The 115,343-nt window shown below is 29.4% G+C and carries 106 protein-coding genes, 1 other RNA gene and 4 pseudogenes (1 of these 111 cut by a window edge); 18 read left to right on the top strand and 93 right to left on the bottom strand.

Features of this window, described 5'->3' with window-relative positions:
• On the bottom strand, window positions 1-446 hold the 5' portion of the coding sequence (locus AXE85_RS04185; RefSeq protein ID WP_062173316.1) for a lysophospholipid acyltransferase family protein. Its footprint begins 142 nt before the window's first position; only the first 446 of its 588 coding nucleotides appear in the window; its start codon is at window positions 444-446; the stop codon falls past the left edge of the window.
• A gap of 13 nt (window positions 447-459) precedes the next feature.
• Window positions 460-1,134 carry a (d)CMP kinase gene (gene cmk / locus AXE85_RS04180; protein ID WP_062173314.1) on the bottom strand — a complete coding sequence of 225 codons (675 nt, stop codon included), beginning with the start codon at window positions 1,132-1,134 and terminating at the stop codon, window positions 460-462.
• A gap of 221 nt (window positions 1,135-1,355) precedes the next feature.
• On the opposite strand from cmk, the gene AXE85_RS04175 reads away from it, so the two are divergent.
• Window positions 1,356-2,339 (top strand): DDE-type integrase/transposase/recombinase, encoded by a 984-nt coding sequence (locus AXE85_RS04175; RefSeq protein ID WP_062174720.1) that lies wholly within the window; start codon window positions 1,356-1,358, stop codon window positions 2,337-2,339.
• 349 nt (window positions 2,340-2,688) lie between these two features.
• Here AXE85_RS04175 and AXE85_RS04170 read toward each other — a convergent pair whose 3' ends face one another.
• The 14 genes and pseudogenes from AXE85_RS04170 to AXE85_RS04100 all read right to left on the bottom strand — a co-directional run bounded on the left by AXE85_RS04170 (window position 2,689) and on the right by AXE85_RS04100 (window position 17,138).
• Entirely contained in the window at window positions 2,689-4,062 is a 1,374-nt protein-coding gene (locus AXE85_RS04170; protein ID WP_062173312.1) for a glycine--tRNA ligase, read from the bottom strand.
• 280 nt (window positions 4,063-4,342) lie between these two features.
• Complete coding sequence (locus tag AXE85_RS04165; protein WP_062173310.1) at window positions 4,343-5,941, bottom strand: ABC-F family ATP-binding cassette domain-containing protein; 1,599 nt, start codon at window positions 5,939-5,941, stop codon at window positions 4,343-4,345.
• A 63-nt stretch (window positions 5,942-6,004) separates the two neighbouring features.
• Window positions 6,005-6,361 carry a 30S ribosome-binding factor RbfA gene (gene rbfA / locus AXE85_RS04160; RefSeq protein ID WP_062173308.1) on the bottom strand — a complete coding sequence of 119 codons (357 nt, stop codon included), beginning with the start codon at window positions 6,359-6,361 and terminating at the stop codon, window positions 6,005-6,007.
• A gap of 13 nt (window positions 6,362-6,374) precedes the next feature.
• Window positions 6,375-8,485 (bottom strand): annotated as a pseudogene (gene infB / locus AXE85_RS04155) (translation initiation factor IF-2).
• Window positions 8,485-8,796, bottom strand: a complete 312-nt coding sequence (locus tag AXE85_RS04145; protein WP_062173302.1) for a L7Ae/L30e/S12e/Gadd45 family ribosomal protein — start codon at window positions 8,794-8,796, stop codon at window positions 8,485-8,487. Before AXE85_RS04145 ends, infB begins: the two are co-directional and overlap by 1 nt.
• Window positions 8,796-9,083, bottom strand: a complete 288-nt coding sequence (gene rnpM / locus AXE85_RS04140) for an RNase P modulator RnpM (RefSeq protein ID WP_062173300.1) — start codon at window positions 9,081-9,083, stop codon at window positions 8,796-8,798. The genes AXE85_RS04145 and rnpM overlap by 1 nt, the downstream gene beginning before the upstream one ends.
• Before the next feature lie 13 nt (window positions 9,084-9,096).
• Window positions 9,097-10,128: a transcription termination factor NusA gene (nusA, locus tag AXE85_RS04135; protein WP_062173298.1), complete on the bottom strand. Its 1,032-nt coding sequence runs from the start codon at window positions 10,126-10,128 to the stop codon at window positions 9,097-9,099.
• A gap of 21 nt (window positions 10,129-10,149) precedes the next feature.
• Window positions 10,150-10,614: a ribosome maturation factor RimP gene (gene rimP, locus AXE85_RS04130; RefSeq protein ID WP_062173296.1), complete on the bottom strand. Its 465-nt coding sequence runs from the start codon at window positions 10,612-10,614 to the stop codon at window positions 10,150-10,152.
• Between the two features lie 789 nt (window positions 10,615-11,403).
• Complete coding sequence (gene gloA, locus AXE85_RS04125) at window positions 11,404-11,784, bottom strand: lactoylglutathione lyase (protein ID WP_062173294.1); 381 nt, start codon at window positions 11,782-11,784, stop codon at window positions 11,404-11,406.
• A gap of 16 nt (window positions 11,785-11,800) precedes the next feature.
• Window positions 11,801-12,640 carry a DegV family protein gene (locus AXE85_RS04120; RefSeq protein ID WP_062174718.1) on the bottom strand — a complete coding sequence of 280 codons (840 nt, stop codon included), beginning with the start codon at window positions 12,638-12,640 and terminating at the stop codon, window positions 11,801-11,803.
• 54 nt (window positions 12,641-12,694) lie between these two features.
• Window positions 12,695-13,240 carry a transcription termination/antitermination protein NusG gene (nusG, locus tag AXE85_RS04115; protein ID WP_021752585.1) on the bottom strand — a complete coding sequence of 182 codons (546 nt, stop codon included), beginning with the start codon at window positions 13,238-13,240 and terminating at the stop codon, window positions 12,695-12,697.
• Window positions 13,241-13,251: 11 nt separating this feature from the next.
• Window positions 13,252-13,425, bottom strand: a complete 174-nt coding sequence (gene secE / locus AXE85_RS04110; RefSeq protein ID WP_021752586.1) for a preprotein translocase subunit SecE — start codon at window positions 13,423-13,425, stop codon at window positions 13,252-13,254.
• Between the two features lie 231 nt (window positions 13,426-13,656).
• Window positions 13,657-15,393, bottom strand: a complete 1,737-nt coding sequence (locus AXE85_RS04105) for an ABC transporter ATP-binding protein (protein ID WP_062173292.1) — start codon at window positions 15,391-15,393, stop codon at window positions 13,657-13,659.
• Window positions 15,393-17,138 carry an ABC transporter ATP-binding protein gene (locus tag AXE85_RS04100; RefSeq protein ID WP_062173290.1) on the bottom strand — a complete coding sequence of 582 codons (1,746 nt, stop codon included), beginning with the start codon at window positions 17,136-17,138 and terminating at the stop codon, window positions 15,393-15,395. The genes AXE85_RS04105 and AXE85_RS04100 overlap by 1 nt, the downstream gene beginning before the upstream one ends.
• A 447-nt stretch (window positions 17,139-17,585) precedes the next feature.
• On the opposite strand from AXE85_RS04100, the gene AXE85_RS04095 reads away from it, so the two are divergent.
• Window positions 17,586-18,038 carry a nucleoside 2-deoxyribosyltransferase gene (locus AXE85_RS04095; protein WP_174222373.1) on the top strand — a complete coding sequence of 151 codons (453 nt, stop codon included), beginning with the start codon at window positions 17,586-17,588 and terminating at the stop codon, window positions 18,036-18,038.
• A 172-nt stretch (window positions 18,039-18,210) separates the two neighbouring features.
• Here AXE85_RS04095 and priA read toward each other — a convergent pair whose 3' ends face one another.
• The 4 genes from priA to AXE85_RS04075 form a co-directional block, all read right to left on the bottom strand.
• Complete coding sequence (gene priA, locus AXE85_RS04090) at window positions 18,211-20,562, bottom strand: replication restart helicase PriA (protein WP_062173286.1); 2,352 nt, start codon at window positions 20,560-20,562, stop codon at window positions 18,211-18,213.
• Between the two features lie 63 nt (window positions 20,563-20,625).
• Window positions 20,626-21,792 (bottom strand): bifunctional phosphopantothenoylcysteine decarboxylase/phosphopantothenate--cysteine ligase CoaBC, encoded by a 1,167-nt coding sequence (coaBC, locus tag AXE85_RS04085; protein ID WP_062173284.1) that lies wholly within the window; start codon window positions 21,790-21,792, stop codon window positions 20,626-20,628.
• Window positions 21,793-21,815: 23 nt separating this feature from the next.
• Complete coding sequence (locus AXE85_RS04080; protein ID WP_021752592.1) at window positions 21,816-22,142, bottom strand: DivIVA domain-containing protein; 327 nt, start codon at window positions 22,140-22,142, stop codon at window positions 21,816-21,818.
• A 12-nt stretch (window positions 22,143-22,154) separates the two neighbouring features.
• Complete coding sequence (locus AXE85_RS04075) at window positions 22,155-22,907, bottom strand: RsmE family RNA methyltransferase (protein WP_062173282.1); 753 nt, start codon at window positions 22,905-22,907, stop codon at window positions 22,155-22,157.
• 148 nt (window positions 22,908-23,055) lie between these two features.
• On the opposite strand from AXE85_RS04075, the gene AXE85_RS04070 reads away from it, so the two are divergent.
• Together AXE85_RS04070 and AXE85_RS04060 are read left to right on the top strand one after the other, a co-directional pair.
• Entirely contained in the window at window positions 23,056-23,439 is a 384-nt protein-coding gene (locus AXE85_RS04070) for a TetR/AcrR family transcriptional regulator (RefSeq protein ID WP_062173280.1), read from the top strand.
• Between the two features lie 210 nt (window positions 23,440-23,649).
• Entirely contained in the window at window positions 23,650-24,561 is a 912-nt protein-coding gene (locus AXE85_RS04060; RefSeq protein ID WP_082729124.1) for an alpha/beta fold hydrolase, read from the top strand.
• Between the two features lie 198 nt (window positions 24,562-24,759).
• Here AXE85_RS04060 and mltG read toward each other — a convergent pair whose 3' ends face one another.
• The 11 genes from mltG to AXE85_RS04005 all read right to left on the bottom strand — a co-directional run bounded on the left by mltG (window position 24,760) and on the right by AXE85_RS04005 (window position 33,111).
• On the bottom strand, window positions 24,760-25,899 hold the full coding sequence (gene mltG, locus AXE85_RS04055; protein ID WP_062173276.1) for an endolytic transglycosylase MltG: 1,140 nt from the start codon (window positions 25,897-25,899) through the stop codon (window positions 24,760-24,762).
• Window positions 25,900-25,902: 3 nt separating this feature from the next.
• Entirely contained in the window at window positions 25,903-26,205 is a 303-nt protein-coding gene (locus tag AXE85_RS04050) for a DUF1292 domain-containing protein (protein ID WP_062173274.1), read from the bottom strand.
• 21 nt (window positions 26,206-26,226) lie between these two features.
• Window positions 26,227-26,655, bottom strand: a complete 429-nt coding sequence (gene ruvX, locus AXE85_RS04045; protein ID WP_062173272.1) for a Holliday junction resolvase RuvX — start codon at window positions 26,653-26,655, stop codon at window positions 26,227-26,229.
• Window positions 26,656-26,910, bottom strand: a complete 255-nt coding sequence (locus tag AXE85_RS04040) for an IreB family regulatory phosphoprotein (protein ID WP_021752599.1) — start codon at window positions 26,908-26,910, stop codon at window positions 26,656-26,658.
• Window positions 26,911-26,923: 13 nt separating this feature from the next.
• A complete protein-coding gene (locus AXE85_RS04035) occupies window positions 26,924-27,763 on the bottom strand; it encodes a DegV family protein (protein ID WP_062173270.1) in 840 nt (279 codons plus the stop codon).
• Window positions 27,764-28,258 (bottom strand): dihydrofolate reductase, encoded by a 495-nt coding sequence (locus AXE85_RS04030; protein WP_062173267.1) that lies wholly within the window; start codon window positions 28,256-28,258, stop codon window positions 27,764-27,766. It lies immediately after the preceding gene.
• Between the two features lie 14 nt (window positions 28,259-28,272).
• Window positions 28,273-29,205, bottom strand: a complete 933-nt coding sequence (locus AXE85_RS04025) for a thymidylate synthase (protein ID WP_082729123.1) — start codon at window positions 29,203-29,205, stop codon at window positions 28,273-28,275.
• Between the two features lie 12 nt (window positions 29,206-29,217).
• On the bottom strand, window positions 29,218-29,607 hold the full coding sequence (mntR, locus tag AXE85_RS04020; RefSeq protein ID WP_021752603.1) for a transcriptional regulator MntR: 390 nt from the start codon (window positions 29,605-29,607) through the stop codon (window positions 29,218-29,220).
• Between the two features lie 17 nt (window positions 29,608-29,624).
• Window positions 29,625-30,401, bottom strand: coding sequence for a Nif3-like dinuclear metal center hexameric protein (locus AXE85_RS04015; RefSeq protein ID WP_062173264.1), 777 nt, complete (start codon window positions 30,399-30,401; stop codon window positions 29,625-29,627).
• Between the two features lie 231 nt (window positions 30,402-30,632).
• Window positions 30,633-31,757: an alanine racemase gene (alr, locus tag AXE85_RS04010; RefSeq protein WP_082729122.1), complete on the bottom strand. Its 1,125-nt coding sequence runs from the start codon at window positions 31,755-31,757 to the stop codon at window positions 30,633-30,635.
• 40 nt (window positions 31,758-31,797) lie between these two features.
• Window positions 31,798-33,111: an APC family permease gene (locus AXE85_RS04005; RefSeq protein WP_062173262.1), complete on the bottom strand. Its 1,314-nt coding sequence runs from the start codon at window positions 33,109-33,111 to the stop codon at window positions 31,798-31,800.
• 412 nt (window positions 33,112-33,523) lie between these two features.
• Here AXE85_RS04005 and AXE85_RS04000 point away from each other — a divergent pair, with 412 nt between their 5' ends.
• Complete coding sequence (locus AXE85_RS04000) at window positions 33,524-34,072, top strand: VanZ family protein (RefSeq protein WP_062173260.1); 549 nt, start codon at window positions 33,524-33,526, stop codon at window positions 34,070-34,072.
• 50 nt (window positions 34,073-34,122) lie between these two features.
• Here the strand turns inward: AXE85_RS04000 and AXE85_RS03995 are convergent, their stop codons facing one another.
• From AXE85_RS03995 to AXE85_RS03985, 3 genes are all read right to left on the bottom strand, one after another.
• Window positions 34,123-34,866 carry an SDR family oxidoreductase gene (locus AXE85_RS03995; protein ID WP_062173258.1) on the bottom strand — a complete coding sequence of 248 codons (744 nt, stop codon included), beginning with the start codon at window positions 34,864-34,866 and terminating at the stop codon, window positions 34,123-34,125.
• 115 nt (window positions 34,867-34,981) lie between these two features.
• Complete coding sequence (locus tag AXE85_RS03990) at window positions 34,982-35,374, bottom strand: cupin domain-containing protein (protein ID WP_062173257.1); 393 nt, start codon at window positions 35,372-35,374, stop codon at window positions 34,982-34,984.
• A gap of 21 nt (window positions 35,375-35,395) precedes the next feature.
• Window positions 35,396-35,776: a MerR family transcriptional regulator gene (locus AXE85_RS03985; RefSeq protein ID WP_062173255.1), complete on the bottom strand. Its 381-nt coding sequence runs from the start codon at window positions 35,774-35,776 to the stop codon at window positions 35,396-35,398.
• Between the two features lie 377 nt (window positions 35,777-36,153).
• On the opposite strand from AXE85_RS03985, the gene AXE85_RS03980 reads away from it, so the two are divergent.
• On the top strand, window positions 36,154-37,530 hold the full coding sequence (locus tag AXE85_RS03980; RefSeq protein ID WP_062173096.1) for an ISL3 family transposase: 1,377 nt from the start codon (window positions 36,154-36,156) through the stop codon (window positions 37,528-37,530).
• A 111-nt stretch (window positions 37,531-37,641) separates the two neighbouring features.
• On the opposite strand, the gene AXE85_RS03975 is transcribed toward AXE85_RS03980, so the two are convergent.
• The 8 genes from AXE85_RS03975 to AXE85_RS03940 form a co-directional block, all read right to left on the bottom strand.
• Window positions 37,642-38,679, bottom strand: coding sequence for a M42 family metallopeptidase (locus AXE85_RS03975; protein ID WP_062173253.1), 1,038 nt, complete (start codon window positions 38,677-38,679; stop codon window positions 37,642-37,644).
• A gap of 175 nt (window positions 38,680-38,854) precedes the next feature.
• Window positions 38,855-40,966, bottom strand: a complete 2,112-nt coding sequence (locus AXE85_RS03970; RefSeq protein WP_062173251.1) for a DNA topoisomerase III — start codon at window positions 40,964-40,966, stop codon at window positions 38,855-38,857.
• Between the two features lie 270 nt (window positions 40,967-41,236).
• Entirely contained in the window at window positions 41,237-41,440 is a 204-nt protein-coding gene (mtrB, locus tag AXE85_RS03965; protein WP_021752615.1) for a trp RNA-binding attenuation protein MtrB, read from the bottom strand.
• A 12-nt stretch (window positions 41,441-41,452) separates the two neighbouring features.
• A complete protein-coding gene (gene folE / locus AXE85_RS03960) occupies window positions 41,453-41,992 on the bottom strand; it encodes a GTP cyclohydrolase I FolE (RefSeq protein WP_442899686.1) in 540 nt (179 codons plus the stop codon).
• A gap of 178 nt (window positions 41,993-42,170) precedes the next feature.
• A complete protein-coding gene (locus AXE85_RS03955) occupies window positions 42,171-42,443 on the bottom strand; it encodes an HU family DNA-binding protein (protein ID WP_003144688.1) in 273 nt (90 codons plus the stop codon).
• A gap of 200 nt (window positions 42,444-42,643) precedes the next feature.
• Window positions 42,644-43,654: an NAD(P)H-dependent glycerol-3-phosphate dehydrogenase gene (locus AXE85_RS03950; RefSeq protein WP_062173248.1), complete on the bottom strand. Its 1,011-nt coding sequence runs from the start codon at window positions 43,652-43,654 to the stop codon at window positions 42,644-42,646.
• 123 nt (window positions 43,655-43,777) lie between these two features.
• Complete coding sequence (locus AXE85_RS03945) at window positions 43,778-45,634, bottom strand: heavy metal translocating P-type ATPase (RefSeq protein ID WP_231723811.1); 1,857 nt, start codon at window positions 45,632-45,634, stop codon at window positions 43,778-43,780.
• A 25-nt stretch (window positions 45,635-45,659) separates the two neighbouring features.
• A complete protein-coding gene (locus AXE85_RS03940) occupies window positions 45,660-45,944 on the bottom strand; it encodes an ArsR/SmtB family transcription factor (RefSeq protein ID WP_082729121.1) in 285 nt (94 codons plus the stop codon).
• A gap of 177 nt (window positions 45,945-46,121) precedes the next feature.
• Between AXE85_RS03940 and AXE85_RS03935 the strand changes: the two genes are divergently transcribed.
• The 3 genes from AXE85_RS03935 to AXE85_RS03925 are packed head-to-tail and all read left to right on the top strand — an operon-like array spanning window position 46,122 to window position 47,155.
• Window positions 46,122-46,325 (top strand): hypothetical protein, encoded by a 204-nt coding sequence (locus AXE85_RS03935; RefSeq protein ID WP_062173246.1) that lies wholly within the window; start codon window positions 46,122-46,124, stop codon window positions 46,323-46,325.
• Between the two features lie 5 nt (window positions 46,326-46,330).
• A complete protein-coding gene (locus tag AXE85_RS03930; RefSeq protein WP_062173244.1) occupies window positions 46,331-46,537 on the top strand; it encodes a hypothetical protein in 207 nt (68 codons plus the stop codon).
• 15 nt (window positions 46,538-46,552) lie between these two features.
• Window positions 46,553-47,155: a hypothetical protein gene (locus tag AXE85_RS03925; RefSeq protein WP_062173242.1), complete on the top strand. Its 603-nt coding sequence runs from the start codon at window positions 46,553-46,555 to the stop codon at window positions 47,153-47,155.
• Between the two features lie 163 nt (window positions 47,156-47,318).
• Here the strand turns inward: AXE85_RS03925 and der are convergent, their stop codons facing one another.
• From der to AXE85_RS03860, 13 genes are all read right to left on the bottom strand, one after another.
• Complete coding sequence (gene der, locus AXE85_RS03920) at window positions 47,319-48,626, bottom strand: ribosome biogenesis GTPase Der (RefSeq protein ID WP_062173239.1); 1,308 nt, start codon at window positions 48,624-48,626, stop codon at window positions 47,319-47,321.
• Between the two features lie 108 nt (window positions 48,627-48,734).
• Entirely contained in the window at window positions 48,735-49,943 is a 1,209-nt protein-coding gene (rpsA, locus tag AXE85_RS03915) for a 30S ribosomal protein S1 (protein ID WP_062173237.1), read from the bottom strand.
• Between the two features lie 80 nt (window positions 49,944-50,023).
• Window positions 50,024-50,755: a tRNA (guanosine(37)-N1)-methyltransferase TrmD gene (trmD, locus tag AXE85_RS03910; RefSeq protein ID WP_062173235.1), complete on the bottom strand. Its 732-nt coding sequence runs from the start codon at window positions 50,753-50,755 to the stop codon at window positions 50,024-50,026.
• On the bottom strand, window positions 50,755-51,264 hold the full coding sequence (gene rimM, locus AXE85_RS03905; protein ID WP_062173233.1) for a ribosome maturation factor RimM: 510 nt from the start codon (window positions 51,262-51,264) through the stop codon (window positions 50,755-50,757). The genes trmD and rimM overlap by 1 nt, the downstream gene beginning before the upstream one ends.
• A gap of 85 nt (window positions 51,265-51,349) precedes the next feature.
• A complete protein-coding gene (locus AXE85_RS03900) occupies window positions 51,350-52,912 on the bottom strand; it encodes a PhnE/PtxC family ABC transporter permease (RefSeq protein WP_231723810.1) in 1,563 nt (520 codons plus the stop codon).
• The gene (phnC, locus tag AXE85_RS03895) at window positions 52,884-53,618 is read right to left on the bottom strand and encodes a phosphonate ABC transporter ATP-binding protein (protein ID WP_062173229.1); all 735 of its coding nucleotides are present in this window, start codon (window positions 53,616-53,618) and stop codon (window positions 52,884-52,886) included. The genes AXE85_RS03900 and phnC overlap by 29 nt, the downstream gene beginning before the upstream one ends.
• A 229-nt stretch (window positions 53,619-53,847) precedes the next feature.
• Window positions 53,848-54,618 (bottom strand): YlmH family RNA-binding protein, encoded by a 771-nt coding sequence (locus AXE85_RS03890; RefSeq protein WP_062173226.1) that lies wholly within the window; start codon window positions 54,616-54,618, stop codon window positions 53,848-53,850.
• A 7-nt stretch (window positions 54,619-54,625) separates the two neighbouring features.
• Entirely contained in the window at window positions 54,626-54,901 is a 276-nt protein-coding gene (locus AXE85_RS03885) for a YggT family protein (RefSeq protein ID WP_062173224.1), read from the bottom strand.
• 2 nt (window positions 54,902-54,903) lie between these two features.
• The gene (locus AXE85_RS03880; protein ID WP_062173223.1) at window positions 54,904-55,329 is read right to left on the bottom strand and encodes a cell division protein SepF; all 426 of its coding nucleotides are present in this window, start codon (window positions 55,327-55,329) and stop codon (window positions 54,904-54,906) included.
• A gap of 134 nt (window positions 55,330-55,463) precedes the next feature.
• Window positions 55,464-56,618: an AI-2E family transporter gene (locus AXE85_RS03875; RefSeq protein ID WP_072520432.1), complete on the bottom strand. Its 1,155-nt coding sequence runs from the start codon at window positions 56,616-56,618 to the stop codon at window positions 55,464-55,466.
• A gap of 14 nt (window positions 56,619-56,632) precedes the next feature.
• Window positions 56,633-56,839, bottom strand: coding sequence for a DUF1146 family protein (locus tag AXE85_RS03870; protein WP_062173220.1), 207 nt, complete (start codon window positions 56,837-56,839; stop codon window positions 56,633-56,635).
• Between the two features lie 23 nt (window positions 56,840-56,862).
• Window positions 56,863-57,816, bottom strand: coding sequence for a magnesium/cobalt transporter CorA (corA, locus tag AXE85_RS03865; protein WP_062173219.1), 954 nt, complete (start codon window positions 57,814-57,816; stop codon window positions 56,863-56,865).
• A 69-nt stretch (window positions 57,817-57,885) separates the two neighbouring features.
• A complete protein-coding gene (locus AXE85_RS03860; protein ID WP_062173217.1) occupies window positions 57,886-58,635 on the bottom strand; it encodes a TrmH family RNA methyltransferase in 750 nt (249 codons plus the stop codon).
• Between the two features lie 119 nt (window positions 58,636-58,754).
• Between AXE85_RS03860 and AXE85_RS03855 the strand changes: the two genes are divergently transcribed.
• Window positions 58,755-59,138: a rhodanese-like domain-containing protein gene (locus tag AXE85_RS03855; RefSeq protein WP_062173215.1), complete on the top strand. Its 384-nt coding sequence runs from the start codon at window positions 58,755-58,757 to the stop codon at window positions 59,136-59,138.
• A 391-nt stretch (window positions 59,139-59,529) separates the two neighbouring features.
• Window positions 59,530-61,185 carry an Rqc2 family fibronectin-binding protein gene (locus tag AXE85_RS03850; RefSeq protein WP_062173213.1) on the top strand — a complete coding sequence of 552 codons (1,656 nt, stop codon included), beginning with the start codon at window positions 59,530-59,532 and terminating at the stop codon, window positions 61,183-61,185.
• A 330-nt stretch (window positions 61,186-61,515) separates the two neighbouring features.
• On the opposite strand, the gene AXE85_RS08260 is transcribed toward AXE85_RS03850, so the two are convergent.
• The 5 genes from AXE85_RS08260 to AXE85_RS03825 form a co-directional block, all read right to left on the bottom strand.
• Window positions 61,516-62,826 carry an isochorismatase family protein gene (locus AXE85_RS08260; RefSeq protein ID WP_082729119.1) on the bottom strand — a complete coding sequence of 437 codons (1,311 nt, stop codon included), beginning with the start codon at window positions 62,824-62,826 and terminating at the stop codon, window positions 61,516-61,518.
• 235 nt (window positions 62,827-63,061) lie between these two features.
• Complete coding sequence (gene rsmG, locus AXE85_RS03840) at window positions 63,062-63,775, bottom strand: 16S rRNA (guanine(527)-N(7))-methyltransferase RsmG (protein WP_062173210.1); 714 nt, start codon at window positions 63,773-63,775, stop codon at window positions 63,062-63,064.
• Window positions 63,768-65,654: a tRNA uridine-5-carboxymethylaminomethyl(34) synthesis enzyme MnmG gene (gene mnmG / locus AXE85_RS03835; RefSeq protein WP_062173209.1), complete on the bottom strand. Its 1,887-nt coding sequence runs from the start codon at window positions 65,652-65,654 to the stop codon at window positions 63,768-63,770. Before mnmG ends, rsmG begins: the two co-directional genes overlap by 8 nt.
• Before the next feature lie 297 nt (window positions 65,655-65,951).
• A complete protein-coding gene (locus AXE85_RS03830) occupies window positions 65,952-66,395 on the bottom strand; it encodes a flavodoxin (RefSeq protein WP_062173206.1) in 444 nt (147 codons plus the stop codon).
• A gap of 13 nt (window positions 66,396-66,408) precedes the next feature.
• Window positions 66,409-67,644, bottom strand: a complete 1,236-nt coding sequence (locus AXE85_RS03825) for a lipid II:glycine glycyltransferase FemX (protein ID WP_062173204.1) — start codon at window positions 67,642-67,644, stop codon at window positions 66,409-66,411.
• Between the two features lie 400 nt (window positions 67,645-68,044).
• On the opposite strand from AXE85_RS03825, the gene AXE85_RS03820 reads away from it, so the two are divergent.
• Window positions 68,045-69,445 carry a cation:dicarboxylate symporter family transporter gene (locus AXE85_RS03820; protein WP_062173203.1) on the top strand — a complete coding sequence of 467 codons (1,401 nt, stop codon included), beginning with the start codon at window positions 68,045-68,047 and terminating at the stop codon, window positions 69,443-69,445.
• Between the two features lie 58 nt (window positions 69,446-69,503).
• Here the strand turns inward: AXE85_RS03820 and AXE85_RS03815 are convergent, their stop codons facing one another.
• The 10 genes from AXE85_RS03815 to dnaG all read right to left on the bottom strand — a co-directional run bounded on the left by AXE85_RS03815 (window position 69,504) and on the right by dnaG (window position 81,236).
• Window positions 69,504-70,007 carry an RrF2 family transcriptional regulator gene (locus AXE85_RS03815; RefSeq protein WP_021752694.1) on the bottom strand — a complete coding sequence of 168 codons (504 nt, stop codon included), beginning with the start codon at window positions 70,005-70,007 and terminating at the stop codon, window positions 69,504-69,506.
• Between the two features lie 81 nt (window positions 70,008-70,088).
• A complete protein-coding gene (locus AXE85_RS03810; RefSeq protein WP_062173202.1) occupies window positions 70,089-71,216 on the bottom strand; it encodes a THUMP domain-containing class I SAM-dependent RNA methyltransferase in 1,128 nt (375 codons plus the stop codon).
• Window positions 71,217-71,273: 57 nt separating this feature from the next.
• Window positions 71,274-71,666, bottom strand: an RNA gene (gene rnpB, locus AXE85_RS03805) — RNase P RNA component class B.
• A 26-nt stretch (window positions 71,667-71,692) separates the two neighbouring features.
• Window positions 71,693-71,890: a DNA-directed RNA polymerase subunit omega gene (gene rpoZ, locus AXE85_RS03800; RefSeq protein WP_021752692.1), complete on the bottom strand. Its 198-nt coding sequence runs from the start codon at window positions 71,888-71,890 to the stop codon at window positions 71,693-71,695.
• A 9-nt stretch (window positions 71,891-71,899) separates the two neighbouring features.
• Window positions 71,900-72,520 (bottom strand): guanylate kinase, encoded by a 621-nt coding sequence (gene gmk / locus AXE85_RS03795; RefSeq protein ID WP_021752691.1) that lies wholly within the window; start codon window positions 72,518-72,520, stop codon window positions 71,900-71,902.
• Window positions 72,521-72,729: 209 nt separating this feature from the next.
• The gene (locus tag AXE85_RS03790) at window positions 72,730-74,052 is read right to left on the bottom strand and encodes an APC family permease (RefSeq protein WP_062173201.1); all 1,323 of its coding nucleotides are present in this window, start codon (window positions 74,050-74,052) and stop codon (window positions 72,730-72,732) included.
• 205 nt (window positions 74,053-74,257) lie between these two features.
• A complete protein-coding gene (locus tag AXE85_RS03785; RefSeq protein WP_062173200.1) occupies window positions 74,258-75,961 on the bottom strand; it encodes an FAD-dependent oxidoreductase in 1,704 nt (567 codons plus the stop codon).
• Between the two features lie 28 nt (window positions 75,962-75,989).
• Complete coding sequence (locus AXE85_RS03780) at window positions 75,990-77,300, bottom strand: YeeE/YedE family protein (RefSeq protein WP_062173199.1); 1,311 nt, start codon at window positions 77,298-77,300, stop codon at window positions 75,990-75,992.
• A gap of 1,046 nt (window positions 77,301-78,346) precedes the next feature.
• Window positions 78,347-79,432 (bottom strand): RNA polymerase sigma factor RpoD, encoded by a 1,086-nt coding sequence (rpoD, locus tag AXE85_RS03775; protein WP_062173198.1) that lies wholly within the window; start codon window positions 79,430-79,432, stop codon window positions 78,347-78,349.
• 10 nt (window positions 79,433-79,442) lie between these two features.
• On the bottom strand, window positions 79,443-81,236 hold the full coding sequence (gene dnaG / locus AXE85_RS03770) for a DNA primase (RefSeq protein WP_062173197.1): 1,794 nt from the start codon (window positions 81,234-81,236) through the stop codon (window positions 79,443-79,445).
• Between the two features lie 255 nt (window positions 81,237-81,491).
• Between dnaG and trkA the strand changes: the two genes are divergently transcribed.
• A complete protein-coding gene (gene trkA, locus AXE85_RS03765; protein ID WP_062173196.1) occupies window positions 81,492-82,862 on the top strand; it encodes a Trk system potassium transporter TrkA in 1,371 nt (456 codons plus the stop codon).
• A 14-nt stretch (window positions 82,863-82,876) separates the two neighbouring features.
• On the top strand, window positions 82,877-84,337 hold the full coding sequence (locus AXE85_RS03760) for a TrkH family potassium uptake protein (RefSeq protein ID WP_062173195.1): 1,461 nt from the start codon (window positions 82,877-82,879) through the stop codon (window positions 84,335-84,337).
• Between the two features lie 26 nt (window positions 84,338-84,363).
• Here AXE85_RS03760 and AXE85_RS03755 read toward each other — a convergent pair whose 3' ends face one another.
• From AXE85_RS03755 to AXE85_RS03725, 7 genes and pseudogenes are all read right to left on the bottom strand, one after another.
• Window positions 84,364-84,690 (bottom strand): hypothetical protein, encoded by a 327-nt coding sequence (locus AXE85_RS03755; RefSeq protein ID WP_062173194.1) that lies wholly within the window; start codon window positions 84,688-84,690, stop codon window positions 84,364-84,366.
• The gene (gene rsmI, locus AXE85_RS03750; protein WP_062173193.1) at window positions 84,674-85,507 is read right to left on the bottom strand and encodes a 16S rRNA (cytidine(1402)-2'-O)-methyltransferase; all 834 of its coding nucleotides are present in this window, start codon (window positions 85,505-85,507) and stop codon (window positions 84,674-84,676) included. The genes AXE85_RS03755 and rsmI overlap by 17 nt, the downstream gene beginning before the upstream one ends.
• Window positions 85,508-85,571: 64 nt before the next feature.
• Window positions 85,572-85,814, bottom strand: a pseudogene (locus AXE85_RS03745) (GIY-YIG nuclease family protein); the annotation flags it as partial.
• A complete protein-coding gene (locus AXE85_RS03740; RefSeq protein WP_062173192.1) occupies window positions 85,807-86,538 on the bottom strand; it encodes a tRNA1(Val) (adenine(37)-N6)-methyltransferase in 732 nt (243 codons plus the stop codon). The pseudogene AXE85_RS03745 and the gene AXE85_RS03740, both read right to left, overlap by 8 nt.
• 1 nt (window position 86,539) lies before the next feature.
• Window positions 86,540-87,381 (bottom strand): annotated as a pseudogene (locus tag AXE85_RS03735) (DNA polymerase III subunit delta').
• Window positions 87,368-87,997 (bottom strand): dTMP kinase, encoded by a 630-nt coding sequence (gene tmk, locus AXE85_RS03730; RefSeq protein WP_062173191.1) that lies wholly within the window; start codon window positions 87,995-87,997, stop codon window positions 87,368-87,370. Before tmk ends, AXE85_RS03735 begins: the two are co-directional and overlap by 14 nt.
• 13 nt (window positions 87,998-88,010) lie before the next feature.
• Window positions 88,011-89,189 carry a pyridoxal phosphate-dependent aminotransferase gene (locus tag AXE85_RS03725; RefSeq protein WP_062173190.1) on the bottom strand — a complete coding sequence of 393 codons (1,179 nt, stop codon included), beginning with the start codon at window positions 89,187-89,189 and terminating at the stop codon, window positions 88,011-88,013.
• Between the two features lie 276 nt (window positions 89,190-89,465).
• Between AXE85_RS03725 and AXE85_RS03720 the strand changes: the two genes are divergently transcribed.
• Window positions 89,466-90,545: a branched-chain amino acid aminotransferase gene (locus AXE85_RS03720; protein WP_062173189.1), complete on the top strand. Its 1,080-nt coding sequence runs from the start codon at window positions 89,466-89,468 to the stop codon at window positions 90,543-90,545.
• A gap of 74 nt (window positions 90,546-90,619) precedes the next feature.
• Here AXE85_RS03720 and AXE85_RS03715 read toward each other — a convergent pair whose 3' ends face one another.
• From AXE85_RS03715 to AXE85_RS03670, 10 genes are all read right to left on the bottom strand, one after another.
• Window positions 90,620-91,414, bottom strand: a complete 795-nt coding sequence (locus AXE85_RS03715) for a formate/nitrite transporter family protein (RefSeq protein WP_062173188.1) — start codon at window positions 91,412-91,414, stop codon at window positions 90,620-90,622.
• 137 nt (window positions 91,415-91,551) lie between these two features.
• Window positions 91,552-92,880, bottom strand: a complete 1,329-nt coding sequence (gene brnQ, locus AXE85_RS03710) for a branched-chain amino acid transport system II carrier protein (RefSeq protein WP_062173187.1) — start codon at window positions 92,878-92,880, stop codon at window positions 91,552-91,554.
• Between the two features lie 505 nt (window positions 92,881-93,385).
• Entirely contained in the window at window positions 93,386-95,437 is a 2,052-nt protein-coding gene (gene topA, locus AXE85_RS03705) for a type I DNA topoisomerase (protein ID WP_062173186.1), read from the bottom strand.
• 150 nt (window positions 95,438-95,587) lie between these two features.
• The gene (map, locus tag AXE85_RS03700) at window positions 95,588-96,349 is read right to left on the bottom strand and encodes a type I methionyl aminopeptidase (RefSeq protein WP_062173185.1); all 762 of its coding nucleotides are present in this window, start codon (window positions 96,347-96,349) and stop codon (window positions 95,588-95,590) included.
• Between the two features lie 19 nt (window positions 96,350-96,368).
• On the bottom strand, window positions 96,369-97,136 hold the full coding sequence (locus AXE85_RS03695) for a TIGR01457 family HAD-type hydrolase (RefSeq protein ID WP_062173184.1): 768 nt from the start codon (window positions 97,134-97,136) through the stop codon (window positions 96,369-96,371).
• A gap of 124 nt (window positions 97,137-97,260) precedes the next feature.
• A complete protein-coding gene (locus AXE85_RS03690) occupies window positions 97,261-98,037 on the bottom strand; it encodes a phosphotransferase family protein (RefSeq protein WP_062173183.1) in 777 nt (258 codons plus the stop codon).
• A gap of 223 nt (window positions 98,038-98,260) precedes the next feature.
• Window positions 98,261-99,658 carry a dipeptidase PepV gene (pepV, locus tag AXE85_RS03685; RefSeq protein ID WP_062173182.1) on the bottom strand — a complete coding sequence of 466 codons (1,398 nt, stop codon included), beginning with the start codon at window positions 99,656-99,658 and terminating at the stop codon, window positions 98,261-98,263.
• A gap of 17 nt (window positions 99,659-99,675) precedes the next feature.
• The gene (locus AXE85_RS03680; RefSeq protein ID WP_062173181.1) at window positions 99,676-100,383 is read right to left on the bottom strand and encodes a pseudouridine synthase; all 708 of its coding nucleotides are present in this window, start codon (window positions 100,381-100,383) and stop codon (window positions 99,676-99,678) included.
• Window positions 100,383-102,005 carry a putative polysaccharide biosynthesis protein gene (locus AXE85_RS03675; RefSeq protein ID WP_231723808.1) on the bottom strand — a complete coding sequence of 541 codons (1,623 nt, stop codon included), beginning with the start codon at window positions 102,003-102,005 and terminating at the stop codon, window positions 100,383-100,385. The genes AXE85_RS03680 and AXE85_RS03675 overlap by 1 nt, the downstream gene beginning before the upstream one ends.
• A 30-nt stretch (window positions 102,006-102,035) precedes the next feature.
• Window positions 102,036-102,218 carry a hypothetical protein gene (locus tag AXE85_RS03670; RefSeq protein ID WP_062173179.1) on the bottom strand — a complete coding sequence of 61 codons (183 nt, stop codon included), beginning with the start codon at window positions 102,216-102,218 and terminating at the stop codon, window positions 102,036-102,038.
• 416 nt (window positions 102,219-102,634) lie between these two features.
• Between AXE85_RS03670 and AXE85_RS03660 the strand changes: the two genes are divergently transcribed.
• The gene (locus AXE85_RS03660) at window positions 102,635-103,996 is read left to right on the top strand and encodes an NAD(P)/FAD-dependent oxidoreductase (protein ID WP_197415963.1); all 1,362 of its coding nucleotides are present in this window, start codon (window positions 102,635-102,637) and stop codon (window positions 103,994-103,996) included.
• Window positions 103,997-104,110: 114 nt separating this feature from the next.
• Here AXE85_RS03660 and secD read toward each other — a convergent pair whose 3' ends face one another.
• Entirely contained in the window at window positions 104,111-106,405 is a 2,295-nt protein-coding gene (secD, locus tag AXE85_RS03655) for a protein translocase subunit SecD (protein WP_062173178.1), read from the bottom strand.
• Between the two features lie 322 nt (window positions 106,406-106,727).
• On the opposite strand from secD, the pseudogene AXE85_RS08385 reads away from it, so the two are divergent.
• Window positions 106,728-107,710 (top strand): annotated as a pseudogene (locus tag AXE85_RS08385) (DDE-type integrase/transposase/recombinase).
• Between the two features lie 239 nt (window positions 107,711-107,949).
• Here AXE85_RS08385 and AXE85_RS03640 read toward each other — a convergent pair.
• From AXE85_RS03640 to AXE85_RS03625, 4 genes are all read right to left on the bottom strand, one after another.
• A complete protein-coding gene (locus AXE85_RS03640) occupies window positions 107,950-108,795 on the bottom strand; it encodes a Cof-type HAD-IIB family hydrolase (RefSeq protein ID WP_062173175.1) in 846 nt (281 codons plus the stop codon).
• A gap of 4 nt (window positions 108,796-108,799) precedes the next feature.
• The gene (locus AXE85_RS03635; protein ID WP_062173174.1) at window positions 108,800-109,231 is read right to left on the bottom strand and encodes a GtrA family protein; all 432 of its coding nucleotides are present in this window, start codon (window positions 109,229-109,231) and stop codon (window positions 108,800-108,802) included.
• A 150-nt stretch (window positions 109,232-109,381) separates the two neighbouring features.
• Window positions 109,382-110,947: a peptide chain release factor 3 gene (locus AXE85_RS03630; protein WP_062173173.1), complete on the bottom strand. Its 1,566-nt coding sequence runs from the start codon at window positions 110,945-110,947 to the stop codon at window positions 109,382-109,384.
• Between the two features lie 4 nt (window positions 110,948-110,951).
• A complete protein-coding gene (locus AXE85_RS03625; protein ID WP_062173172.1) occupies window positions 110,952-112,463 on the bottom strand; it encodes a UDP-N-acetylmuramoyl-L-alanyl-D-glutamate--2,6-diaminopimelate ligase in 1,512 nt (503 codons plus the stop codon).
• A gap of 186 nt (window positions 112,464-112,649) precedes the next feature.
• Here AXE85_RS03625 and AXE85_RS03620 point away from each other — a divergent pair, with 186 nt between their 5' ends.
• Complete coding sequence (locus tag AXE85_RS03620) at window positions 112,650-113,813, top strand: class I SAM-dependent methyltransferase (RefSeq protein WP_062173171.1); 1,164 nt, start codon at window positions 112,650-112,652, stop codon at window positions 113,811-113,813.
• A gap of 195 nt (window positions 113,814-114,008) precedes the next feature.
• Here the strand turns inward: AXE85_RS03620 and AXE85_RS03615 are convergent, their stop codons facing one another.
• Window positions 114,009-115,310 (bottom strand): NCS2 family permease, encoded by a 1,302-nt coding sequence (locus AXE85_RS03615; RefSeq protein WP_062173170.1) that lies wholly within the window; start codon window positions 115,308-115,310, stop codon window positions 114,009-114,011.
• Window positions 115,311-115,343: the final 33 nt, after the last annotated feature.

The following is a 115,343-nucleotide window of genomic DNA, read 5'->3' as shown; positions in this document are numbered from 1 at the left end:
TTCTTGTTAGGTATTATAGCAAACGGTAATATTTTTGTTTTTGCCCTTGTTGCTATAAATGACGCTCCGTTATGTGATTCACCCAAACTAAGCTCTTTAGATTTAGAGCGAGTACCTTCCGGAAATATTCCGACTACTTCTCCTTCTTTTAATAATTTTATACTCTTATTTATTGCCGTTTTATCAAATGTTCCTCTTTTAATCGGTATAGCACCTGTTGACTCTAATGCCTGCTTTACAAAAAATATTTTAAACAATTCTTCTTTTGCAATAAAACGAATATTTTTAGAGAAAAATGCCGGAAATAAAAGCGGATCGTGATTACTCAAATGATTCCCGGAAATAACTATTCCTTTGGCATTTTCAATTTTTGAACCATTTATTATTGTTACCTTATAAAATATTCTATAATAAATCGATAGTAATATTTTTATAAATTTATACATAAATACACTCCCTCTAATTTAAAACATTTTTAATAAGTAAAACTATTTTCTCTACAACTTCATCTATAGATAAATCCGTTGTATCAATTAAAATTGCTGAATTAACTTTTACAAGGGGAGCAATTTCTCTATTTTCATCTTGATAATCACGTGCTGCAATATCCTTCATAACATTTTTAAAATCAACGTCTGTAATACCTTGTTTTTTAAAATCGAGAACTCTTCGTCTTGCCCGTTCTTCTACACTTGCCGTCAAAAATATTTTCACATCAGCATTAGGTAAGACAACAGAAGCAATATCTCTACCATCCATTATTATATTACCTACCTCTGATAAATTTCTTTGACTGTCAATCAGAAAATTACGCACAGCGGGAGATTTTGAAAATAAAGATGTATATTTCGACACTTTTGCCGTTCTTATTTTATCACTCACATCTTCTTTATTTATAAAAACATGCTGAATTCCATTTATGAATTTAACTTCAAAATTAACTTGTTTTAATAATTCAACTATTTTTTCCTCATATAATTCAGTTAAATTATTTTTTAAAAAATTATATGTTAATGCTCTATACATAGCTCCAGTATCAACGTAATTAAATCCTAATTTGTCAGCAACCAACTTAGTTATTGTACTTTTCCCCGATCCTGCCGGACCATCAACAGCTACTGATATATATTTCATTTTATACCTCACGAAAATTTACTTTTATTTCTCCTAAAATTAATTAGACATCTAAACAATTAATATTATAACATATACCACATTTAATCTCTAGTTTAATAATAATTTTATCTTAAATTAAATTGTAGTGTTACAATAGATGTGAGACATATAATAAAAAAAAGAAGAGTAAATCCTGTATAATGAAGTTACCTACAAATCAAAAAAAGGAATTTACTCTTATGAAAACTATTATAACAGAAAATATAGAAAAAACACAACGATATATACCTCATACTTTACAAACAAGAATAGCTGCAGTTAAAACTTATAGAAATGGTAACTCTATTCGTTTTGTTTGTAGGCGCTATAAAATATCAAAAGCCTCTCTTTTGCGTTGGAATAAAAAATATGACGGTACTAAAGAGTCTCTTATAGATAAGTCTCATAGACCTCATTCCATTCACCCTAACGCCCATACAGTTGAAGAATTGTCTTGGATTAAAAATCTTATTAAACGTAATCCTAATATTTCTATGATTGAATTATATGCTAAACTTAAATTCAACAAAGGTTATAAAAGACATCCTTGTTCTTTATTTAGAGTGCTTAGAAAATTAGGCTTTTATAAAGATACTAAGAAAAAAGTAATTCCTTATAAACCTAAACCTTATGACACACCTACTGAAATTGGTAAAAAATGGCAACTTGATGTGAAATATGTTCCTAAACGTTGTTATGTAGGAAAAATTCCTGATAAATTTTATCAATATACTATCATTGATGAAGCTACTAGGGAAAGATTTATTTTCCCTTTTAAAGAACAATCATCATACTCTACTGTTCAATTTGTTAAAATGGCTATTGATTATTTTGGGTATAAACCCAAGATAATTCAAACTGATAATGGTTTTGAATTTACACATTTTAAAGATACTAAACGAATACACCCTTTTGATGTATTGTGTAATAATCTTGGCATTAAACATCAACTTATTAGACCTAGAACTCCTAGACATAACGGTAAGGTTGAACGTAGTCATAGAAATGATAATGAACGTTTTTACAGGCGTTTATCTTTCTTTTCGTATGATGATCTTATATCTCAGATGAAAAAGTATCTATATCGCTCTAACCGTCTTCCTATGCAGACTTTAAATTGGCTTTCTCCTGTTGAAAAAAGAAAAGAGTTACGGAAAGAGTCTATAAAAATATGCCGGCTTTAATTCCTTGTTAGATAATAGATTTCACAACTTATTTGTCAAGGACAAGGGCTACGCCTTTTTCAAATCCTTGACAAATAAGTTTTAGAAATCTGAAATGTTCTCTAAGGAATTAAAGCTGGCAAATCTAATCAAATAATGTAATTTACGTCGGGGGCTTCATACGGTTTACATAGAAGCTAGCTTCTATGTAATTCTATTATATCCGGTATTTATTTTTTACTTTTTTTGTCTCACATCATTTACAAATGTACAAATAATAATTTTATCTTAAATTAAATATAGGAGACGGATAAAAAATACATTTTTTATTCCGCTCCTACAATATTTCCGATTAACTTATAATAAATCTTTAGAATTTTATTTTTTTCGAAATATATTCTTTAAGTTCACTTATTGGAAGACGAGTTTGTTCCATAGTATCACGATCACGAATTGTAACCATTCCATCATTTTCTGATTCGAAATCATATGTTATACAAAACGGAGTTCCTACTTCATCTTGTCGTCTGTAACGTTTACCTATAGAACCCGTTTCATCAAAATCTACCATAAAATCAGTTGATAATTCTTTATATATTTCCTCAGCTTTATTACTTAATTTTTTAGAAAGTGGCAATACAGCCGCTTTGAACGGTGCTAGTACCGGATGAAATTTAAGCACTGTGCGAGTATCATTTTCTCCAACCTGTTCTTCATTATACGCATCGCATAAAAACGCTAATAAAACTCTATCAACACCAACAGACGGTTCTATACAATATGGAATATACTTTTCTTTTGTTGATAAATCTTGATATGATAAATCTTGACCTGAATATTCCATATGTTGTTTTAAATCATAATCTGTTCTATCGGCAACACCCCAAAGTTCTCCCCAGCCAAATGGGAATTTATACTCTATATCGGTTGTTGCATTTGAGTAATGTGATAATTCTTCTTTTTCATGATCACGCAAACGAATATTCTCTTTTGTCATTCCTAGGTCTAGTAACCATTTTTCACAATAATTACGCCAGAAAGAATGCCACTCTAAATCTTCACCGGGCTGGCAGAAAAATTCAAGTTCCATTTGTTCAAACTCACGAGTTCTGAAAATAAAATTACCGGGTGTGATTTCATTACGAAATGATTTACCGATTTGCCCAATACCAAACGGAAGTTTTTTACGCATACTACGTTGAACATTTTTGAAATTAACAAAAATTCCTTGTGCGGTTTCCGGGCGCAAATAAATTTGACTTGTCGCATTTTCTACAACACCTTGATTTGTTTTAAACATAAGATTAAACTGTCTTATATTTGTAAAATCATGTCCGTTACACTCAGGACATTTAATATGTTCACGTTTTATAATATTTTCCAATTCTTCAAATGGTAATCCGTCTACAATTACATCTTCATTTTTTTCACTAAAGTAGTATTCTTCAATTAACTTATCAGCTCGTAATCTTGATTTACAAATTTTACAATCCATCATCGGATCACTAAAATTACCAATATGCCCCGATGCTTCCCAAGTACGTGGATTCATGAAAATAGCAGCATCTAATCCTACATTATATGGTGATTCTTGTATAAATTTTTTCCACCATGCTTTTTTTACATTGTTTTTCAATTCAACACCAAGCGGACCATAATCCCATGTATTAGCTAAACCGCCATAAATTTCAGAACCCTGAAATACAAAACCTCTATTTTTTGCTAATGATAAAATTTTTTCCATTTTTATTCCTCCTAAAATTAAAATATAAAAACCCTAGATATGCTAAGCATATCTAGGGACGAAAATTTTCCGCGGTTCCACCCTGATTAGTAAAAACTCAACTCATTTTTAGTATTAAATTATATTAATGCCATTTTAAAATTATTGATCTTTCACCATCATCAACTCGCTCTAATATAGATATTTTACCATCTATTTATTAAAGTTTCAAGTAATTGCAGTGATTTTATAAACAAAATATTTACATTAATTATTAATAGTTTTCATTTAATACAAATTTTTATTCTATTATACCTTTAAATCTTAAGTAGTTTTCATAATCCATCTCTTTATTAATGACCCCATCCGGTGTCAACTCTATTACTCTATTGGCAATTGTTTGAATAAACTCATAATCATGTGATGTAAAAAATACAGAACCTTTAAACTGTATAATTCCTTCATTAACAGCTGTAATTGATTCCAAATCGAGATGGTTGGTTGGTTCATCAAGTAAAATAACATTAGCTTTTGATAACATCATTTTAGATAACATACATCGCATTTTCTCTCCACCTGATAACACATGAGCTTTTTTCAATGCTTCTTCACCCGAGAACAACATTCTTCCTAAAAATGAACGTAAGTAAGCCTCTGATTCTTCTTCCGGTGAAGCATATTGTCGTAACCACTCAACTAACGAAAGTTTTAATCCCTCAAAATATTCTGTATTATCCTTTGGCATATAACTACGTGATGTTGTAATACCCCATTTTACAGTCCCGCTATCCGGTTCTAGTTCACCGGCTAAAATTTTTAACAGCGTAGTTTTTGCCATTTCATCACCTAATAAAATAACTTTATCGTTTGGATTTGCTACAAAACTAATATTGTTTAATATTTTTTTACCGTCAATTGTTTTACTAACACCATCAACAATTAATAAATCATTACCAATTTCTCTATCCGGTGTAAAGCGAACGAATGGATAACGTCGACTACTTGGCTTAATATCCTCAAGTGTAATTTTTTCCAACATTTTTTTTCTGCTGGTTGCTTGTTTTGATTTTGAAGCATTTGCAGAAAAACGGGCGATAAAATCCTGAAGTTCCTTAATTTGCTCTTCTTTTTTCTTATTAGAATCTTCTGCCATACGACGTGCTAATTGACTTGAATGATACCAAAAGTCATAATTACCAACATATAGTTGAATTTTACCAAAATCTAAATCACAGATATGAGTACAGATATTATTTAGGAAATGTCTATCATGACTGACTACGATAACCGTATTTTCAAAATTAATTAGAAATTCTTCCAACCATTTTATAGCACTGATATCAAGACCGTTGGTCGGCTCATCAAGTAACAATACATCCGGATTACCAAATAATGCCTGTGCCAATAATACTTTTACCTTAATCGCATTATCTAATTCTCCCATAAACACATGATGATATTCAACACCAATTCCAAGACCTTCTAATAATTGAGCAGCATCACTTTCAGCATTCCAACCGTCCATCTCCGCAAATTCTCCTTCAAGTTCTGCAGCAATAATACCGTCTTCTTCAGTAAACGGATCTTTCATGTAGATTTCGTTTTTTCGATTCAAAACACTCCATAATTTCTCATGCCCCATCATTACAACATCGATAACTTGATTTTCCTCATAGGCAAAGTGATTTTGACGTAATACCGCAAGGCGTTCTCCTTTTCCTAATGATACATGCCCTTGCTGAGAATCAAGCTCTCCCGAAAGTAATTTTAAAAATGTTGTCTTGCCCGCTCCGTTAGCTCCAATAAGACCATAACAATTACCATTTGTAAATTTAATATTAACATCTTCAAACAGTTTTCTATCTGCAAAACGTAAACTTAAATTTGTTACTTGTAACATTCTTCTCTCCTTTGTTAATAATTGACAAGCTCACCACAATCATTGATGAGCTTATCAATTTTATTATTTATTTTCTTCTTTTTTACTAACACTTGCAATTAAATTTTCAATGTGGAGTGCATACTCACTTGTTGTATCGTATTCAAAAATAAATTCTGGAAATTTTCTTATTTTTATTTTTTTTGCTACTTCACTTTTTACAAAACCTTTAATTTTTGCAAGAGAATTTTTTGTTTTTTCTTTCTCTTTTTCTCCACCTAATACAGTGTAATAAACTTTAGCTTGAGAGTAATCTCCTGTCAAAACAACTTCTGTTACAGTTACAAATCCTAAGTTATGATTTTTTACTTTTGTGGTCAATACATAAGTAATTTCTTTTTTGATTTGCTCGGCAAGTCTGTTGACCCTTACTTCTGACATATACTATTACCTCCTATTTTTTTACTTCTTCCATTATATATACTTCAAAGACATCTCCTTCTTTAATATCATTGAAGTTCTCTACAGTCATACCGCATTCATAGCTACTTTGAACCTCTTTAACATCATCTTTAAAACGTCTTAATGTATCGATTTCTCCCTCATAAATAACTACACTATCACGAATAACACGTACTTTCCCATCACGTGATACTTTTCCTTCTGTCACGTAAGCACCCGCAATAGTACCAACTTTCGATACTTTGTACACTTGTCTTACTTCGGCAAGACCAATTACTTTTTCTACAAACTCCGGATCTAAAAGACCGGTCATAGCAGATTCAATTTCTTCAATCACTTTGTAAATAATACTGTGTAGACGAATATCAACTTGTTCAGTTTGTGCCATTTGTTTAGCATTATTATCAGGGCGTACATTAAATCCAATTACTACAGCTTTAGAAGCTATTGCTAATGTAATATCAGATTCGTTAATTGCTCCCACACCTGTGTGAATAATACGTACATTAACACCCTCTACATCAATTTTTGCAAGTGACATGGCCAAAGCTTCCACAGAACCTTGCACATCCGCTTTAATAATAATATTAAGATCTTTCATTTCACCTTGTTTCATTTGTTCAAATAAGGTATCTAATGATACAGCAGAATTTGCTTGACGTGTTGTTTCAATATATTGTTGTTGACGAATTTCACCAATATGACGAGCAGTTTTTTCATCACCGAATACAACAAATCTATCTCCGGCATTCGGGACATCTTGAAGTCCTGTAATCTCTACCGGTGTAGACGGTTTTGCTGTTTGAATATTTTTATTACGATCATTAATCATAGCACGAACACGACCAAAAGTATTACCGACAACCAACGGATCACCAACGTTTAGACTTCCGTTTTGAACTAATAACGTAGCTACTGCACCACGTCCTTTATCTAATTTTGCTTCAATTACCGTACCTAGTGCAAGACGGTTTGGATTTGCTTTTAGTTCTTGCATTTCTGTTACTAATAAAATATTTTCTAACAATTCATCAATGCCGTCACCTTTTAGTGCAGAAATAGGCACAAAGATAGTATCTCCACCCCAATCTTCCGGAATTAAACCATATTCAACTAATTCATTCATTACACGATCGGGATTAGCCTGCGGTTTATCCATTTTATTAACAGCCACAATAATAGGTACATCAGCTGCCTTTGCGTGATTAATTGCTTCAATGGTTTGAGGCATAACACCGTCATCAGCGGCTACTACCAAAATAGTTACATCTGTAATTTTTGCTCCTCTTGCACGCATAGTTGTAAAGGCTGCATGTCCCGGTGTATCTAAAAACGTAATCTTTTTATTTTTTGCTCGAACTTGATAGGCTCCAATATGTTGAGTAATACCGCCGGCTTCTCCTGCTGTTACATGAGTATTTCTAATAGTATCCAGTAATGTGGTTTTACCATGATCGACATGCCCCATAATTGTAACGATCGGTGCACGCTCTTTTAAATCTTTTTCTTCATCTTCCGCCTCAAAGTATAAATCTAAATCTTCTTTATTAATTTCTACTTCTTCTTGAATTTCTTTACCGTAATCAATGGCAATTAATTCGATTTGTTCCAACGTTAATGATTGATTAATATTTGCCATTATTTTAAGTTCCATAAATAATTTTTTAATTAGTTCGGTTGAATTGATATTTAATATTGTTGATAATTCTCCAACTGTCATCCCATCTTTAACTAAGATTGTATCTTCAGAAATTGTTTCTTCTGTCGGTACTTCTATAATAGCCGGCTGTTGTTTTTGAGATTTTTTTATACGTTCTTTTTTATTTTTATTTTTTTTCTTTTTACTTTTTTTACCTTCTTGTTCTACTTGCTGGTTAATATTTTTTGTTTGTTATTTTTCTTTTGAGGCTTGTTTTCTTTTTTATTCTGTTTTTTAGTATCTATTTTCTTTTTAAAAATACTGTCTAATTTCTCTAACCCCTCTTGTGTTAACATTGACATATGGTTAGATACTTCGATATTAGCCTCTTTTAGTATATTTATTAATTCTTTTGATTGTTTTCCGATTTCTTTGGCATATTCATATACTCTGACTTTTTTCATTACTGTCGTCCTCCTTCTTCCAATAATTGTTTAAACTTTTTTATAAATCCGTCATCTATTATTCCTACAGCTACTCTATTATCACGACCGATAGCAGCACTAATTTGTTCCACTGTGAAAAAAGTTACGTTTTCTACTTTATAAAAATTTGATTTATCTTCTAATTTCTTTTTAGTGTTTGCCCCACAGTCTTTGGCAATAACTAACAATTTTATTTTTTTATTTTTAAGATTCTTTACTATTAAATCTTCTCCGGTAATAAGTTTTCCTGCACGTTGCATTAAACCTAATAAATTAAATACTTTGTTCATTATTTTTTTGGTATTGACTTTCTATATATTAATCTAATAACTTCCTTATATATTGGTTCCATTTCTTCCGAGGTTGCACTGAAAAATTTTTCTAATTGTTTTTTTTCTTGTGCATTTTCGATTACTTCTAAATCTGATACAACATATGCACCACGTCCGGCTTTTTTACCTGTTGGATCAACGGAAATTTCCCCTTCTTTATTTTTTACTATTCTTAATAACTCTTTTTTAGGGAACATTTCATTTGTTAAAATACATCTTCTTGTTGGAATTTTTCTCTTTTTCATAGTACCACCTCAATTATTCAACTGCTTTTATATCAATTTTCCATCCTGTTAATTTTGCAGCTAAACGGACATTCTGCCCTTTTTTGCCGATAGCTAAAGATAATTGATCTTCATTTACTTTAACATTAGCAATTTTTTCCTCTTCATCAATAATAATTTCCTCAACATTAGCCGGAGCTAAAGCATTAGTGATAAATTTAATAGGATCCGAATCCCAAGTTATAATATCAATTTTCTCACCATTTAATTCATCAACTATTATTTTTACACGTTCACCCTTATTTCCGACACATGATCCTACCGGATCTATGTTCTTATCTTCTGTATAAACAGCGATTTTTGTTCTATCTCCTGCTTCACGTGAGATACTTTTAATTTCTACAACACCGCTGTAAATTTCCGGTACCTCTTGTTCAAATAGACGACGAATAAATTCCGGATGCGAACGTGATGCTAGTACATGAGGTTTACTTCCACGTGTTGGATTATCTACCTTGGCGATATATACTTTAATTGGTGATTGCGGAACATAAATTTCACCTTTTACTCTTTCATTCTCTCCTAAAATAGCTTCAATTTTTCCGAGTTTCACATAAACATAACGTGTATCAATTCTATCGACTGTTCCCGATAATATTTCTCCTTCATATTCACTATATTCTTTGTATAAAATTTCTTTTTCAGCCTCTCGTAATCTTTGTAATAGTGCCTGTTTTGCTGCTTGTGCACCCACTCTGCCAAAATCATTAGGAAAATCTTCTTCTTCATAAATATCCCCTACTTCGTAAGCTGGATTTATTTTTAAAGCATCTTCTAATGAAAATTCAATTCTATCATCATATACTTCTTCAACAACATCTTTTCTTATAATAAATTTATAGTCACCAGTTGTTCTGTTAAAATCCACTCTAACATTTTTTGCTGCATTAAAATTTTTCTTATATGCTGATAATAACGCTAATTCAATAGCCTCCACTAATATATCTTCAGAAATTCCTTTTTCTTGTTCAATTAATTTTATAGCTTTAAGCAAATCCTTGCTCATTTTTTTATTCTCCTTTTTTTATTAAAATTTAACAGCTAATCTAATTTTAGCAATTTTTTCATAATTAATCTTTGTTCTTTTTACACGAGCCTTATCCTTATACTCAATCGCTATTTCATTATCAACGACTTCCAATATATCACCATAAAACTCTTTTTGATTATCAATTTTTTCGTAAGTTTTAATATAAACATGTTTTCCTACGGAATCAGCCACTTCCACTAAATTACGTAAATCTCTCTCTATGCCGGGAGAAGATACTTCCAAATAATATTTATCACTAATAAAATCTTCCTTATCTAATTCAAGCGCAAGCCGTTCACTCAATACTACACAATCATCAAGTGTAAGTCCACCATCTTTATCAAAGTAAACACGTAAGAAATACTCATTACCTTCCTTAACATATTCAACATCATAAAGAGAATATTCCGTATCTTTAGTTTGTTGTTCGGAAATTACTTTTACCTTTTCGACAATACTCATAATAACCACCTCTCAATCTTCATTTAACAATTTTTTCACTATATAATATACTGTTGAAATAAATATATATTATTTTACAAATATTCCAGCAATGGTTAGCAGTGGTATGGACGCCTACAACTAACTTAGGTTAATTCGTAGAAGTAAGGTATGCAAGGCCACTCTAATCTTTACGAACAAAGTGAGTAAAAGATTAGCTAGTAGCTACTGCCACGGGTCAGCAGTTGACACTAACGTGTATCATCTACGCCTATGGCTTTGATGATACTAGTGTCTTTGCATACGTCACTTCTAATATTTATGATGTGCAGATAGCACTCATAAATAAAGAATTGACGCATAAAATTCTCCAAGTAAAATGCTTTTAGCATTTTACCATTACTTACAAACATTGCTATTAGGTTCGTTGCTGTTCTTAGTGGTGGAATACTGGCTTCACCTGAGATTATAAGCTCAGGTGAACCTTAAGAAATCCACTGCATACGTTAGCAGTGGGAACTAAGAATTTCATCGTCACTACATTCCTTGAAATTCAAGTTCCTGTTGCATACTTTACTTCTAAGATTTATTCGTGCTAAAGGCACTCATAAACCTAAGAATTAAAGAGAATTCTTAAGGTTGCCATACTACTATAAAATCAGCAATAAATAATATTTTGTATATAAATATATAATTTTTATCCAATATAAAAGAGCGGAGAACTTTCAAAATTCACCACCCTTTCGGTAATTTATTTCAATACAAGTATAATTGTAACATAATAACATACAAAAATCAAATTTTTATATATTATTCTGCACGTATGACTTCAATTTTATATCCGTCCGGATCTTTTATAAAATAATAACTCGGAGGAAACCCCGGTAATCCTTTTAAATCAGTAACATCATACCCGGCTTCAACATGTTTTGCATGTAATTTTTCCAAATTATCAACAGATATGGCAATATGCCCATACCCATTACCTAAATCATATGAACCATGATCATAATTATATGTCAATTCCAACTCATAATTGGAATTAGGCAAAGTTAGATATACTAATGTAAACTTATATTCCGGAAAATCTCTTACTCTACTCTTTTTAAAATCAAATGCTTCTACATAAAATTTTATTGATTTTTCCAAATCAGCTACTCTGTAACAAGTATGAATCATTGTTTGTACCATGATAATACTCCTTTTATTATAATATTGTCCATCCTAAAGCAATCGAGCCAATTCCTAAATGTGTAGAAATAACAGGACTAATTTCACCTATTTCCGTTTCTACACCAACATAATTATCTTTAATATAATCCCTTATTTCTATTGCGTTATTTGGAGAATCAATATGAAGAATACATACTCGAATATTCTCTCCTTTATTCTCTTCATAGAATTCATCAAAAAGTTCTAATATTCTGGAAACTCCTTTTTTATAAGTACGAATTTTTTGGAATGGAACTATCACCTTATTTTCAAAATGTAAAATGGGTTTTACTTGTAACAAGTTTCCTACCAAAGCTTGCGCTCCATTCAGGCGACCACCACGTTGAAGATGTGATAAATCATCAACCATAAAATATGCCTTAGAAATTTTTTTCATATCATTTAGTGCAGTAATTATTTCTTTAGGTTTTTTACCCTCTTTTATTAATTTAGCTGCTTTTATTGCGTAATACCCTTCCGGTAAACATGATATCTCTGAATCGAATGGATAAACGTTAATGCCATCAACCATTAATCCTGCCACTGAATAAGAAGAAAATGTTCCACTAATACCGCTTGACAAGGCTATCGAAATGACATCTGTATATCCCTCTTTTTTTAATTTCTCCAAACAGGCTACCACTTCTCCTATCGCAGGTTGTGAGGTAGTAGGAAATGTGTTATTAGGATTTTTCAAATACTCATTATATTTTTCCACAGGCATATCCACAATTTCTTTATAAGGAGTTCCATCTATAATTATATTAAGAAAAATTGTACGGATATCCAATTCTTTTTTTATTTCTTCCGGAAGATATGCCGTAGAGTCCATCATAATTGCTATTTTTTTCACTCTATTAGCGACTATCAAAAGATAGCTTTTCCTTTCCTAGAATTTTTCCACATTATAAAGTTCTAATTCAACTTTAGTTTCTCTTCCCATAAGTTCAATCATAACATCAACCTTGTAGTTAGATAAATCCAAATGAACTACTTTTCCTTCCATATCTACAAATGGTCCGGAAATAACACGAACGTGATCTCCAATTTCTATATCTACATCTACTACACTAGATAATCCCATTTGTTGTAAAATAAAGTTAATTTCTTCCGGCAATAACGGGCTTGGTTTAGTTCCCCCACCATGTGAGCCGACAAAACCTGTTACCCCCGGAGTATTTCTTACAACAAACCAAGAATCATCTGTCATTACAAGTTCTACAAGGACATATCCCGGAAAAGTTTTTCTATTAACTTCTTTTCTCTTCCCAGTCGGTGTAACAATAATTTCTTTTTCTTCCGGAACAACTATTCTAAAAATTTTGTCTTCCATATTTAAAGATTCTACACGTTTTTCTATATTGTCTTTTACTTTATTTTCATATCCTGAATACGTATGAATAACATACCATTCTTTTGTTACTGTATCGCTCATAACAACCTCTCTTATCTGCTAAAATGTCTAATTCCAGCCGTTATCCCTAAATCAACTATGTAGCTGAACATCATCAATATCCCAACTACAACTATAACTATCAATGTTTTTCTAACAAGTTCATTTAACGTCGGCCAACTAACTTTTTTCATTTCAGAAACTACATTTTTTAGAAATCTTACCATTAATTGCACTCCTCCTTTTAGAAATTTTCCATATCTAATAAATTATAACATAGTATAATCTATAAGTCCATATATTCCAATCATATTAAATCATCTACGCTGTGTAACATTATATCAAATTTTATAACTATTATCAACACGTTACTATAATAGTAAGTATAAAAATTTATTTACTAAATAATAATATTTCTTTTAAACACCATATTTCATCTATAATTATAAACTTTCTTTTTATTTCATCATACCCGCTTGCAGTTGATACATTTTATAATATATTCCTTGTTTTTCCAACAGTTGCTTATGAGTACCGGATTCAATAATTATACCTTTATCAAGTACATAGATACAATTTGCATCTTGAATAGTTGATAATCTATGTGCTATTGCTATAGTAGTACGACCTTTTCTCATTTTTGCAAGTGATTGTTGAATTGTTTCTTCTGTTTCCGAATCAATATTAGCTGTTGCTTCATCTAATATTAAAATTTTAGGTTTAAGAGCAACTGTTCTTGCAAAAGCAAGTAATTGACGTTCCCCGCTGGAAAAAGTTGAGCCACGTTCCGCTACTTTATTTTGATACTTGTCAGGAAGTTTTTCTATAAATTCGTCGGCATCTACAAATTTAGCCGCTTCTTTCACATCAGTAATTGTTAAATTATCTTGATACATCTTTATATTACTCTCTATTGTTCCGTGATATAAAAAAGGTTCTTGCAACACTAAACCAATGTTTTTTCGCAATTCACTCATTGAATATTCTTTTATATTTTGTCCATCAATGAGTATTTCTCCACAATTAAATTCATAAAAACGTAAAAATAAATTTATTATCGATGACTTTCCTGAACCTGTTGAACCTACAAAAGCAATTGTTTCCCCTTTATTAACTTTAAATGAAATATTTTTAAGAACATCTTTCTTACCATCATAAGAAAAACTTACGTTTTTAAATTCGATGTTTCCGTATTTTATTTTATAATCTTTATCTTGTTGTTTGGGTTCAAAATCTTTATTGTCAATTAATTCAAATACACGTTTAGCTGAAATAATTGACGCTTGAAGAATAGAAAAATTTTGCATAAGTTCTATTAAAGGATTAAACAACTGATTAGTATATTGTATAAAAGCATAAATCAACCCTGCGCTAAAAATTGAATTTTGCCATGTGAAACCGAAATAAGATAAAATTACCGCATAAGCCAACACTTTAAAAAGTGCCATTGCCGGGCGCAGAAACAAAGTATCCACCACTAACCATTTGTCTGTATAATATAAATGTTCTCTATTAATTTCTTCAAATTCGGATAGTAATCTTTTTTCCTGATTAAAAACCTGAACTATTCTCATTCCTTCTATGCTTTCAGACAATCTGCTATTTAAAGAACTTAACTTTTCCCTTGTAATTGCTACTAATCTACCGGATATTCTTTGATAAAAATATATTGACCCTAACATTATCGGAATAAATATAATCATTAAAAGAGTAAGTCGAACACTTAATGCCAACATAGTGGTAATTGTCACAGTAAACATTAATATTGAATTTAAAAAATTAGAAAAAATGGTCCCGAACATATCAGCTACAGCTTGAGTATCATTCGTTACTCTTGATACTACAGCCCCAACTGGTGTTTTATCAAAATAAGCCATTCCAAGTTTTTGAAGATGTTCAAAACTTTCATTTCTTAAGTCTCTTACAACACTTTGAGCCACCTTTGCAAAGAAATATTCACCAGTAAAAGAAGCGATAACACGAAGTAAAAATAATCCATAGTAAACTATTAGAAGATAAATCCCTGCTCCGGCTAAAGTTTTTGTTATGTAATTGTCTATGTAATATCTAGCAATCAGCGGAATTGCCGTTGTTATCAATGTTGTAGATAATATAAAAAATAATGCTATTAATGTTAAAACTTTATATCTTAGCATATAACCAAGCAATCTGAAAAATACTGATTTTGTTTTCATTATAGGTACTCTCCTTTCAGCTTTTCCTCTAGTTGCTGGTTATTGTACGTTTCTTTATACCAACCGTCTTTACTTAATAGTTCTTCATGTGTACCACGCTCAATAATTTCACCTTCATTCATAACCAGTATTAAATCAGCATGAACCACCGCTGATAAACGATGAGCTGTAATTATCGTCGTCTTTCCTTTTCGTTCTTCTTTCAAATTATTTAAAATTATATTTTCTGTTTTAGCATCAACCGCTGATAATGAATCATCTAATATCAAAATCTCAGGATTCATTATTAAAGCCCTGCTCATTGCTAAACGTTGCTTTTGTCCACCGGAAAGTGAAATCCCTTTTTCTCCAATAATTGTATCAAAACCGTCAGTCATATTTACTATATCTTCATATACCCCACATAACTTTGCGACATTTTCTACTTGTTTATCCGTAAAATTATTATCCGCAAAACGAATATTTTCTTTAATACTCATGGCAAAAAGCATCTGTTCTTGAGGAACATAACCCATTAGGCTTCGTAAAACACTCAGTTTATACTTTTTTATATTGATACCATCTATCTTAATCTCACCCTTTTTTATATCATGCTCCCTTAGCAGTAATTTTAGTAAAGTCGTCTTCCCTGAACCCGTTACACCGACAATACCAAGTGTTTGTCCTTTATTTAAAGTAAATTTAATATTAGATAACACCTGTTTATCTGAATAAGAAAAACTTTCTATATTATATTCTAATCTTATACCCTGCGGTTTATAACATACATCCTCTGTTTCTACGACATCACTTTGCTCAGCAAGTAAATTTTCTATACGTGAATAAGAAACTTCTCCTCGTTCCGCTATATAAAATAAATAACCGATTGCTTGAAGCGGCCAAATAAGCATATCTAAATATGTTATAAATGTTATCAATTCTCCAACGGTTAAATTACCACGATGAATAAAAATTCCACCAAATACTAAAGTTAGCATATAAGAAAAACCAATAAATATCAAAACCATTGGACTGAACAAAGCACTATATCTGGCTGCTGTAACATTTTTATTAAATACCATATCATTTATTTCATTAAAAGATGCACTCTCACTTTTTTGATAACCGAAAGATTTTGTTACCCTAACACCGGATACACTCTCTTGCACTTTATTATTTAAGTCTGAAAATGCTTCCTGTGAATCCTTAAAACTTCTATGACTTTTTGTTGCCAGTTTTCCTGTGAAATACGCTAAAAACGGGAGTGGAATAATCGCTATTAGTGTTAATTTAGCATTTAACATAAAAAACATTGAAAACAATGTAACAAGTGCTGTTATGCTTGCATCAACGGCAGACATAACACCCACACCACTCGCCATAGATACAGCATTTACATCGTTTGTTGCATGAGCCATTAAATCCCCCGTACGATATTTTTGATAAAATGATGGTGACATTTTTGTAAAATGCTGAAATAATCTAAAGCGTAAAATTCTCGCAAGATTATTAGCAGCACCAAAAATACATATTCTCCATACATATCTTAATCCATACATAATAAAGGCGGAAGCGATTAAATAAATTAAATTTACAATTAATTTATTAGACGTTAACGTTTTTTCTCCTATTGAATCTACTACATTTCCAATTACTTTAGGAGGAATTAAATTAAAAATACTGACAAATCCCAGAGATAATATTCCGATTATATATCTTTTCTTTTCTAATTTAAAAAACCAACTCAAACGTTTTGCAAAATTCATATAATTCCTTTCAATAATGATACTTTAATCATTTCTTTAATATTTTAGTTATGAAAAAGATCATTTTAAACTAAGTTATTTGAAAATTGAACTTTCTAATCATGACTTATAGAATATTTAATATTTTCCAAATAACGTAATTTTTAATAATAATGTATCCATAATTATAGCACATATTTATTTTGGTTTCATTAGTCTTTTTTTAAAAAAATTTACAATAGAAAACAAATAATTAATTCAGAAATTTATTATTAACTTTATATACTCTACACATAATTAATAAAAATATTCATTATTCTATAATTTTTAATGTTTGTACCAAAAATACTTTATCTCCTTATAATATTATCACAAATTTTTTCTTTATTAAATGCTATATATTTTTTATTGTAAGATTTTTAGTATCATATTATAATTATAAGTAATAATTATTGGAGGTAAACTATAATGAAATTATACTTGGCAGGTGCATTATTCAATGAGGCGGAAGTCGCTCAACGTCTTAAAGAAGGGCGTTTACTAAAAGAACATTTTAAAAATAAACTAACAATTTATAACCCTATTGAACAACCCTTTAACGAAAATAAACAATCGTTACCAACGCCACAAGATATTTTTACAGGAGATACTATAGCAGTAAAAGAATGTGATATTTTTCTTGCCGACGTTACAAATGAGGATAGTGGTGTAATGGTTGAACTCGGTTTAGCAATCGCCTTAGAGAAAAAAATTATCGCAATCAATTCTGATATAAGACTAAAATCTTCAAATAAATATAATATCCCCAGCTACGCTATGAATCACTACGTTCTCGGCGGTATATTAAAACATGGTAAATTAGTATATAATTTCCAAGAAGCAATAGAGGAATTAGATAACTTATTTTGCTTAAAAGCATAAAACTAATAAATTTAATCTGGAAGTTAAAAATTTTAATAGAATTTGTTAAACGCAGCAGTTCATTGATTTGGGAGTTTACTTTAGTGAATTTTTCCCAAATCTAATAAACTGTGCGAAGTAATTCTTAAAAATTGATTTCTAATAAAATTATAATTTTTTAATTACTAGCTATTTACATATAATCTAACGCTGAATTATCTATTGTTATTGTTATTTTTTGTGTAGCATAACTTTCTTCAAAATAATTATTAATATACTTCAAAAGTGGATAAAGTTTTTTATAATCAACTTCTTGAAATCTAATAGCTATATTAAATTTATACTCGTTATTTATTTTATAAAATATACTTTTATTTGGTCCAAGAATATTTTTATCACCGTATTTTTCTTTTAAAAAATTATAAATTGATTTTGCAACAAAACTCACCTTTTCTTCAGCATATCCTTTTATGGTAATAAACGAAATATTACAAAACGGTGGATAATTTATTAATTTTCTCCTTTTTAATTCGTAATTATAAAAATCTTTATAATTATGTCTTATGGCAAAGTCAATAATACTACTAGAAACATTAGTCTGAAAGATTACTTCTCCCGCTTTTTCACTTCTCCCCGCTCTTCCTGCCGTTTGCACAAGAAGTTGGAATAGTTTTTCATTTGCTTTAAAACTGGGAATAGCGATAAGAGAATCTATTGATAAAACTCCTACTAAGGTTATATTTGGAAAATCCAATCCTTTTGAAATCATTTGTGTACCTAAAAGTATGTCCGATTTATGCTCTCTAAAATCCGTAAGGAGTTTTTCGTAAGCACCTTTTTTTCCTGTAGTATCTGAATCCATTCTTGTAATTCTAACATCTTTTATATTTTCTCTTAAATATTCCTCAACACGTTGAATACCATAATTCCCGGATACAAGTTCTGGATTGTCGCAACATTTTTTTATATTTGCTATTTTTTTATGAAAACCGCAAAAATGACATCTCAATGAATTATCATGCTTGTGATAGTTTAAACTTATATCACAATTTTCACAAGTGTACATATGACCGCAAGAAAAACAACGAATATAGTTTGTATATCCACGCTTATTCATAAGAAGTAAAATTTGTTCATTCTTTGAAATTTTTTCTTTTATTTTGTTCAATAGTTTTTTAGAAATTACCTCTTCTTTATCATGAACATGAAGCACTTCTACTTTAGGCAATACATTATTAAACCTTTGTGTTAATGTTAATAAATTGTTAGGGTTGTTTTTTTCAAAACGATAATATAGATCAATAGATGGTGTAGCACTGGCATACACTACACTACACTTATTATAAATCGCACGTTTCTTTGCAATATCCTTTGCTTCATAACGTGGATTGTCTGACTGTTTATAACTATTCTCATGTTCCTCATCAATAATGATAAGCCCTAATTTTTCAAACGGTGCAAAAATCGCTGAACGGGTTCCAAGACAAATTTTCACCTTACCTTCTTTAATTTTCTTCCATTCCAAAAATTTTTCTCGTGCCGTCAGTCTTGAGTGAATTACCACAACATTATTTCCGAAAATCTTTTTAAATTTTTTCTCAATTTGTGGAGTTAAAATAATCTCAGGAACAAGAATTATAGCCTCCCTTCCAAGCTTTAAAACTTCCTCAACCAATTTCAAATAAATTTCTGTTTTTCCTGAACCGGTGATACCGTGAAGTAAGTATTCATTAAATTTATTTTTATCTAAATTACACTTAATTTTATTAAAAATTTCTTTTTGATAGATACTTAATTTATTTGAATTTATATAGTTGTCATCCATTTTTTCTTCTTTTTCAATTTCAACTATCTTTATAATATTATTATCTAAAAGCTTCTTAACTACTGAAACTCCGATATCCAAGATTTCCTTTACTTTATTTTTTTTAATCCTTTTATTTTGTTTTAAGTATGCCACTAAAATTTTCTGCTTTTGAGTGAGCTTCTTACCATGATAATCTGCTAACTCCAAAAATAATTCAACTTCTTTATTATTATTTTCTTTTATTTTACTAATTAATTTTATAGCTTTTACCGATAATAAATATCCTATCTCCTGCTTGGAAAATAATTTTTCAAATTTTTTCTTTTCTATTAAATTATCTTTAAAATGTTTTCCATAATCTATTAAAAGAGTTTTATTAGCATCTAACAACTCATAATATTCTATGTATTTATTTTTTAAAATAGTTGGCACTATAGTTTCAATAACTTGTATTCTGGTACAAAAAAGTTCATTAGCCATCACCTTTGAAAGAAGCAACATTTCTTTAGTTAAAATAGGAAAATTATCTTTCAAACGTTTTATATATTTAAACTCTGAAATTTCCCCATTGTAGCGTTCAAAAATATTTATGACATATCCTTGAACTATTCTCGTACCAAAAGGAACTTCTACTCTGTAGCCTATAATGTCTTCTCCACGTAATTCTTCCGGAATTAAATAATAAAAGGTTCTATCTACATTATAAGCATTGACATCTACTATTACTTCTGCAAACATATGTGCCTCCTTTCTGATTATTAAACACCGAGCAAAAAATAAATTACCCGGTGTTTTAATTTACTACTCAAGTATATTAACAAGTTCTTGTGCTATATTTTCTTTTGAAGTCGTATTTATTTTTTTTATATTTTCAAATTTATCAATTATATATACTTCATTATTATCTGAAGCAAATCCTATACCTTCTTTTGAAATATCATTAGCAACAATATAGTCAAGATGTTTTTTTATTATTTTTTCTTTAGCATACTCCAATATATTATTAGTTTCGGCAGCAAAACCGACAACAATTTGTTTATCTTTTTTATTTTCTCCAACATATCTTAATATATCTTCCGTTCTTTTAAACTCTATAGTTAAATTTTCGTTTTGTTTTTTTACTTTTTTATCATAAGTTACCACAGGTGTATAATCAGATACTGCTGCTGCTTTTATAACTATATCATATTCTAAAAAGTTATTTTTGACGGCTTCAAACATATCATGAGTATTAACTATTTTTATTATTTTTATATTTTTATTTATGGGGACATAATTCACACCGGTAATTAGTAAAACCTCTGCACCGTGCTTAGCAAACGCTTCTGCAATAGCTATACCCATTTTACCGCTTGAAGGATTGGTAATACAACGAAACGGATCAATAAACTCTTTGGTCGGTCCGGCAGTCACCAAAACCTTTTTATTTATTTTTTTCTCTTCTGAAAAAACACATTGGACTATTTTCTGGATATTAGGAAACTTTCCACGACCGACATCTCCACACGCAAGAAGTCCTAAATCAGGTTCAATAAAGTTAAAACCAAGACTACTTAATTTTTTTATGTTTTCCTGAATAATAAGATTTGTATACATATTTGTATTCATCGCAGGTGCAATATATACCTTGTTCAAATCTTTTACCGCAAGAATTAAAGAAGTCGCCAAATCGTCTGCAATGCCATTAGCTATTTTAGAAATAATATTTGCCGTGGCAGGAGCAATAATAATTTTATCAGCCCATTTTCCTAAATCTATATGTTGAATTTCTTTCTCATTAACTTCGTCAAAAGTATCATCATAAACTCTATTTTTTGTCAAAGTTTGAAAAGGTAATTCCGTAACAAATTTCTTAGCATTATTCGTTAGAATAACTTTTACGTTATTTTCTTTTTTTATTAAACTACTTGATAAATCAATCGCTTTATAAGCAGCAATCCCACCAGAAACTATCAATAATATATTCATCTTGCTCTCCTATAAAAATATCTTTAATATAAATCTTGCTCTTTACTATGCCCAGGTCCAAATACTGCTAACTCCAATTTTGATAATCGTTTTAATATATCAAGATTTGTTACTTGTTGCGGTCTTTCCTCTTTATTGGTGTTTTTAATAGCCTCTATTTTAATTTTCAAATTTTGATTTTCTATTTCCAACTCTTTTATCTTCGTCAATAACTTATCCAACTTCATATAATCCTCAATGATTAAATCTAAATAATCATTAACGTCATCCTCACTATATCCTTTAGAACGGCTCTTTTTGAACTCTTTTTCGTAAATATTTTTCGCTGTCAAATTAAGTTCTACACTCATCTTTTATCTCCTTTAATTATAAAATTCATTAAAATATGAAACACAACTAACCAAATATAATGGAGCTGTTTCAGCACGTAAAATTCTTTTTCCTAATCCTATAGTTTTATAATCAGCATTTCTAAAATTACTTATTTCATTTTCAGAAAGACCACCTTCACTACCAAAAACCGCAAGAATAGATTTTTTATTTAGATCGCTACATAATAAATTTTTTAAATTAATATTGTCATTATTAGTAGACTCCTTTTCATATGCTACTATCTTATAATCCATATTTTTACCATAGCTAATTAATTCTTGCAAACCATCAACATAGATAATATTTGGTATTAAATTTCTTTTTGATTGTTCTGCTGCTTCTTTTATAATTTTTTCCCAGCGTTGTATCTTATTTCCAATTTTATCTTTTTTTATTTTGGCAATATTTCTTTCGGAGTTAAACAGTACAATATTAGCAACTCCCAACTCTGTTAATTTTTGGATTAAGTATTCTATTTTATCATTTTTTAATGGTGGTATGGCAACTGTAATTTCTACCGTTAATTCATTACTTGTACATACTCTTTCAAAAGGTTCTACCACCACACCATCAATTTTACTATCTATAATATTACATATATACTTTATTTTTTCTTTAAATACAATATAAACTTTATCATTTTCTTTTTTTCTCATAATTCTTACAATATGATTACTATCGTTTTTAGATAAAGTATATCTCTCATGTTCATCAAATAATTCATCTACAAAATATTGTTGCATAACTTCTCCCGATAATTTTCTCTATATGTACAATTTTACTCCATTATAACATTTAAAGCAATATAATAATTTATTCTTAACTTGACGGCTAATTTCAATTAGCTTATAATATAATTAGTTAATTCTGATTAGCCAAAAGGAGAAGAACATGAATACAAAAGAAAAAATACTATCCGAAGCCTTGAAACTTTTTGCTCAAAAAGGTTATTCTGACGTTTATGTCAAGGATATTGCGATGATGGTCAATATTAAGGCACCAAGTTTATATAAACATTTTAAAAATAAGCAGGAAATCTTCGATAGTTGCATTAAAACCTTTTATGAAAATATGAGCAAAAAGAGGAATACACTTCTTTTACCTAAAAACTCTGTCAATAATGAAATATATTTACATAAAAGTCGAATGGATATCATTCATATCGCACAAGAATTATTTGAATTTTATCTATTAGATGAGATTGCCTCAAACTTTAGAAAAATGCTTCTTATCGACCGCTATAAAGACCGCAACATTAATCGTCTATATGAATGACCCTATCACCTATCAGATAAAAGTGTTTTCTCTACTGCTAGCGGCAAATAAAATAAAATTTGGAAACGCAACAGATATGGCAAATGCGTTTTTCTCACAAATCTATTTTTTACTTCAAAAATATGACGAAAAAAAAGATAAATTAGAAGACGCTAAAAAGGAAATCGAGACATTTATAAATGTATTTTGTAATATTTGGGGGTTAGAGGAATGAAATGGTTAAAATTCACACTACTATTTATTGTAATTTTAGTAATCTTATATGTGCTTAGTACATCATTACGTTTGAAAAGCAACCTAAAGGAAGCTATGAAAAAGCTGGACAATTACCATCCTAATCAAATGAACTTATCTTATGGAAATATTGAATATCTTGATATCGGAGCCGGAGAAACCTTACTTGTTTGTCATGGGATATTTGGCGGTTTTGATCAAGGCTATGAAAGTGTAAAAAATTTCTCTAACAATTACAGAATTATTTCCCCCTCGCGATTTGGATACCTTAATAGTGATATATTAGGAAAGGGTACCCCAAAAGAGCAATGTAAAGCATATGTAGAACTTTTAGATAAACTAAATATTGATAAGGTATTTATTATAGGAGAATCTGCCGGAGGAACTGTAGCTATTCGATTTGCCCTAGATTATCCTAATAGATGTAAGGGACTTATTCTATACAGCTCTGCAATGCCTGAAACAAAAAAACCGGAAAAAATAAACTTACATCAAGCTCCACCTGATTTTTTGTGCAATAATTTAGCCATGTATTTAATCAGCCCATTTTTTAAAAGCACAATGGGTATGGATAGCAGTGTGGTTAAAACAATGCTGCCAATTGATAAAAGAAGTGCAGGGGTTAAAATAGATGGTAAGATTACAAATCCTGATATGCCGGTCAATTATGATGATTATCCCGTTGAAGCAATAAAAATTCCCGTACTGATTCTCCAAGCTAAAGATGACAAGCTAACAAAATATGATAAATTTATTGATTCTGTTAAGAGATTTGATAATATCACATTAAAAATATTTGATAGCGGTGGTCATCTTTTAGTTGGTCATGATGAGGAAATAAGGAAAACTGTATCTCATTTTATTTATCAAGTAAATCAGAATAACTAATTGATTTATAATAACCAACACAAAAGAAGATTGTACAAAAGTATAATTTTTTTATTCTATGTCAATAAGCATATACTATTTACGCTTTTCCATTGTCTTTATAGCTTTGACAACACCTTTACATACTCACGCCATATTCATATATATACTATATACAACCCAAAAAACTGCATCGAAGAGATGCAGTTTTTATACTTATTATCTATTAGTTGGGATATAACCATCTATATGTTCTTTTGCTAATTGTTCATGTTCTTCATAAGTTTTTGAAAAATAGGCTTTTCCATCTTTTGAGGCATGAAGGAAATATATATACTCTGTATCTTCAGCATTGTTTAACGCCTTAAACGATACCAAACCAACAGAGGCGATAGGTCCCGGTGGTAAGCCTTTAGTAACATAAGTATTATATGGTGATTGAAGCATTAACTCTTTTTGCGTAGGTGCTCCTGTTAATTTATCTGCTGCATAATTAGCAGATGGATCTGTTTGAAGCAACATACCTCTTGATAACCTATTAAGAAATACACTTGCTATTTTAGTATTTTCTCCATCTTTGGTAGATTCTTTTTCCAAAATACTCGCCATTGTAATATATTCATGAATGGATATTTGTTTATCTTTGCCTGCAATATTCCAAACACGTTTATTCTCTTTATACAATGGAACTATTTTTTCGTTAGCTACACTTATCATTTTGGTAATTAGAGTTTCTGCGGTTTCATTATCGTCCAAAGTATAAACAGCCGGATATAAATAACCTTCTAAAGCATATTTTATATTTTTCCCATAAATATCATTCGTTATTAGTTCAGGAAATTTCTCTTTAAGTCTACCGATAAATTTTGCATCGTTTACTTTTTCTAAAAATTCTTCCGCATTTATTTTCTTAGTTTTTTCCAAATTTTGTGCGATTTTTAAAATACTATCACCTTCTATTACAGCAAAAGTATTTCCGGCACGTGCCTTGTCTTTAGTTCCTAATTCTTCCATTATTTGAGATACACTCATACTTGGTTTTAGGTTAAACGTACCTACATAAAACGATAAACTCGGTTTCATCTTTGCGTATAACTTAAATATGGTAGCATCCCTTATTAACCCCTTATTTTTTAATTCTTCAGCAATTTTTTGACTTCCATAACTCTCTTTTACTTCTATTTGAATATCGTTGTTATTATTTTTATCTACAGGTGTTAATCCATAATAAAAATATGAAAGAAAAGCAACCGCAGCCGCTAACAATAATGTGAAAAATACTGAAAGTATTCCCCCTTTTTTCTTTTTCTTATTTTTTTTTCTTAATTCGTTCCTGCGTCTTATTTTATCTTCTCTCATTTTTTACTCACTTTCGTCATAGTAGAAAGTATCCAATACTTCAGAAATCATATCATACTCTTCATCAGTTTCAACAGGTTCAAATCTCACATTGTCATCATCTTCTACGCAAATCATAGGGAAAATGCTAATTTCTTCCTCATCAATAGTTTCTTCTTCTGCAAAAATATAATAAAGATTTCCATTAGTTGGGTTAGTAAATTCTAAAATTTTACGATATTCTTTTTCTTCACCTTCCAATGTACTTAATGTATAAATTTCTTCCGTATTGTCTATACTAATTTTTTTAAAATCTTTTTCCTGCATAATAATTACCTCGTTATTTTATTAATTTAATTTATCCAAATAGGTTTGTAATATTAATACTGCCGCCATTTTATCAATAACATTTTTTCTTTTTTTTCTGGAAACATTCGCCTCTAACAGCACTCTATTAGCTCCCGTAGTAGTAAGTCTTTCATCTTGAAGTATAATTTCAACATTTTTTATTTTCTTTTTTAACACCTCTACAAAATACAAAGTTGCTTCTCCACGAAATCCAACAGAGTTATCCATATTTTTAGGTAAACCGACTACGATTTTTCCAACATTATACTCAGCTACCAGTTCTTTTATTCTTTTAATCTTAAAATCTTTTATTTGTTCATTAATATTTATAGTTTCAACACCCTGAGCGGTAAAACCTAGTAAATCACTTACCGCAACACCAATAGTTTTAGAACCGTAATCAAGTCCCATTATTCTCTTATCTAACATCTATGACTCCTGAATAAAAAAGTGTAATAAATATTCTAATAGATCATCCATTTCTATCAATCTAATTTGCTCACGTGCATGATTATCCCTTGGAATATATATCGGATCTCCCGTTTTAATATATCCCATTAATTGATTTATAGGATCGTAGCCTTTCGATTTTATTGTAAGAACAACATTTTTCAAAATAGAATGAATATCTTTTTTATCATACAAACTGTTGTCAAATAGTCTTGTTTCATCAAAATTCGTCATAATCTACCTCCGATTATACTAACTCTACAATAATCCCTACTGCTTTTTCCCCTGTATGAGTTGAAATAGCGGGCGTTGTAGTCATTATATCTTCATCTTTTACAACATAATCTAACTCATCTTTAACTTCTTTTTTTATTAACTCAACATATTCATCTGCCAAAGCATTAGGTAGGCTTATTCTTTTAATAGATCGTTCACCTTTTTCATCTATTATTTTTTTTATTAAAGCATGTACTAATTTTTTTTTACCACGAACTTTGTCAACCGCAACCAGTTCTGTTTCCCTCAACTGTGTCAATACTTTTATATTTAATAAACCTCCAATAAGGGCTGCCGATTTGCTAAGCCTCCCACCTTTTACAAGATTATCCAAACTATCTATCGTAACAAAGGTTAATATATTTTTCGCTTTTTCTCTAAGTTTTACAACCACTTTTTCCAGAGGAATGTTTTCTGAAAGTTCTTTTATGGCTTCTTCTAATAGATAAACCATACCTCGTGTCGTTGTTTTTGTATCAACCACATAAATATCTTTAAATTCTGCTCCTGCCGATAATGCCGTATTATATGTTCCGCTAAGTGCTGAAGATATAGTAAGAACTAATAATTTATATCCTTCTTTTGTCCATTTTTCAAATACTTTCAAAAAACTCCCAAGCGCCGGTTGGCTGGTAGAAAATTCATTTGCTGTTCTCATTTTTACTATATATTCATCATTGGCAATTGTTTTATAATTGTAGTCAACACCATCAATAGTCATTGTCAAAGGCACAACTTCAACATCATATTTATCAATCTCGTCAAAGGTTAAATCACTTGTTGAGTCAATAACTATTTTTACCTTTTCCATTTATTTTCCCTCTTTTCTTTTGTAGTGTAAAAATGAATAGTTAAATTCATTATCATCATCTTTTTTGAAATCTTCTTTTTCAATAAGTTCCCACTCTTCTAAAGAAAAATCCGGAAACTTCGTATCAGTATTTGTTACTGTTTCTACTTCCGTCACGAACATCTCGTCACAAACATCAAAATATTTATTATATATTGCTCCACCGCCAAAGATAAATACTTTTTCTGTTTTTATATTCTCAAGAATTTTTTTATCATCGCTAAAAACTTCTATATTTTTATAATTACCAAGTATTTCCGGATTTCTTGTTAAAACCCTGTTAACTCTATTAGGTAAGGCTCGCCCTATACTTTCCAGCGTCTTTCTTCCCATGATAATAGTCTGACCTGTTGTCAACTCTTTAACTCTCGACATATCATTTTTAATTCGCCAAGGAATAGTATTTTCATTACCGATGCCTTTTTCTTTGTCATATGCCACTATTAACGATACCATGATAACTCCCCTTTCTATACAGCAATAGGTGCTTTTATAAATGGATGACTTTCATAATCAACAACTTTAACATCTTCTATTTTTAAATCAAAGATACTTTCAAAATCAGTAATTTCTAAACTTGGTAAAGGAAAGGGTGTTCTTGACATTTGTTCTCTTACCTGATCAAAATGATTATTATAAATATGAGCATCTCCCAATGTATGGACAAATTCTCCAACTTCCAATCTGCATTCTTTCGCAATTAAAATAGTTAGTAACGAATATGAAGCAATATTAAAAGGTACTCCTAAAAAAACATCACCACTTCTTTGATAAAGTTGACAACTCAACTTTCCATCATTCACATAAAATTGAAATAAAGAGTGACATGGTGGTAATGCCATGGTATCTACTTCTGCCGGATTCCAAGAAGAAACAATTAACCGGCGAGAGTTAGGATTTGTTTTAATTTGTTCTACAACATTTTTCAACTGATCTACTCCATTGAAATTTCTCCATTGCTTTCCGTATACATTCCCAAGATTTCCATATTTATCAGAAAATTTTTTATCATTAAGTATTCTTTCTTTAAATAAAGCCATTTGCTCCTTGTATTGCTTATTAAAATCTGTATCAACTAGTGATTTATGCCCGAAATCTGTCATATCCGGTCCATTATATTCATCACTTTCCACCCATTTTTTAAAAGCCCATTCATTCCAAATATTATTTTTATTTTCTAATAAAAATTTAATATTAGTATCTCCTTTTATAAACCAAAGAAGTTCCGACCATACTAAATTAAAATTTACTTTCTTAGTTGTAAGTAACGGAAAACCTTTTGTTAAATCAAACTTCATTTGATAACCAAATATACTTTTTGTCCCTACACCGGTTCTATCCGATTTTTGCGTTCCTTTTTCTAAAATTTCTTTACATAAATCTAAATATTGTCTATCTGCCACGCTTATTCTCCACTATGCTTTATAATTATTTTCTTTTAAGTACGTCGCCAACTCTTTTATTTTTTCCAAAGAATCACGCCCTAAATGGTGTTCAATACCCTCTACTTCTTCATACACTTTTTCCTCATGAACACCGATTATTCGAAGAAAATCTTCCAAAAGTTCATGTCGTGTAAGAGCATACTCTCCCATATCATGTCCTTTTTTAGTAAGGGCTATCCCACGATATTTTTCATAAACTATATATCCTTCAACGTCTAATTTCTTCAACATTTTCGTTACTGTAGACGGATAAACATTCAAATGTTCTGCGATATCTGCAGATCGTGCATATCCTTTGTTCTGTACAAGCGAATATATTATCTCAATATAATCTTCCATTGTTGGAGTTGCTTTTGCCATATATATATATTTACCTCCTATAAAATTTTAAATGGTGATTTTTCAACTTCTGATTTTAAAGTCTCAACCTCTAATTTCAATATATGAGTTTGCAATAACTCTTTTACCAAATGCTCTGAAAAATGACCAATATCTATTACATTTTTTTTCATTTCAATAGCGTCAAGTGCTACGTGATAGCCGACATCACCTGTTAAGTACACATCTACTTCCGGTAAATCATAAATAAAATCACCACCGCTACCACCTAACAATGCTACTGTTTTTATATTTTTTTTATTACCTACTACTGCACTAACACTAGATAATTCAAATTTTTCTTTTAAATAAAAAATAAATCTTTCAAAAGAAAGTTCTTTTTTTAAATCACCATATCTACCTAGTCCGGCATCGGTATCTAATTTGTGTTCAAAAAGAACTTTAATGTTATTTAACTCTAATTTTTTAGCTAAATAATCATTAAGCCCTAAACTTGCTGAATCCAAATTTGTATGAAATGAAATTACTGAAATATCATTCTGAATTAATAGTTTTATTATACTTGATTTAAAATCATCCGAAAAATTTAATGATTTTATCGGTTTAAAAATAAGCGGATGATGAGAAACAATTAAATCTATTTTTTTTTCAATCGCTTCTTTTACCACTTGAGTCGTCACATCAAGACAAACCAATACTTTAGTAACTTCATTATTATAATCTCCCAACATTAAACCAACATTATCCCATTTTTCAGCCAGTTCAACATTTGCAAATTTATTTAAATGATTAAAAACATCTGCTACAGTCGGCATATTTATCCTCCTATTTCATTGTTCATACTATTATAACATTTTATAAAAAAATTTGCTAGAAGACAACTTAATTGTAACAAAAATAAAATATTTATATTATTTTATGAAAATTAATCATAATTCTCCTTTATTACCATAAAATACCGTTAAAAATATTTTTGTGAATAAATATATATTAATAATTAACTCCCCTAAAACTAATTTGTGTTTTAAGGGAGCTGTTGTTATATACTATATTTCTTTATCGTTTGATAAATAGACACGTGGAACTCTTGTATGAATAGCACATAATATTTCGTAACTTATGGTATTTTGATAGTCTGCAAAATCATCAATAGATAATTTTTTATTATTGTATTCTCCAAAAAATAATACATCATCTCCTACCTTTATGTTTTCCGAACATCTAACCATTAATTGATCCATACAAACTCGCCCGACAATTTCACAAAGCTCATCGCCCACTATTATCTTATACCCCTGAGCACGACGAAACAAACCGTCAGCATAACCTATTGGAATAGTTGCTATATATTCATCTTCTTTAGCTTCATATGTAGAACCGTAACCTACTTTACTTCCTTTTTTAATTCTTTTAACATGAGTTACTTTACTAACAAGACTTGCGATCGTATCTAATTTTATACCGTATAATTTTTCTATATTACTACTCGGATATTCACCATAAAGAGATATACCCACCCTTACTAATTGATAATCAGCATGGCAATTATGATATTTTATTGTACCTGCTGAGTTATCTAAATGGATATAAGTAGGTTTTTTTGTAAAAGTAGATAGTAAATCATTAAACTTATCTATTTGTTGGTTATCGTAGATATTATTTTCTCCATCTGCTTGTGCAAAATGAGAAAATACTCCTTCAAATATTATTTTCTCAGATTTTAAAAGATTGTCAACATGTCTCAATTCTTCTTTATCAAAAATTCCGATTCTATTCATTCCTGTTTCCAGTTTTACATGTACTTTTAATTTTGAATTATTTTTTACAACAGATATGGCTTGTGTTAACCAATCTTCCGAAGGACAACATAATGACACATTATTTTCAATAGCATAATTTACATTTAAAGGATTAGTTACACCTAATACTAAAATAAGTCCATCTTTTATTTTTTTTCTTAATTCTATTGCTTCTTCTAATGTGGCAACTGCAAAATATCTTGCTCCATTATCATATAAAAGTTCCGATATTTTATCAGCTCCTAAACTGTATGAATTTGCCTTTACTACAGCAATAACTTTTTTATCACCTGCCAATTTAACAAATTTTTTATAATTATTTAAAACAGCGTCTAAATTAACAATTAATTTTGTGGGTCTATCATTTATCATTTTCTACTCCTATCTTGTATTAAATTATAACACAATTAAACTATTTTTTAAATTTTTTATGTAATTCTTTATAGAATAATAAACCTATAACTGTAAGTCCTATTCCTCCTAATGCTAATGTAGTTTGAGAAATAAGAGTGCTTATTAAAGTATAACCTCCACCTAAAATAGCAATTATAGGAATAACCGGATATAACGGTACTTTATATGGGCGTTCTAAATCAGGATCTTTTTTTCGTAAAATTATTACAGCAAGAAATGTCGCAGTGTAAAAAAACCACATTACAAAAACTAAAAGATCTGTTAACATATCAAAACTTCCGGTTAACATCATAAGTCCCGCTAAAATTAAAAGTAATATCCCTGAATTTACCGGAATAGCTTCTTTATTCAGTTTTGTCCAAATATTTTTAAAAGGAATTTGATCACTTTTTGCCATAGCATATGGAACACGAATCCCAGCCATCGTAAAACCGTTAATCGCTCCGTAAACACTAATTAATATTCCTATTGTTAAAATTTTACCACCCAAACCGCCAAATAATTTGGCAGCCACTTCGCTTGCTACTGTTTGATTTCCTGAAATATGATCCAAAGGAAGACTTAATAAATATGCAACATTAATAAGTACGTATATAGCCATGACAACAGCTAATCCTAAAAAAATTGCTTTTGGTAAATCTTTTTTAGGATTTTTCATTTCTCCTGCCATACTACCCACATTCGTCCATCCTTCATAAGCGAACATGGCTGCAAGTAAAGCGCCGCCTAATCCTCCGGCAAAGGAAATATCCTTTCCTGCTTCTACCGGAAATAATTGTAGTGGTTGTGAATCCTTTTGAAAAAGACCGAAAAGTATAATTGCAATTAATGGTATCAATTTACAAATAGTTGCTACCGTTTGGATAATACCACCTGTTTTTCCACCTAAAAAATTTAAAAACATCAAAGAAGCAGCTACCAAAAATGCGATCGGAATATGCCATACTTTATCTAAATTTAATAAGTTTAAAACTTGTGTTGAAAAAATAACAGAAAGGGCAGCTATCATTGCAGGAAAATAAATAACCGACTGTGCCCACCCTAGTAAAAAGGCAGCTGTCTTTCCATATGCTTTTTCTATCCAGACAACCATTCCACCTACTTCGGGTATAGATGCGGCAAGTTCAGCTACGGTCAACCCCGCACAGATGGTAATTACCCCCGCTAAAATCCATGCAAGCAACCCTAAACTCATTGTGCCGGTAGTTTTATATATAATAGCAGCTTTAAAAAATACCCCTGCTCCTATTACCGACCCTATTACCGTCATAAATGCCGGCAAAAATCCTATCGTTTTTTTTAATTCATTCATAATATAAACCTCCTTTAATTTTTTATGAAATCGCTTTACGCGATTATATTATATATTATTTTTCATAAAAAATAAAGTGAAATAGTTGAAAAAAATTTTATATAACAGTTTTATAAATAAAAAATATAATATCCTTTAATTTGTTAGATATAGACTATTTACTATAATATAAAATAATAGTACAATTTATTAAATAACATATAACATACATAAAATATTATGTAAATTATAAAACATTATTAATTTCATATCTTATTAAAAATTTTGAAATAAAATGTAATACATCTATTACTAAAATTATGTATTAATATCATTTTTTATAACACTTTTTATTTACGGTTAAAAAATTATTTTAACTTACTTTAAAATATTTATGATATATTATTCTCAAAATTATACAAGGAGATAATACATGAAAAAATTTTTAAACAGTAAATTAATAACATGGCTATTATTGGGTATCTATTTGATAATATTAACATGGGTTATTTTAGCTAAAATGCATTGGAGTTTACTAGAAAAAATTAATTTATCATGGATTTCTTCTCCACGTACTTTACTGCATCCGGGAGTGACGTGGACTGATATTAATCTTATACCATTTGCCGGTACAGCAATAGTTAACGGACATATTGATTATATTGAACCGATATTAAATGTAATATTCTTTATCCCCTTAGGTATGTTTATCAAAACTCTATATCCTCATAGTAGTATTATCTCAGGTATATTTTATACTGTATCATTAAGTGCAATATATGAGATTTTTCAATATATTTTTGCAATCGGCTATGCCGATATTACAGATATTATTACAAATACAACAGGCGGTTTTATTGGAATATGCCTTACTTTATTAATATCCGGAATTTTAAAACAACAGCATTTTCGAATTTTATTTAACTGCACCGCACTTATTTGCGAAAGCTACATTATTTATTATATTTACTACATATTATAAAAACAGCTAATGAATATCATTTCCATTAGCTGTTTACTAAATTTATACCCTTACACACGCTGTTTTGTCGGACGAATAATTACCTCATTCCATGCACTGTCTTCCGGTAAATCAATTGCTTGTTTTATTGACAATGCAACACGCTCTACCGGAATAGCATAAGTATTATAAAAATCTTCAAAACCTGCCTTCATTTCTTTATCTGTTACACTACTTAACAAATTTGTATGTATTGCACCGGGCGAAATAACTGTTACTCTAATATTCAATTCGCTTTGTGCCATTTCATCACGTAAACTTTCACTAATTGCTCTTACAGCCCATTTAGAAGCTGAATATACAGCACCACCCGCATGAGCAAAATGACCTGCTACCGATGAAATATTAATAAATTGTCCTGAATTTTTCTTTACCATATATGGTAATGCCGCTCCAATACCATATAATACACCTTTAATATTAATATCAATTGTTTCGTCCCAATCCTTGATTAATTTTTTTTGTAACAATGACTGTGGCATAATTCCCGCATTATTTAACCAAACATCAATTTTTCCAAAAGTATCAATTGCTAATTTAGCTAAATTTTCTACTTCATCTACTTTTGTAACATCTGTTACCTGATAAACTGCTTTTCCTCCTAAACTTTCCACCTCACTAACTAACTTTTCTAACAATTCTTTACGACGTGCAGCTAAGACAATTTTATGTCCATCTTTAGCCAAAAATTGTGCCGTCGCTTTTCCTATTCCGCTGCTTGCTCCTGTTATTACAATTACTTTACTATTTGACATATTTTAATTCTCCTTTTTAAAATTTGTTACTTCATTTAAGATATTAAGAGCATTTAAACTACGAGGATACTCGATATATGTTCTGTAATTATTATTCATAGTAACTTCTCCTAAATTATAATTTATTATATTCACTATCTATCACTTTTTCTAGCCATTCAGCTGTACCTGTTGTTATAGCAACATGACTGAACCAACTATCTTTTGTTGCACCATGCCAATGTTTTATAGCGTCTTTTATAATGACAACATCTCCTTTTGTTAATTTTTGTGCAGATTTATTTTCTTCTTGATACCAACCCTTTCCGTCTGTTACCATCAAAATCTGATACCCATTATGATGAATATGCCAATCGTTTCTGCATGCCGGCTCAAATGTAACATTTGCTATTTTAACATCTATATCTTTGTCCGACACAAGCATATTTATATAACTTTCTCCTATAAAAAATTCTTTATAATTAATATTTTGGTTACCTAAATTAAATAATGGTTCAAATTTTTCCATTACACTCACCTCTATTCTTTGTTATATTTTTTTTAATTTTTTCTCCACCGGGATAACATGAGTTTTATAGTTTTTTATTTTATATTCCAAGTGATCTAAATTACGTTGAATTTCTTCTCTTTTTTCAAGCAATCTATTATATTCTTCTTCCAGTAACTCTATTCGTGCAGGGATTGTATGATCACCATGCCCAAAAAGATTAATATACTCTGCTAATTTTTCAATACTCATTCCCGCATTACGAAAGTGTTTAACAAAATCAATCCAACGAATTTCTTCATCACCAAACTCACGAATACCTTTATCATTACGAGGTATTGGTGGTAAAATACCGATTCTCTCATAATAACGTATTGTATCCGTGCTGACACCACATAATTCACTTGCTTTTTTAATATTCATTATTATTTCCCCTTAATAAATTATAACTTCTCTGTAACAAACATGTTTTCCCATTGATATTTTTATTATTACTACATATATCCCCCCAACACCTCTTAATACTATAGCGTTCCATTTATATTTGAATTTTTATTGTTAAGTTTATCAACTTAACTGTATTTTTATTATATACCTTAGAGTTTACTCCAAGTCAACAGTATTTTAAAATTTTTTTATACTGTTAATTATTACAATACAAAATGCTGAATTTAAAGGTTGTATAATAAATACGGGGCATGAAAAAAAATCCATACCCCGTATTGTTTTTTAATATACAAAAAGACAAATATCCAATATAATTAAAGTGCAAAAAAATAAACTATGAAAGGATATCTGTCATGAATAATTTTAACACAAAAACAAAAGAAATAAAAGAGGGAGAATTCATTAAAAACCTACTACAAATAAAAGATAAAAATATAACTATTGAGAAAACACATAACGAAACTATAAAAAATAATCAAAAGTACTTTGTATTCAAAGGTACCTTAACATATAAACCCAAGAAGTGTGAATGCTGTGGTTGTCTTAATAAAGGTTATACTGTAGTTAAAAACGGCTTTAATGAACTTACTAGAATTAATCTATTAAAAATATCAGGTATCCCTGCTTATTTGGAACTAAGAAAGCAACGTTTCAAGTGTAAAACTTGTAATAAAAAATTTGTAGCTACTACTTCTTTTGTAGATAAATACTGTAGTATTTCTAAAAATGTTAAGTTTTCTATAATGAGTGATTTAGCTGATACTTTATCTTTTAAACAAATAGCCAAAATGAATAATGTATCGGTTAATACTGTTATAAGAACTCTTTATAAATGTAAATCCCATGTAGACATTCTTAACTATAATACCTTACCTGAGTATTTATGCTTTGATGAGTTAAAGTTTACTAAAGATAGTAAAAATGGTATGAGTTTTATTTTTTTAGATGCTTTAACTCATGAGATTATTGATATAGTTGATGGTAGAACTGAGTATATTTTAAATAATTATTTTTCCAGATTTTCTAAAGAGGCTAGAAGTAATGTTAAGGCTATTTGTATTGATATTTATACCCCTTATATGAAGTTGATTAGAAATAAGTTTCCTAATGCTGAAATTGTTATAGATAGGTTTCATATTATTCAAAATGTTAATAGAGAACTTAATAGAACTAGAGTTAAGCTAATGAATATTTACAAAAAACAAAAAGGTATTAATTATACTCTTTTAAAAAATAATTGGAAGTTAATATTAGAAGATGAAAGTAATGTTACTCATGGTAGGTTTTTCTTCAATAGGAGTTTTAGGAGTTTAGTTACTAGACGTGATATTTTAGATTATTTATTAGGATTAGATTGTATATTTAAGGCTAGCTATGAGAGAGTTCAGGATATTAGATATGCAATAAGGTATAGAAATGAGTTGGAGTTTAAAGAATTAATTGAAAAATCTACTATCGATTTATCTGATGGTGTTAGTAAGGCTATTAATACTATGAGAAAACATAAAGGGTATATGCTTAATAGTGTTAGGTATTCTATTTCTAATGGTTCTTTGGAGGGTATTAATAATAAGATAAAGGTTTTAAAGAGAGTTTCTTATGGTTATAATAGCTTTTATAACTTTAGATTACGCATTTTAGTTGTTTCTAGGTTATTTGTTTCTGAGTATAAAAATAATATTTCTTTTAAGGGCGTTTTGAAAAATGCCAAGCAACACTGCATTGCTTAGCATTTTATCCTTATTTTTTCTCATGCCCCGTATTTGACACAGAGCCAATTTAAAAGGATTGAGTTCCGCTAATTGCAGAATTCAATCCTTTATTTCTATTCTAAATTAAAATTATTTTACCAAACTACTTCTCAAATATTCATCTACCATATCATATGTTGCCTTTATTGAATCAACATGAGTACGTTCATATGAGTGACTGGATTCTATCCCTGCACCTAACAAAGCATGTTTTACTTCTGCCCCTGCTCTCATTGCTGATGAAGCATCACTTCCATAAAATGGATAAATATCCAACTTAAACGGTATATTTTTCTCTTTTGCCAGAGCCACTAGATGCTGGCGAAATTCATAATGATATGGACCGCTTGCATCTTTTACACAGATAGATACAGTATATTCATCGGTTTGTTGATCATCACCAATTGCTCCCATATCAACAGCTAAATACTCCACCGCTTCTTTTGGAATGCTGGAGTTAGCACCATGTCCAACTTCTTCAAAACAACTAAACATAAAATGTGTAGTATATGGAAGTTCTATTTTTTCTTCTTTATATTTTCTTAATAAATCAAGGAGTATTGCAGCACTAACTTTATCATCTAAAAATCTACTTTTTATAAAACCTGTTTCAGTAACTATTGTTCGTGGATCAAAACTGATAAAATCACCTACTTCTATTCCTAACGCACGTGTTTGTTCAGCATTTGTTACTTTTTCATCAAGTCTGACTTCCATATTATCTTGAGTTCTCTCTATTGTACCTGCCTCACGATACACATGACAACTTGTCTGATGAACCAAAATTGTTCCGCTGACAGTTTTATTATTGCTCGCTATATGAACCAGACAATTTTCACCTTCTATCATATTCCAAGGATAACCGCCTATTTTATCAAGTTTTAAACGACCATCAGATTTTATAGCTCTTACGATGGCTCCTAATGTATCAACATGTGCCGTTATTACACGATGTTTACTATCATCTTTTCCACAAACTGTGACACTAACTCCACCTTTATTTGCTTTAGTAACGCTGTAACCTAGTTGCTCTATCTCATCAACTAAATAATTCATTACATTTTTTGTGTAACCGGTCGGTGATGGAATACCGGTTAATTTTGTAATATAGTTAATAGTTTTTTTCATGAGTTAATCCCCCTTTAATATACTCTATAAATGATTATACCATACTCTCATATTTTACCAAATATTTAATTTCAATAATTTATCATTATACTTAAAATACAAAATAATATCTTAAGACTGTTTTAAATAACGTATTTACAATATTTTTTTATTATCAACTATAAGTTAAACAGTTTTATTCTAATTTTAATCCCGCTAACTTTTCTTTTAGTGAATTATTTTCTAATTTTTCCTGTTTCATATATTTTCTCTTATCTACTCTACTTGCCTTATCCTTTTTATTGGATTTAATTCTCTTATCTACTTCCTTTTGTTTTAAAGAATTTCCACATACGCAGCGATAAGTGGCGTTTTCTCCATTTCCAAATAATGTCATCTTTTTATGACAAGTATCACAACGTAAGTTTGTTAAACGACTAATAACTTTACGATTTCGACAATTTGGATTAGAACACTTCAACATATTAGTTCCCTTTTTATTGACTTCAAGCATAAAGTTTCCACATTCTTCACATTTTCTCCCACTAATATTATCATGCTTAAATTTATCTTCGCTTTCCTTTATTTCGGTAATACATTCTTTAGTATATTCTTTAATATTATGTAAAAACTTATCTTTTGATAATTTATTTTTTGCGATATTATCAAGTTCTTTTTCCCATGTTGCCGTCAAAGACGGGCTTTTCAACTTCTTAGGAACTAAATTTAGTAATTGTTTTGCCTTATTTGTAGTTTTTATTCTACCATTATCAAGTATTAAATAATCGTTGGAGAATAGTTTTTCCAATATATCCGCTCTTGTTGCAACAGTACCGATACCATTAGTTTCTTTTAAAATCCTTCTCTCATTTTCATCATCAACAAATTCAAAAGGATTTTCCATTGCATAAATCAAACTACCTTCAGTATAATAATTAGGCGGTGTTGTTTCCTTTTTTACAAACATTAAATTCTCCAATTTTACATTTTTTTCATCAATAGTTATTTTTTTATCTAATATTTCATCACTTGCTAATACTTTATATCCTAAGTTGATAGTTTTTATGCCCTTTGTTTGAAATTTCTTTCCCGATAAACTAAATCCATATGCTATTTCCTCATAGTGATAATCCGGTAGCAAATTCTCTAAAAATCTTCGCACTACAAGGTTATAAATTTTTAATTCCACATCCGTTAATACTATATAATTTGGTCTTTCTTCTGTTGGAATTATAGCATGGTGATCACTTACTTTTGAATTATTTATGATTTTTTTTGTATTAAAATTTTTTTCTTTTAATATTTTAGAAATTATTTCTTTATAATCTCCACCTATTGCTTTTAATCTGTCTACAATAGTGGATTTCATGTCTGTTGTTAGGTATCTGCTGTCCGTTCTGGGATAAGTTAAAATTTTATGTCGTTCATAAAGATTTTGCATTATGTTTAGCGTTTGTTTAGGAGATAAACCAAATAAATTACTGGCTGTTTGTTGAATATCTGTAAGGTTATATAAAGGTTTCGCTGAAGATTTTCTTTCTTTTATTTCCACTTTATCAAAATAAATTACTTTATTACGATTTTCTTTCACAAACTGTTCTGCTTTTTCTAAACTAAACTCACTTTCATTACAGGTAAATTTTACACCTTCTATATTACATTCAAAAGTGTAGAATTTCCTTGATTTAAAATTTTTTATTTTTTCTTCTCTTGTTAAAACCATTTGAAGAGTAGGAGTTTGAACACGTCCACAGTTTAATGAAGCATTATATTTTAAAGTTAATGCCCTTGAAGCGTTGATTCCGAACAACCAATCAGCATTAGCACGTGCCAACCCTGAATAATATAATCCGAGATAGTCATTACCACTTTTTAAATTTTTAAAACCGTCTTTTATTGCTTTATCAGTAACCGAAGAAATCCAGAGGCGTTTTATATTTTTTTTAAAGTTGGCTTTTTCTAATATATACCTTGCAACCAATTCTCCCTCACGTCCAGCGTCAGTCGCAATAATCACTTCACTTACATCTTTTCTATTTAGTGCATTTTCTATTATTTTATATTGTTTAAAAGTTTTTTTTATAATTTCCGTTTTCATATGTTTTGGAATCATAGGAAGCTTTTCTAACCCGATATTATTAAATTCTTTATATTTATCCGGTGTTTGAAGTGTTACTAAATGCCCTAAAGCCCAAGTAACAATATATTTATCTCCTTCCAAACAACCATTTTTGTTATTTTTAGCACCGAGATTTCTGGCAATATCTCGTGCCACTGACGGTTTTTCGCATAATACTACACTTTTCATCTATATATCCTCTTTTATAAAATTTATTTTTATTAATTATTATGAACCATATTTAGATACTACAACAACCTTATTTTGTTTTCTATTCTAATTTTTTCTAAAACTATTACTATAAAAAGACTATCTTAAAATAATAAGAATGGTGAATTATATTGAATTTAAACATAATCATTCACCAAAAATATTTTCATCATAATGAAAAATATTAAATCCTAATTTTTAAGTTAGCCTTATCTTATCACTGTAATTTCTACACTATAAAAATTTTAATTACTCTGAAATTACTTGATCAAGGGTTGATACTATTCTTGCCCGACCTTTTATTTTGAAATTTTTAATATTATCAAAAATATTCAAAATAATTACCTCGCCTTTATTTAAAATCTCCAAAGATTCTTCATTGTTTATTTTCTTGGTAATAACTTTAACATTATCCACTTCGGCTCTTATTATTATATAATCAGCTTGTTTCATATTTTCACCCTATTACAGTTTAATTTTATATTGAATATCTTTTACTAAATTGTTATCTTCTAAAAATACCCCTGTTTTTTTACTGGTTACCGTCTTAGAACCTATTTTTTTTATTCCCCTCATAGCCATACACATATGCTCCGCTTCTATAACAACATAGACACCTTTAGGGTGTAGTTGTTCTTCCATTGCATTTACTATCATGAGGGTCATATCCTCTTGAATTTGCAAACGACGACTTGCACTTTCAACAAGACGTGCTAATTTACTAAGTCCTGTTATTTTTCTATTTTTAGGAACATATGCTATATGACATACTCCATAAAATGGAAGCATATGATGTTCACATAGTGAATAAAATTGAATATCTTTCACTAATATAGGTTCATCGTTATCTGATTCGAAAAATGTATTAATTTCCTCTTTGGGATCTACATTCGTCTTTGATAACAATTCTTCATACATTTTTACACAACGTTTTGGTGTATCCATAAGTCCCTTTCTTGTAGGATCTTCTCCAAAGTTTTCTAATAAAGTTTTTATAAGTTCCATTGACTGTTCTTTATTCTTCAAAACCAACCTCCAAATTTTTTATGATAACACTATTTTACCACAAAAACGACTAATTCAATAGAGAAATATTTTCTGTTCTTAAACCAGAAAGTTGCTAATTTGACAAAATAAAAAGCCTAAAATACAAACTATCTTAGGCCTTTTTATTTATTTCCTATTATTTTACTGCATCTTTAAGTGCTTTACCAGCTTTGAATGCAGGTACTTTACTAGCTGCAATTTCAATTACTTCATTAGTTTGTGGGTTACGACCTTTACGAGCAGCTCTTTCTCTTACTTCAAAGTTACCAAATCCAATAATTTGAATTTTTTCACCTTTAGCTAGAGTTTCTTCAACTGTTTCTACGAATGCTTCGATAGCTGCAGTTGCTTGTTTTTTTTGTAGTCCTGATTTCTCAGCTACTTTTGAAATTAATTCTGATTTATTCATTAATCCTTTACCTCCGTTTTTGAGTAGCGGTTTCCCGCTTCACTTATTAAATATTACCATATTACCAAGTAATAATCAAGTTTTTATTAAAGAAAAATGGCGAAAAATATGTTTTTACATGATTTTATTTAATTTAGCATCATTTTTTATTTTATTTGTTAATAAATTTTCATTAAATCCAACTTCTTATACCTAGAAAATTATTCAAATCTATTTAATTCTTCACTAGCTACATTTTTCATCAAATTTTTAGCACAATCATTTATTGACAAATCTTCATACAATACTTTATAAATATTTTCTGTTATAGGCATATAAACATTATATTTTTTTGCAAGTTGATAGCAAACTTTTGTAGTTCTAACTCCTTCTGCCACCATATCTAATTTAGCAACTGCTTCTTCTAATGTATATCCCTTACCAATTAAATAACCACAATTATAATTTCTTGAATGTTTTGAAGTACACGTTACAACTAAATCTCCGATACCGCCAAGTCCTAAGAAAGTCATCTGTTTTGCACCTAGTTTTGTCCCAAGACGTGTTATTTCTATTAATCCGCGCGTAAGTAAAGCGGCCTTAGCATTATCTCCTAATTTCATTCCGTCTATTATTCCACAACCAACTGCAATAATATTTTTTAAAGCACCACCCACTTCTACACCGATAATATCTTTATTGACATAGATTCTAAAATATTTATTATGAAAAATTTTCTGAGCTAATTTATTTAATTTATCATTTTTAGAAGCTATAGCCACAACGGTAGGATTTCTTAAAACTAATTCTTCCGCGTGTGACGGTCCGCTTAAAACTCCGACACCTTTTAATAAATTACTATCTATCTCATCTTCTATTACTTCTGACATACGTTTATTAGTTTCCATCTCCAACCCTTTTGAAACATGAATAATATACTTTGGAATATCTAAATAAACATTTATTTTTTTCATTGTCTCTCTCATTGCTTTTGTTGGAACTGCTATTACTAATACTTCACCAAACTTTACCGCTTCTTCAAGATTACTGGTAGCGATAACATTTTCAGGTAACTTTATATTTTTTAAATATCGTTTATTAGTGTGTTCAGTATTTATTTCATCCCTTGTTTTCTCATTTCTCGAATACAGTCGAAGTTCGTGTCCGTTATCAACTATCGCCTGTGACAATGCTGTTCCCCAGCTTCCAGAACCTATTACTGATATTTTCATATTATTTTCCTCACTAATTTTATTCAATAACTTTTATATTAAATTTATTATATCAGAAAAAATGAAATTAATCACTAACTAAATATGGTTATATAATAGGGAAAAAGTTTTTCACTTTTTAGTTTATTTTTTTATTAATAATCTAAATGAATTTAATAACGCTATTACCGTCATTCCCACATCGGAAATTATTGCTTCCCACATAGTTGCTATACCAAATGCACCGAGCGTTAAAAATATAACTTTTACTAAAATAATCGCTATAATATTTTGGTAGGCTATATGACGTGTTTTTTTCGCTATATTAATCGCTGTAATAATTTTTGACGGTTTATCTTCCATTAGCACTACATCTGAAGTTTCAACAGCAGCATCGCTCCCTAAACTTCCCATTGAGACACCTATATCAGCTCGTGCTAGAGTTGGTGTATCGTTAATACCATCTCCAATAAACATAACTTTTTTTCTATTATTAATTTTTATTTTTTCAAATATTTCCAACTTATTCTGTGGCAATAATTCAGCATAAACTTCATCTATATTCAACTGTTTTGACACGTTTTCAGCTAATATTTTATTATCTCCGGTTAACATTATTGTTTTTATTTTTTTATCTTTCAAAGAATCTATGAATTTTTTGGTGTCTGCTTTTATTTTATCAGCTATAACTATGCTACCGATAAATTCATTGTTTTTAGCAATATATACTATTGTACCTAATGAATTATTTTTTTCAAAGACAATTTTATTTTTAATCATCAACTTATCATTACCAACTAATATGTTATCACCATTATACGATAAAGATACGCCATAACCACTTAACTCTGTATAATCTTTTATTAAATCTTCATTGATTTTTAATGTAGTATAGTTTTTTATTGATACTGCTATTGGATGATTAGAATAATATTCTCCTGCTACTGCTAATTTTAGCAACTCTTCTTTTGTTGTATTTTTTACAGTGATTGCTACTACACTAAAAACTCCTTCGGTTATTGTTCCCGTTTTATCCATTACAACTGTTTCTATTTTTGTCAATAAATCTAAATAATTACTTCCTTTTACTAAGACCCCTTCTTTCGAAGCTAATCCCAATCCGCTGAAATAAGTTGTTGGAATGGATACTACCAATGCACAAGGGCAGGAAATAACCAAAAACATACATGCTCTATACAACCAAGTATCTATATTAAAATTCTCTAAAATTAACAAAGGTATCACAATTAATAATAATGCCCCAATAACAACAAGCGGTGTATAAATTTTTGAAAATTTTGTAATAAATTTTTCTGAAGGAGCTTTTTTGTTCGCTGCCTCCTCTACCAATTTTAATATTTTCATAATAGAAGAATTTTGAAAAGTATTTATTACTTTTACTTCAATAACGCCGTGATAGTTAACATATCCTGCTAAAACTTTATCATTTTCTTTAACACTGCACGGCATTGATTCTCCTGTTAAAAAAGAAGTATCAACGTTTGAACTGCCGGAAACAACAATACCGTCTAATGCAATCTTTTCTCCAGCTTTTATTACTATAACGTCTCCTATTTTTATATCTTCCGGTTTTACCGGAACTACCCCATTTTTTTTTTTAAAATTAGTAATATCCGGTCTTAATTTTAATAAACTCTTTATTGAATTCCGAGATTGTTCACTTGCATAATCGGCAAATATTTCACCTAATTGATAGAATAACATAACCGCTACCGCTTCTGAATATACTCCTATATAAATTCCACCAATTGTTGCTATCGCCATTAGAAAATTCTCATCAAAAAAATTACCTTTAATAATGTTTTTTATTGATTTATATAAAACATCATACCCTAAAATAAAATATACTAAAAGTAGTAATAATAAACTGTAATTATTATTACTAAATAACCCCGCTGTTATAAATATTAGTATCCCTACAACAAATCTCAATACATTATAAGATATTAAAAATTTTATAATATCCCTTTCCTTTTTCATTACAGTCACCTCACTTATTAATTTCTTATTTATGACTAATATGTTCTAAAACATTTTCCAATATTTCATAAACGTGTTTATCACTGAGTGAATAAAATACTTCTTTTCCTTCTTTTTCAGCTTTTACAATATTCCCCTTTTTTAACTGCTGAAGATGATAAGAAGTGTTAGCCACAGTTTCATTTATAATTTCAGCTATATCTTGAACACAAAGTCTTTTTTTCATTATTAAATAAATAATATCAATTCTCATTTTATCAGCTATTAGGTTTAAAAAATTGTATACTTTATCTCGTTCTTCTAAATTCAAAATAATACACCTCTACATTCAAAATTCTATTTGAGTACATTTTATCATACCCCCTCTAAACATTCAAGTGTATTTTTGAATATAGAAATCATTACTATTTAGCATAAATTATTTTATTAATATATCTTTTTTATGAAATATGCTATAATGAAAGAAAATATTTTAGGAGATTAGATTATGAAATGGTTTGAGATAATTTTAATAGACGGAAATCGCGGATTGATAAATTTAAACAATGTAATTGATATTTGGAAAGACTATGATGCCGAGTACGCAACTTTATCACAGGTTAATGGAGATGATATAGAAATTCCCGCCTCTGAATATGATAGAATAAAACGTGCTTTGGAATTAAAAGGATATGTTTTAGGAGGTTTATAATAATTATGACTCGATTTTTAAAAATCTTTATAACCTTAACTATTATCACTGCTATCGGTTTAGGGATTTTCTACTACATAAATAACAGTTCAAAAGATAATAATACTGTTGATGATAAAACTAATATTGAAACAACGGTAAAAAGCGAAACAGGTTCACAAGAAGATGTTGAGGGTACCGTTGTTGCTAAACGTAGTACAGAAAATAATTAAAAGGAGTTTTACAATATGAAAATCAACTTTAAAAAAATATTCGGAGTATTATTGACCGGTGTTCTTATCTTTTCTTCTATTAACACTTTTACTACTAATATTATTGAAGCGAAAGGCAGCACTGTTAAACCATCTTCTATTAAATCCAGTAGTAAACCACGTACTTCCGGCAGCTCTAAAAGCAGTAAGCCGAAAGGTAAGACTTCAAGTAAATCTACCACTTCGACAAAAAGAAATTTTTCTAAAAGCTCTAAAGGAAGTTACAACCATAATTACAACAGTTATAATAATCAAAATTACAAAAAACAATATACAGATTATCTAAACAATAACTATCGTTCTAGCGGATTTTTCTCAGGTAACAGTATAACAAATATGCTACTTTGGTACACTTTATTCCACCATTCAACAACTCCACACACCAAAGTTCATGCCAGCGATCAACAAAAAGAACTTGTTGATAATGTAAAGGATAGCAAAGTTCCTGTTTATATGCTAGAAATAAAAACAAAAGAAGGGGAAACAAAATACATTTCAGTTACAAAAGAACAATATGATAAAGTAAAAGAAGGAGATAATATTTCTCTTAAATCAGGACACTTAGAAATTAAAAATTAATTAAATAAAAATTTTCCCCGATATATAGTAAAGCTATATTGTTAATTATCTTTATTGAATAATTAACAATATAGCTTTATAAAATTTTTCTATCTAATTTGATATTGACATTTAGTATTAATATTTAGTATTTAATTTTTATAAAATCCCTTTCTAAATTCAATCAATTTCGTTTTCTTGTTAATAATTTAATTGGAGTTCCTTCAAAGTTGAATGAATCTCTTATTCTATTTTCTAAAAATCTCTCATAAGAAAAGTGCATTAATTCCGGATAATTAACAAAAAATACAAATGTCGGTGGGTTAATAGCAACCTGAGAAGCATAAAAAATATTTAGACGTTTCCCTTTGTCCATTGGAGTAGGGTTCATAGATACCGCATCTACAACAACTTCATTAAGTGTTGAAGATTGAATACGGCGTTGTCTATTTTCATAAGATTCTTTTATCAATGGAAAAATATTAAATACTCGTTGTTTAGTTTTTGCTGAAACATAAATGATTTTAGCATAATCTAAATATGCAAAACTATCACGAATTTTTTCATTAAATTCGTTCATAGTTTTATCATCTTTAATTATCGCATCCCATTTATTAACAACAATAATAACACCTTTACCTGATTCATGAGCATATCCTGCTACTCGTTTATCCTGTTCAATTATTCCCTCTTCTGCATTTAAAACTACCAAGACAACATCAGAACGCTCAATTGCTTTTAACGAACGTAATACTGAATATTTTTCACAATTTTCATATACTTTACCACGTTTTCTTATTCCCGCTGTATCAATTACTACATATTCATCACCATCATGAACAAAATCGGTATCAATCGCATCACGTGTAGTTCCTGCTATTTCAGAAGCTATAACACGCTCTTTCCCTAAAATAACGTTAATCAAACTTGATTTTCCTACATTTGGTCTTCCTATTAATGAAAATCTGATTTTTTTATCCTCTATTTTTTCGTCAACTACTTTGAAATTTTTACAAACTTCATCAAGTAAATCTCCTATACCCAAGCCGTGTGAACCTGAAATCGGGAACGGCTCTCCAAATCCTAGTGAATAAAAATCATAAATCATGTGATTCATATCAAAATTATCAATTTTATTAACGGCAAGTATTACAGGTTTATCAGTTTTATATAACAACTTGGCTACTTCTTCATCGTCGGCAGTAACACCATCACGTCCATTAGTTAAGAAAATAATAACATCCGCCTCATCTATCGCTAGTTCCGCCTGTGCTCTAATTTGTTTTTGAAAAGGTGTATTTTCCAATTCAATCCCACCTGTATCAATCATAAAGAATGAATAATTTAACCATTCTGCTTTTGAGTATATTCTATCACGAGTTACACCCGCAACGTCTTCTACTATCGAAAGACGATCACCTATTATTTTATTAAAAATAGTAGACTTTCCTACATTTGGTCTTCCAATAATAGCTACTGTTGGTTTTGCCATTACACAATTCCTCCTTAGCTTTTTTACAAAATATCTTCCATTCAAAAAATAATAGCAATAGACAAATTTTTAATCTACTGCCATTATTTTTAATCATACTTGTTAAAATTAAAGTTCAATTTCTTTAAATTTATCTGCAACGCTGAATGAAGTATCCTCATCTTTTAAATATGAAGTGTCAAATTCCGACTCTTTCTCCTCTTTAGGCGCAACCGGTTTTTCTATTAAATCTTTAATTGTTAAAGATAATCTTTCATTTTCAAAGTCTACATCTAATACTTTAACATTTACTTTATCACCGGCTTTTAATACATCTGTCACATTATTTACTCTTTCATGAGAAATTTGTGAAATATGTACTAAACCTTCAACATCTTCCATCACTTCAACAAATGCACCGAAATCAGTTGTATTACGAACAATACCCTCTAGTACATCGCCTACTTTTATTGTGCCACGTGCAATTTCCCATTGTGTTGGCAATAATGCTTTTGCTGATAGAGAAACTTTACCTTTTTCTTTATCAAGAGAAATAATCGCCACTTTTATAACATCACCGACGCTTACTACCTCTGATAATTCATTAAAACGTTTGTGTGATACTTCTGAAATATGTAGTAACCCGTCAATTTCTCCAATATTAACAAATGCACCGAAACTTGCAAGTCTTCTCACCGTTCCTTCTACAACATCACCTACTTTCAAGTTTTCAAATGCTTCTGCTAATTTTCTAGCTGCTTCCTCTTCTAAAATAGCTTTTCTATTTAAGATAATTTTATTTTTAGATTTATCCACTTCTTCAATTTTAAAAGTGAACTCTTTCCCAACGAAATCTGATAAATCTCTTCTAAATCTAATGTCAATATAAGAACCCGGAATAAATGCACGTAGTCCATCCACCTCAGCCAATAAACCACCTTTAGTTTGTGCAGAAACAGTTGCAGTAACATATTCCCCATTTTCGAATTTTTCTAATATCTGTTTCCATGATAACTCTATAAGTTTTCTATACTCAGCATTTTCTAAAATTCGATGAGATAAATAAATTACTCCCGGTACATCTTCTTTTCTTTTTTCACGATCAACACGAATACCTGTTACCTGTGCTTCTATTTCATCACCAACTGATAATACTTCTTCAATATTTTCAAACGGCTTTCTAGTGATCTGATTTCGTAAAATAACGCAGTCATATTGTGCCCCTGCAACATCTACATACACTTTATCTTCATCAATTTTAGATACTGTACCAGTTACTTTATCTCCTTTTTTTAACATTTCTGAACTGTTTAATAATTCCTCAAATGAAGTTGTCATTACTTCTAATCCTCCTGTGCTTACAATACATACTATCCTATATTATACATCAAAACTAAACTATTGTCATTCTTTTTACGTTAATTTTTTAATTCTTTTTTTATTTGTTCAAGAAGCATTTCTTCTTCAGTGTCTAATTCATAGGTTTCTAACAAATCCGGTCTTCTTAAATAAGTTCGTTTCAGACTTTCTTTTTTACGATATATTTCTATATTTTTATGATGTCCTGATGTCAATATGCCCGGTACTGACATTCCTTTATAATCTTTTGGTCTGGTATATTGCGGATATTCTAATAAACCTGTTGAAAATGAGTCATCTTTATGCGACTCCTCCTTTCCTAATACATTCGGTACTAATCTGACTATACTGTCAATCATAGCCATAGCTGCGAATTCTCCACACGTCAAAATAAAATCACCAATAGATAGTTCGTCAGTTACCAAATATTCCCTAATTCTTTCATCATATCCTTCATAATGCCCACAAATAAATATTAGGTGATCTTCTTTTGATAATTCTTCAGCTTTTTTTTGATTAAATCTTTCTCCTTGCGGACAAAGTAATATTATTCTAGTTTTAGAATGTTTTCTTAAACTTTCTACAGCATTAAATATCGGTTCCGGTTTTAATACCATTCCTTGTCCTCCGCCAAATGGATAATCATCTACCTGATTATGCTTATTACCGGAAAATTTTCGATAATCAACTGTATTTATATTTACTAAATTTTTTTCTCTCGCTTTTCCTAAAATTGAATGATTTAATGAATCAAACATATCCGGAAATAAAGTTAATATATCTATCTTCATTAATCAATTAATCCTTCCATTAATTCGATTTCAATTTTTTTATTTATTACATCAATATTTTTTACTACGTCTTCAATATAAGGTATAAGAAATTCTTTCCCGTTTTCTGCTTTTACTACCCAAACATCATTAGCTCCCGGAGTTAAAATCTCGGATATTTCTCCTAATTTTTCTCCATGTTCATCATATACCCTACAACCTATTATTTCATAAAAATAAAATTCATTTTCCTTTAGTTCATCGATATTTTCAGAATCAATTTTTATTTGCATATTTTTCAATTTTTCCGCTTCTTCTATTGTGTCAATCCCCTCAAATTTAACTAAAAGTGAATTTTTATGATTTCGATAGTTTTCTACTGAAACTTCCCTAATCACCCGATTACCTTGGGTAATAAGAAGCTTACTTCCTTTTGAAAAACGTCTTTTTTCAAAATCAGTAGAAGAAATTACCTTAACTTCTCCTTTTAGTGAATGGGTATTTACTATTTTTCCTACTTTTAAACGCATTAAAATCTCCTTTAATATTTATTATATCAATGTTAAATAATATTTTTACAATAGTAATCTATGCCTTAGTTGTCACAACATAATGCTATCTTTTTATTTTTTCTCTTATAATAGATGATATATTTTCTACTATAATTATCGCCGTACAAAGTCCAATTAATAATGTTGATATTCTGTTCCAATTCCTATATTCTATATTATTAACTAATAACTGACCTATTCCACCTGCTCCAACCATACCAAGTATTGTTGAATTTTTTATATTCATTTCAAATCTATATAAACTAATTGTTACAAATTCCGGTAGATAACCGCTAAAAATTATCTTTATATAACTAATAAAATTACCCAGCCCTATACTTTTTGTTGCTAATAATATATTACTATTTATTCCCTCTAATATTTCACTATACATTTTTGTTACAACTCCTACAGTGTAAATATATAGAGCAAAAAACGAACTAATAGTTCCGGGCCCAAAGCCTCTAAAAAATATTAGCGCTATAATAATAGGAGGAAATGTTCTTAAAACATTAATAACAACTTTAAAAATTATCGCTTTATATTTTCCAAATAAATTTGTTGATGCTAAATATGAAGTAAATATTGCCGTTAGACTTGCAAGTAAAGTTGCAACAAATGCTATCTCTATACTTGTCAATAATGCAAAAAACATTTTTGAAAAATAAGAAATATCCGGATTAAATAATTCCTTAAATAACACTTTTAGTTGACCTAATCCTAATAAAAATCTCTCTTTTGTTATTGTTAAGAAATTTATTACATAAATTAATGAACTAATTATTACTATCGGTATTAATATTTTTTCTATTTTTTTTCGTAAAAAATATTCTTTTTTTGATAAATTATTTTTATCTTCCATAGTTCTGAAGTAATAACTAATTAAATCTATAATAAAAATCAAAAGTACTAAAATTATAATTATCAATGATACTCTATCATAACGTAAATGATTTAGCTCCGTCCATAATCTTTGACCAATTCCACCCGCTCCGACCATGCCCAAAACACTGGCTCCACGAATACCGGATTCCAATATTAAAAAATAAATTGAAAATATCGCCGGTTTTATATTAGATAGCAAGGCTGTTTTATAAATAGCAAATCTTGAAACTCCAAGGCTTTTCATCGCCTCTATATGTTTTATATCCACTTCCTCCGCATATTCTTTTAAAAGCTTAGTTGCAGTTAAAAAACTGATAATATAAATGCTTAAAAACCCACTAAAATTTCCTGTGCTAAAAAGACTTACTAATATAGCTGCCACTATTAAAAATGGTATTGTCCTAAAAATCGAGAACACTGCACTTAATATTTTAGGTAATATTTTTATATTAAACAAAATATTTGTTAATAACGGGAGAATAAACAAAGCTGTAAACAGTGCTAAAATTGATGAAAATACCGCAATGTTCAAAGTTTCTAAAATCGGTTCATAAAGGCTACTAAGTATACTTAAATCTAGTGGATACATTCTTGACAATAAATTTTCAACTCTAGAAAATCCTAAAGAAAAGCTTTTAGCATCATAATTTAGTATAGAAATAGCTATACCGATCAATAATATTGAGTTCAAAATAACACTTTTTATTTTTCTTTTAATGATATAATTCTTTAAGTTCATCATTCGTTACACTTTCTGTATAATTGTAAAACAAAATCTTACCATCTTTTAATCCTAAAATTTTATTACTATATTTTTTAGCAAGGACTATATCATGCAGATTTATCAATACTGTTATGTTTTTTTCTTTATTTAATTTCTGAAAATTATCCATTATTATACTAGTATTTTTTTCATCAAGACTGCTCACCGGTTCATCTGCCAGTAAAATATTCGGTTCTTGTGCTAGAGCCTTTGCTATGGCTACACGTTGTTTTTGCCCACCGGATAAATATTTTGATTTTTTAAATATTTCTTCATTTAGCCCAACTTGTGTTAAATATGTTATTCCTTGTTCATATTCTTTTTTAGTATAGCCGGACATCAATTGAATAAAAGATTTTTTAGCAAGATATGGTGTTAAAACGTTATCTATTGTGTATAAATTATCTAATGTATTATAATCTTGAAATATAAAAGCTATCTTTTGTCTAAATTTTTTTAATTCATTTTTATTAAATTTTGTAATATCGTTATTATTTATTATTATTTTTCCACTAGGTACATTTAAGAGATTCAAGCATCTAAGGAGCGTTGATTTACCTGCACCGCTTTTCCCAACTATTGCAACAAAATCTCCCTTGTTTATAGAAAAATTCAAATTGTCCAAAACTTTCTTTTCTCCATAGCTAAATGATAAATTTTCTATTTTTATTTCTTCGTTAACCAATAAATCACCTCATTTACTTCTTACCGTACTAAAATTTAAGATAAAATTTCTTGTTACAATTATAACACTTTCTTAAATAATTTTCAGCATCTATTTGTTATAGTAACATCGCTATTATTAGCACTAACAAAAAATATAATATTTTTCATGAATTTTCAACATTAGTTATTAATAATATGAATTTTAATAATATTTGTCTAATATAAAAAGGAATAACTCTTCGTTACTCCTAAATTACTTTACCTATTGTAATTCTATACTTCAAAGATTTTTTATTTTGAGTTTTTTCTTTTATAATAAATCTTCCATATTTTCTAATAGAAATTATGTCACCTACATTACAAGATTTTTCTCCATTTTTTGCTACAACATGATTTAATTTTATAAAATCTTGAATCAAAAATTCTTTCACTTTACTGCGTGACTTATTGGTTATTTTTGCTACAATACTATCAAGTCTGAACGAGGAACTGACTATTTCAAAATTTTCAAATTTTTTCTCAAACTTAACATCTAACATATTCACTTTCTTTAATGTTATATTAATCTTTCCGATTTTTGTTAGATTCATTATAACAAAATCTGAAATACTACTATCCACAAAAATATAAAGTGTATTTTCTTCTACAATAACGTCTCCAAATCTATTAAAATTTATTCCAAGATTGTGGATAGCACCTAAAACATCTTTATGTCTAATTGTGTTAAATTTATTATTATATGTTGCTCTTAAACAAGTTATCTCAAAATCAACATTATAATATTCGTTTGCTACCAACTTTGCTTTTTTTCTCTCTAAATTAACAACTCCACCGAAAAATTCTACTTTTAATTCCGGATAATTATAAATTATTATTTTTTCTAAAATAATTTGCTCAAATTGAGTTAGAAAAAAGGTAACCTTATTTCTATTGTTGAAGAAATCGATTGTTTGTAATAGATTTTCCGCCGTTTCTATTTCTTCTTTTGATGCTGAATATAAAAAATTCAAATTTTTCATAATTCACCTAAGAAAATATAAATCCTAAAAGTAATCGTCTTAATATATCCAATGCAATAAAAGCTATGATTGGAGAAATATCTAATATTCCAAACGGTGGAATAAGTTTTCTAAAAATTTTCAAGTATGGTTCACAAAGTTTTTCCAAAAATTCCACTATAATATTATTTCTAAATTGTGGAAACCATGATGATAATATATATGCCAGTATACAGTATTCATAAAAATTAAATAAATAATTAATAAATCTATATACCCAAAAATATTCTGTTAAACTTAGCAATATTAATACTCTCCTTCGTAAAAATCTCCCGATACATCAATACCGTTAGGTACACATAAATAAATATCTTCACCTATAGTTTTTAATTTTGCATTTAGCGCATAAATACCACCCGATACAAAATCTAATAATCTATCAGCTGTTTCTACATCTAGTTTGCTTAAATTAATAATTACCACTTTATTTTTTTTTATATCATCAATAATATCTTTACTATCCGCAAATACTAGCGGTTCTGTTAATATTACATTATTCATTTTACCGGTTATTGGATTAGATGTCGCTTTATTCACTGAATTCTCCTTTGAAATTCTTTGTTTTGGTTGTTCTTTTTGTAATTCTTTTTGAATTGTTTGTTCCTCTTTTACATCATCTTCGAAATCTTCTTCACTCACAAACAGGTTATTAAATTTTTTTATCATACTCATAATATCAAACCTCTATTTAGTTATATTTAACTGTATAATTATATCATAATTTTCATTATTTTTAAACCGATATATTCGTTATAATACACAAAGAACCTTAAAGTTGATTAAAACTATAAGATTCTTTACTTTGTTCACTCATAATATTTATTATATCTACTTCGAAGAGTATTTATTAATTTAGTTATTAATACTTTTAAAATTGAATAAATCGGTATTCCTAAAATAGCACCAACTACTCCGAGTATATTGACACCTATTAAAATAACGAAAATAACTGTAAGTGGGTGCATATCCATACTTTTCCCCATGATATTTGGTGATAAAATATTCCCTTCAACAAATTGCACTATTCCCCAAATAACCAACATTTTCAAAACCATTATACCACTGGTTGAAGCTGCAACCAACATTGCAGGAATTATCGCCATAATAGGTCCTAGATAAGGAACAATACTTAAAAATGCGGCTATCGTTGCCAACGAAAAAGCGTAATGCAAGCCGATAATATTATACCCTATATAAAGCATAACTCCCAAACATAATGAAACCGTCATTTGACCTTGGATATAAGAACCAACCTTATCATCAATTTCATCTATTGTTTCCGAAATTGATTTTTTCAATCTGTTAGGCATAGAATTTATCAAATAAATTTTAAATTTTGCGGCATCTTTTAATAAAAAGAATAACACAAAAGGAAAAGTCATAAGCACCGAAGCAGTTGATGATAATGAAGAAGCAATACTTTGAGCAACATTTGTCACTATTGTTACAGCTTGTGCACTAATTTTTGCAGTATTCAAATTGGAACTAATATATTCATTCACCGCTTTTACATAGGTATTTTCTGAATTAGTTGCAAGATACCCTCGAACTATTTCTATATATTTAGGTAATGAGCTTACTAAAGCCTGAGTTTGTTCAACAATTATCGGAACTACTCCAATAATTACCACTAAAATTACCAAAACACCTACAAATATAGCAAGCAAACTAGCGATAAAGCGTGGCATTTTTCTAGAAAAAACATTTACCAACGGATTTAATATGTAATAAAATGCATAAGCTAAAATAATTGGAGTTGTAATACTTGATACTATGGCTTTTATAGGTGAAAAGATATATGATATTTCAGTATATAAGTATATTGCTATCCCTAACAATATAACTACTATTAAAATATACAAAATAAATTTTCCACCTAAAAATGCCAATAATCTATCTTCTCTGGAGTTTTCTACTATTTCTTTATTTTTCTTTATCTCTTCTTTAATCTTTTCTTTCATAAAATCCTCCTTCGTTATTTTATTAAGTGTAATGACAATTCATATATTGTCATTATTGCATTATAACCTAAATATCCTATAGCGAACGACACTAGACTGATTAAAATTTTTATTTCCTTTGTACTATTTTTTTTAAAGAATTTACCAAAATCTAATTTCATTAAGCTAAAGTTACTAACTAAAATCATTATAAATAACAATGTTAATTTTATAAAATTCATATTTTATCCTTTATATCTAATATCTATTTGAACATATCAAGCCAACCTTTTTTCTTAAATATCCATAACATTCCAATAGCAATTATCAGCATAACACCGCAGATTAAAAAGTAGCCATATTCCCACTCTAACTCCGGCATATTTCTAAAGTTCATTCCATAAAGACCAACTATAAATGTCAACGGCAAAAATATTGTTGAAATAACAGTCAGCATCATCATAATATTATTAGACCTAAATGAGTTATAAGTCATATAATTTTCTCTAATATCACTGGCAAGTTCTCGTGTTGCTTCAATAATTTCTGTTTGTTGAACAAGGTCATCATAAATATCGTGAAAATATTTTCTGTCGTTATCGGTCATTTCAACACGACGGGATACTAAAAATCTATGGAGTAACTCACGCATCGGCAATAAACCACGTCGCAGTTTTAACAAGTCACTACGAAGCTCAAAAACCTCGTCCATTATTTTACTGCCGGCATTATATGAGTCGTATTCTTCAATTTCATCAAGACGATTTTCTATTTTTGCAATAATTGGAATATATCCTTCCACTATTTCTGATACCAACATATGCATCACATGAAGTGGTGAATATTGTGCACCACGCTGTAAGATTTTCGGAATAATTTTATTAATATATCGTATATGTGAGAGGTGAAAAGTTACAATATAATTTTTTCCGACAAACATATTTATTGTTTCATAGTCATCATCAATATTTTTCAAAACATGAGATACTAAAAAGATTTGTTGTCGTGTTATTTCAATTTTTGGTCGTTGAAGCAATGTCATACAGTCTTCAATCAACAATTCGTGAAACTTAAAAAATGTAGACAATAGGGTTATCTCACTTCGTGTCGGTGTGTCAAAATCAACCCAATACCAAGCAATATCTTGATCATTAAGTCTTGCCAATTTGACATCTGTTAAGATATTTCCTTTTTTATCTACTGCTAGTGTTTTTAACATTAGATCTCACCTCTCTTATATTATTTTCACAACTACAATAATATCATAATTAATGAAATTAGTAAATTTTTATTTAATATTATTTGTAATATGATTCATAATTATTCCGGCAGCAACTGCCACATTTAAACTTTCGGCTTCTCCTGTCATTTTTATTTTTAAAAGATTATTTACCTTTTCCAAGATATTGTTATCAACCCCTGCACCCTCATTACCAAAAATAACAGCAATTTTCTCTCCTACATCATTAATATCTTCCAAATATTTATTACCTTTTAAAGATGTAGCATATAAATCAAAACCTTTCATTTCACCAATAAGATTTTCCAAAACTATATTTTCAAAACAATCAATATGAAACTGACTTCCTTGTGTACTACGAAGAACTTTTTGCCCATATAAACTTGTCGTTTTGTTCCCCAAGACTACACAATCAAAACTAAAAGCATCCGCTGTTCTTATAATAGTTCCCAGATTCCCAGGATCTTGTACCCTATCCAAAATAAGAACCCTATTATAGCAATTAATATCCAATTCTTTTTTTTCTATACTACATACAGCAATTACCCCTTGAGAAGTCACTGTTTCTCCCAGTAATTTTATAACACTGTCCGAAACTACCACAAATTCTTTTGAATAATTTAATTCTTTTTTATTAAAATTTTCTGAAATTATTATTTCTTCTACAACATTAGCCTTTAATGCTTCTTTTACCAGATGAATTCCTTCTACCAAATACTTATTATATTTTTTTATATTTCTATTTTTTTTTAATTTTTGAAGTTCTTTTATTTTTTTATTATTGCCTGATGTTATCATTATTTTCTCCATGGTATTATTAAATAAAATGTCTAACTTTTACTATTATAATCAATATTGAATAAAATTACAAACTATGATATAATTTTTTTATTAATAATACGTAAAAGGAGTTTATTATGTCAATTTGGATATCAACACTAATAGTACTGTTTGTCATCGGCTTAATTGCATTATTTAATTATCTAAGATTGAACAGAGCTGTTACTAAGCTACCTTATGTTGAATTTAGACAAAATCTTAGAAAAGTTCAATTAGTTGATGTAAGAGAAAAAGAAGATTTTAAATATGCTCACATTAACGGAGCTAGAAATATGCCGCTTTCTCAATTCAATTTTTTATATACTTCTCTTAGAAAAGACCAACCTATTTATCTTTGTGATAAAAACGGAACTATGGCACCACGTGCTGCCCTTACACTAAAGAAAAATGGTTATACTAATGTCTTTATGTTAAAAAATGGTTTACAAGATTGGAAAGAAAATCTTAAAACAAAAAGATAACCATAAAACCGGTATCAAACGATACTGGTTTTTTTGTCGTTACAGTAATATACATTCACTGTTTTATATGTTATAATCTTATGTAAAATTAACTATATATTTATATACAAAATATTATTTGTTGCTGATTCTATAGTGGTGTGGCAACCTTAAAAATTAACCTTTGAACAGCAACTAACTTAATAGCAATGTTTGTAGTGGTAATAGTAAAATGCTAAAAGCATTTTACTTGGAGAATTTTAGACCTTGGCTAAAATTCTAGCCGAAAAATCCACCCACGTAGTGGGTTAGTTGTAGGCGTCCATACCACTACTAACCATTGCTGAAATATTTGTAAAATAATATATAAATTTTACACACTAGTTTAAATAAATACCTATAAGGAGAAGTTATGGCATTCGATGGTTTTTTTACACGAAAAATAATTAATGAATTATCTCAAAATCTTATTCAAGCTCGTATCAATAAAATTAATAATATCTCAAATGACGAATTTATCTTTTCTATTAGAAAAGGAAAAAATTTAAAATTATTTTTATCGGCAAACTCATCAAGTTCCCGTATTCATTTTACTAATATCCAATACGAAAATCCTTTAACACCATCTAATTTTTGCACCGTATTAAGAAAATATCTTACCAATGGAATAATTTCAGATATTACCCAAGTCAGTAATGATAGAATTATCAAAATTAGAATTAAAAACTTTGATGAACTTGGTTATGAAAAACATTATATTTTAATAGTGGAATTAATGGGTAAACACTCTAATATTATTCTTACTAACGAAGATGAAATAATCATCGAATCATTAAATAACAGCTATAGCCTAGAATACAAACGTTCTACTATAGCCAATATTAGATATACTCTACCCCCAACCGATAAAAAATTAAATCCTTTTGATTTTGAGAATTATACAAAATTAAACCCTAAAAATGAAAATAAAAAATTTCTCATCCAAAACTTTTATGGTGTTTCTTCTTTGCTTAATAATTATATTTTACAAAACTACCCGAACGACATGATAAACGGTCTAAAAGTCTTGTGTAATTCCTTTAATACCGACTTTAGACCTAGTATAATTAATAATAAAAAAGATTTTTACTACTTCGATATTACCAATACTAATGAAACAACTTTTAAAACATTATCAGAATTATTAGATTTTTACTATATGGACTTAGTTAAGAAAGCTACTAATAAAAATACTGATAAAAAATTATTCGATTTCATAAAAAATAAACTTAACAGACTTAACAATAAATTAAAAATTTTACAAAATGAGTTGGATATTGCAAGAAATAAAGATGATTTCAAATTAAAAGGACAACTTCTAATTGCAAATATTTATTTATTTAAAAATAATGTTCCCGAAATTGTTACTGTTCAAAATTTTTACAGTGAAAATTTAGAAAACATTAATATTAAATTGGATACAACGCTATCGATCGAGCAAAATGCCGAAAAGTATTTTAATCTATATAAAAAAAATATAAGAACAATAGAAAATCTGGAAAAACAAATCGCTCTTACTAATGAAGAAATAACCTATTTTGATACTATAAAATTTCAAACGGAAAACGCCGATAAGACAGAACTTGTTGAAATTAAGGAAGAGCTTATTAATGGCGGCTACTTGAGAGAAAAACAAATACAAAAGAAAAAAAATAAACAAAAGTATTTTACCATTGAAAATAATGGTATTACAATTTATATTGGAAAAAATAATATTCAAAATGATACTATAACAAATAAATTAGCCCATAGAAATTACTTATGGTTTCATGCCAAAGATATCCCCGGAAGTCATGTAGTAATTTTTTCAAATAACCCTGATGAAGAAACTATCAATATAGCTGCTAACTTAGCAGGTTATTATTCTAAATTCAAAAATGAAACAAACATTGATGTTGATATGACTTTAATAAAAAACGTTAAAAAAATTTCCGGTGCTAAACCCGGATTCGTAACCTATACAGGACAAAAAACATTAAAAGTTAAAATTGATAAATTATTAATTAATAAGTTAATAAACTCTAAATAATTAGTTATTATTACAATTTAAATCGATTATTGAAAATTTCTTAGCTTTATTCTAATAACCTATTTTTCTTAGAATTAGGAAAATTTTCAGAATAAATTCATAATATTATCCGGTGTATCTCTATACATTAGTTCATTAATTTACAAAAAGGAGCGACCCTACAAAATCGATTTCCAACGAAATTGCGATTTTGTAAGGTTGCTTCAATACAGTTTATTAGATTTTGGAAAATAAATCTCTTTAAAACTATTATCAAATCAATGAACTGCTACGTCTAACTACTAATAGGTAAATTTTATTAAAATTTTTACTTTTAGGCTAGTCCCTAACCTATTCTATTACATTTACTGTTAATTGCTCAAGATATTTTTTAAAAGTTCTATTGATATCTTCATCTATTCCTTTTGTCGCTTTTAAATCTACAAACAATTCTACTTTTTCATTATAATTTTGAATCATTATTATATTACTAAGAACACAGATATTAGAAACCAAACCACACAGCTCTACCTCTTTATAATCACTACGTGATACATAATTTGCAAGGTCAATACTTCCAAAGGTCGTTTTATTAAATACTTTTTTAGCGTCTTTTTCAAAATTTGCTACTTTACCATATAAACCATGACCATCAGTATCTATAATGCAGTGTTCAATCGGAAGATGTTTTCCCTCTCGTGTAGTTAAATAGTTTGTATAGTGAGTGTCTTTTGTGAAGATAATATCTTGCCCTGATTTCTTATACTCTTCTATTTTTTTAACTATTATCTCATCTAACTTTTCTGCCGTTTCAAAGCCTAAAGCCCCATCTACAAAATCTTTTTGATAATCAACAACTACCAACAATTTTTCGCTGGTATCGTGTTTCAAACAAACTCTTATGTATGCTAAAAAAGTAATAATTGCTAAAGCTCCTAAGCAGTAAAAAACAGTTGACATAACTAATTTAGGGTGTCTATGTGAATTAAAAATAATAAAATAAGATATTATTGCCAAAAATATTATTACTAATACTGTTATAAATTTTATTCTTTTTTTAAAATATATGCTAAAATCTTTTTTCCCTAATTTTCTATAGATTAGATAAATAAATAACGCTATTAAACCTATAATAATTAACATAGATCCATATCTATGCATTAATCTGAACGCATGGTGTGCACTTGGTCCTAACACATATCCTAATGATATAAACACTACTACCCAAAATATTCCTCCAATTGTTGAATAAGTATGAAATTTTTTCCCATTCACCCTTGAAATTCCGGAAAAATATCCCATTATATGACGAACTCCGGGTAAAAAATATGCAATTATTATTACAATATTACCATATTTATTGAAAAAATCTGAAGCTTTTGTCATTCGATAAGGAGTCAACCCTATATATGATCCGCACTTATCTACAGCTTTTGTACCAAGACGTCTTCCGATTTCGTAGGAAAACTGCATTCCGATTACTGTTCCCAATGCACTAGCCGTTATCATTCCAATATAACTGGCATGTCCGCCGTAAGCCATTATTCCGGCAAATAACATCATCGTTTCTCCCGGAAGCGGTAAGGCAGCAAACTCTAATATTAATGAAATAAACAATATCAAGTATACATGTTCTGCTAATAGTTTAAATAGCATTTCCATTTATAAACTATACTCCTTTTTCTTTTTATATGACTAAGATTATACCATATTTAAAATTTTACAGCAAATTTTAACCTTTATTATAAATATAAAACAATTTATATAATTTTCAAAGATTAATTTAATATAAAATAAATTCAATTTACAAATAATGAAATTATATGGATTTTTTTAATAATTCATTGATAAATATACCATCTTGTATTGCTTAAATAAATTATACAATCAATTTATCTTATATTAGCGGTTTCTTATTAGGAATTCCTGCTTTACGCGGATACTTATTCGGCGTTTCTTTTACCTTTCTTATTTCAAGAATATGTCGCTTTTCACCTTCTATTTTAAAATCAATATCTTTTTCTAATTTTCCTCCAAGCACCTTAAATGTATTTATAGCTTCAGATACTTCTTCATCTGCCTTTTGTGCTTTTAAGCTGAGAAAGTATCCACCTTTTTTTACTAGAGGTAAACACAACTCTGCCAGAACATTAAGTCTTGCCACAGCACGTGCTGTTACAATCTCAAAACTTTCCCGATATTTTTTATTTTGTCCCACTTCTTCCGCTCTCGCATGAATAAAGTGACAGTTTTCTAAATTTAATTCTTCCCTTAAAAGTTCTAAAAATTTTATTCGTTTATTCAATGAGTCAATTATTGTAACTTTCAAATGTGGGTATATAATTTTAAGCGGAATTGATGGAAAACCTGCTCCACTACCAACATCACAAATATTTTCTATATCATTATAATCTCTATAAAATGCTAGAGAAACTGAATCATAAAAATGCTTTGTATAAAATTCTTCTTCTTCCGTTATTGCAGTTAAATTAATTTTTTTGTTCCATTCAATCACCAATTTATAATATTTAGTAAACTGATTTTTTTGAATATCGGTTAAATTAATACCATGTTCATTAATCAGTTTATTAAAAAATTGCTCTTTATTCATTACTTCTTGCTCCTCTACATTGTTCCAAGTATATTAGTAATATTGAAATATCCGCCGGATTTACCCCTGAAATTCGTGATGCTTGCCCTATTGTTAGTGGTAACACTTTTTTTAATTTTTCTCTTGCTTCCAGTGCAAGGCTTGGTACTTCATCATAATCCAGATTAGTTGGTATTTTCATCTCATTCATTTTTTTTAATTTTTCTACCTGTTGCAATGATTTTTTAATATAGCCTTCATATTTAACTTCTATTTCTACTTGCTCTATTACTTCTCGTGATAATATAACTTTTTGATTTGCTAAATACATTATATCAACATAGCTTAACTCCGGACGTTTTAACATATCAAGCGCTAATATTCCATCACGTATTTCTGCACTGTTTAATTCTTTAAGTTTTGACAACGTTTCTTGTGTTGGTGTTATTCTAAAAGTTTTTAATCGCTCGATTTCAGCAACTACCATTTTACGTTTTGCAACAAATTTTTCATAACGTTCTTTAGTTATCAAACCATATTGATAAGCCTTTTCTGATAACCGCATATCAGCATTGTCGTGTCGCAATAATAAACGGTGTTCTGCTCGTGAAGTAAGTAGTCTGTACGGCTCATTTGTTCCCTTAGTCACCAAATCATCAATTAAAACTCCGATATAAGCCTCATCGCGTCCTAATATCATCGGTTCTTCTCCTAATACTTTACACGCTGCATTAATACCTGCTATTATCCCCTGACCTGCTGCCTCTTCATAACCGCTGGTTCCATTTATTTGTCCTGCGGTAAATAATCCATTGATTAACTTTGTTTCTAATGTTGGCCATAATGTAGTCGGATTAACGGCATCATATTCAATAGCATAACCATTACGCATAAGAACGGCATTTTCCAATCCTGTAATTGAACGTACCATATCACGTTGCACATCATTAGGTAATGAAGTTGATAAACCTTGAACATAAATTTCTTTTGTATTACGACCTTCAGGCTCTAAAAATAGTTGATGGCGTTCCTTATCGTTAAAGCGAACATACTTATCCTCAATACTTGGACAATAGCGTGGTCCTGTTCCTCTTATCATACCTGAATACATCGCTGAACGTCCTAAATTTCTATCAATAATCTCATGTGTAATTTTATTAGTATATGTTAACCAACACGGAACTTGATCTTCAACGAATTCTGTTGTTTCATAACTAAAAGCATGCTTAACATTGTCACCGGGTTGAATTGTTGTTTTTGAAAAATCTATGCTATCTGCATTTACACGTGGCGGAGTTCCGGTTTTAAATCTCACCATTTCAAAACCCAGTTCTTCTAATTGCTTAGCTAAATCAATAGACGGCATCTGATGATTTGGACCTGATGAATACTTAATATCGCCAACAACAATTTCTCCTCGTAAATATGTTCCTGTAGTAATAACTATAGTTTTTGCTTTATAGCATGTACCTAACATCGTCTTTAATCCAATAACTTTATTATCTTCTATAATTAGTCCTTTAACCATTGCTTGTTCAATATCTAAATTTGGTGTATTTTCTAATAAGCGTTTCATTTCCAATTGATATTGTGCCTTATCTGATTGAACACGTAATGCTCTTACCGCCGGTCCTTTAGCTGTATTTAACATTTTACTTTGGATATTTGTTTTATCAGCAATACGTCCCATTACACCACCCAAAGCATCCACTTCTCTTACGACAATACCTTTTGCCGGACCTCCAACACTTGGATTACATGGCATAAAACCAATTGTGTCAAGGTTAATAGTTACCATTAACGTACTAACCCCTTTTCTACTTGCAGCATGTGCCGCTTCAATACCTGCATGTCCTCCACCAATAACAATCACATCATATTCTTTTAAAAATTCAGTCATAGTACCTCCATATATTTTAACGTAATTGCAAAATAATGCTTTGACCAAAATTTTGATTGATTACTAAATTTTTACTTTATTATCTTATCACAACAACACTAAAAACACTAATAAAACACATATATAACTGCAAATTCTTCTATACATTTATTATATGTTTAAAATATAAGTAGAATTTTATACATATGAAATAAGCCTTTAATAATTATCTAAATTAAAATTATATTTCTTTATATCAAAAAAATATAATTTAACCAAGAAACCTTTCTTAGTTAAATTATATTAGTTGTTACAATACTATAAGGCAGCTGAGAAATCTTCAATAAATTTCTCTATATTTTCAAAGTCTTCATCAGTATCCGCCTCAATTTCAATTTTTAAATTTTCTGTAGGATTAGTTGCACCGGTTTTCTCTATTTGCTCGTCAAACTGATCTACGCAAACACAATATTGTTCATAAATTGTATCTCCAGTACCAATTACACCGTAAATTTTTCCGGAATAATCTTTCTCTCCAATCGCTTCAAAAAATTCTTCCATTTCGTCCGGAAGTTCACCTTCACCATAGGTATATGTTGCAACTATAAAAGCATCCGCATCATCCAGAAAATCAAAATCTTCCATATCTTCTATAAATAATTTTTCAACTTCTATCCCTTTTCCCTCAAATTTTTCTATTATTAAGTCTGATAACATCTCCGTATTTCCTGTCAGACTGGCATACACTAATTTAATATTCATAAATTAAACTCCTTTATTTTCTTTTGTTTTTTATTTTTATTAATTTTTTTCTAATTTTTAACGCCGTTTCAAACAAAATATAAATCGGTCTATTTACTACATAGGTAAACACACCCTCATATTCAACACACTCGCCACCTAATGATTTTTTAAAAGTATAAAGATTATCATTTATACTTTTCACTCCGCCAAGATTATATGATACACAGCCACGTTTGCGAGCATTTTCCATAGCTTTATAGTTCATGTAAATATTCGGCTGTAAATATCTAAATTTATTAGAAGAAGCCGCATATAAATAATATGATTTTTTACCACAATAAAGAACTAAACACCCCGAAAGATAAATACTATCTGATTTATATTTTAAAATTTCTTCAATATCCTTATTTAAACTATTAATTTTATTTCTTATTTCGGTTATTGTTGTTTCCCAAACTTCTTTTTTCTTTTCATCAAGCGATTTATTCACTTTTTTTTGCAAACCGGCTATCTCTTTTTCCAATAATTTTATATTGTTCTCTATATTATTTTTGAATGTATTTGCGTCTAAACTTATTAAATAAAAATCTACATCATTATCCCTTTTGAAAAATTCTATTATATTCTTATAATATTCATTGTTGCGTAACGAAATACCATTTCTTTCACTTGTTTCATCAGACAACTGAGTAAATATGTCAACCTTTTCCAATCCTGCATTCTCTATTTTTAATTGTGCTTTTTCTGCTACTCTTAATAATCTTTCAGTTTTTTTATTTAAGTATTCTCTTGTATCGGTTTCTAAATCTTTAAAATGTACAATCATATCATATTGAGTCTGATATGGAAAATCTTTTTCCTCGTGACCGCGAACTTTAAAACCTTGATTTTTTAAATCATCTACTAAGATTTTAGAATTATTACGCAATACGTTTGTTTCAAAGTCAATTAAAATAGCATGATGTTTTTTACATAACTTTTTGACTTCATTAATAATTTTCATATTTAACTCACTATTTTTATTATCACCTGTATATCCTTTAGGTATATAGGCAATAGTGTATTTTCCTAAACCTAATCGTCTGAATAACACTAAACAACTAGCCACTACTTTATTATTATTTTTTATCGCTATTTTCTCGAAGTACCATTCATTAACAGATTTTACCTCACCCCACGAAGCAAGTTGTAATAATTCACCTGTTGAATGTTCTTTTACAAAACTATCAAATTTTTTATTATCAATATCCAAATCTATTTCGAACATTATACACTCTCCTAACTCAATATATTATGCCACAAACTACTTTATAGTTTATTATATCAAAAAAAATAATAACTTCCAATAATATTATTATAATAAAAATTAAATCTTAAGATAAATATTATTATTGTTACTCACTAATTTTTCTATATTTTGTAGACAACTAAATCGAATAATTATATTTACATAATTCAAATTATTTTATTATAAATTTAAAACTTAGTGCAAAAAAATTGCAATTTGATAAAATGTGTAGTTTAATAATATGTATCATTTTAGAAAATGGAGGTAAAAGTTATGGAGAATGGGTTTACTCGTTCCCATCATATCTGTAGATGCTGTAAAATTCAATAATAAAAATTTTACAATATTTATGAGCTACAGCTCAACAGGAGGATAAACAATGGGAAATAAATTTACATTTTTTGAGAAATTTCTAATGATTTCTACAAAAGAAACACTATTATTTTTACTTATACTTTTTGCATTATTTTACTTTATGTACTATCTTGCTAAAAAGAGAGTTAGTTCTTCTAAAAGAACATTATTAGCAACAGCCATAGGACTTATTTTAGGGATTATTATCCAAGCATATTCCGGTTTTAGTGATGATCCAATTAAAATAAAATATGTTGCTGAAACTACCAAATGGTATTCACTATTTGGAAACGGTTTTATTGATTTAATTAAAATGCTGATTATTCCACTGGTATTAGTATCAATTATCAACGTTATTGTTAATATCAATGCAAACACAGATGTTAAAAAATTGACAAGACTTACTCTTATTGTTACTTTGGGTATGGTTGCTATCAGTTCCATCGTAGGTTTTGTAATTTCTACCATCTTCAAACTTGGTAGCAGTTCTATAGCACTTGGTAGTGGAGATAGTAAAATTAAAACTGTCAAAGATGTAGTTACCATTATTAGAGAATTAATACCATCTAATCCAATTAAGGCAATGGCAGATTTTAACGTAATAGGCATTGTTATCTTTGCGATGTTTATCGGTATCGCTGCACGTTATATTCAAAATAAAAACGAGGAGAAAGTTAGTACTTTTGTTGACTATATTGCCAATCTTCATGCAATAGTATCTCGAATGACCGTTATTGTTATAAGATTGTTACCTTACGCAGTTATCCCTCTACTTGCCAACACCATTGCACAACGCGGACTAAAATCTATAAAAGATGTTTTATTATTTATAGTTTTACTATATGTAGCAGTAGTAATCCAATTTATTATTCAAGCATTTATTCTTGTACTACATGGAATCTCACCGATCACATATTTCAAAAAAGCAAGCAAACCTCTTTTACTTGCATTTACATCCCGTTCCAGTGCCGGCACTCTTCCCTTAACAATCAGTACCCTCACTAAAAATATGGGAGTTAATCAATCAACGGCAAATTTTGTTGCCTCATTTTCATCAACGGCAGGAATGCAAGGTTGTGCCGGTATTTATCCGACAATGCTGATAGTATTCTTAGCTAATGCTAATGGCATTACTATTGACGCTACTGTATTTATTATGACAATTATTGTTGTAACACTGGGATCTGTCGGTATCGCAGGTGTACCCGGTACTGCAATAACAGCTGCCAGCGTCAGTGTTAATGGTGTTGGATTTGGCGCATTATTCAACCAAATTAATCCTATTTTAGCTGTCGATCCTATCTTAGATATGGGGCGTACTTGCCTTAACGTTAGTGGAGGAATTAGTAATTCTATTATTGTAGATAAGCATTTAAAACTTTTTAATAAAAAAGCCTTTAATAGTTTTGAAAAAATAAACGAATAAAAAACAAAAAAATCTCTTAAGTAATCTTCAACTTAAGAGATTTTTCATTATCTTCATATTACCCTTTAAAATAAACGTTTACTCGTTTGAACTCTTCTTCCCAATTATTCCAATCAAGTTTTACTTTTGAATTTTCTCCTAGAATATCACTAACAACATTTTCTATAGTAATACCCTCAAGAGCTTCTTTTATTGATTTGTTTATCGCATCTACTTTTTTCAAATATTCTTCATAGCGTTTTTCTAAACCTAAAGCACCTTCGAATATTTTAGAAACATAATCTGTTTTTAAAACAAAAATTTCTACATCACCATTCAGGGCGACATAAATATCATATAAAGAAATTCTTTTCCCGCTGCGATATTTATAACCCCCACCTACTCCTGTATTCGCTTTTACCAATCCATGTAGAACTAATCTTCTCATAATTTTTTTCAAATATGTTGGTGATATATTAAGTCTATGACTTATTTCCCTTGAATTAAGAAAAACATGCTTGTCTTGGGTATATAACATAACCATTATACAAATGGCTTGCTCTGTACTCTTTGTCAAATGCATAAAACTTTACCTTTTTCCCTTCATAAAAATTTATATTTAATCTACTACAATTCTATTCTATATTATCCAAAATGTCAAATATTATCTAATTTTTTCTCCCCAATATTGATAATAAGTGCACTCTATCGATCCATTAAATAACTTTCTTCGTTTTGTAGCTTTCTTACCATATAAATACTCAAACTTTTTATTGGATGTAAGCAGATATAACGACCAATAACGTCTATCCTTTAATGCTTCTCCTAAATATTTATACATTGCTTCTACTTCTTTTTTTTCACCTAGACGTTCACCATAAGGAGGGTTTGCAATGACACAACCTGCTTCTTTTTTTACAACAAAATCATATACTGACATTTGTTTGAAATTTATAACGCCTACCAAACCAATTTCTTCTGCATTATTTTCAGCTGTTGCTATCATTTTGGGATCTATATCTGAACCATATAATTCTAATTCTTTTTCATAATCTATTGCTTCTTCTGCATTATTTCTTTCTTCATCAACCAACGCTTTAGGAATCCACGGCCATTTTTCAAAATCAAAATTTCTATTTATACCGGGAGCCATATTCTGCGCAAGCATAGCCGCTTCTATTAACAAAGTTCCTGAACCGCAGAAAACATCATATAACGGTGTTTCTCCTTTCCAATTCATTAATTTAACCATAGCCGCCGCTAATGTTTCTTTTAATGGGGCTGTCCCTTGTTTCGCTCTATAACCACGTTTATGTAGTCCATCTCCCGATGTATCTAACAAAATAGTCGCTATATCATTCAGCATAATTATCTCTAAGCGATAGCGAGCACCGGTTTCCGCTAACCAACCGGTAATTCCATAACTTTTTTTCATTTTTTCTACAATCGCTTTTTTTACAATTGATTGACAATCCGATACACTAAACAAAGTTGATTTATGACTACGTCCATCAACCGGAAATTTTGCATCTACCGGCAAATATTTATCCCATTCAATTTCCTTGGTTTTTTCAAATAACTCTTCAAATGTATATGCAGGAAATTGTGCTACAACGATTTTTACCCTATCAGCACATCTTAACCACAAATTAGATTTTACTATAGCTCTTTTATCTCCTGAATAATAAACCCTTCCATTTTCTACTTTTGTTTCATATCCTAATTCTTGAACTTCTTTCGCTACAATAGCTTCTATTCCCATCGGGGTTGTTGCCACCAAATTATATTTCATTTCTTCCTCCTTAAAAAAGAGCTCCTAAGAGCCCTTAAAACAACTAGTTATTTTTCTTATCATAAGCCATATTCTGTATCTATCTTACTATAACGAGCCTAGTTTACTCTCGTAAAAATAGTTATGATCATCTGTCTAAATATAAATTATATTTCCGATTTTTACATTCATTTCTGCAAAATCAGTGCTTCTACCAAAATTTGAATTGCTCGCTCAAGGGGTTTACCTCGTTCCACTTTTTATATTTCTATAAAAACTTCGTCACTGTGGCACTTTCAAGATATATACAACCATATAATATAAATAATTACTTAGGTTATATTGTCTGCCGTTACTCTTAGAAAGAATACCTAAACTTATTGTTTCGTTTAGCGTTGAACACTACAAGCATCTCAGCTTGTGCGAGTATGGACTTTCCTCAGCTAATACAAGCTGCGATCACTCAAAGAAAAATATTTTTTAATTTATTATAAATACTATTTTACTGTTAATGTTATTTTTCCTTCTGCTATTTCTTCTAAAGCTTTTCCTACTTCTTTGTGCGAAATATAATTATCCAATTTTTCACTTTCCGGTTCTGCAAATAGTTCTCTAGCTCTTTTACTAGCCAATGACACTAACATATATTTTGAATTTACTTTTGTTTTTAAAACATCTAATTTTGGGTATAACATAACTCTCTCCTACATTTCTTCTAATTCTAACAAGGCACGACGATATTTCATCTCAATACGTTCTCTTTTTAAATGTTCGCTCAATATAATCGCCTTTATTCGCTCTACCGCCTTGTCAACTTCATCATTTTCCACCACATAGTCATAAAGGTGCATCATATTTATTTCTTTTTTTGCTTTTGCTACCCGTGATTCTATAACTTCATCACTTTCCGTACCACGTCCCTTTAATCTATCTTTTAAATCTGCTATACTCGGTGGTGCCAAAAAAATAAATAGTGCATCAGGAATTTTACTTTTTACTTGTCCAGCTCCCTGCACTTCAATTTCAAGGAAAATATCTTTGCCTTTTTCCATGGTTTCCCTTACATATTTTACCGGTGTACCGTAGTAATTATCCACATATTGTGCATATTCCAACAGTTCACCTTCTCCAATTAAACGTTCGAATTCTTCTTTTGTTTTAAAAAAGTAGTCAATACCATCTACTTCTCCGGGACGCATACCTCTTGATGTCATTGATATTGAATATTCAAAATCAACGTCATTACTGGCAAAAATTCGTTTTCTAACGGTTCCCTTCCCTACTCCAGATGGCCCCGATAAGACAATTAATAATCCTTTCTCCATTTTTTCTATCCTTCTAAATATGATTTATTATCTTACTATAATACCACAAAAATATCTAAATTTAAACTATTTCTGTCCAACGTTTAATATATTTGTAATAAATTAATTAATTATCTGTAATTATCAGTTATTTTCTATAAATATACATAAATTTTAAAATACTCATTTTCTTCATCACTAATGACATAATAATAAAGAAGATAGTTAGATTACTCGCTAACTATCTTTTTCTTATTATAAATAATTACACCTAAAATAAGCCATATTATTAAAAATATTAAAGCAGGTATATCCAACATTGCAGGTGATATTGGGAGTAATAGTAGTAATATAAAACTTATAGAAATAATTATAGCTATAAAACAAAGAATTTTTTCAAATTTTTTATTAGCATATTTAAAACTTATATAACTGACATATCCATAAGCTACAGCCGCTAATACACTCGCCATATCTACTATATATAATATAACTTCTCTACCTATCCAAGGGGCAATTAGACTAACAGTTGAAACAAAAACAATAGCATAAGGATATACATCATTTTTATTTTTTTTACTATATTTTTTATCCATTATATCTTTTTTTGACAACGATGCTATTAACTTGCTACTGGCAATCATAAAACCATTTATACCACCGGTTACCGCCGCCCATAAGGCTACTAACATAAACGAAAAGCCTATATATCCCAGCTTACTGATAACAGAATCCGCCACTGCCCAATTTGTTGCTGCTGCCTCGGTTGGCGAAAAGCTAAACCCTGCTATAAGATTTAACCCTGCATATATGAAAACACCACATACTATAGATATTAATGCTAATATTGTTGCTTTATGTACTTTAAATTTCAATTCTTTTGCAACTTGTGGTATTACATCAAAACCCACAAATAAAAACGGAACTATTGCAATAACTGACGAAATTTCTTTCAAGGAAAATTTATAATTTTCTATATAGTTACTTCTAAAAATTGTCATATCACTTTTAATACCCACAAAAATTATTAACAAAAACACAATACTCACCAGACATAGACTCATAACATTTTGTACCTTTGAACTTACCCTAAGTCCTTTTATATTTATATATGCAAAAATAATAATTATTGATGACATTAATAAAATATCACTTATGTAGACTGAATATCCTGCAACAGAATATAAATATCCAAAATTGTATTTTTCTCCAAAAATCACCCTAAACAGAAGAACATATGCACTTGCATTTAAAGGAATCATGCTTAAATAACACAAACTTAATGACCACCCCACTATAAAACCGTGAAGTTTTCCCAATTCATTGAAAGCATAAGAAAATTCCCCGCCTTCTTCGGTATTTTTTTCTAACATTTTATGATAAGCTACTTGTATCAGCATCACTAAAATACCACCTGTAGCTAAACCTATAGTTGTATTAATTACTCCGGATTTACTTAAAAATTGCTTTCCCGGCAATGTAAACGATCCCCACCCTATAATGGATCCTATTACCAGAGAAAAAACATCAAAACGCCCCAGTTTTTTTACCATAAGACCTCCTACGCTAACTATTTATTATTGAAATAGGGAACGAGATAAAATCAAAATTTTTAAAATATTGATTTTATCAACCGTCCCCATAATTCTCCAAACTTACAAAACTTATCTATATTAAAAAGAAAGTCAGAATATTTTACATTTTAAAATTATATGAAACTTTTTAAATTTTAGATTAATTTTGTAATTCTATGTTAAGCTACAATAAATTAAATCTATAATTTGTGACAATAGGCTCTCTTCCTGTTGTTATATCTGTAAAATATTCATATAGCGATATACCTAAAAATGAACCTGAAATATTTATTACATTTTTGTACCCTCTTAGATTTAATTCTCGAACCATATAGTAACTTCGTTGTGATGATAAACAATGCACATATACAGGTCTATCTTTCGGTATTTCATCTAATCTTTCTCTAAATTCACTAAGCGGTATATTAACAGCACCTTTTATGTGGCCTTCTTCATATTCCACTTTTTCTCGTGAATCTATTATATATGCTCCCTCTTCAACCAATTTTCTTACTTCACTTGTGCGAACCTGCTTATATTCACCATTTAACAAATTACAAGCTACTAAAGCTGCCATGTTGGTAGCATCTTTTGCTGTGGTAAAATACGGAGAATAACATAATTCTAATTCTTTTAAATCTTCTATATTAGCTCTATTCATAATCATTGCCGCTATAACGTCAACCCTCTTATCTACAGCTCCTTTTCCTACAGATTGTGCTCCCAATATTTGACCTGTTGGAACTTGGAAAATAAGTTTAAAGTGAATAGGGTTGGCAGATGGTATTAAACCTACTTTGTCTTTCGGTATAATATATGCTACATCATAATCAATACCTAATTTTTTACAATCTTTTTCATTAAGTCCCGTACTTGCAGCATTGTAATCAAATATTTTTACTACAGATGATCCTATTACACCTGTATTTTTATATGTTCTTCCATATATATGGTCTGCCACTGCACGAGCTTGTCTTTGTGCCGGCCCTGCCAACGTTAGACGAACTTTTTTATTTGTAATAAAGTGTGTAGTTTCTATTACATCCCCTACAGCATAAATATCCGAATCTGTAGTTTGGTAATGATGATTTACAAGAATACCACCTGTTTCTCCAAACCCTAATCCTGCTTCTTTTGCTAATCCTGCTTCTGCTACAACACCTATTGCTAAAACCACTGCTCCTGCTTTTATTTCTTTTCCGGACTCTAAAATAATTTTACCATCCGCTACTTCTGCCAATTTTTCATTATATAAAAGTTTAACACCTTTATCATAAATTTCTTTATTCAAAACTTGAACCAAATCATAATCCATAGGTGCTAATATCTGATTAGTTCCCTCTACCAACACAACATTTTTTCCGGCTTCTCTTAGACTTTCCATTACCTCTAATCCTATAAACCCACCACCAATAACGGCAACATCTTCTATAGAATTGTTATCAATATATTTTTTTAGTCTATCAATATCTACAACATTTTTTACTGTAAATACATTATCTCTATCTACCCCTTTAATTGAACTTGGGCGAATGGCTCTTGCTCCCGGAGATAAGATTAATTTATCGTAACTTTCTTCATATTCTTCACCGGTGGCTACTTTTTTAATAAGAATTGTTTTTTCTTCTTTATTAATTTTAATTACTTCATGTAAAACTTTTACATCTAAGTTATATTGTTTTTTTAATAATTCCGGTGTCATTAAAATCAAATTGTCAGCTTCCGGTACTACTCCTGACAGATGAAACGGTAAACAACAATTTGAAAAACTTACGTGCGGTCCTTTTTCAAATACTTGAATATCCGCATATGAATCTAACCTTCTTAAACGTGCAGCTGCAGACATTCCTCCAGCTACTCCACCTACTACTAAATATTTTTTGCTCATAATTTGAGTCCTCCTCATAATATATTTTTTATTTAAAATCTCTGACATCTCTATGTCTTGGTGGTATCAAACATGAACTTCCCTTAAATAATTTTAATCCTACGACCGCTCCCAGTGAAATTGCCACTAAGAATACCCAACCTGAAATTGAAAAATTAGGTAATGAAGAATATAACGCACCAATATTACAACCTTTTGCTAAACGAGAACCGAAGCCCATAAGTAAACCACCAAGCCCGAATAAAAATGCATTTTTTGAATTGAATTTTAAATTCAACTTAAATCTTCCTGCCATAAGAAACGCTAAAAATGATCCTACAACAATCCCAATATCCAAAAGCACACCTGCATCTGCCAATATTCCATTTGATATTGCTTTATATACAGAATCAAACGCCTTATCATCAAAATGTACTCCAAATAATCCTAAAAACCATACCGCTATGTGAGTAAACGCTGATGTTACACCCCATGCCTTATTAGTAAAAATTATATAACATCCGGAAATAATACTAAGAATTAATGCTCCTGTTTTAAAACTCCATCTTTCTACAAATACCTTATGATATAATGCAGAACCCCATGGGCTAACATCTAAGTTATCTTTTAATTCTTTCTCAAAGTCTTCATAGTCAGACTTCGGATCTAAATAAGTTCCCTCTTTTTTTCTTTTATTCTCATAGGCTTTTGTTAAAATATACAAAAACAATAACCCTACAAATGTTAAAATTATTGCACCAAGATAACCTACATATTGTGGAAAATGTATTCTTACCCCAACTTTTCCTATAGGATTTCTATCAATAACTTCTCGTAAATAATGACCCGGTATAGTCCCTAGAATAAACAGTGGAAAAGCAATCATTGCATGCCCTTCCCCTTCACCGAAGTCGGCAAGTGTTCCTGAAGCACAACCACCGGCGATTATCATTCCTATACCAAATAAGAAACCACCTAATACAGTTCCTATGTTTGTCATAAAAACATTTTGTGTTCCCGGAATTATAGCTTCTCCATTTTTTGCTAAAAATGCCGGAATTGCTCCTTTGGTACTCGCCGTCCATTGTATTGCTCCATAGATTAAAGTTACAGCTGCAAAAGTTATTAATAAAGCTTTTGTCAAACTACCTTCTCCTCTAACATATATTCTCTTTATTCCCCCGGCAAAGCCAAATCTTGATCTCGTTAAAGTATAACCGAATCCCAAACCGATTAATAATCCAAATATTAATTTTGGTACGTGCAACTTAAATGAAAACCAAACTAAAAATAATATTACTATGCATCCTATTATTGGTTGAATTTTATTAAATTTTTTTGCGAACTCTTCTGTATTCATACCTTGTCTCCTTTAATTTTACATTTCGCTAAACCTCTACTTTCCTTTAAAAAATTATAATTTCTAAATTACTTAAAATTATTATTCAACAATCCTAATTCACCTGAATTAAAAAATAATTATTTATGCGCATTAAATAGCTTTATACAGCCATTTAGATTCTAAACCTATAAATAACCTACAATTTTTATAAAACAAATGTCATAAATTTTTCAATAAACCAATGTCATAACTTAGATTATCGTACTATCCTAAGTTAAATATTACGGTACATGGTTGAAAAATCATATAATTTATAGGTGAAAATCTTTGTATTCTGAAAATACCTCCTTTACTCATAATAATATTACTCTAAATAATTATTTTTCATCTTTTATAATAATATATTTCTTTTTGAAATGATTTATACAAATAAATACAAATTATATTTTATTATAAAAATTTATAGTTATCTTTTACAACATCAAACTGTATCATTACAGTTTATCTTTTTGTACTCCAATTATATATTAATATAAAAGCGTTGTCAAGAATTTAATATCATTAAAAATATTAAATTCATTTTCTATTATAATATAAATATTTTATTTTGAAATATAAAATATTATCTTTTTATAGATATTAAATCTCACTAATATATTCTTTTATTCATATTTCATATAAAAAATAATTAAATATTAATAAATGTAGTTATATAATAAATATACTAGAAAATTAATATATTTAATATTAAATATATTAAAGATAAAAATTTAAATTATATAACACTATATAAAAAATTATATAAAACAAGCCTTAGCCAAAATATAATTACTTAAAATATCACTTATTTTGTTATTTTATAGCTGAAATTATTTTATAAAATAAAAAAGACTGTAAAATAAATAGAAATGATAGTTTCCTTCCATCTTCTCTATTTATTTTACAGCTGAAAAATGCCAAGCAACAGCATGTTACTTAGCATTTTAATCTTTATTTTCTCATACCCTGTATTCAACACAGAGCTAATTTTTGTATGTTTTACTATATATTATCATTTAAAAGATTTATTCCATAAATCCTTTTAACTTATTTAATTTAGATGGATGTTTTAATTTTCTTATTGCTTTTGCCTCGATTTGACGGATACGCTCTCGAGTTACACCAAAGGCACTGCCCACTTCTTCTAACGTATGAGTTTTTCCATCTTTTAAACCGAAACGAAGTTTAAGAACATTTTCTTCTCTATCTGTTAATGTTTCCAAAATTTCTTCAAGCTGTTCTTTTAACAATTCATTTGCTGCATGTTCTACTGGAGATTGTGCCTCCTTATCTTCAATAAAATCTCCTAAGTGAGAATCATCTTCTTCTCCAATAGGTGTTTCTAATGATACAGGTTCTTGAGCAATTTTTAAAATTTCTCTAACTTTTTCCGGTGTCATATTCATTTTTTTTGCTATTTCTTCAGGTTTAGGCTCACGTCCTAAATCTTGAAGTAATTGTCTTTGTACTCTAATTAAACGATTGATTGTTTCCACCATATGCACCGGGATACGAATCGTTCTCGCTTGGTCAGCTATTGCACGTGTAATTGCTTGTCTAATCCACCAAGTTGCATATGTACTAAACTTAAATCCTTTTGAATAATCAAATTTTTCTACCGCTTTGATTAAACCCATATTTCCCTCTTGGATTAAATCTAAAAACAACATTCCTCGCCCTACATATCGTTTTGCTATACTTACCACTAAACGTAAGTTTGCCTCAGCTAAATCTTTTTTTGCTTGTTCTTTTTCGTCTTCAGTTCCACTTTCTATAATTTTAGATAATTCCAATTCTTTTTCTTTTGATAATAACGGTACTTTCCCTATTTCTTTTAAATACATTCTAACAGGATCATTTGTTCTTATCCCGGCTGGAACAGATAAATCTTCTAAATCTATTTCCTCTTCCTCAGCATCTTGGTGATTTACATTTATTAAAATAATATCCTCACGATTTAATTCTTCGTAAAAATCATCTATTACATCAGAAGAAATATCCAATTTTGACAAAGCATCTACTATTTCTTCTTGTGCAAGTTCACCTTGCTTTTTACCTTTTTCTATAAACTCTTTTTTTATGGTTTCAAAATCTTTTATCTTTTTAGCCATGCCCTTCTCCTTATTTTTTGTATTTTTTTAACTGTTCCAATAATCTTTTTTGTGTTTCCATATCCATTTCTTGGATAGCTATTTTTAATAATTCCTTCAATTCATCAATATTAACTTCACGCTTTTTAAAATGATTTATATAATCATTAACCACTTCATTATTTGGATTTTCCTCTATTAAAAAATCTGTTTCATCAATATACGTTGCTAACTGAATCGTATCTTCATCATCAATGCTATGAATAAATTTATGAATATAAAACTCAAAATTATTATTATAATAAATTATTAAATAATCTAATAATTTTTCGAATGAATGATGTTTAAATTCACAGTCTTCTAGCTGTTCGTAGTTTTCTATAAAAAGAATTCGACTTTTAAAAAAATATTTAAATAACTTACACATTTTCTTATCATAATTTATATTATTAAATATTTGTGACTTGTCTTGTGGTAGCTGCCACTGTCTAAATACTTCTTTTTTTCTTGTTGTTCTAGTCTGATGCAACTCTTTAACAAGAATTTGACGTTCTATGCCGAATTTTTTTGCTAAATAGTTTAAAAGTATATATTTTAATGATTCATCTTCTATATAAGAAATATTTTTCAGTATTTCATTTTTATAGTTTATCTTTTGTTCAATATTTGTTTTTGATTCTGCCTCACAATAGTCAACTTTAAAGGTGATAAAATGTTCTTTATTATTTTTAAAATAAGTTTGGGCATCAAAATCTTTATTATTTTTATTTTTTTGTGTTAAAAATTCATCCAAATCTTTTGCACCGGAAAATTTTAATTTAAAAATATTATCCGTTTTTTCTATTATCCTGTTTCCCAATTCTATTTGTGCTTTACTTCCTGCTGAATCATTATCAAGGCTAAGTGTTATTTTATCAACTAACGTCAGTATCTCTGCCAATTTATTATTGTCGAGATTTGTTCCCATTAGAGCAACAGCATTTTTTATGCCACCTTGATGTGCTTTAATTACGTCCATATATCCTTCACAAAGTAGTATTTCTTTGTCTTTTGCTATAAAAGGTCTGGCGTCGGAAAAATTATAAAGAACTGTTCGTTTTTCAAATATTTTTGTTTCTTGAGTGTTATAATACTTAGCTATTTCTTTATCTTCTGACATGGTTCTTCCGGAAAAGGCAACCACTTGATTTTGATTATTTTTTATAGGAAACATTATCCTATCTCTGAAAACATCATAATAATTATTACTTTCGTTTTTTCCAAGCAATCCCGCTTCCACCATTATATCTAATGATAAATTATTAGAAGTAAAAAAATTTAATGCTATATTATTACTTTTTGGGGCATATCCTAGATTAAAATACTTTACTGTTTCCAAAGTTAATCCCCTATTTATTAAGTAATTTAGAGCATCTTCCGCTTCTTTGGTATTTAAAAGAATATAATTATAATAATCCGCAAGTAGCAAATGTCCATAATACATTATATCCAAATCGTCCGTTAAATTATAACTTATATCTTTTGATTCATTTGACTCTAAATTTAGTCCTAATCTTGTTCCTAATTTAACTATTGCTTGGTTATATGTAATATTTTCAATAAGCGATAAAAATTGAAAAATATTTCCACCCTTACCACAACCGAAACAGTGAGCAATCTGCTTATCGGGAGATACCGTAAAAGAAGGTGTTTTTTCATTATGAAATGGGCATAAACCTATATAATTTTGCCCACGTTTTTCTAATTTTATGTACTCGCTAACCAAATTCACTATATCTATATTCTCAAAAATATAATCTATATCTTGTTTAGAAATTTTTCCCACTTTACTCCTCCTTTAATAATTTAAAATTATCAACTATATGAAAAAGCGATAAAATTTCCTTTTTATAATTATACCACAAATTCTCAAATTAAGATATAACTTAATTCATATTGTTTAAAATAACTTATTTAGAAATTTGTCCTATTTTCAAAATAATTTTATAATTAAAAATATTTACAATAAAAACTGTCCTAAATTGACTTTCTTTTATAATATATTTATAATATTGTTATAAAAGAAAAAGGAGTTTTATTTGTGAAAGCTATTATTGTTGGTGGCGGAAAAGTTGGTGAGCTTCTGTGTGCCGACTTTTCTGACACTTTTAAAGAAGTTACTCTCATAGATACAAATGAGAAAAGAGTAGAAAAATTAGTTGAAGCATATGATATCCAAGGTTTACTTGGTAACGGTGCTAATTATGATATACTTCAAGAAGCAGGAACAAACATGGCAGATATGTTTATTTCTGTTACAGCCAGTGATGAAATAAATATTATTTCTTGCATTACTGCTAAACAAATGGGTGCAAAGTACACTATTGCCAGAATAAGAAATCCGGAATACTCCAAAACGAAAGAATTTTTAAAATCTTCTCTCGGAATTGACCTTGTTGTTAATCCTGAATATGAAGCTGCTAAACAAATTTATAATATGTTAAAATATCCTTCCGCAACAAAGGTTGAAAGTTTTTCTTGTAATAAATTCAACATATTAGAAGTTGTTATCAATGAGAACAGTCTTCTAAATGGTGTTTCTCTTATAGATAGTAAAGAAATTATTACTTTCCCTTCATTAGTTTGTTTAGTAGAAAGAAAAGGATTGGTCTTTGTGCCACGTGGTGATTATATTTTTGAAGTCGGAGATAAAGTCCATATTACAGCAGATAATAAAAATTTAAAAAAATTCTATAAACTTCTTGGTAATAAAGAAAATATTGATAATAAATTATCTTCCGCTCTTATTATCGGCGGTGGAAAAATCGCCTACTATCTTATTAAATTTTTAGAAAAAGCCAACTTTTACACAAAAGTAATAGAAATTAATAAAGAAAAAGCTATTTCACTTAGTGAAACTTATCCAAATGTTGATGTTATTTGGGCTGACGGTAGTGATCGTGATACTCTGGTAGAAGAAGGTATTCAAACTTTTGATAGTTGCATTTCTCTAACCGGTCTTGATGAAGAAAATATTATTATTAATCTTTATGCAGATAAACTGGGAATAAAAAAATCAATCGCTAAAGTCAACAGAGCTTCTCTTAAACAAATCGCCGAAGATATTGGACAATATTCTTATATAACGCCAAAAGAAATAATTGGAAATGTAATTTCAAAATATAGTAAATCTTTACAATGCAGTAAGAGTTCTGATATAGAAAATTTTTATCGAATTGCAAATAATCAAGTTGAACTTATTGAATTTAAAATTAGTGACAGTAATTTAAAAGTTATTGGGACAAAACTAAAAGATTTAAAACTTAATAATAACATCTTAATTCCCTTTATTGTAAGAAATAATAAACAAATATTCCCTAATGGTGAAGATGAAATCAAATTAAATGATAACGTTATTGTCATTTGCTATAAACAGAAAATTGAGCATATTGATGATATTTTAATTAAATAAGGGAGGAGAAAATAATGAATTATAAAATGATTTTCCATGTAGTAGGAAAAATGTTTAAGTTACTATCAGCATTACTTATGCTTCCAATTTTTGTTTCTCTTATTTATAAAGAACGTCAAAGTACCCTGCTATCTTTTTTGGCAGTTGCGGTACTTTGTTATATTTTTTACTTTGTTATTGATTACTTTACCGATGGAGAAAGAGATAGAGATTTTTATAATCGTGAAGGTTTTGTTATAGTTACTCTTACTTGGATTATTTTTTCACTATTCGGAGCATTACCTTTCTATTTTTCAGGTGAAATTCCAAATTATATAGATAGTTTATTTGAAACGGTCAGTGGTTTTACAACTACCGGTTCTACTATTTTACCTGATATTGAAAAATTAGATAAAAGTATTTTATTATGGAGAAGTTTTACCCACTTTATCGGAGGTATGGGGGTTATAGTTTTTGCTCTTGCTATTTTACCACGTTCTCCGCATAACATTCACATAGCAAAAGCGGAAATTCCCGGACCATACTTCGGTAAAGTAGTTTCATCAATAAAACAAACCGCAATCTATTTGTACAGTATTTACATAGCTTTAACAGTTATTTTGTTTGTTTTGTTGTTAATTGGAAATGTTGGAGTATTTGATAGTTTAAATATCGCATTCTCTACTGCTGGTACCGGGGGCTTTAGTATAAAAAATTCCGGAATTGCTTATTATAACAGCACATATGTTACCATCGTCGTAGCTATTTTTATGCTTATTTTTTCTATGAATTTAAATATTATCTACTTCGTAATCTTTAAAAAATTTTTTAAAGCATTAAAGAGTGAAGAATTACTTTGGTTCTTAGGATTGGTAGCATTAACATCTATTATTATATTCTTAGATATTTATCGTTCATATGATACACCATATCATAGTTTATTAGATGTATTTTTCACCGTATCATCGGTAGTATCCACAACCGGTTTTACCTATAATAACTTTGATATATGGCCAACATTTTCTAAAATGATTATATTACTTTTAATGATTGTCGGCGGATGCGCCGGTGGAACTGCCGGCGGAATAAAAATTCCTCGTTTTATATTTTTTGTTAAAAATGCAAAAAACTCAATCAGCAAAGCATTAAGTCCTAAAAAAATAATTTCAATTAAAATTGACGGAAAAATAATAAAGGACACTAACCCATTAGCAAACTATTTATTACTTTATAGTTTTATTTTTGTATTCTTATTACTAATTACCAGTATTCAAATAAACGATTTTCAGGATGCTGTTTCTTTAGTAGTAACCACTATAAGTAATGCCGGACCTGCATTTAATAACTACGGTCCGTTAAATAATTTTTCTTCTGTACCATATTTTACTAAAATTGTTTTATCAATTTCAATGCTTTTAGGAAGGCTTGAACTTATACCGTTAATTGTACTGTTTTCTTCTAAAACATGGAGAAAACGCCATACTATTAAAAAATAATATAAAAAGATGAAATTCATGAGTTTCTACTTATAAATTTCATCTTTTATTATTGTTACTATATTTTCTATCTCATCATTTATTTTTTCATCCAATTCTTTTTTTGTTATAAGATTATCATTATGCGCTTCTGAATACCCCAATATGACTGATAATGAATTTTTTACTTTGTGGAGCATAATTTTTTTCTTTTGTTCATTTTTATCAAGTTCAGTAGTTTTTAAATAAATTACCACTATATTAATTATTATTAAAATTGAAAGAACAATGTAAAAATAACTATTATAATAAGAAGCCACTAACGTTAAAATTATAAGAATATTAATTATAAAAAGGCTAATCATATTTTTCATGGTATAAGTTATACACCTCTTTTTTATTTATATTAAATTCTTTTGCAGTATTTTTTATCGCTTCAGATTTTTTTTCTCCATTTTTTACTTTATTATAAATAATATCTACTAAATTTTCTAAATTAATTTCTTTTAATTCTTCTTTTTTGTTTGGAGATATTATTATAACAAACTCTCCTTTAGTTTTTATTTCACTATTTTTAAGCATAATAAGGATTTCTTTTGCCGATTTTGTTTCTATTTGTTCAAACACTTTAGTTAATTCTCTTACTATTGAAATTTCTCTTAATTCATCAAGAGCAACTATAGTTTCTATCAAATTAATTATTCTGTGAGGAGATTCATATACTATTCCTGTTGTTCTGCTTTTTAAAATAGAATTTAATTTTTCTTTTAATTCTTTGTTTTTTCGTGGTAAAAAACCATAAAAAGTATAATTGTAAGACTCTAATCCACTGGATATTAATGCTGTAAGTCCTGCATTAGCACCGGGGAGTGCTACAACCTTTAAGTCTAATTCTCTAACTTTTTTTACCAGTATATACCCCGGATCTGAAATACAGGGCATTCCTGCATCAGTAACTAATGCAACACTTTTTTTATCTTTAAGATATTCAACTATTTTCTCACTCATTTTATCTTCATTATGTTCACGATAACTAATTAATTTTTTACTTAATATTTTATAATGAGTTAATAGCTTTTGCGTATTTCTAGTATCTTCACAAGCTATAATATCCACTTCTTTCAATACCTTTAATGCTCTTAAAGTTATATCTTCAAGGTTTCCTATTGGTGTTGGTACTAAATACAGCATTATTTTTCTCCTTTAGTTTAGCATTAATTTCTTTTATATAATTTTTCTTTTCTTGTGTTAAATTTTCTTGAATATATGCTAATTTATTTTCTTTTTTTAATTGTTTAAAAGCATATTCTCTTTTTATCGCTTCACTTTTTGTCAAAAATTCTTCATAATATTTCAGTATAACCGGTACCCTAGATTTTGTGTATTTTGCACCTTTTTTTGCATTATGTACTTCTAATCTTCTTAGTATATTCGTGGTATACCCGGCATACAATGTATCATCAGAACATTTTACAACATACATAAAACTTTTAGTCAATACCATACACCTTCTTCATCTCGTTAGTATACGTCCCATCTTCGTTATAAATATATAAAGGCTGCTCCACTTTTATATCATTTACAGCTGATATACTACCTTCTACTAAAACCATTTTACTTCCTTCACTGGATTTCTTACTGTAAACAAACCTTATCCTTTTAATAGAAAGCCCAACTTTTGAACATTCAGATATTATATCGGCAATTCTGTAAGTTCTATGAACCAGACTAAATTTCCCGTTTTGCTTTAATAAATATTTAATAGCAGCAACAACATCTGCTAAATTACACAGTAATTCATGGCGAGAAATATTATGATTAAATCTTTCACGTTTTTTCGGCATAATTTCAACCGGAAAATATGGCGGATTGCATAAAACATAATCAAATGATGATGGATTATACAGTGATTTCACCTCTTTTATATCACCGTTTTGAACATGAATATTTGTTAAATTATTATATTCTAAACTTTTCTTAGTAAGTTCAACCAAATCCTTCTGTATCTCCAACATTTCTATACAAGCTCTACTTCGTTCACGTAAAATAATGGAAATACCACCGTTCCCACTACAAAGTTCTATAATATTTTTCTTTTCGCTAAGTGGTACGTTGGAAAAATAAGGGAGTAAAAATGAATCTGTTGACATACTGTAATAATCTTTTTTCTGAAAAATTTTAAAATTTTTTGAAACACTGTCCAATCTTAAATTTTCTTCCATACTACCCTCTATATAATAATTCTATTTTTTGATTGTTTAATAGCAGAGAAAAAAGGAATTTTTCTAAAACCAACATAGCTGAAACATTTAAACTTATGTCGGCTTTTGCCTGCAAAACACTTTCTTGAATTTTGCCAATATTCTTTATATCTTCTTCTATCGTCATCTGCGGATATAAATTACTGATGAAAATTGATAAAAAATCAAAAAAGTTAGAAATTTCATCTTTTGTTTTAAATTTCTCTAACATATATAGATTAGCTAAATGCCTATTTTTCTTATACTTCAATATAAACGTATTTAATATATTTTCGAACTCAGAAAAATTATTATTTTCCTGTTCGCAAGATCCAACAAGGCGAATATGCTGACAACGTGATGTAATAGTTGGTAAAACTGCACTAAGATTTTTGCAACTAAGTATTGCTATAATATTTTCTTCCGGTTCTTCTAAAAATTTTAAAATACTATTTGCGGCTTGCGGACTCATTTTTTCAATATCTTTTATCCAATATACTTTTTTACCGTAAAAAGATTTTATTGCTAATTCTGATTTTAGTTTTTGAATTTCTTCTTTTTTATTGTAGATTCTTCACTATTTATTTTATAAAAATCAATATAATTACCATTATCGATACTTCTACAATTTCTACAATTTTCACAACTATAAAAATTTTTTTCATTATTATTCAAACAAAAAATTGCTTTAACAAACTGAATAACGAATTTATCAGAATATAAACTATCCTTGCCTATAACAAGATAGGCATGGGATAGTTTATTATTTTTTAAAGCATTTTCTACTGATTTTAATGAAATAGCATCTTTTTTAAATATTTTCATCATTTAAAAATCCTTCTACTACTTCTAACGCCTCTTTTTCTACAATATTGTAAGGCTTATTAGCGTCTATAGTTTTTATCCTTTTATTATACTCTAACGAAAGTTCATCATAACCTTGTTTTACTCGTTCATAAAATGAAAATTCTTCCAAATCCATACGATTATTATTATCTCTATTTTTTGTTCGATTTAAACCTATTTTTACATCTACACTGAAATATATAGTCAAATCCGGTTCTAAACCATCTGTTGTATACTTATTTATATTTATTATATCGCTCTTTTCTAGTCCTCGACCGTAAGATTGATACGCAATGGAACTATCTACAAATCGGTCACAAATAACTATATACCCTTTTTCAATATACGGTATTATCTTATTTATAATATGATCACGACGACTCGCACAAAATAGCAAACTTTCTGTTTTAGCATCTATTCGATTATTACTGTCAAATAATAATTCTCTTACTTTTTCACTAAACTCTGTACCACCGGGTTCCCTGGTTAAGATAACTTTATATCCTTTATTCACTAAGTATTTCGTTATAAATTGTAAAAAAGTAGTTTTCCCGGAACCATCTGTTCCCTCTACCGTTATGAATTTTCCTTTCATTAATTGTACCTTTCTATTTATTAATAAATTTTGTTATTCTCTCTACAGCTTCTTTTATATTTTCAATACTTGTTGCATAACTTATTCTAAAATAATCATTATATGCCGAACCGAATGCAGTCCCCGGGATTACACCAACTTTGGCTTCTTTCGCTAACAACTTACAAAAATCCATTGCACCTAAACTACTATATTGTTCAGGGATTTTTGCAAAAATATAAAATGCACCCTCTATTTCCGGAATTTCAAATCCTAATTCACGAAGTTTTGGAACCATATAATCTTTTCTTTCACGATAAGTTTCTATCATGTGTTGATTATATTTTTCCACCTCTTCATTTTCCAATGCCTCTACTGCTGCATCTTGAATAAATGTCGCTGCCCCTGATACGGTAAATAAATGGAAAACACCGATTTTTTTAATCATTGCCTCCGGCGCTGCAATAAAACCTACACGCCACCCTGTCATAGCATGTGATTTTGATAATCCACTGATTAATACCGTTTGCTCCGGAATAAATGTAGCTAATGAAGTATGTTTATAGTCATATGTTATATCTCCATAAATTTCATCACTCACTACAAAAATATCATATTTTTTCAAAACATCCGCTATAGCTTCAACTTCATCTCTAGTATAAGATACACCGCTTGGGTTATTCGGATAGTTAATTAATAAAGCTTTAGCATTAGGATTTTCTGATAAAACTTTATCCAATTGTTTCGGTGTCAGCTTAAATCCATTATCAACAGTATCTATGAATTTAATATTACATTTATTTAAAATACCTACACCTTCATAAGCAGAAAAATATGGCGTTACAATTAAAATAGTATCTCCCTCATTAGTTATCGCAGATATTGTATGTTCTATAGCTGCAGATGCCCCTATCGTAACAATAACTTCATCAGGTGAATAGTTCAATCCGAATTTATTTTTTAAATTTTTTGCCCATGCAGTTCTTAGTTCTACAATACCGTTATTTACAGAATAATGTGTTCTATTATTATCTAAAGCATTTTTTGCAGCTTCTTTAACTTCTTCTGCGGTATTAAAATCCGGCTCCCCTAACGTCAATTTTATAATACCGTCTATTGTTGAAGCAAATCTGTCAAACTCCCTTATCGGAGATCCTGTTAAATTCGCAAGTGATGTATTAAACTTATTTTCTAATGACTTTTTTATTTCCATAATTTCTTACCTCTCTCCATGTTTTATACTATTCATTTTAACACATTTCATAGAAAATTAAAATTCAAATAATATCCTATACTAAAATAATTTTTGTAAAATTTTTAGTTTAGAATACAACTTTATATTTAATACTTAAAAAAATCTCAACCCACTTTTAATATTCAGAAAATTTAAAAAAACTATTGCAATATTTTTTCATTAGTATTATAATGATAGAAAATAAGTAATTATTTATTATTTTTTAAAACATATAACATACGAAGGAGTAATTTTATGAACAAATTAACAGTAAAAGATATTGAATTAAATCTTACTAGCCATCCAAAAGAAAAAACACCTGATGATAAACTAGGCTTCGGGCAAGTTTTTACCGACCATATGTTTGTAATGGATTGGGACACGAAACGTGGTTGGCATAATCCTAAAATCGTCCCCTATGGACCGCTAGCTATCTCACCTGCACTAAATACTTTACACTATGGTCAAAGCATCTTCGAAGGTATGAAAGCATATATTGCAAATGGTGAACCGGTATTATTTAGACCTGAAGAAAACTTCAAACGCCTTAATAATTCTGCCGATCGTATCGCCCTACCGAAACTTGATGAAGAATTTGCCTTAGCCGCTTTAAAAAAATTATTGCAAATTGATAAAGAATGGATTCCTAAATCAGAAGGAACATCTCTTTATATCAGACCACTTATGTTTGGTGCCGAAGAAGCGTTAGGCGTTCACCCTAATAATAAAGTAAAATTCATTATTATGCTGTCGCCGTCAGGAAGTTACTTTAAATCCGGCTTACAACCAAATAAAATCTTCGTAGAAAATGAATATGTTCGTGCAGTTCGTGGTGGTTTCGGCTTTGCAAAAACTGCAGGAAACTATGCCGGTTCATTAAAAGGGCAGGCAAAAGCACAAAAACTCGGATATTCTCAATCATTGTGGTTAGATGGTGTTGAGCAAAAATACATTGAAGAAGGTGGGGCGATGAACATCTTTTTCAAAATTGACGGTAAATTTATTACACCTGAACTAAATGGTTCTATTTTACCGGGTATTACTCGTGATTCAGTGATTAAATTATTACGTTCTTTAGGTGAAACTGTTGAAGAAAGAAAACTTGCACTAACAGAAGTATATGAGGCATATGATAACGGAAAACTTGAAGAAGTATTTTTATCTGGGACAGCAGCAGTTATTGCGCCCGTTGGAGAACTGTTTGACGGTACCAAAAAATTAGAGATAACCACTGAAGCCGGTGAATGGACTACTAAAGTTTATGAACAATTAACAGGTATTCAGCTTGGAAAAGTAGAAGATACTTTCGGTTGGGTTACTAAAGTAGAAGAATAAAGTATTAAAGAAGGAAACTAAAACAACTAGTTTCCTTCTTTATTTTTATAGCTTTGTCTATTATTTTAAAAATTTTAATTTGTTTTTTTCTTATATGCTAATGTGTAAAGTCCTGCTACTAAAATTGCTCCACCTAGAAAATTCCCTAAGAAAATAACTCCCATATTTTCGGCAAACTGTGCAAATGTAATATTTGCACCACCAAACATTGCAGCCGGTATTACAAACATGTTAGCAACGACGTGCTGAAACCCAACAGCTACGAAAGTCATTATTGGAAACCATGTTCCAAGTATTTTCCCACTGACATCTTTAGCACAGAATGATAACCATGCACCCATTCCAACTAACCAGTTACAACCAACACCTGAAAATATACCTTGCCAAAATGTTGAATTAATTTTTGCTTCTGCTGTGACTAACGTTTTTTCAAAAATTACCCCTTCGGTAAGTCCGGTAACATGTCCTAAAAAATACGCAACGAAGATTGCTCCTACTAAATTAGCAAGTGTTATTATAATTAAATTTTTCACAAAAAGTTTTAAACTTACTTTTTTATTAAAAAATGCCAATGTCACCGCCATCATATTACTGGTAATCAATTCTCCACCACCAACCAGAATACAAATAAGTCCAATTGGAAAAACAGCAGCACCTAATAAAACACCTAATCCCGCCCATTCATGGGGTATAGAACCGGCTATTCTAAGATAAGCTAAATATCCCACCGAGATAAATGCTCCACCTAAAAACCCTAAACTTAGCATATATTTTAGGCTACCGTTGGCTTTCATAACTCCTTTTTTACTAGTGTATTCGTATAATTCCTGTGGCTCTAAATAAGCCTTTGTGTGCATAGCTTCTGCCATAATTATTTTTCTCCTTATTTTTTAACTATAGCCATTATACAACATTAAAGTAGTTTTTTCAATCTGTTTTATAATAAGTTATTAAAACAATAAAAGATAATCTAAAATTCAATTTCAACTTTAGATTATCTTTTTTACTATTTACTTTCTTTTTTTATTAAGTTCAATAATATTCCTAAAACAAATCCTAATATCGCAAAATTAATCCATGCAAAAACACCTTGAATTGGTAAGAATTTCACTAAAAAATTATCAATAACCGGTACAGAAGTCCCTATAGTTGAAGTTACTGTTGTATATAAACTGAAAAGTCCTGTCAATAATGCTGTACTTGCATAAACAATTTTTTTCCCGCCGAATAGATTATTTAAGAATCCTAATGCAATCAATACCATAGTTAGTGGATACAATAATACCAATACTGGAACTGCCCCTTTAATAATCGCCGCTAAACCATAATTACCAATTGCAAATGAAAACACTGTTAGTATTATTGCATATACTTTGTAGTCAATTTTAGGATATAATTTATTGAAATATGTTGAACACGCCGTTACCAGCCCTACACTTGTTGTTAAACAAGCCAACAGTACAATAATAAACAATAATACTTTTCCTACATTACCGAAGTAATATGTTGTTGCACCTGTTAGAACTCCTGCTCCTGTTTTTTGTAGACCTAAGATCGATACCGATGTTGCACCGATATTTGAAATAAAGATATATACCAATGCTAATAAAAGTGCAGCAATTAGTGCAGATTTTAAAGTATTTTTTGCCACTTCTTCTTTTGTTTTTGCTCCATATAATTTTACGGCATTAATAACAATAATTCCAAATACCAGCGAAGCTAAAGCATCCATAGTATTATATCCTTCCATTAAACCGCTGGTAAATGCCAAACCATTTGTTGCATACGTTTGTGTTGGAGCTTGATAACTTCCCATTGGTTTTACTAGTGATGCAATTATTAAAATAATCATAGATAATAATAAAACCGGTGTAATCATTGTACCTATTCTGTCAACAAGTTTATTAGGATTAATAGCAAGCCATAACGTTGCCCCCATAAACAAAGCTAAAAATATTGCCTGTACATATATTGTATAGTTTGCCGGTATAAAACTCGATAAACCTAATTCAAAAGTAGTAGTTCCTGTTCTGGGAATTGCAAAAAATGGTCCAATAGTTAAATATAATAACGTAGTAAATAATATACCAAATGTTTTCCCTGCTCTACTAGATAATTCTAATAAATCTTGAGCACCTGAATAACCCATAACTAAAACCCCAAGTAGAGGTAATCCCACTCCCATTATAATAAACCCAATCATCGCAATAGGCAAGCGATCTCCTGAATTCTGACCTAAAAACGCCGGAAATATTAAATTTCCTGCTCCAAAAAATAATGCAAATAGCATAAGTCCGATAGAAATATATGGGTTTCTTTTTAAAAATTTAAGCATTCCATTTCCTCCATAATCTTTTTTTAAAACCTTGTATATATACATTAATACATTTATTAGTTTTTGTCAATAATATTTTTGAAAAATAACGATTATTTTATTATAAAATCGTTTAAATTTTCTGAAAAATTAAAATCAAATAGTTATAAATTAATTTTTACTGTAAAATTTATCGACAAGTAACAAGAATCTTATGATATGTGATTTGCAGAAAATTTCATTTTTTCTATCTCTAAAAAATTAAAGAAATAATATTTAGTTTACAATAGAAAACTATTATTTTAAAAAAAGAAATTCTAATCTTTAAACCTTACTTAGATAGAGATTAGATATGTTTTAAATTCAAATTTCCAAATAACAAGTTAAATTCTATGACACCTACTACAAAAATTTTTCTTCTTAGTTTTTCCGATTTTATTACTTTTTCATATTTCATATTCTATAAAAGTAAAAAATAATTAGTATAGATTTTTCTTATCCACACTAATTATTATACAACCTTTTTTTATTTTTTTATTTCTTCTATATAATCACAGTTAGCACAAGTCACACCTTTTTTATTTTCATATAAAATGTTATTACATTTTGGGCAGAATCTATTAATAGGTTTATCCCATGATACAAAATCACATCCCGGAAAACCTTCACAACCGTAAAATACTTTCCCTTTTTTTGATTTTTTCTCCAAAATATCATGATTATGGCATTTCGGACAGGTTACACCAATTTTTTTCTGTATAGTTCCTGTATATCTACATTCCGGAAAGTTGGAACATGCTATAAATTTACCGAATTTCCCTAATTTATAAACTAGCGGTGCCCCGCAATCAGGACAGTTTTCTCCTGTAAATTCCTGTTTAATTTCTATTTTTTCCATTTCACGTTCAGCTTTTTTAACATCTTTACTAAATCCTGAATAAAAATCCGAAATAGTTTTTTTCCATGTTACTTTTCCTTCAGCTATATTATCAAGTTGATTTTCCAAATTAGCGGTAAATTGTGTATTAATAATATCCGGAAAATATTGTTCTGTTATCTTGCTGACAATGATTCCCAGTTCTGTTGGTGTAAAAACTTTATTTTGAAGTTTTACATAGTATCTTTTTTGCAAAGTTTCTACTATTGTTGCATAAGTCGAGGGTCTACCTATACCTAATTCTTCCAATGTTGCAATAAGTTTTGCTTCTGAATAGCGTGCAGGTGGTTGAGTAAAATGTTGTTCCTCTTTTATTTCTTTTATTTTAGCATTTTCCCCTACTTCAAACTTCGGTGCAACTTTTACCTTTTCTTTTTCTTTTAATACCGCTAAAAAACCGTTAAATATCAAATTAGAGTGTGTGCCTTTATAAACAACTTTATTATTCTCAAATGTTGTAACATTCATTTCATAGACAGCTGCACTCATTCTACTTGCAATAAAACGTTCCCATATAAGTTTATATAATTTATATTGATCCTTTGATAAGTAATCTTTTATTATATCTGGCGTATAATCTATATTTGTAGGTCTAATACCTTCATGTGCATCTTGAACATTTTTACTTGCTTTTTTTGATTTAGCGGTAGCCAAAATATATTCTTTTCCGTAATTGGTTAAAATAAAATTATTCGCACTTGCGACCGCTTCATCTGATACACGTGTAGAATCGGTTCTCATGTATGTGATAAGCCCCGTTACCCCACCAAGTTTTTTTAAATTAATACCCTCATACAACTCTTGAGCAACACTCATTGTTTTTCTGGTTTTAAAATTTAATTTTCTTGAAGCATCTTGTTGCATTGTTGATGTAATATAAATATTAGGAGAATTTCTATTTTTCTTAGATTTTGTCACATCAACTACTTTAAAAGTTTCACCTTTTATTGCTTTTTTTATAGTATCAACAATGTTTTTATTTTCTAATTTTATTCTTTCACCTTTATATGAATAAAAATTTGCAGTAAGAATCTTTCTATCTTTTATGAAGTCTATCGGCATTGACCAATATTCTTCCGGTTTGAAATTTAGTATTTCTTCTTCTCTATCTACAATTAATTTCAATGCCGCATTTTGTACTCTCCCGGCTGACAGTTTAGGTTTTACCTTTTTCCATAAAACCGGAGAAATGTTATATCCAACCAATCTATCTAAAATACGTCTTGCTTGCTGTGATTGAACCAAATCTGTATTGATTTTTCTCGGATGCTTTATTGCCTCTTTCACTGCATCTTTTGTTATTTCATTAAATACTATTCTGTTATCTTCATTATTATCTAACCCCAAAATATATGCAATATGCCACGCTATTGCTTCTCCTTCTCTATCGGGATCGGAAGCTAAGAATACTTTTTTCCCTTTTGCTTCTTTTTTCAAACTTTTTATAACATCCCCTTTACCACGAATAGAAATATAGTCAACCTCAACATTTCCATTGTCTAATACTTCAACTCCCATTCTACTTTTGGGTAAATCTCTGACATGTCCTTTTGATGAAATTACTTTATATTTTTTTCCTAGATATTTTTCTATCGTTTTTGCCTTTGAAGGAGATTCGACTATAACTAAATTTTCTGACATTTATTACTCTCCATAACTTTTTTAATAAGTAGTATCTTAAAACATTTTTTATTTTTGTCAAATTTTTATATTTCATATATGATAAAACAGCTAACATATAAATTACAAAATTAATAAAATTTACGATATAACAACTACTCTTTACTATAATTAATCAATTTTGGTTAGTATTAATGGCTCCTGATTTTCTCTGACAACTATAGTGTGTTCATATTGTGCAACATACGAATTATCTGTTGTTATTAGCTCCCAATCATCTTTATCACTGTTTTCAACTGTACGTGCTTTTGTTGAAACAAATGGTTCTACAGCTAAGCACATTCCGTTTTTTAAAATCAAATTATCCCATGGATCAAAATAATTAAATACATGTTGTGGTTCTTGATGAAGAGATGTTCCAATTCCATGTCCGGTTAAATTTTCTATAACCTGTAATTTATGTTCTTTTATTTTTTTATGAACATTTTTCCCGATTTGATTTATTTTTGCCCCTGCTTTAGCGTGTTTTATACCTTCATAAAATGCCTCTTGAGCCACCTCACAGACTTTTTCTTTCATCTTGTCATCAACTTTACCAACCACAAAAGAAACCCCGGTGTCAGCATAATATCCGTCCTTACATCCGGATACGTCTATATTTAATAAATCTCCATCTTTTAAAATTTTTGTTGCTGACGGAATACCGTGTGCAGCTTGGTGATTTAAAGAAATACAAGTATACCCTGGAAAATCATATTCTGTTATCGGAGCAGATTTTGCACCATATTTTTCAAATAATTCTTTCGCAATATTATCCAGTTCTTTGATGTTCACCCCCGGAACTGCCTTTTTCTTCATTTCATCACGTATCGTTGCACAAATAAAACCTATCTCTTTCATTTTTTGCAATTGTTCTTCTGTTTTAATTATCATTACAATATACTCCTTACATCTAATCTATTAATTTTGATAAATTTTTTATCGTATATGTTGGTTGAATTTCTTTTTCTTTTAATTCTTTTAAACTTGTAACACCGGTTTGAACATGTATCGTATCTACACCGCTATTAATACCGGACATAATATCAGTAGAATAATTATCACCAATCATGGCTATATCACTTTTTTTATAATTAAATAAACTCATAGCACTATCCATAATTATTTTACTGGGTTTTCCTATTATTGTAGCTACCGTACCTGTAGCATACTCTAAAAATTTTACCTGACCACCGTTACTTGGAATAAAGCCATCGGCTGTTGGAAGTAACGTATCCGGATTTGTTCCGATTAATTCAGCTCCATTAAGAATTGCCTGACAGGCAATGGATAATTTCTCATAAGTCAATTTTCTATCAAGACCGACTACCACGGCTTCAATCTTATTTTTAGAACTAACTTGTTCAAAATCACATAAGGTATCTATAAGACCCTTTTCTCCAATAATGTATATCATTTTATAACCTTTTTGTCTCAAATATTTCCTAGTAGCCTCACTTGAAGTAAAAATGTGTTCTTCTGTTGTTTCTACATCAAACTTTTCTAATTTTTTAACAACATCTTTAGGTCCTTTCGTGGAGTTATTTGTTAAAAACAAATAGTCAATATTATTTTTATTGAGATAAGAAACAAATTCTTTAGCATACTTAATTTTCTTACTTCCGTTGTAAATAGTACCATCTAAATCAATAAGATACAATTTATACTTTTTTATTTCCATTTTATTCACCACTATTTTTAATTTTACTTTGAATAATTTTAGGTATATCCACAAATAACTAACTACTATTGTACAATGATTATAAAAAAAATAAAAGCATTAATTCTGTTTTTCCAAATTAATGCTAAATAAATTTATTAAAAATACTATCTAAAAAGACTAACCACGAATTCATTTCAGCTAATTGTCTTTTTTCATGATACCAAACAATCATAATAAGCGATTGAAAAGTTATATACCACTTTAATCTATTTCTATACTTTAAAGTCGGCTTTTCTCCATAAATATCAAGCCACTCATTCCAATTATCTTGTGGAATATACTTATATAATATATAAGAAATATCTATCGCAGGATCACCCAATATCGAATGTTCCCAATCAACTAAAAATAATTTTCCATTATCCGATAATAACCAATTATCTTTATTTAAATCGGTATGGCATGGAGCATATCGAACATTATCATCCGGAATATTATTTTCCAAATAATTAAGTGCATTTGTGATATTGTTGTTTTTTCTAAGTTCACTATTGATTAAAGATTTCAAATTACTCAACGAACTAAGTGCAGTTTCTTTTTTATAACCTTGTGCCTGCATAATTTTTCTTAGTTTAATAGAAGTATGAACCTTTTTTAAAATTTTCGGAATACGTTTATCGGTCATATCAGAACGTTTTAATGTTCGACCATTTTCAAAATCTTGTGCTATCAGCACGTCACCATTACTAATTCTTTTAGTCCACCTTAATTTAGGAACTATCCCTTCTGCCGAAAGGGTAGCTATCATCGGAGTAGTATTTTTCTTTATAAAATAATTATGGTTGTCTCTTGAAAAAAAATAATCGTCTTCGTAATGCTCATCTAAAGTCCAACCCATTTGATAATATTCTTTAGACATCATACTGCTCCTTTCTAAATTTTTTTACTAACTATAACGCACTATTTATTTTACAATCTTTAATAGAATTTTTCAAGGTAATATTTTGTGTAAAAAATTAAAATTCTCAAAGATATTTTAATTACAAATTATGCAATTAATAAAAAATATCTTTGAGAACATAAAATTTACTTATTTTTATAACTATAAATATTTTTTACTATAAATATTTTAATAGAAAAAATTATTCACAACAAAGTCTGTATATTCCTTCAGCATAAATAGCAGTTGAAAGCAATAAATCATCTACCAAGATAAACTCATTTGCTTGGTGCATTGTATCTTGTCTTCCGGGTAATAACGCACCAAATGCAACACCTTTTTTAAGACAACGTGCATATGTACCGCCACCTAAAACAAAGGCATCATTTTCTTTATCACCGGTATATTTTCTATATACATCAACCAATGTTGTCACTAATTCATCATCTTTAGATACATAATGTGCCTCTTTTGTGCTTGTTATTTCAAGAGTTATATTATCTATTTTTAAATTATTTAATTTATCAACTAAATTAAAGTTTTTAGGATATCTGCTGTCCGTAGAAGCAAAACCTACTTTTTCGGCAGCATTATATTTTACAATACCATAATTATAAGTTGCCGCTCCCATTTCATCATCTTCGTATTTCAAACCTAAACGTTCCCCAAACGGATCATTGGCTAATTTTTCTGTAATAAAACCTACGAAATTTTTGCCATTTACATCTAAATTTAACATATTTAGAAACTCTGCCAATTTAGTTGCACCGTTAATACCTAATTGTGGCGTTGAACCATGAGCGGCTTTACCTTTAAGTTCTAATTCTATATTTTCTTTTACACTTACAGTTCCATCTAATTTTTCATCTGCCAAAAATTTTTCAAATTTTTCTTTTATATCACGAGCATCACCTTCTAATACGGCTTTAGCACTGGCAACTACCATATTTGGAACTTGACCGCCTTCAAAGTTTAACAACTTATAATCATAAGCGTTCTCTTCATCTTTAAAGTTTAATTTATAATCAAATGTTGCACGTGCTTTCTCAGCATAAACCAGTGGATACATTGCATCCGGAGTAAATCCGGTAGCAGGTTGCTCCTCATGTTCAAAATACGATTTAACACATCTGAAACCTGTTTCTTCGTCACTACCAATAATTAGACGAACACGTTTGTTCCATTTAACCCCCAGTTTATCCAATAATTTGATAGCATAGTAAGCTGCCATAGTAGGGCCTTTATCATCTAAAGCACCACGTGCAAATAATTTACCTTCTCTAATTTCCGGTTTAAAAGGATGGCTGATCCAATCTTCTTCTACCACCGGCACTACGTCAACATGTCCTAAAATACCGAACAATTCTTCCCCATTACCTGCTTCAATGTGACCGGCTTTATTTTCAACCAATTTGGTTTTGTAACCGTCACGTTCTCCAAAAGATAAAATCTTATCTAACGCCTTTCTCGGTCCGCTTCCAAAAGGAGTCTCATCCGTTACATCTGTTCCTAAAACTGATCTAACGCTTAATAAATCAAATAAATCCTTTAGTAATTCCTCCTTATGTTTTTGTACCTCTTCTATAAAATTGATATTCATAACATATCCCTCCATAATTATTTTTTTAAATTTTTTATTTCCTTATCCGTTAAGTATCTATATTCTCCTAATTTTAAATCTTCATCTAAAATTAAGGTTCCTATTGATATGCGTTTTAAATAAGTTACATCTACACCTAAAGACTTCATCATTCTTTTTACCTGATGAAATTTTCCTTCAGTAATACTAATGTAAGCTGTACTTCTTTCTTGATTAGAACTCAATACTTTCAACACTGCACTCTTACATCTATATCCATCTTCAAGAATAATACCTTTTTTTGCAATTTCCACTGCATTTTTTTCTAAAAATCCATCTACCTCAAGATAATATTTTTTCTTAATATCCTTTTTAGGTGATATTAGCTTATGTGTAAGTTCGCCATCATTTGTTAAAAACATCAACCCTACGGTATCTTTGTCCAGCCTCCCTACAGGGTGAGGATTATATATTTTATCATTATCATTTAATAAATCAACTACCGTTTTACTATCTCTGTCTTCTGTAGCCGAAATCACATCTTTTGGTTTATTCATCATAATATAAATATATTTTTGATAAAGTAATCGTTTACCATTAAATATTACTATATCATGATTTTCATTAATTTTAAAGTCTACTGACTTAATAATTTCGTTATTTACTAAAATTCCTTTTTTAATTTCTTTTTTCGCAACTGCTCTGCTTAAACCAGTAGTAACACTGATAAATTTATCAAACCTCACTATCTAATTCTCCTTAATGATTTAAGTGAAATATTTTTTCCAAATAAATATTTAACGAATTTCATTTTAGTTACACAATAAAAATATGTACTTGCCCCTATTACGGCACAAATTACCATAAGTATCATACTTGACAGTTTTGATTCCAAAGTAAAATTTTGTATAATAGCCGAATAAACGGCAGCAACTACTATAAACATTATAAAACAGCTGCAAATAAGAATTAAAAATTTCCCAACAAATTCTTTTGCTTTAAGTCTGACCTCTAAGTTTATCACCACTACATTCATCAGTATCATTACAACATATGTTGAAATTGACGAAAGAATAACTCCGTTTGTCTCAAACCTAATTACAAAAGGTGTTATTGTAAAATATTTCACTGCAAAGCCGACTGCTATTGTTACTAAATTTATAACTTGTCTATTAACCGCCTGCATAATAACACTTGTTAAACTATACAATGAAAATAAAACCGCCAACGGTAAATAAAATCTTAAAAGTTCCGCATTAATTATACTTCTACTATAAAAGGTGGCATACAATGGGTCAGCTAATATATACATCCCAACTAATGCCGGTAAAACAATCATCATAAGTGATAAAATTACTTTATTGATCTGATTACTAACACCCTCTTTTTCACCTTTTGCATATAGTCTGGTTATTGAGGGTAAAAAGGTACTGGAAAAAGCCGGTGCTATAGCAACAGCTATCATAACAACTTTATTTACTAATTGCAAAGCTGAAAATCTTCCATCAACTATATCTGCTTTTCCTAAAATTGTCATACCACGTATAAAATTATGCTGATCTATTATATTTAAGATTGGAAACAAACCAACAATAAAAATAAACGGAATTGATACAGAGAAAAATTCTTTTACTAAATCTTTTGTTGAAATATTTAGCTCCACTAAATTAGTCTTTGTATTATATTCCAATCCACCGCTATATTTTTTGTAAAAATATACTAATGTTAAAACTGAAAATATTGCTCCAATTGTTGCCGAAAATGTCGCAGTTACATTGCCGATTACAATACCTTGATTTAAAACTTTTATAACAATATATGTAGCAACAAGCATAAATACAATTCTCATAACCTGTTCAATAAATTGACTAATCGCTGACGGTAACATAATTTCATGCCCTTGAAACAAACCACGAACCCCTGCTGATACAAGAACAATCGGAATAGCAAAGCTTAAACTTTTTAAAACCAATGCACCATCTGCCGGAGTAAATTTTTGTTGACTGCTAATTAATATTTGTTCTGAAATATAATCTGAACCGAAAAACAGAACAGAAAAACCGATAACTCCCATAGTTATTAATAAAATAGAACCTAATTTTACTATTCTTTTACTAACATCATACGCACCTAGTGCATTATATTTAGCCACCAACTTTGCGATAGCTAACGGGGTACCGGCTGAAGAAATTTCTAATATTGTTACATAATAGCTGTATCCATAATTAAATAAAGCCATTTGTTCTTCGCCGCCAATTATTTGGTAAAACGGTATTAAGTACACCGCACCTAAAATTTTAGTTAAAAGTAAACTAATACTTAACAAAGCTGTTCCTTTAAACAAGGAGTCTTTTTTCAAATTTTCCACATCCAAACTTTATTATTTAATTATAAAATACTATAAGTATAAATATTGATAAAAATAAACTAAGGCTGCAGCCAAACTATATGCCGCCACTAACCTTAACACTTTGTCCATTCTTCTTTTTTTAATTTTGTTATTAGCAACCAATAAAATATAAGTTCCCAATAATAAAACAAAAGAAACAATAAACACTATAATAGACATAAATATCGCCATAGTTTAATTCCTTTCACATCTAATGTTATATAGTTATTTTATCATGATTTATATATTTTTTAAATAGCAAAAATAAATAAAATTTTTACAAATCAAACTATTTTCTTAAATATTCTACAATATATCTCTTTAATTTTAATAAAATTTAAAATTTGTTATTCAAATGAAACACTTTTTAATTATTTATAAATTTTTTAAACGAAAGTTAATTAATAATAATATTTTCTTTTATATTGTATATTCAAAAATATAATTTATAAATATATATTCTTTAAAAATATATTTTTATCGGTATTTATTATTAATTATTTCAAGTAATTTTATTTCTATATTAAAGTAGTTTTATGATATAATGTATGATAAATTATATATTTTGAAAATATATAATATTTTTATTATTTATAGGAGGTATTAATATGAAATATATAGTCGTTGGAACATCACACTTCGGTTACGAAGCTGTTCAAACTATTTTAAAAAATGAAACACAAGCAGAAATACATTTATACGAACGAGGAGATTCAGCATCGTTTATGGGTTGAGGTAGTCAGTCATATTTAGATGGGACATCTAAAACATTATCTGAACTACATTTTGCCACTGAGGAATCTTATCGTTCACAAGGAATTAATATTCACTGCAACACTGATGTTATAGGATTAAATACAAAAGAAAAAACTATTACGGTAATTACACCTGATGGTAAAGAAACTCATCATTATGACAAATTGTTGCTAAGCCCCGGTGGAGTAGCTGTTAAACCGCAATTTGAAGGTATTGAACTAAAAAATATTCATACTTTTCGTGGACCTGAAGATACTCAAGCAGTAGCTGATTGTATGAAAAACAGCAAAAAAGCCGTTGTTGTCGGTGGTGGTTATATCGGTCTGGAAGTAGCGGAATCTTATGCTAAAGCCGGTATAGAAGTTACTATTGTTGATTTCGCCCCTCGCATTCTAAATACTTATTTAGACAAAGAATTAACAGATATTTTAACAGCAGAAGGAGAAAAACATAATCTAACAATTCGAGGTGAAGAAAAAGTTCTATCATTTAAAGGAGAAAACGGAAAAGTTCGTTCTGTCGTAACAGATAAAGGAGAATACCCTGCTGATACTGTTATCATTTCTGTTGGAGTTCGCCCTGATGCTTCTTGGCTAGGCGGAGAACTTGAATTAACAGAACGTGGTTTTGTTGTTACTGACGAATATTTAGAAACTTCTGCTAAAGATGTTTTTGCCGGTGGTGATTCTACACTATTACCTTACTCACCTACCGGTGGTAAACTACCGATAGCTTTAGCTACTCTTGCACGCCGTCAAGGTGTTGTTGCTGCTCTTAATGCTTTAGGAAAAAAAGTTAAAATGCCGGCTGTAAATGGAACATCGGCACTATCATTCTTTGATTACAATTTTGTTAGCACCGGACTTTCTAGTAAAGGAATTAATCTTTATAATGGTAATATAGCTAGCAAATACGTTAAAGAAAAACTTTATCCTGATTTTATGCGTAAAGAAAATAATTTAATTCACATGAAAATTTACTATGATAATGATACCCATCGTATCCTTGGTGCACAACTAATGTCCAAACATGATATTACCGATGGTATTGCCGCAATTTCAATCGCAATTTCATCAAACTGGACTTTAGAAGAGCTGGCACTTGCCGATATTTTCTTCCAACCGGAATTTGACAGACCATGGCATTATATTAATGTCCTTGCAATGGCAGCCCTTGATTATAAATGGGGCGGTGCTGATAAACTGCTATTCTAATTCTACATTTTAAGAAAGCTATAGTAAGGAAAAAAATCATAATCATATAGAAATTAATTTTTTGAATTTCTTATAAAATATAAAAATCTCGAGCCTAAAACTCGAGATTTTTTATTATAGTAAAACTTTATCGTTTTCTCGTCTTTCTTTTGGAGAATTACGAACTTTTATTTCTATTTTTCCTTTTTTATTTAATTCTTTTACTTTAAGAATTGCCCAAAGTTGTGCGGCGATGAACAGTGAAGAGTAAAGACCGAATAATAATCCAATTAACAATGCTACATTAAAGGTTAAAATTGAACTGCTTCCTACTAATATCATAACTATTACCGTAATTACAACTGTTAAGACAGTATTAATAGAACGAGTTAATGTTTGTCGAAGTGAAACGTCAACAATTTTATAAATTTGTTCTTTTGATTTTAATACTTTTTCATGACGCATATGCTCTCTTATTCTATCAAAAGTAACGATTGTATCATTAATAGAATATCCGACAATCGTCAGAACAGCTGCAATAAATGTAATATCAACTTCTAAGCGAAGAATACTTGTCATGAAAATAATTACTGCAACATCGTGAAGTAAAGCAATAACACTTGTAACCCCCATACGCCACTCAAATCTAAAGGCTACATAAATTATAATACCGATTGAAGCATAGATTAAAGCATAAAGGGCATTTTTCACAAGTTCTTTTCCTATCACCGGCGATACAACACTTAAATTTGCATCTTTTTCATATTTTTTAGAAAAATATTCTTTTATTTCTATTGATTTATCTTGTTCAAAACTATCTTTAGAGTGAACTGTAGCCTGTTTTTTATCAGGTGATAATACTATTTTTTCTTCAGATATTTTCAAGTTACTTAGATCTTCCTTGATTTTTTCCGTTGTCAATTCCGTATTTGAGGCTACATCTATTCTTGTCCCACTTGAGAAGTCAATACCTAAGTTTAGTTTGAAAAGACCCAATGATATACTTCCTGCAATCATAATCGCAAGACTTAATGCAAAGAATTTTTTCATATGTTTTGTAAAATTCACCTTCTCAAATTTAGTATGTAATTGTAATGAGGTAATACCAAATTTAGTTTCCTGAATATCTTTTTTATTTACACCGAAATATCCCGTTTTATTATTAAAGATATTTGAATTTACCAACAAACTTAATAACATTCTTGTGCCAAATACTGATGTTATAAAACTGACTAAAATAGAAAGTAATAACATCGTAGCAAATCCTTTAACACTACTTGTACCGAAAATAAATAATACAATAGCCGCAATTACTGTTGTAAATTGCGAGTCGAAGATTGTCCATAATGACTGCTTAGCACCGTCTAAATAAGCCTTTTTAAGTGGATATCCCGCTCTTAATTCTTCCTTAATACGTTCGTACATAATAATATTGGCATCAACCGCCATACCTACCCCAAGTATTAATGCCGCAATACCCGGTAAAGTCAGCACTCCGGAGATCATATTAAAGAATATTACTGTAATATAAACATAAGCAAGCATCATTACACTTGCAACAAAGCCCGGTACACGGTATACGATTAACATAAATAAGCAAATAATCGCCAATGAGATTGCTCCGGCTAAAACCGTTTGATATAAAGCATCACTACCGAATTGTGCACCAACAGAATTCGAATAAATTTCTGTAAGTTTCACCGGTAAAGCACCTGAATTAAGTAATGCCGCTAATTCTTTTGCTTCTTTTACTGAAAAATTACCGGTAATTTGAACATCTTTTGAATTAATAGTTTGTGTTACTTGCGGTGCCGAAATATATTTAGGCTTCGATTTTGATGACTCTGCTTTAAACGAATCTCCTTCGCCAAAATCCATCCAAATAACCATTAGGTTTTTCCCGGTACCACGTTTACTGATTTCAGAAGTAATATTACCGAATTTTTCTGCATCTTTTAATTTTAAATTTACATCCGGTTTAGAACTTTGGTCATATCCCTGCGAGGCTCCACCCTCAACTAAATCCGAACCGTCTAACAACACTTTGTCATCTACATCACGAATTGTCAAATTGGCTTGCGTAGATAATACTCTACGTGCTGATTCCTGATCTTTTACTCCGGCTAGCTCAACACGAATTCTATTTCCTGATTCTACTGTAATTACCGGTTCGCTAACTCCTAATATATTTATACGACGACTGATAGTATCGGCTGTTGCTTTAACAGCAGCTTCATCTATAGTCTGACCTTCTTTTAAGGGTTCTACTTGATAAAGAACCTCAAAACCACCTTGAAGATCTAGTCCTAAGTTTACTTTTTTTGCATTAGATTTTGAAGTTAATCCTATTGTTGTCAGAATAATTACTACTAATGACAAAAAAGCAAGTATTCTACTAGATTTTTTCTTCACGTTCTTTCTTCCTCTCATGAACGTTCTCCTTTATTTTCAAATTTTGACTGTTGTAATAATTTTTTATATAGTGATTACTTTCCAGTAGTACCACAACACAATTACAATTAGCAAAAGTGAATTAATTTTTAGCAGTCAATTTTTTATTAATTATTTAACTTGTAAATAAATACACGCTACCTATTAATGTATCAAATTTTTAGTAAGTTCGCAAGTATTATTCTATCGCATCTACATATTTTTTGTAGTGTTACAATAGATGTGAGACATATAATAAAAAAAAGAAGAGTAAATCCTGTATAATGAAGTTACACCAAATCAAAAAAAGGAATTTACTCTTATGAAAACTATTATAACAGAAAATATAGAAAAAACACAACGATATATACCTCATACTTTACAAACAAGAATAGCTGCAGTTAAAACTTATAGAAATGGTAACTCTATCCGCTTTATTTGTAGGCGCTATAAAATATCAAAAGCCTCTCTTTTGCGTTGGAATAAAAAATATGACGGTACTAAAGAGTCTCTTATAGATAAGTCTCATAGACCTCATTCCATTCACCCTAACGCCCATACAGTTGAAGAATTGTCTTGGATTAAAAATCTTATTAAACGTAATCCTAATATTTCTATGATTGAATTATATGCTAAACTTAAATTCAACAAAGGTTATAAAAGACATCCTTGTTCTTTATTTAGAGTGCTTAGAAAATTAGGCTTTTATAAAGATACTAAGAAAAAGTAATTCCTTATAAACCTAAACCTTATGACACACCTACTGAAATTGGTAAAAAATGGCAACTTGATGTGAAATATGTTCCTAAACGTTGTTATGTAGGAGAAGTTCCAGATAAATTTTATCAATATACTATCATTGATGAAGCTACTAGGGAAAGATTTATTTTCCCTTTTAAAGAACAATCATCATATTCTACTGTTCAATTTGTTAAAATGGCTATTGATTATTTTGGGTATAAACCTAAGATAATTCAAACTGATAATGGTTTTGAATTTACGCATTTTAAAGATACTAAACGAATACACCCTTTTGATGTATTGTGTAATAATCTTGGCATTAAACATCAACTTATTAGACCTAGAACTCCTAGACATAACGGTAAGGTTGAACGTAGTCATAGAAATGATAATGAACGTTTTTACAGGCATTTATCTTTCTTTTCGTATGATGATCTTATATCTCAGATGAAAAAGTATCTATATCGCTCTAACCGTCTTCCTATGCAGACTTTAAATTGGCTTTCTCCTGTTGAAAAAAGAAAAGAGCTACGGAAAGAGTCTATAAAAATATGCCGGCTTTAATTCCTTGTTAGATAATAGATTTCACAACTTATTTGTCAAGGACAAGGGCTACGCCTTTTTCAAATCCTTGACAAATAAGTTTTAGAAATCTGAAATGTTCTCTAAGGAATTAAAGCTGGCAAATCTAATCAAATAATGTAATTTACGTCGGGGGCTTCATACGGTTTACATAGAAGCTAGCTTCTATGTAATTCTATTATATCCGGTATTTATTTTTTACTTTTTTTGTCTCACATCATTTACAAATGTACATATTCTATCGCATCTACATATTTTTCAATATATTTTATAACCGAAAAATCATTATTATTCCCAATAACTTCGTCACACATCTCGCAAATTGCAGTGGTTGCATTATTTGGACAAACGCTCCACCCCGCAACATCGAACATTTCTTTATCGTTGAAGTTATCGCCGAACACCACACAATCATCAGTTGTATAACCGTAGTATTCAGCTAACTTTTCTATAGCAGCCCCTTTGTTACAATTTTTAGGCATAATATCAAAGAAATCTGTCGCTGAAAATGTACCGTCAACCGGAAAAACTTCTTTTACCTTCCCAAAAAAATGTTCTACTTTCTTATGGTCTTTTGAAATCATCATCACCTTTTGACAACTCTCATTATTTTTTTTAATTTCTCCAATAATATCATTATGAACATACATGGGAGTTTTTAACTCTTCCGGCATATTTTCTTCAAGTCGTTTCATTCTTTTCATACTAAATGATAATCTATCACAGTAAATATAATTCAGTGTATATATATGAAACTCTATACTGCTGTCATTTAACTCCCTATACATAGAATATATAGCTTCAATTTCCTCTATTTCAAAGTTTTTCTTATATACTATTTCCCCTGTTTTAAGATTACGAATTAAACTACCGTTATTTGAAATAACAACATCATTCATCCCCAAATTATGATAATAATGTTTTACAGCAATATCCGGCCTACCTGTTGCTATAATAAATTTTATATCTTTAGCCTGTAATTTATTCATAATTTCTTTTGCATTCGGAGCAATTTCTTTTTTATCATTTAGAAACGTGCCGTCCATATCTGTTATAAACCATTTCATATTTCTATTTTTTCTCCTTTGTAAACACCAAAAACTTACTTATTACATAATTAGCTGCTAAAACAACAAATTGAATTATAAATTTCGATATATAGGCATTCATTCCAATATATATAAATAACTCCACTCCAAATACTTCAATAACTAATGTTGATAATCTTGCTGTAAAAAATTTAGTAAGTTCATAAAAAATTTTTCTAAAACCGATAGCCTTTGAATTAAAAACATATTTAGCATTAACAAAATAAGCAAATAATATAGATAAAGTTATTGATATTAAATTAGCAGGTCGAACCGCCATACCGTAATAATATAAAATAAAATAGGTTACAACATTTACAAGTGTTGTACAAACACCAAAGAAAATATAATTGACAACACTTTTATATCGTGGCTCTTTATATAATTCCAAACATTTATTAATTAAATTTTTCATAGTATCCTCTTTTAAAAACATAATATTTCTTGAAAAGATTTTTATAATATTAGTCGCAGAAAAAACACTATCTATATAATCATCTTTATTAAAAATATTTTATATAGAAAACAGTAATAATTTTCTTTAACCAAAAATATATTTTCTTTTTTATAATTTACTATACAATTTTATTTCCGGATATTTATCATTAAACCAATTCATAGCAAAATCATTTTCAAACAAGAACACATAATTATCTTGTAAGTCTTTTACTAAAATACTACGTGAGCTTGACATATTTTCATTTACTAAATCTTCATTCTCTATCCAGCGTGTTGTCTTCTGTCCAATACGTTCCATTATAACTTCTGTATTATATTCGTTTTTCATACGATGTTCAAATACTTCAAACTGTAGTTGCCCTACTGCTCCTAAAATAATTTGGTTAGTATGTAATGTTTTATAATATTGAATTGCTCCTTCTTGAACAAGTTGTTCCACACCCTTATGAAAATGTTTTTGTTTAAGCACATTTTTAGCCGAAACTTTAACAAAAATTTCCGATGTAAACGACGGTAAAGCCTCAAATTCTACTTTTTTATTTTGGTACAATGTATCACCAATTTGGTAATTGCCACTATCATATAAACCTATAATATCTCCCGCATAGGCTACGTCGACGGTTTCTTTGTCATCAGCCATAAAGTTTGTAGAGCGTGATATTTTCAATTTTTTCCCGGTTCTCGTCAATATTACATCCATACCACGATTAAATTCTCCTGAACACACACGCAAAAATGCTATCCTATCACGATGTTTAGGGTCCACGTTAGCTTGAATTTTAAAAATAAATCCTGAGAAATCCGAATCAATCGGATTAACATCATTTCCGACTACATCTTTTCGACCTTTTGGTGTTGGAGCATTATCAACATAATAGTTTAAAAAACTCTCTACTCCGAATGATGATAATGCAGAACCGAAGAAAACAGGAGTTTGTTCACCTTTTAGTTGTTTATCATAGTCATAGTCAACTCCGGCTTCTGTAATTAAAATCATGTTTTCTACACATTTTTGGTACATTGTATCTTGAGATAATGGGTTATTATCAATAATATTATACTCCTTATCTAATTCAACAAACTCGCTATTTTCACTAAACGGTTCTATATAATGATTTTTTCTATCCATGATACCGAAAAAATTTTGCCCCATACCAACCGGTAAATTCATCGGATATGTTTCAATTCCCAATTTCTCTTCAATTTCTTCTAATAATTCCAGTGGTTCTTTAATTTCTCTGTCAAGTTTATTAATAAAGGTAAAGATTGGGATCCCACGCATTCGACATACTTTAAACAGTTTTAACGTTTGTGCTTCAATACCTTTTGCTCCGTCAATAACCATAACCGCACTATCTACCGCCATTAATGTTCTATATGTGTCTTCCGAGAAATCTTCATGCCCCGGTGTATCAAGAATATTAATAATTTTATTATCATAATCAAATTGCATTACTGACGATGTAACTGAAATACCTCTTTGTTTTTCAATATCCATCCAATCACTTTTGGCAAATTTTCCTGTTTTTTTCCCCTTTACCGTTCCAGCTTCTCTTATTGCTCCACCAAACAGCAATAATTTTTCAGTTAAAGTCGTCTTCCCTGCATCAGGGTGAGAGATAATCGCAAAGGTTCTTCTTTTTTCTACTTGTTCTTTTATCTGTTCTATCACTTTATTATCCTTTCTTTACTACCCTATCGTTAAACTTTTTCTCTGCTTCTTCAAGCGCTACAATCGGGTCAGAGTGCCAGACTTTTTTACCGCCTTTAAGAATTTCATAATCTTCTCTTCCTTTTGATGCTAGAATAACTACATCTCCGGGATTAGCTAATTCGATAACTCTTTTTACCGCATCCGTTCTGAACCAAATTTTCTCATAATTTTTATGCGTCATTCCCTTTTCAATAGATGACATTAAAACTTCTACATCTTCATCACGTGGGCTGTCCGTAGTAATAACCACATAATCCGCTTCTGAAATAATTTCACCAATTAACGGACCTTTAGAAATATCACGTCCACCTCCCATTCCTGTAACAAGTAGCGTTCTTTTTCCACGTCTTATATCTCGTGTTGCTTCTAACAATTTTTTATATCCATCCGGTGTATGAGCGAAATCACTTATTATGTCTATTGGTAAATTATCACCTAATATTTCCATTCTTCCATAAAGTGGACTTAATTTCGGTAAAATCTCTACTATATTTTCTACACGTTTACCTTTTAACCATACTGCAATCATTGAAGCAAGTACATTACTCACCATAAAATCTCCGATATAATTCATAACACATTTAAACTCCCCTTCAGGAGATTTTAAAGTAAATCCGGTTTTATATACACCATTTTCTTTATATTGTGTAATATTATATGCAAAAAAATCAGCGGTTTTATCTTTTAATGAATATGTAATTTCTTGATGATATAAGCACTTAGCCATTATATTATAATAGTCATCATCTTTATTTAAAACACCAAATTTTGCTTCATTCAAATTATTTCCCAGTGTTGAGAACAAAAGTGATTTATCATAGGCATAGGTTTGCATATCGCCATGAAAATCAAGATGTTCGTGTGTTAAATTAGTAAAAATCGCAATATCAATATCTACATTATATATTCTACCCAATACCATTGCATGTGATGATGCCTCAAATGCAAAGTTTTTAATATGCTGTTTTCTTACTTCACCAATTTTATTATGGAGCGTTACAACATCTGGTGTTGTGTTACCTAAATATATCGGTGTTTCATCATTTTTGCAAAAACCGTTTGTCCCAAGATATGCACTGGTTTCTCCAAATAGGCGTAACATATTATGAATAAGTGTTGAAATACTTGTCTTCCCGTTAGTTCCTGTTACCGCCACCGTATGAACCTTTTCACCAACATTTAAACGATTTGCTATTATACTTGCTATTTTTTCTATTTCCGTTTCTTTAACAACAATAACAGCACAAGTATCAGTCGGATAATCTTCATAACGACTGGCAATAACTAAACTTGCCCCTTGTTTAATTACCTTCTCTATATAGTTGTGTCCGTCTACCGTATATCCCTTAATCGCAATAAACACATCACCTTCTCCAATATTTCGTGAATCTTGTGAAACGGTGTTTACATTTTCAGGTAAAGTACCGTAAATTGTTTTTATTTTTATATTGTCTATAATATCTAATATATTCATCGTGTATATACCTTTTTTAAAATTTTCTAACTACTAAATTATACCATGCATGTAAACAATACTCAACTCAATACACTAAATATATTGCACTGTGATTAAAACTATTGTAAGATAGTAAGGAAGAAAATTTCGATAAAGTATTTTAATCGTCCAACTAGATTTTTAATTATTCTTAAAGGAGTTCTCATGTGTAATGAATTAATTAACAACTTACCCAATCAAATAACAAATCATAATATTGTAAAGATCACTTTTTCTAATATCCGCAATAAAGATCTTGAACTGGATAAAGTTATTGCCAAACTTGTTGAAATAAAAAATGACATTTATATTCAATTTGAATATCGCTACAAACGAGTTATAAAACACAAAAATATAGATATTGCCAATAAGATTGACTTAAACAAAATATTAGAAGAATTATTCTCACTGGCTAAAGATATTAATGTTATTTCCGGTGACGAAATAATAAATATAAAAATTTCTAAAAAATTTAAAATAAGTATTAAACGTACCAAAACAACTAAAAAGGAGATAACGTTTAACCACAATAACAAGAAAGAATATTTTCTTGATGAAAAAACTACTTACCCATTTCTAGTTGAACTCGGTATTCAAAATCTCGACGGTAGAATTAAAAAAAGTAAATTTAATAAATTTAAACAAATAAATAAATATTTAGAATTTATTAAACATAGCGTTGATCAATTAGACAACAAAAATCAAATAACAATTCTTGATTTTGGTAGCGGAAAAAGTTATTTGACATTTTCTACCTATTATTATTTAACAGAAAAGTTAAATCTTAATGTAAAATTAATCGGTATTGATTTAAAGAAAGAGGCAATTAATCTCTGTAATCAAATTGCTCAAAAATTAAATTTTAATAACCTTTCTTTTGTTTATGGAGATGTTATTGACTATGAAAATGAGGAAAATATTGACATGGTCATCAGTCTTCATGCCTGCAACACGGCGACTGATATAGCTATTATTAAAGCACTTACATGGCAAGCTAAGATATTTCTTGCCGTACCATGTTGTCAAAAAGAAATTAATTCTCAACTAACAACCGATTTTATACCACTTATGCTGAAACATGGTATTATAAAAGAAAAATTTTCTACGCTTCTTACCGATTCTATCCGTAGTGAAGCATTAGAAATATTCGGTTATAAATCTGATATTGTCGAGTTTATCTCTGAAGAAAATACACCAAAAAATCAGCTTATACGTGCTTTTAAAACAACAAATAATATTGATATAAAAAAACTACAAGAATTAAAAAAATTTACTGAGATGTTAAACATTAAAATGTTTTTACTTGATGAAATTGAGAAATTAATGTAACTCTTAATTCAAAACCGCAAAAAAACTGAACAGGAATTTTCTGCTCAGTTTTTCTTTTATATTTCGTTAAAATCTATATTTTTTATAATTTTATGTATTAAAATAATATTACATTGGTAATTATCGAAACTTATCTAATAAAATTTAAAAATCGTCTTACATTTGTTTGTGTAAGACGAAATTTTTCTTATATCCTTATATATGTAACCACAATAGTTGAATAACAAACAACATTGCGAATATATACATTAACGGATGAATATCTTTCCATTGTCTTTTTGAAAGTTTTAATGCTACATAAAATATAAACCCAAATGCAATACCATCGTTAATTGAACCTGTTAATGGAATACCAATAATTGTTACAAATGCCGGAAATGCTTCTGTAATATCGCTCCATTCTATTTTAGCAATACTTTCCATCATAAATGATCCTATAATAATTAATGCCGGTGAAGTTATTGCCGGTACCGATGCTAAACTACTGGCTAACGGGAAGAAGAACAATGATATTACAATAAAGAAACTTGTTGATAGAGATGTAAGTCCGGTACGCCCCCCATTGGCAACACCTGATGAAGATTCAATATATGCAGATGTTGGTGTACTTCCGAATAAAGATGCTGTAAGTGATGCTATTGAATCAGCAAGTAATGCTTCTTTCACACGCTCCATTTTACCATTTTTAATTAGTCCGGCTTGAGTCGTTACTGCAACCATAGTTCCTGTCGTATCAAATAAAGTTACCATCAAAAATGTAAAAACTACTCCATATAAGCCTAATTGTAAGGCATTTACACTTTCAGTAATTGGGTTATAAAGTAAACTTAAATCCATATGTGGTATTCCAAATATCTTATCTACTTTTAATAAACCGGTAAAATAGCTAATAATTGCAATAACAGCCATACCAATAAAAATAGCTCCTTTTACTTCTAACGCAAGTAAAACTAAAATAATAAAAATACCTAAAATCGTCATGTAAGCAACAGGATTTTTTAAGTCACCAAGTGATAAAATAGTATGTTCATTAGCGACTATTAATGAAGAATTTTTCAGTCCCAAAAAAGCTATAAATAGACCGATTGCAGCTGAAATACCATATTTTAAATTATTAGGTATAGAATCAATTAAACTCTCCCTAAATTTTGTTGCTGATAATATAACAAAAATTACCGCTCCCATAAAACATGTAGCAAGAAGTGTTTTGTAATTATAGCCTGACGTTGCAGCCAAAGTCGCAAAGTATGAATTTATCCCCATACCCGGTGCTACAACAATCGGATAATTTGCTCCAAACGCCATTATAAGAGTACCAACCAACACCGCTAATATAGTTGCGGTAAATACTCTATCTAATGGAATTCCTGCTGCTGATAATACAGCGGGATTGACTACTAAAATATAACTCATTGAGAAAAACGTGATTAATCCTGAAACAATCTCCGTTTTAACATTCGTATTATTCTCTTGTAATTTAAAAAGACGTTCTAACATATTAGAAATGCTCCTTAGTTTTTATTAATGCAT

The organism is Gemella sp. oral taxon 928, from assembly GCF_001553915.1.
Classification (GTDB): Bacteria; Bacillota; Bacilli; order Staphylococcales; family Gemellaceae; genus Gemella; species Gemella massiliensis.
The sequence above is the reverse complement of the archived record's forward strand: the minus strand, read 5'-3'. Positions and strand labels throughout refer to the sequence as shown.

What these genes read in the sequence shown, in the direction of transcription:
- AXE85_RS03970 (WP_062173251.1), bottom strand. Translation starts at nt 40,966, where the DNA reads ATGAAAAGTGTAGTATTATGCGAAAAACCGTCAGTGGCACGAGATATT.
- AXE85_RS03755 (WP_062173194.1), bottom strand. Translation starts at nt 84,690, where the DNA reads ATGAAAAATATGATTAGCCTTTTTATAATTAATATTCTTATAATTTTA.
- AXE85_RS04035 (WP_062173270.1), bottom strand. Translation starts at nt 27,763, where the DNA reads ATGGAAAAGGTAAAAATAGTTATTGACTCAACAAGTGATTTAACCTTT.
- rbfA (WP_062173308.1), bottom strand. Translation starts at nt 6,361, where the DNA reads ATGTCAGAAGTAAGGGTCAACAGACTTGCCGAGCAAATCAAAAAAGAA.
- AXE85_RS03980 (WP_062173096.1), top strand. Translation starts at nt 36,154, where the DNA reads ATGAATAATTTTAACACAAAAACAAAAGAAATAAAAGAGGGAGAATTC.
- AXE85_RS03625 (WP_062173172.1), bottom strand. Translation starts at nt 112,463, where the DNA reads ATGAATATATTAGATATTATAGACAATATAAAAATAAAAACAATTTAC.
- AXE85_RS03695 (WP_062173184.1), bottom strand. Translation starts at nt 97,136, where the DNA reads ATGGAAATAAAAAAGTATAAATTGTATCTTATTGATTTAGATGGTACT.
- AXE85_RS03635 (WP_062173174.1), bottom strand. Translation starts at nt 109,231, where the DNA reads ATGAAAAATTTAATTAATAAATGTTTGGAATTATATAAAGAGCCACGA.
- nusG (WP_021752585.1), bottom strand. Translation starts at nt 13,240, where the DNA reads ATGAGCGATACAGTAACAAAAGAATGGTATGTTATTCATACGTATTCA.
- AXE85_RS03815 (WP_021752694.1), bottom strand. Translation starts at nt 70,007, where the DNA reads ATGCATTTGACAAAGAGTACAGAGCAAGCCATTTGTATAATGGTTATG.
- AXE85_RS03900 (WP_231723810.1), bottom strand. Translation starts at nt 52,912, where the DNA reads ATGATGAACTTAAAGAATTATATCATTAAAAGAAAAATAAAAAGTGTT.
- AXE85_RS03950 (WP_062173248.1), bottom strand. Translation starts at nt 43,654, where the DNA reads ATGAAAATATCAGTAATAGGTTCTGGAAGCTGGGGAACAGCATTGTCA.
- AXE85_RS03615 (WP_062173170.1), bottom strand. Translation starts at nt 115,310, where the DNA reads ATGTTAGAACGTCTTTTTAAATTACAAGAGAATAATACGAATGTTAAA.
- mnmG (WP_062173209.1), bottom strand. Translation starts at nt 65,654, where the DNA reads ATGACTGAATTTTTAAAAGAATATGATGTGATTGTTATTGGTGGAGGA.
- AXE85_RS03720 (WP_062173189.1), top strand. Translation starts at nt 89,466, where the DNA reads ATGAACAAATTAACAGTAAAAGATATTGAATTAAATCTTACTAGCCAT.
- AXE85_RS04075 (WP_062173282.1), bottom strand. Translation starts at nt 22,907, where the DNA reads ATGCAACAATATTTTGTAGATGAATTATTTGATGAACATGAGAGATAT.
- AXE85_RS03935 (WP_062173246.1), top strand. Translation starts at nt 46,122, where the DNA reads ATGAAATGGTTTGAGATAATTTTAATAGACGGAAATCGCGGATTGATA.
- AXE85_RS03995 (WP_062173258.1), bottom strand. Translation starts at nt 34,866, where the DNA reads ATGTCAAATAGTAAAGTAATTGTAATAACAGGAGCAAGCAGCGGAATA.
- AXE85_RS03850 (WP_062173213.1), top strand. Translation starts at nt 59,530, where the DNA reads ATGGCATTCGATGGTTTTTTTACACGAAAAATAATTAATGAATTATCT.
- AXE85_RS03875 (WP_072520432.1), bottom strand. Translation starts at nt 56,618, where the DNA reads ATGAAAGAAAAGATTAAAGAAGAGATAAAGAAAAATAAAGAAATAGTA.
- AXE85_RS03985 (WP_062173255.1), bottom strand. Translation starts at nt 35,776, where the DNA reads ATGAATATTAAAAAAGCAAGTGAATTATGTGGTGTCAGCACGGATACA.
- ruvX (WP_062173272.1), bottom strand. Translation starts at nt 26,655, where the DNA reads ATGTTAGATAAGAGAATAATGGGACTTGATTACGGTTCTAAAACTATT.
- alr (WP_082729122.1), bottom strand. Translation starts at nt 31,757, where the DNA reads ATGATAAATGATAGACCCACAAAATTAATTGTTAATTTAGACGCTGTT.
- AXE85_RS04000 (WP_062173260.1), top strand. Translation starts at nt 33,524, where the DNA reads ATGAAAAAATTTTTAAACAGTAAATTAATAACATGGCTATTATTGGGT.
- AXE85_RS04165 (WP_062173310.1), bottom strand. Translation starts at nt 5,941, where the DNA reads ATGTTACAAGTAACAAATTTAAGTTTACGTTTTGCAGATAGAAAACTG.
- pepV (WP_062173182.1), bottom strand. Translation starts at nt 99,658, where the DNA reads ATGAATATCAATTTTATAGAAGAGGTACAAAAACATAAGGAGGAATTA.
- AXE85_RS04170 (WP_062173312.1), bottom strand. Translation starts at nt 4,062, where the DNA reads ATGGAAAAAATTTTATCATTAGCAAAAAATAGAGGTTTTGTATTTCAG.
- AXE85_RS03780 (WP_062173199.1), bottom strand. Translation starts at nt 77,300, where the DNA reads ATGAATACAGAAGAGTTCGCAAAAAAATTTAATAAAATTCAACCAATA.
- AXE85_RS04030 (WP_062173267.1), bottom strand. Translation starts at nt 28,258, where the DNA reads ATGGTATCGTTAATAGTGGCATATGACAAAGAAAAAGGCATCGGTAAT.
- AXE85_RS03740 (WP_062173192.1), bottom strand. Translation starts at nt 86,538, where the DNA reads ATGGAAGAAAATTTAAGATTGGACAGTGTTTCAAAAAATTTTAAAATT.
- AXE85_RS03620 (WP_062173171.1), top strand. Translation starts at nt 112,650, where the DNA reads ATGTGTAATGAATTAATTAACAACTTACCCAATCAAATAACAAATCAT.
- AXE85_RS03880 (WP_062173223.1), bottom strand. Translation starts at nt 55,329, where the DNA reads ATGAGTATGATAAAAAAATTTAATAACCTGTTTGTGAGTGAAGAAGAT.
- AXE85_RS03945 (WP_231723811.1), bottom strand. Translation starts at nt 45,634, where the DNA reads ATGAAAAAGGAAAGGGATATTATAAAATTTTTAATATCTTATAATGTA.
- AXE85_RS03760 (WP_062173195.1), top strand. Translation starts at nt 82,877, where the DNA reads ATGAATTATAAAATGATTTTCCATGTAGTAGGAAAAATGTTTAAGTTA.
- rpoZ (WP_021752692.1), bottom strand. Translation starts at nt 71,890, where the DNA reads ATGTTATACCCAAAATTAGATGTTTTAAAAACAAAAGTAAATTCAAAA.
- AXE85_RS03930 (WP_062173244.1), top strand. Translation starts at nt 46,331, where the DNA reads ATGACTCGATTTTTAAAAATCTTTATAACCTTAACTATTATCACTGCT.
- folE (WP_442899686.1), bottom strand. Translation starts at nt 41,992, where the DNA reads ATGGAACTTATAAAAACTTTATTAGAAAACTTTGGAGAAGATCCTACA.
- AXE85_RS03715 (WP_062173188.1), bottom strand. Translation starts at nt 91,414, where the DNA reads ATGGCAGAAGCTATGCACACAAAGGCTTATTTAGAGCCACAGGAATTA.
- corA (WP_062173219.1), bottom strand. Translation starts at nt 57,816, where the DNA reads ATGTTAAAAACACTAGCAGTAGATAAAAAAGGAAATATCTTAACAGAT.
- rimP (WP_062173296.1), bottom strand. Translation starts at nt 10,614, where the DNA reads ATGAGTATTGTCGAAAAGGTAAAAGTAATTTCCGAACAACAAACTAAA.
- AXE85_RS04100 (WP_062173290.1), bottom strand. Translation starts at nt 17,138, where the DNA reads ATGAATTTTGCAAAACGTTTGAGTTGGTTTTTTAAATTAGAAAAGAAA.
- priA (WP_062173286.1), bottom strand. Translation starts at nt 20,562, where the DNA reads ATGTTTGCAGAAGTAATAGTAGATGTCAATGCTTATAATGTAGATAGA.
- AXE85_RS03790 (WP_062173201.1), bottom strand. Translation starts at nt 74,052, where the DNA reads ATGGTAAAAAAACTGGGGCGTTTTGATGTTTTTTCTCTGGTAATAGGA.
- AXE85_RS04120 (WP_062174718.1), bottom strand. Translation starts at nt 12,640, where the DNA reads ATGATGGACTCTACGGCATATCTTCCGGAAGAAATAAAAAAAGAATTG.
- rsmG (WP_062173210.1), bottom strand. Translation starts at nt 63,775, where the DNA reads ATGAATAAAGAGCAATTTTTTAATAAACTGATTAATGAACATGGTATT.
- mntR (WP_021752603.1), bottom strand. Translation starts at nt 29,607, where the DNA reads ATGGCAAAAGCAACTCCAACAATGGAAGATTATATTGAGATAATATAT.
- mtrB (WP_021752615.1), bottom strand. Translation starts at nt 41,440, where the DNA reads ATGAAACAAGCTGATTATATAATAATAAGAGCCGAAGTGGATAATGTT.
- AXE85_RS03870 (WP_062173220.1), bottom strand. Translation starts at nt 56,839, where the DNA reads ATGAATTTTATAAAATTAACATTGTTATTTATAATGATTTTAGTTAGT.
- rsmI (WP_062173193.1), bottom strand. Translation starts at nt 85,507, where the DNA reads ATGCTGTATTTAGTACCAACACCAATAGGAAACCTTGAAGATATAACT.
- AXE85_RS04070 (WP_062173280.1), top strand. Translation starts at nt 23,056, where the DNA reads ATGAATACAAAAGAAAAAATACTATCCGAAGCCTTGAAACTTTTTGCT.
- brnQ (WP_062173187.1), bottom strand. Translation starts at nt 92,880, where the DNA reads ATGCTTAAATTTTTAAAAAGAAACCCATATATTTCTATCGGACTTATG.
- map (WP_062173185.1), bottom strand. Translation starts at nt 96,349, where the DNA reads ATGATAATTAAAACAGAAGAACAATTGCAAAAAATGAAAGAGATAGGT.
- der (WP_062173239.1), bottom strand. Translation starts at nt 48,626, where the DNA reads ATGGCAAAACCAACAGTAGCTATTATTGGAAGACCAAATGTAGGAAAG.
- AXE85_RS03855 (WP_062173215.1), top strand. Translation starts at nt 58,755, where the DNA reads ATGTCAATTTGGATATCAACACTAATAGTACTGTTTGTCATCGGCTTA.
- AXE85_RS03725 (WP_062173190.1), bottom strand. Translation starts at nt 89,189, where the DNA reads ATGGAAATAAAAAAGTCATTAGAAAATAAGTTTAATACATCACTTGCG.
- tmk (WP_062173191.1), bottom strand. Translation starts at nt 87,997, where the DNA reads ATGAAAGGAAAATTCATAACGGTAGAGGGAACAGATGGTTCCGGGAAA.
- AXE85_RS03990 (WP_062173257.1), bottom strand. Translation starts at nt 35,374, where the DNA reads ATGGAAAAATTTGAACCATTATTTAATTTAGGTAACCAAAATATTAAT.
- rimM (WP_062173233.1), bottom strand. Translation starts at nt 51,264, where the DNA reads ATGCGTTTAAAAGTAGGAAAAATAGTAAATACCCATTCACTAAAAGGA.
- AXE85_RS04095 (WP_174222373.1), top strand. Translation starts at nt 17,586, where the DNA reads ATGAAATTATACTTGGCAGGTGCATTATTCAATGAGGCGGAAGTCGCT.
- AXE85_RS03640 (WP_062173175.1), bottom strand. Translation starts at nt 108,795, where the DNA reads ATGAAATGGTTTATAACAGATATGGACGGCACGTTTCTAAATGATAAA.
- coaBC (WP_062173284.1), bottom strand. Translation starts at nt 21,792, where the DNA reads ATGAATATATTATTGATAGTTTCTGGTGGGATTGCTGCTTATAAAGCG.
- AXE85_RS04145 (WP_062173302.1), bottom strand. Translation starts at nt 8,796, where the DNA reads ATGAACAAAGTATTTAATTTATTAGGTTTAATGCAACGTGCAGGAAAA.
- mltG (WP_062173276.1), bottom strand. Translation starts at nt 25,899, where the DNA reads ATGAGAGAAGATAAAATAAGACGCAGGAACGAATTAAGAAAAAAAAAT.
- secE (WP_021752586.1), bottom strand. Translation starts at nt 13,425, where the DNA reads ATGGTAAGATTTCTAAAAAATGTAGTTTCTGAAATGAAAAAAGTTAGT.
- AXE85_RS04060 (WP_082729124.1), top strand. Translation starts at nt 23,650, where the DNA reads ATGAAATGGTTAAAATTCACACTACTATTTATTGTAATTTTAGTAATC.
- AXE85_RS03690 (WP_062173183.1), bottom strand. Translation starts at nt 98,037, where the DNA reads ATGTCTAAAGAATATTATCAAATGGGTTGGACTTTAGATGAGCATTAC.
- nusA (WP_062173298.1), bottom strand. Translation starts at nt 10,128, where the DNA reads ATGAGCAAGGATTTGCTTAAAGCTATAAAATTAATTGAACAAGAAAAA.
- cmk (WP_062173314.1), bottom strand. Translation starts at nt 1,134, where the DNA reads ATGAAATATATATCAGTAGCTGTTGATGGTCCGGCAGGATCGGGGAAA.
- AXE85_RS03810 (WP_062173202.1), bottom strand. Translation starts at nt 71,216, where the DNA reads ATGAAATATAATTTGGTGGCAACAACCCCGATGGGAATAGAAGCTATT.
- gloA (WP_062173294.1), bottom strand. Translation starts at nt 11,784, where the DNA reads ATGGTACAAACAATGATTCATACTTGTTACAGAGTAGCTGATTTGGAA.
- AXE85_RS04005 (WP_062173262.1), bottom strand. Translation starts at nt 33,111, where the DNA reads ATGAATGAATTAAAAAAAACGATAGGATTTTTGCCGGCATTTATGACG.
- AXE85_RS03820 (WP_062173203.1), top strand. Translation starts at nt 68,045, where the DNA reads ATGGGAAATAAATTTACATTTTTTGAGAAATTTCTAATGATTTCTACA.
- AXE85_RS03830 (WP_062173206.1), bottom strand. Translation starts at nt 66,395, where the DNA reads ATGAATATTAAATTAGTGTATGCCAGTCTGACAGGAAATACGGAGATG.
- AXE85_RS04040 (WP_021752599.1), bottom strand. Translation starts at nt 26,910, where the DNA reads ATGACGAATTTTGATGAAACAAGACTATTTGACAACAGTTTGTATGAT.
- rpoD (WP_062173198.1), bottom strand. Translation starts at nt 79,432, where the DNA reads ATGGCTAAAAAGATAAAAGATTTTGAAACCATAAAAAAAGAGTTTATA.
- AXE85_RS04015 (WP_062173264.1), bottom strand. Translation starts at nt 30,401, where the DNA reads ATGCCGACTGTAGCAGATGTTTTTAATCATTTAAATAAATTTGCAAAT.
- AXE85_RS04050 (WP_062173274.1), bottom strand. Translation starts at nt 26,205, where the DNA reads ATGCAGGAAAAAGATTTTAAAAAAATTAGTATAGACAATACGGAAGAA.
- secD (WP_062173178.1), bottom strand. Translation starts at nt 106,405, where the DNA reads ATGAGAGGAAGAAAGAACGTGAAGAAAAAATCTAGTAGAATACTTGCT.
- AXE85_RS03825 (WP_062173204.1), bottom strand. Translation starts at nt 67,644, where the DNA reads ATGTTCGAAATAGATTTGGATATTGATAATAAAAAATTTGATAGTTTT.
- rnpM (WP_062173300.1), bottom strand. Translation starts at nt 9,083, where the DNA reads ATGAAAAAGAGAAAAATTCCAACAAGAAGATGTATTTTAACAAATGAA.
- AXE85_RS03890 (WP_062173226.1), bottom strand. Translation starts at nt 54,618, where the DNA reads ATGAAAAATTTGAATTTTTTATATTCAGCATCAAAAGAAGAAATAGAA.
- trmD (WP_062173235.1), bottom strand. Translation starts at nt 50,755, where the DNA reads ATGAAGATAGATATATTAACTTTATTTCCGGATATGTTTGATTCATTA.
- AXE85_RS04105 (WP_062173292.1), bottom strand. Translation starts at nt 15,393, where the DNA reads ATGAAAACAAAATCAGTATTTTTCAGATTGCTTGGTTATATGCTAAGA.
- AXE85_RS03925 (WP_062173242.1), top strand. Translation starts at nt 46,553, where the DNA reads ATGAAAATCAACTTTAAAAAAATATTCGGAGTATTATTGACCGGTGTT.
- AXE85_RS03670 (WP_062173179.1), bottom strand. Translation starts at nt 102,218, where the DNA reads ATGGCGATATTTATGTCTATTATAGTGTTTATTGTTTCTTTTGTTTTA.
- AXE85_RS08260 (WP_082729119.1), bottom strand. Translation starts at nt 62,826, where the DNA reads ATGGAAATGCTATTTAAACTATTAGCAGAACATGTATACTTGATATTG.
- AXE85_RS03975 (WP_062173253.1), bottom strand. Translation starts at nt 38,679, where the DNA reads ATGAAAAAAACTATTAACTATATTACAAAATTAACCGGTATTCCATCA.
- rpsA (WP_062173237.1), bottom strand. Translation starts at nt 49,943, where the DNA reads ATGACAACTTCATTTGAGGAATTATTAAACAGTTCAGAAATGTTAAAA.
- AXE85_RS04080 (WP_021752592.1), bottom strand. Translation starts at nt 22,142, where the DNA reads ATGAGTGTAGAACTTAATTTGACAGCGAAAAATATTTACGAAAAAGAG.
- AXE85_RS03785 (WP_062173200.1), bottom strand. Translation starts at nt 75,961, where the DNA reads ATGAGCAAAAAATATTTAGTAGTAGGTGGAGTAGCTGGAGGAATGTCT.
- AXE85_RS04175 (WP_062174720.1), top strand. Translation starts at nt 1,356, where the DNA reads ATGAAAACTATTATAACAGAAAATATAGAAAAAACACAACGATATATA.
- AXE85_RS03860 (WP_062173217.1), bottom strand. Translation starts at nt 58,635, where the DNA reads ATGATAACATCAGGCAATAATAAAAAAATAAAAGAACTTCAAAAATTA.
- gmk (WP_021752691.1), bottom strand. Translation starts at nt 72,520, where the DNA reads ATGGAGAAAGGATTATTAATTGTCTTATCGGGGCCATCTGGAGTAGGG.
- AXE85_RS03955 (WP_003144688.1), bottom strand. Translation starts at nt 42,443, where the DNA reads ATGAATAAATCAGAATTAATTTCAAAAGTAGCTGAGAAATCAGGACTA.
- topA (WP_062173186.1), bottom strand. Translation starts at nt 95,437, where the DNA reads ATGTCAGAAAATTTAGTTATAGTCGAATCTCCTTCAAAGGCAAAAACG.